The 115,343-nt window shown below is 48.2% G+C and carries 93 protein-coding genes and 1 pseudogene (1 of these 94 running past the window's edge); 18 read left to right on the top strand and 76 right to left on the bottom strand.

Translation table 11 applies throughout. The features are described 5' to 3' along the window. Both fba and thrC read right to left on the bottom strand, forming a co-directional pair. Positions 1-580 carry the 5' portion of a class II fructose-1,6-bisphosphate aldolase gene (gene fba, locus ACR0QT_RS05550; protein ID WP_177978085.1) on the bottom strand. The gene continues 284 nt to the left of window position 1, outside the view, so 580 of the gene's 864 nt are visible here — the first part of the coding sequence; it begins with the start codon at positions 578-580; its stop codon lies off the left edge, out of view. 312 nt (positions 581-892) lie between these two features. Then, positions 893-2,380 (bottom strand): threonine synthase, encoded by a 1,488-nt coding sequence (gene thrC / locus ACR0QT_RS05545; protein WP_432629858.1) that lies wholly within the window; start codon positions 2,378-2,380, stop codon positions 893-895. Positions 2,381-2,948: 568 nt separating this feature from the next. Between thrC and ACR0QT_RS05540 the strand changes: the two genes are divergently transcribed. The 5 genes from ACR0QT_RS05540 (at position 2,949) to ACR0QT_RS05520 (ending at position 7,682) form a co-directional block, all read left to right on the top strand. Further along, on the top strand, positions 2,949-3,671 hold the full coding sequence (locus tag ACR0QT_RS05540; RefSeq protein ID WP_177978087.1) for an ATP-binding cassette domain-containing protein: 723 nt from the start codon (positions 2,949-2,951) through the stop codon (positions 3,669-3,671). A 177-nt stretch (positions 3,672-3,848) separates the two neighbouring features. Next, positions 3,849-4,763, top strand: coding sequence for a transporter substrate-binding domain-containing protein (locus ACR0QT_RS05535; RefSeq protein ID WP_432629857.1), 915 nt, complete (start codon positions 3,849-3,851; stop codon positions 4,761-4,763). A 3-nt stretch (positions 4,764-4,766) separates the two neighbouring features. Beyond that, complete coding sequence (locus ACR0QT_RS05530) at positions 4,767-5,474, top strand: amino acid ABC transporter permease (RefSeq protein ID WP_432629856.1); 708 nt, start codon at positions 4,767-4,769, stop codon at positions 5,472-5,474. A gap of 1 nt (position 5,475) precedes the next feature. Further along, on the top strand, positions 5,476-6,141 hold the full coding sequence (locus ACR0QT_RS05525; protein ID WP_432629855.1) for an amino acid ABC transporter permease: 666 nt from the start codon (positions 5,476-5,478) through the stop codon (positions 6,139-6,141). Positions 6,142-6,818: 677 nt separating this feature from the next. Then, a complete protein-coding gene (locus ACR0QT_RS05520; protein ID WP_432629854.1) occupies positions 6,819-7,682 on the top strand; it encodes a putative ABC transporter permease in 864 nt (287 codons plus the stop codon). Between the two features lie 412 nt (positions 7,683-8,094). On the opposite strand, the gene ACR0QT_RS05515 is transcribed toward ACR0QT_RS05520, so the two are convergent. The 14 genes from ACR0QT_RS05515 to ACR0QT_RS05450 all read right to left on the bottom strand — a co-directional run bounded on the left by ACR0QT_RS05515 (position 8,095) and on the right by ACR0QT_RS05450 (position 26,564). Continuing rightward, positions 8,095-10,236 carry a hypothetical protein gene (locus tag ACR0QT_RS05515; protein ID WP_432629853.1) on the bottom strand — a complete coding sequence of 714 codons (2,142 nt, stop codon included), beginning with the start codon at positions 10,234-10,236 and terminating at the stop codon, positions 8,095-8,097. Between the two features lie 450 nt (positions 10,237-10,686). Next, positions 10,687-12,423: a phospho-sugar mutase gene (locus ACR0QT_RS05510; protein WP_432629852.1), complete on the bottom strand. Its 1,737-nt coding sequence runs from the start codon at positions 12,421-12,423 to the stop codon at positions 10,687-10,689. 181 nt (positions 12,424-12,604) lie between these two features. Beyond that, positions 12,605-13,582, bottom strand: a complete 978-nt coding sequence (locus tag ACR0QT_RS05505; protein ID WP_432629851.1) for a phosphotransferase — start codon at positions 13,580-13,582, stop codon at positions 12,605-12,607. Positions 13,583-13,759: 177 nt separating this feature from the next. Then, complete coding sequence (gene phoU / locus ACR0QT_RS05500; RefSeq protein ID WP_432629889.1) at positions 13,760-14,479, bottom strand: phosphate signaling complex protein PhoU; 720 nt, start codon at positions 14,477-14,479, stop codon at positions 13,760-13,762. 65 nt (positions 14,480-14,544) lie between these two features. Next, positions 14,545-15,327 (bottom strand): phosphate ABC transporter ATP-binding protein PstB, encoded by a 783-nt coding sequence (gene pstB / locus ACR0QT_RS05495; protein ID WP_432629850.1) that lies wholly within the window; start codon positions 15,325-15,327, stop codon positions 14,545-14,547. A gap of 191 nt (positions 15,328-15,518) precedes the next feature. Next, positions 15,519-16,403, bottom strand: coding sequence for a phosphate ABC transporter permease PstA (pstA, locus tag ACR0QT_RS05490; protein WP_432629849.1), 885 nt, complete (start codon positions 16,401-16,403; stop codon positions 15,519-15,521). Further along, positions 16,400-17,395 (bottom strand): phosphate ABC transporter permease subunit PstC, encoded by a 996-nt coding sequence (gene pstC, locus ACR0QT_RS05485; protein WP_432629848.1) that lies wholly within the window; start codon positions 17,393-17,395, stop codon positions 16,400-16,402. Before pstC ends, pstA begins: the two co-directional genes overlap by 4 nt. Before the next feature lie 248 nt (positions 17,396-17,643). Continuing rightward, positions 17,644-18,597 (bottom strand): phosphate ABC transporter substrate-binding protein, encoded by a 954-nt coding sequence (locus tag ACR0QT_RS05480; protein WP_432629847.1) that lies wholly within the window; start codon positions 18,595-18,597, stop codon positions 17,644-17,646. A 529-nt stretch (positions 18,598-19,126) separates the two neighbouring features. Continuing rightward, entirely contained in the window at positions 19,127-20,371 is a 1,245-nt protein-coding gene (locus ACR0QT_RS05475; RefSeq protein ID WP_432629846.1) for a CCA tRNA nucleotidyltransferase, read from the bottom strand. Beyond that, positions 20,371-21,804: a proline--tRNA ligase gene (gene proS / locus ACR0QT_RS05470; protein WP_177978097.1), complete on the bottom strand. Its 1,434-nt coding sequence runs from the start codon at positions 21,802-21,804 to the stop codon at positions 20,371-20,373. The genes ACR0QT_RS05475 and proS overlap by 1 nt, the downstream gene beginning before the upstream one ends. Before the next feature lie 403 nt (positions 21,805-22,207). Continuing rightward, positions 22,208-23,458 (bottom strand): CapA family protein, encoded by a 1,251-nt coding sequence (locus ACR0QT_RS05465; protein WP_432629845.1) that lies wholly within the window; start codon positions 23,456-23,458, stop codon positions 22,208-22,210. Between the two features lie 626 nt (positions 23,459-24,084). After that, positions 24,085-25,443, bottom strand: coding sequence for a CitMHS family transporter (locus ACR0QT_RS05460; RefSeq protein ID WP_432629844.1), 1,359 nt, complete (start codon positions 25,441-25,443; stop codon positions 24,085-24,087). Positions 25,444-25,825: 382 nt separating this feature from the next. Continuing rightward, positions 25,826-26,194: a RidA family protein gene (locus tag ACR0QT_RS05455; RefSeq protein ID WP_177978100.1), complete on the bottom strand. Its 369-nt coding sequence runs from the start codon at positions 26,192-26,194 to the stop codon at positions 25,826-25,828. A gap of 94 nt (positions 26,195-26,288) precedes the next feature. Beyond that, positions 26,289-26,564 (bottom strand): type II toxin-antitoxin system HicB family antitoxin, encoded by a 276-nt coding sequence (locus tag ACR0QT_RS05450; RefSeq protein WP_432629843.1) that lies wholly within the window; start codon positions 26,562-26,564, stop codon positions 26,289-26,291. Positions 26,565-26,981: 417 nt separating this feature from the next. Here ACR0QT_RS05450 and nudC point away from each other — a divergent pair, with 417 nt between their 5' ends. After that, a complete protein-coding gene (gene nudC, locus ACR0QT_RS05445; protein WP_432629842.1) occupies positions 26,982-27,842 on the top strand; it encodes an NAD(+) diphosphatase in 861 nt (286 codons plus the stop codon). Between the two features lie 85 nt (positions 27,843-27,927). Here nudC and ACR0QT_RS05440 read toward each other — a convergent pair whose 3' ends face one another. Together ACR0QT_RS05440 and ACR0QT_RS05435 are read right to left on the bottom strand one after the other, a co-directional pair. Beyond that, positions 27,928-29,022, bottom strand: coding sequence for an AI-2E family transporter (locus ACR0QT_RS05440; RefSeq protein WP_432629841.1), 1,095 nt, complete (start codon positions 29,020-29,022; stop codon positions 27,928-27,930). Between the two features lie 75 nt (positions 29,023-29,097). Next, the gene (locus ACR0QT_RS05435) at positions 29,098-29,907 is read right to left on the bottom strand and encodes an RluA family pseudouridine synthase (RefSeq protein ID WP_432629840.1); all 810 of its coding nucleotides are present in this window, start codon (positions 29,905-29,907) and stop codon (positions 29,098-29,100) included. A gap of 336 nt (positions 29,908-30,243) precedes the next feature. Between ACR0QT_RS05435 and trhA the strand changes: the two genes are divergently transcribed. After that, positions 30,244-30,894: a PAQR family membrane homeostasis protein TrhA gene (gene trhA, locus ACR0QT_RS05430; protein ID WP_432629839.1), complete on the top strand. Its 651-nt coding sequence runs from the start codon at positions 30,244-30,246 to the stop codon at positions 30,892-30,894. A gap of 131 nt (positions 30,895-31,025) precedes the next feature. Here the strand turns inward: trhA and ACR0QT_RS05425 are convergent, their stop codons facing one another. From ACR0QT_RS05425 to ACR0QT_RS05405, 5 genes are all read right to left on the bottom strand, one after another. Further along, positions 31,026-31,319 (bottom strand): GIY-YIG nuclease family protein, encoded by a 294-nt coding sequence (locus ACR0QT_RS05425; protein ID WP_432629838.1) that lies wholly within the window; start codon positions 31,317-31,319, stop codon positions 31,026-31,028. Between the two features lie 163 nt (positions 31,320-31,482). After that, positions 31,483-32,907: an MBOAT family O-acyltransferase gene (locus ACR0QT_RS05420; protein ID WP_432629837.1), complete on the bottom strand. Its 1,425-nt coding sequence runs from the start codon at positions 32,905-32,907 to the stop codon at positions 31,483-31,485. Next, entirely contained in the window at positions 32,908-34,077 is a 1,170-nt protein-coding gene (locus ACR0QT_RS05415) for an alginate O-acetyltransferase AlgX-related protein (protein WP_432629836.1), read from the bottom strand. It abuts the gene before it with no gap. 613 nt (positions 34,078-34,690) lie between these two features. After that, a complete protein-coding gene (locus ACR0QT_RS05410; RefSeq protein WP_432629835.1) occupies positions 34,691-36,040 on the bottom strand; it encodes an alanine/glycine:cation symporter family protein in 1,350 nt (449 codons plus the stop codon). After that, positions 36,024-36,242: a hypothetical protein gene (locus tag ACR0QT_RS05405; RefSeq protein WP_432629834.1), complete on the bottom strand. Its 219-nt coding sequence runs from the start codon at positions 36,240-36,242 to the stop codon at positions 36,024-36,026. Before ACR0QT_RS05405 ends, ACR0QT_RS05410 begins: the two co-directional genes overlap by 17 nt. 271 nt (positions 36,243-36,513) lie before the next feature. On the opposite strand from ACR0QT_RS05405, the gene ACR0QT_RS05400 reads away from it, so the two are divergent. Continuing rightward, the gene (locus ACR0QT_RS05400) at positions 36,514-37,494 is read left to right on the top strand and encodes a zinc dependent phospholipase C family protein (protein WP_432629833.1); all 981 of its coding nucleotides are present in this window, start codon (positions 36,514-36,516) and stop codon (positions 37,492-37,494) included. Positions 37,495-37,629: 135 nt separating this feature from the next. On the opposite strand, the gene ACR0QT_RS05395 is transcribed toward ACR0QT_RS05400, so the two are convergent. Further along, entirely contained in the window at positions 37,630-38,889 is a 1,260-nt protein-coding gene (locus ACR0QT_RS05395; protein WP_432629832.1) for a ComEC/Rec2 family competence protein, read from the bottom strand. 357 nt (positions 38,890-39,246) lie between these two features. Here ACR0QT_RS05395 and ACR0QT_RS05390 point away from each other — a divergent pair, with 357 nt between their 5' ends. After that, the gene (locus ACR0QT_RS05390; protein ID WP_432629831.1) at positions 39,247-40,827 is read left to right on the top strand and encodes a BCCT family transporter; all 1,581 of its coding nucleotides are present in this window, start codon (positions 39,247-39,249) and stop codon (positions 40,825-40,827) included. A gap of 241 nt (positions 40,828-41,068) precedes the next feature. Here the strand turns inward: ACR0QT_RS05390 and ACR0QT_RS05385 are convergent, their stop codons facing one another. The 17 genes and pseudogenes from ACR0QT_RS05385 to tnpA form a co-directional block, all read right to left on the bottom strand. Next, positions 41,069-42,016: a glycosyltransferase family 2 protein gene (locus tag ACR0QT_RS05385; protein ID WP_432629830.1), complete on the bottom strand. Its 948-nt coding sequence runs from the start codon at positions 42,014-42,016 to the stop codon at positions 41,069-41,071. 163 nt (positions 42,017-42,179) lie between these two features. Further along, positions 42,180-43,025, bottom strand: coding sequence for a LicD family protein (locus ACR0QT_RS05380; protein ID WP_432629829.1), 846 nt, complete (start codon positions 43,023-43,025; stop codon positions 42,180-42,182). A 23-nt stretch (positions 43,026-43,048) separates the two neighbouring features. Beyond that, a complete protein-coding gene (gene rfbH / locus ACR0QT_RS05375) occupies positions 43,049-44,392 on the bottom strand; it encodes a lipopolysaccharide biosynthesis protein RfbH (RefSeq protein ID WP_432629828.1) in 1,344 nt (447 codons plus the stop codon). A 106-nt stretch (positions 44,393-44,498) separates the two neighbouring features. Further along, positions 44,499-45,566 (bottom strand): CDP-glucose 4,6-dehydratase, encoded by a 1,068-nt coding sequence (gene rfbG / locus ACR0QT_RS05370; protein ID WP_432629827.1) that lies wholly within the window; start codon positions 45,564-45,566, stop codon positions 44,499-44,501. Between the two features lie 38 nt (positions 45,567-45,604). Further along, positions 45,605-46,381 (bottom strand): glucose-1-phosphate cytidylyltransferase, encoded by a 777-nt coding sequence (gene rfbF / locus ACR0QT_RS05365; protein ID WP_308450944.1) that lies wholly within the window; start codon positions 46,379-46,381, stop codon positions 45,605-45,607. A 117-nt stretch (positions 46,382-46,498) separates the two neighbouring features. Continuing rightward, the gene (locus ACR0QT_RS05360) at positions 46,499-48,376 is read right to left on the bottom strand and encodes a hypothetical protein (protein WP_432629826.1); all 1,878 of its coding nucleotides are present in this window, start codon (positions 48,374-48,376) and stop codon (positions 46,499-46,501) included. Positions 48,377-48,425: 49 nt separating this feature from the next. Beyond that, positions 48,426-49,220: a glycosyltransferase family A protein gene (locus ACR0QT_RS05355; protein WP_432629825.1), complete on the bottom strand. Its 795-nt coding sequence runs from the start codon at positions 49,218-49,220 to the stop codon at positions 48,426-48,428. A gap of 5 nt (positions 49,221-49,225) precedes the next feature. Beyond that, a complete protein-coding gene (locus ACR0QT_RS05350) occupies positions 49,226-49,885 on the bottom strand; it encodes a D-sedoheptulose-7-phosphate isomerase (protein WP_432629824.1) in 660 nt (219 codons plus the stop codon). A gap of 127 nt (positions 49,886-50,012) precedes the next feature. Then, positions 50,013-50,594, bottom strand: a complete 582-nt coding sequence (gene gmhB / locus ACR0QT_RS05345; protein WP_432629823.1) for a D-glycero-beta-D-manno-heptose 1,7-bisphosphate 7-phosphatase — start codon at positions 50,592-50,594, stop codon at positions 50,013-50,015. A 106-nt stretch (positions 50,595-50,700) separates the two neighbouring features. Next, positions 50,701-51,771, bottom strand: coding sequence for a GHMP kinase (locus ACR0QT_RS05340; protein WP_432629822.1), 1,071 nt, complete (start codon positions 51,769-51,771; stop codon positions 50,701-50,703). Continuing rightward, a complete protein-coding gene (locus tag ACR0QT_RS05335; protein ID WP_432629821.1) occupies positions 51,765-52,490 on the bottom strand; it encodes a nucleotidyltransferase family protein in 726 nt (241 codons plus the stop codon). The genes ACR0QT_RS05340 and ACR0QT_RS05335 overlap by 7 nt, the downstream gene beginning before the upstream one ends. Before the next feature lie 701 nt (positions 52,491-53,191). Next, a complete protein-coding gene (locus tag ACR0QT_RS05330; protein ID WP_432629888.1) occupies positions 53,192-56,377 on the bottom strand; it encodes a glycosyltransferase in 3,186 nt (1,061 codons plus the stop codon). Positions 56,378-56,899: 522 nt separating this feature from the next. After that, a pseudogene (locus ACR0QT_RS05325) lies at positions 56,900-57,376 on the bottom strand (class I SAM-dependent methyltransferase); the annotation flags it as partial. Position 57,377: 1 nt separating this feature from the next. After that, positions 57,378-58,781: an ABC transporter ATP-binding protein gene (locus ACR0QT_RS05320; RefSeq protein WP_432629820.1), complete on the bottom strand. Its 1,404-nt coding sequence runs from the start codon at positions 58,779-58,781 to the stop codon at positions 57,378-57,380. A 429-nt stretch (positions 58,782-59,210) separates the two neighbouring features. Continuing rightward, on the bottom strand, positions 59,211-59,555 hold the full coding sequence (locus ACR0QT_RS05315; RefSeq protein ID WP_432629819.1) for a hypothetical protein: 345 nt from the start codon (positions 59,553-59,555) through the stop codon (positions 59,211-59,213). Beyond that, positions 59,542-60,081, bottom strand: a complete 540-nt coding sequence (locus tag ACR0QT_RS05310) for a hypothetical protein (protein ID WP_432629818.1) — start codon at positions 60,079-60,081, stop codon at positions 59,542-59,544. Before ACR0QT_RS05310 ends, ACR0QT_RS05315 begins: the two co-directional genes overlap by 14 nt. A gap of 258 nt (positions 60,082-60,339) precedes the next feature. Further along, positions 60,340-60,756 (bottom strand): IS200/IS605 family transposase, encoded by a 417-nt coding sequence (tnpA, locus tag ACR0QT_RS05305; RefSeq protein ID WP_432629817.1) that lies wholly within the window; start codon positions 60,754-60,756, stop codon positions 60,340-60,342. Between the two features lie 108 nt (positions 60,757-60,864). On the opposite strand from tnpA, the gene ACR0QT_RS05300 reads away from it, so the two are divergent. Beyond that, complete coding sequence (locus ACR0QT_RS05300; RefSeq protein ID WP_432629816.1) at positions 60,865-62,391, top strand: RNA-guided endonuclease InsQ/TnpB family protein; 1,527 nt, start codon at positions 60,865-60,867, stop codon at positions 62,389-62,391. Positions 62,392-62,600: 209 nt separating this feature from the next. Here the strand turns inward: ACR0QT_RS05300 and ACR0QT_RS05295 are convergent, their stop codons facing one another. The 6 genes from ACR0QT_RS05295 to nrdD form a co-directional block, all read right to left on the bottom strand. Further along, on the bottom strand, positions 62,601-63,740 hold the full coding sequence (locus ACR0QT_RS05295) for an amidohydrolase (protein WP_432629815.1): 1,140 nt from the start codon (positions 63,738-63,740) through the stop codon (positions 62,601-62,603). A 45-nt stretch (positions 63,741-63,785) separates the two neighbouring features. Further along, entirely contained in the window at positions 63,786-64,568 is a 783-nt protein-coding gene (locus ACR0QT_RS05290; protein ID WP_432629814.1) for a PhzF family phenazine biosynthesis protein, read from the bottom strand. Positions 64,569-64,782: 214 nt separating this feature from the next. Then, positions 64,783-65,970 (bottom strand): iron-containing alcohol dehydrogenase, encoded by a 1,188-nt coding sequence (locus ACR0QT_RS05285; protein WP_432629813.1) that lies wholly within the window; start codon positions 65,968-65,970, stop codon positions 64,783-64,785. 244 nt (positions 65,971-66,214) lie between these two features. Then, positions 66,215-66,460, bottom strand: coding sequence for a hypothetical protein (locus tag ACR0QT_RS05280; RefSeq protein ID WP_308450932.1), 246 nt, complete (start codon positions 66,458-66,460; stop codon positions 66,215-66,217). A gap of 23 nt (positions 66,461-66,483) precedes the next feature. Further along, on the bottom strand, positions 66,484-66,717 hold the full coding sequence (locus ACR0QT_RS05275) for a hypothetical protein (protein ID WP_432629812.1): 234 nt from the start codon (positions 66,715-66,717) through the stop codon (positions 66,484-66,486). A gap of 357 nt (positions 66,718-67,074) precedes the next feature. Continuing rightward, positions 67,075-69,264 carry an anaerobic ribonucleoside-triphosphate reductase gene (gene nrdD, locus ACR0QT_RS05270; RefSeq protein WP_432629811.1) on the bottom strand — a complete coding sequence of 730 codons (2,190 nt, stop codon included), beginning with the start codon at positions 69,262-69,264 and terminating at the stop codon, positions 67,075-67,077. Positions 69,265-69,483: 219 nt separating this feature from the next. Between nrdD and ACR0QT_RS05265 the strand changes: the two genes are divergently transcribed. Next, entirely contained in the window at positions 69,484-71,091 is a 1,608-nt protein-coding gene (locus ACR0QT_RS05265; RefSeq protein WP_432629810.1) for a D-alanyl-D-alanine carboxypeptidase family protein, read from the top strand. Positions 71,092-71,401: 310 nt separating this feature from the next. Here the strand turns inward: ACR0QT_RS05265 and ACR0QT_RS05260 are convergent, their stop codons facing one another. The 5 genes from ACR0QT_RS05260 to rpsL form a co-directional block, all read right to left on the bottom strand. Next, positions 71,402-72,718, bottom strand: a complete 1,317-nt coding sequence (locus ACR0QT_RS05260) for a S8 family peptidase (RefSeq protein WP_432629809.1) — start codon at positions 72,716-72,718, stop codon at positions 71,402-71,404. A gap of 365 nt (positions 72,719-73,083) precedes the next feature. Then, on the bottom strand, positions 73,084-74,277 hold the full coding sequence (gene tuf, locus ACR0QT_RS05255; protein ID WP_432626499.1) for an elongation factor Tu: 1,194 nt from the start codon (positions 74,275-74,277) through the stop codon (positions 73,084-73,086). A 154-nt stretch (positions 74,278-74,431) separates the two neighbouring features. Next, positions 74,432-76,555 carry an elongation factor G gene (fusA, locus tag ACR0QT_RS05250; RefSeq protein WP_432629808.1) on the bottom strand — a complete coding sequence of 708 codons (2,124 nt, stop codon included), beginning with the start codon at positions 76,553-76,555 and terminating at the stop codon, positions 74,432-74,434. 15 nt (positions 76,556-76,570) lie between these two features. Further along, entirely contained in the window at positions 76,571-77,041 is a 471-nt protein-coding gene (rpsG, locus tag ACR0QT_RS05245; RefSeq protein WP_308450927.1) for a 30S ribosomal protein S7, read from the bottom strand. Positions 77,042-77,288: 247 nt separating this feature from the next. Further along, a complete protein-coding gene (gene rpsL / locus ACR0QT_RS05240; RefSeq protein WP_177977076.1) occupies positions 77,289-77,711 on the bottom strand; it encodes a 30S ribosomal protein S12 in 423 nt (140 codons plus the stop codon). 250 nt (positions 77,712-77,961) lie between these two features. Between rpsL and ACR0QT_RS05235 the strand changes: the two genes are divergently transcribed. Next, positions 77,962-78,327 (top strand): TIGR04086 family membrane protein, encoded by a 366-nt coding sequence (locus tag ACR0QT_RS05235; protein WP_432629807.1) that lies wholly within the window; start codon positions 77,962-77,964, stop codon positions 78,325-78,327. A 36-nt stretch (positions 78,328-78,363) separates the two neighbouring features. Here ACR0QT_RS05235 and ACR0QT_RS05230 read toward each other — a convergent pair whose 3' ends face one another. Then, entirely contained in the window at positions 78,364-79,050 is a 687-nt protein-coding gene (locus ACR0QT_RS05230; protein WP_432629806.1) for a signal peptidase II, read from the bottom strand. A gap of 694 nt (positions 79,051-79,744) precedes the next feature. Here ACR0QT_RS05230 and ACR0QT_RS05225 point away from each other — a divergent pair. Further along, a complete protein-coding gene (locus ACR0QT_RS05225; RefSeq protein ID WP_432629805.1) occupies positions 79,745-81,484 on the top strand; it encodes a S8 family peptidase in 1,740 nt (579 codons plus the stop codon). 83 nt (positions 81,485-81,567) lie between these two features. Here the strand turns inward: ACR0QT_RS05225 and clpX are convergent, their stop codons facing one another. From clpX to ACR0QT_RS05170, 11 genes are all read right to left on the bottom strand, one after another. Then, entirely contained in the window at positions 81,568-83,013 is a 1,446-nt protein-coding gene (gene clpX, locus ACR0QT_RS05220) for an ATP-dependent Clp protease ATP-binding subunit ClpX (RefSeq protein WP_432629887.1), read from the bottom strand. A gap of 317 nt (positions 83,014-83,330) precedes the next feature. Beyond that, entirely contained in the window at positions 83,331-84,650 is a 1,320-nt protein-coding gene (locus ACR0QT_RS05215; RefSeq protein WP_432629886.1) for a S1C family serine protease, read from the bottom strand. 763 nt (positions 84,651-85,413) lie between these two features. After that, positions 85,414-87,540: an LCP family protein gene (locus ACR0QT_RS05210; protein WP_432629804.1), complete on the bottom strand. Its 2,127-nt coding sequence runs from the start codon at positions 87,538-87,540 to the stop codon at positions 85,414-85,416. Positions 87,541-87,820: 280 nt separating this feature from the next. Continuing rightward, positions 87,821-89,233, bottom strand: coding sequence for an undecaprenyl-phosphate glucose phosphotransferase (locus tag ACR0QT_RS05205; RefSeq protein ID WP_432629803.1), 1,413 nt, complete (start codon positions 89,231-89,233; stop codon positions 87,821-87,823). A 246-nt stretch (positions 89,234-89,479) separates the two neighbouring features. Next, entirely contained in the window at positions 89,480-90,511 is a 1,032-nt protein-coding gene (locus ACR0QT_RS05200; protein ID WP_432629802.1) for a glycosyltransferase family 2 protein, read from the bottom strand. A gap of 9 nt (positions 90,512-90,520) precedes the next feature. Beyond that, on the bottom strand, positions 90,521-92,713 hold the full coding sequence (locus ACR0QT_RS05195) for a glycosyltransferase family 2 protein (protein ID WP_432629801.1): 2,193 nt from the start codon (positions 92,711-92,713) through the stop codon (positions 90,521-90,523). A 98-nt stretch (positions 92,714-92,811) separates the two neighbouring features. Beyond that, a complete protein-coding gene (locus ACR0QT_RS05190; RefSeq protein ID WP_432629800.1) occupies positions 92,812-93,807 on the bottom strand; it encodes a glycosyltransferase family 2 protein in 996 nt (331 codons plus the stop codon). Further along, positions 93,807-94,712: an NAD-dependent epimerase/dehydratase family protein gene (locus ACR0QT_RS05185; protein ID WP_432629885.1), complete on the bottom strand. Its 906-nt coding sequence runs from the start codon at positions 94,710-94,712 to the stop codon at positions 93,807-93,809. Before ACR0QT_RS05185 ends, ACR0QT_RS05190 begins: the two co-directional genes overlap by 1 nt. A 341-nt stretch (positions 94,713-95,053) precedes the next feature. Then, positions 95,054-96,259, bottom strand: a complete 1,206-nt coding sequence (locus tag ACR0QT_RS05180; RefSeq protein WP_432629799.1) for a methyltransferase domain-containing protein — start codon at positions 96,257-96,259, stop codon at positions 95,054-95,056. Then, positions 96,207-97,178 (bottom strand): NAD-dependent epimerase/dehydratase family protein, encoded by a 972-nt coding sequence (locus ACR0QT_RS05175; protein ID WP_432629798.1) that lies wholly within the window; start codon positions 97,176-97,178, stop codon positions 96,207-96,209. Before ACR0QT_RS05175 ends, ACR0QT_RS05180 begins: the two co-directional genes overlap by 53 nt. 65 nt (positions 97,179-97,243) lie before the next feature. After that, positions 97,244-99,217, bottom strand: a complete 1,974-nt coding sequence (locus ACR0QT_RS05170; RefSeq protein WP_432629797.1) for a thiamine pyrophosphate-binding protein — start codon at positions 99,215-99,217, stop codon at positions 97,244-97,246. 240 nt (positions 99,218-99,457) lie between these two features. Here ACR0QT_RS05170 and ACR0QT_RS05165 point away from each other — a divergent pair, with 240 nt between their 5' ends. Beyond that, positions 99,458-100,867 carry an N-acetylmuramoyl-L-alanine amidase family protein gene (locus tag ACR0QT_RS05165; RefSeq protein WP_432629796.1) on the top strand — a complete coding sequence of 470 codons (1,410 nt, stop codon included), beginning with the start codon at positions 99,458-99,460 and terminating at the stop codon, positions 100,865-100,867. A gap of 347 nt (positions 100,868-101,214) precedes the next feature. Further along, complete coding sequence (locus tag ACR0QT_RS05160; RefSeq protein ID WP_432629795.1) at positions 101,215-101,640, top strand: hypothetical protein; 426 nt, start codon at positions 101,215-101,217, stop codon at positions 101,638-101,640. On the opposite strand, the gene ACR0QT_RS05155 is transcribed toward ACR0QT_RS05160, so the two are convergent. Further along, positions 101,641-101,826 carry a hypothetical protein gene (locus ACR0QT_RS05155; protein WP_432629794.1) on the bottom strand — a complete coding sequence of 62 codons (186 nt, stop codon included), beginning with the start codon at positions 101,824-101,826 and terminating at the stop codon, positions 101,641-101,643. A 402-nt stretch (positions 101,827-102,228) separates the two neighbouring features. Between ACR0QT_RS05155 and ACR0QT_RS05150 the strand changes: the two genes are divergently transcribed. Both ACR0QT_RS05150 and ACR0QT_RS05145 read left to right on the top strand, forming a co-directional pair. Next, complete coding sequence (locus tag ACR0QT_RS05150) at positions 102,229-102,522, top strand: hypothetical protein (protein WP_308450916.1); 294 nt, start codon at positions 102,229-102,231, stop codon at positions 102,520-102,522. Positions 102,523-102,693: 171 nt separating this feature from the next. After that, positions 102,694-103,677, top strand: coding sequence for a hypothetical protein (locus ACR0QT_RS05145; RefSeq protein WP_432629793.1), 984 nt, complete (start codon positions 102,694-102,696; stop codon positions 103,675-103,677). A gap of 229 nt (positions 103,678-103,906) precedes the next feature. Here ACR0QT_RS05145 and ACR0QT_RS05140 read toward each other — a convergent pair whose 3' ends face one another. Continuing rightward, positions 103,907-105,004 (bottom strand): DUF3810 domain-containing protein, encoded by a 1,098-nt coding sequence (locus ACR0QT_RS05140; RefSeq protein WP_432629792.1) that lies wholly within the window; start codon positions 105,002-105,004, stop codon positions 103,907-103,909. A 369-nt stretch (positions 105,005-105,373) separates the two neighbouring features. Here ACR0QT_RS05140 and ACR0QT_RS05135 point away from each other — a divergent pair, with 369 nt between their 5' ends. Continuing rightward, the gene (locus ACR0QT_RS05135; protein ID WP_432629791.1) at positions 105,374-106,606 is read left to right on the top strand and encodes an MFS transporter; all 1,233 of its coding nucleotides are present in this window, start codon (positions 105,374-105,376) and stop codon (positions 106,604-106,606) included. Positions 106,607-107,057: 451 nt separating this feature from the next. Here the strand turns inward: ACR0QT_RS05135 and atpC are convergent, their stop codons facing one another. From atpC to ACR0QT_RS05085, 10 genes are all read right to left on the bottom strand, one after another. Continuing rightward, positions 107,058-107,477, bottom strand: a complete 420-nt coding sequence (gene atpC / locus ACR0QT_RS05130; RefSeq protein WP_432629790.1) for an ATP synthase F1 subunit epsilon — start codon at positions 107,475-107,477, stop codon at positions 107,058-107,060. Between the two features lie 15 nt (positions 107,478-107,492). Further along, entirely contained in the window at positions 107,493-108,893 is a 1,401-nt protein-coding gene (gene atpD / locus ACR0QT_RS05125; protein ID WP_177977093.1) for a F0F1 ATP synthase subunit beta, read from the bottom strand. 21 nt (positions 108,894-108,914) lie between these two features. Then, complete coding sequence (gene atpG / locus ACR0QT_RS05120; RefSeq protein WP_432629789.1) at positions 108,915-109,772, bottom strand: ATP synthase F1 subunit gamma; 858 nt, start codon at positions 109,770-109,772, stop codon at positions 108,915-108,917. 42 nt (positions 109,773-109,814) lie between these two features. After that, positions 109,815-111,335, bottom strand: coding sequence for a F0F1 ATP synthase subunit alpha (gene atpA / locus ACR0QT_RS05115; protein WP_177977095.1), 1,521 nt, complete (start codon positions 111,333-111,335; stop codon positions 109,815-109,817). Between the two features lie 23 nt (positions 111,336-111,358). Next, positions 111,359-111,892 carry an ATP synthase F1 subunit delta gene (gene atpH, locus ACR0QT_RS05110; protein WP_432629788.1) on the bottom strand — a complete coding sequence of 178 codons (534 nt, stop codon included), beginning with the start codon at positions 111,890-111,892 and terminating at the stop codon, positions 111,359-111,361. Beyond that, entirely contained in the window at positions 111,889-112,395 is a 507-nt protein-coding gene (gene atpF, locus ACR0QT_RS05105) for a F0F1 ATP synthase subunit B (protein ID WP_432626472.1), read from the bottom strand. The genes atpH and atpF overlap by 4 nt, the downstream gene beginning before the upstream one ends. A 68-nt stretch (positions 112,396-112,463) precedes the next feature. Next, positions 112,464-112,745, bottom strand: a complete 282-nt coding sequence (gene atpE, locus ACR0QT_RS05100; protein WP_432629787.1) for an ATP synthase F0 subunit C — start codon at positions 112,743-112,745, stop codon at positions 112,464-112,466. 34 nt (positions 112,746-112,779) lie between these two features. After that, the gene (locus tag ACR0QT_RS05095) at positions 112,780-113,541 is read right to left on the bottom strand and encodes a F0F1 ATP synthase subunit A (protein ID WP_432629786.1); all 762 of its coding nucleotides are present in this window, start codon (positions 113,539-113,541) and stop codon (positions 112,780-112,782) included. 81 nt (positions 113,542-113,622) lie between these two features. Next, on the bottom strand, positions 113,623-114,039 hold the full coding sequence (locus tag ACR0QT_RS05090) for an ATP synthase subunit I (RefSeq protein ID WP_432629785.1): 417 nt from the start codon (positions 114,037-114,039) through the stop codon (positions 113,623-113,625). A gap of 248 nt (positions 114,040-114,287) precedes the next feature. Beyond that, the gene (locus ACR0QT_RS05085; RefSeq protein WP_432629784.1) at positions 114,288-114,551 is read right to left on the bottom strand and encodes an AtpZ/AtpI family protein; all 264 of its coding nucleotides are present in this window, start codon (positions 114,549-114,551) and stop codon (positions 114,288-114,290) included. Positions 114,552-115,343: the final 792 nt, after the last annotated feature.

Raw genomic sequence — 115,343 nt, 5'->3', positions numbered from 1 at the left:
CTGCCAGAGTCTCAAAGCTTAAGCCCTTCCAGTTTGCCGGATATTTTCCGTGGATGTTGCCGATACCTGCTGCCAGGAAGTCAACGCCCAGATCTGCGATTGCCTTGCACTCGTTCGGGTCTGCGCACTCGCCCATACCGATAACGCCATCTTCCTCACCGCCGATGGAACCAACCTCAGCCTCGATGGACAGTCCCATTGCATGAGCAACCTTAACCAGCTCTTTGGTCTTCTCTACGTTCTCTTCGATTGCATAGTGGGAACCGTCGAACATGATGGAGGAGAAACCAGCCTTAATGCACTTGTAGCAACCATCATAGGTACCATGATCCAGATGCAGAGCAACCGGAACGGTGATGTTCATCTCCTCGATCATTGCCTTAACCATCTGTGCTACGGTCTTAAATCCGGTCATATACTTGCCGGCACCCTCGGAAACACCCAGAATTACCGGGGAGTTCATCTCCTGAGCCGTAGCCAGGATTGCCTTTGTCCACTCCAGGTTGTTGATGTTAAACTGTCCTACTGCATAATGCCCTTCTTTTGCTTTTTTCAGCATTTCTGTTGCAGATACTAACATGATTCCATCCTCCATTCATGATATTTTGTAACTGTTCGTTACAGTTTGCATAACGCATGAACTGTAACAACTGTTTCATACCTTCTTAATGTATCCCCACAGTTACATATTTTCTTTTCAAAAACATACCCATAGTATAATACATTTTTTGTGATTTGAAAAGAGCCCTCGTTATTTTTTTGGCAATAGGATTCGCTTTTCCGAATTTTTTCAAATCGCCAAAAAGGTATTTTTTCTATGAAGTATTTTTTCTAAACTAACCGCTGATTAACCGTATTTCTTAGTATTTCTTATACGAACCAACCGTATTTCTTATAATCCGAGAATCTCTGCGACTTCCTTCTCCATATCGGTGCGGTCGCAAACTCTTGTATGACGGATCGGTGCGGTACGGATCTCCTCAACTGCCTGCGGAACCGGAACATTCGCCGTCTTGCTCAGCTCATCCACGATCGCAAACTCATCGCGGTCACCCTGCTCGCCTGCAATCGCCTCCATAACGCTGTGTGCGAACTTGTACGGGCTTGCAGTCGAAGCGATCACGGTCGGAGTATTGTCCTTCGTCTCCTCGCGGTACTTTCTGCAAACTGCACTTGCGACAGCGGTGTGCGTATCGATCACATAGCCGGTCTCCTCGTAGACGTGACGGATCTCGTCTGCATCTTCCTTCTCGGTCGCATATCCACCGCAGAAATCCTTCATGAAGTCTCTCTGTGCGTCAGTTACCGTGTAGGCACCCTTCTCGCTCAGCTCCTTCATCAGAGTTCCCGTTGCAGTTGCATCGCATCCGGTGCTCAGATAGATCAGACGCTCCAAGTTGCTCGAAATCAGAATATCCATAGACGGGGAAGTCGTCAGAATGAACTCTCTCTTTCTGTCATACGTTCCAGTCTGGAAGAAATCGTAGAGTACTTTGTTATCGTTGGAAGCGCAGATCAGCTTCTTGATCGGCACGCCGAGCTGTTTTGCAAAGTAGGCAGCCAGAATATTTCCAAAGTTTCCGGTCGGAACCGTCACATTGATCGGATCGCCGTCTGCGATCTCCTCATTGCTCACGAGTTTCGCATATGCATAGACATAGTACACGATCTGCGGAACGAGACGACCGATGTTGATCGAGTTTGCGGAGGAGAGCTGGAAGCCCTTGCCTGCAAGACGCTCTGCAAAATCCTTGTCTCCGAAAATATTCTTCACTCCGGTCTGAGCATCGTCAAAGTTGCCGTGGATTGCGACAACTGCGGTGTTGTCTCCCTTCTGGGTCACCATCTGAAGCTCCTGAATCCGGCTGACACCGCCCTGCGGGTAGAATACGATGATTCTCGTTCCCGGAACGTCCGCAAAACCTGCGAGTGCTGCCTTTCCGGTATCACCGGAGGTTGCCGTCAAGATCACGATGTCGTTCTTTACCTGATTCTTCTTTGCGGATGTCGTCATCAGATACGGAAGAATCGAGAGTGCCATATCCTTAAATGCAATCGTCTTTCCGTGGAAAAGCTCCAGATAATAAGCACCATCTGCCTTTACAAGCGGTGCGATCTCCTCGGTATCAAACTTCTCATCGTAAGCGTGATTGATGCAGTAGCGAAGCTCCTCCTCCGTGAAGTCGGTGAAGAACAGCTTCATTACCTGATAAGCTGTCTCCTGATAGGTTGCCCCGTAGAGTTCTTTCAGCGGAATATCCAGTTTCGGGATTTCCACCGGCATAAACAGACCGCCGTCATCTGCAAGACCTTTCAAAATCGCCTGAGAAGCAGTCAGACCGCTCTCTCCGCCCCGTGTGCTCTGATAAGATAAATTCATGGGTATCTTCCTTTCTCTCTTCTCTGAATGTCTCTGAATGGTTACTGCTCCCAGCAACGAGCAAAATCTGATCTGTTCCCTGCATGCACAGCAACAAAATCTGGGTCTTTATATGCTGACCTTTGCGAAGAGTGTAACATATTTATGGAAATGGTGCAAGACTTCAAGTACGTCGTTTTTTTGTCATAAAATCAGGCTCGAGCCTTCTCTCAACAGAACCCTTTTTTCCTATTTCTTTTCTGCCGTCGTTCTCCTTCGCATTTTCGCACTCTACACCTTCACAAATTTAATTTAATAAAGTATCACAATCGAAAACCTGTGGCAAAAACAAGCTAAAAATTGTATTTTTTCAAAAAACCTATTGACTTTTCGATTTTTGGCGCATATAATGCAAAAAAAGCAATTCAAACAGAAATGCAACATAGATCAGAGGAGCAAAGGCGCTCGGCATCCCCCGCAACTGGGGGCATGTTCGAGTGCCTTTTTCTTATTCTCTCTTCTCTAAATTCTATCGCGAAAGCGCAAATGGAACTTTTGATGATTATCTCATAGAAAGGTGGCAGAGATTATGATAAAAGTTGAGAACCTGAAAAAGAACTACGGAAGCCTGGAGGTTTTAAAGAATATCAATCTGACTGTTGAGGAGGGCGAGAAGCTCGTTATCATCGGACCGTCCGGAAGCGGTAAGAGCACTCTGATTCGTTGCATGAACTACTTAGAGGAGCCGACCGCCGGTGAGGTTTACATCAACGATCAGCTAATGACAAAGAAAAACCGCGGTGAGATGGCAAGAAAGTATTCCTCGATGGTGTTCCAGCAGTTTAATCTGTATCCGCATATGACAGTTCTTCAGAACCTGACTCTGGCACCGATCAAGTTGCAGAAAGTTCCGAAAAAAGAAGCCGAAGAGACGGCTATGAAATATCTTGAGCGCGTTGGTCTTGCCGACAAGGCCGGCGCCTATCCTCAGAACCTTTCCGGTGGTCAGCAGCAGCGTGTGGCGATTGCCCGGGCGCTCTGCACGAAGCAGAAACTGATCCTCTTCGATGAGCCGACTTCCGCTCTCGACCCGGAGATGGTTCAGGAAGTTCTCGACGTTATGGTCGGACTCTCCAAAGAAAATATCACAATGGTTTGTGTCACCCACGAGATGGGATTTGCAAGACAGGTTGCTGACCGCGTCATTTTCATGGACGGCGGATATATTGTAGAAGAAGGAACTCCGGAGCATTTCTTCACGAATCCGGAGAACGAGCGCACCAAGGCGTTCTTAAGCAAGATTCTTCATTAAACAATAACAAGAAACGATGGCGCCGATTTTGCTTTCTTAATATTACTGCTAACACAAAGGCTCCTTCGACGATTTTCCAAAATATACCACATACATAGATATGCAGGAATAATCAGGTCAGGGAGTCTTTTTGTATAGAAATGAGTCACAGAAACTTTTTTTGAGGAGGAAACAATTATGAAAAAGAACATGTTCAAGACAGGTACCGCTCTCTTTGCTACTGCTATGATGATGGCAACTGTACTGACCGGATGCTCCGGTTCCGATTCCAGTGCTTCCACAACCGCTCCCGCTGATACCACGGCAACTGCTACCGAGGGAAGCTCTGCTGACAACTCCTCCGCATCTGGAGACACCACCGCTGATGTTCAGAAGATCATCGATGCCGGCAAACTGAAAGTCGGAACGAAAGTCGATGTTCCGAAGTTCGGTTACCAGAATCCGGAAACCGGAAAGATGGAAGGTGTGGAAGTTGATCTGGCTTACGAGATCGCAGGAGAGATCTTTGGATGCACCGCTGACGAGGCAAAGGACAAGGATCTCGTCGCTTTCCAGGGTGTAACCGCAAAGACAAGAGGACCGCTTCTCGACAACGGTGAGGTTGATCTGGTCATCGCAACCTACACAATCACTCCGGAGCGCAAAGAAAAATGGAATTTCTCTGACCCATACTATACAGACGCAGTTGGTCTCCTCGTTCTGAAGGATTCCGGCATTGAGTCAATCAACGACCTTGACGGCAAGATCATCGGTGTTTCTCAGGGTTCCACGACTGCAAAGGCATTCGGTGAGTACACCAAGGAAAACAACATCGATGTAAAGCCGGAATTTGAGGAGTTTGACGGTTATCCGTCTCTGGCAGCTGCCCTTGCCGCTAAGAACATCGATGTCTTCTCTGTTGACCGCGCAATCCTTGCAGGATACAACGATGACTCCACAACCCTTCTTCCGGATCGTTTCGCAGAGCAGGAGTACGGCGTTGCTTCCAAGCTCGACAACAAGGGACTTGCAGAGCTGGTAAACGGCGTTGTCGATGATCTCAAGAGCAGTGGCAAGATGGATGAAATGATGAAAGGTTGGGGAATCGAATAACTCATGATAAAAGAACTGTTTAACGTAAAAGGCTGGGAGGCATTCATGGAAGTCCTCCCGGAGGAATACATACCCGGTTTTATCATGACACTGAAAGTAGCGCTGGCAGGTCTCCTGCTGGCGCTTGCCTTAGGTGTCATTTTCGGAATGTGTTCCACCGTGAAAGTAAAAGTCTTAAATATCATCGCGAGAATCTATGTGGAATTTTTCCAGAACACCCCTCTCGTCGTGCAGGTCTTCTTCTATTATAACTGCCTGCCGTTCGTGATCGGCGGAAGAGTTCCGAAATTCATCATCGGTGTCATCGGCGTCGGCATCTACCACGGTGCCTACATCTCCGAAGTCATCCGAACCGGTATCGAGGCTGTGCCGAGAGGACAGTTTGATGCCGCATATTCTCAGGGTTTCACCTACATTCAGACGATGCGCTACATCATTCTTCCGCAGACGCTCAAAATGATCATGCCACCGCTTGCAAACCAGGCACTCAACCTTGTGAAGAATACTTCCGTCCTTGCAATGATCGCAGGAATGGATCTGATGTACCATGCGGATTCCTGGGGCAGTGATCTCGGATACTTCGTACAGGCATATCTGCCGTGTGCTCTCCTGTACTTTGTCATCTGCTTTCCGATCGCTAAGCTCTCCCGCTACTTGGAGATCCGCGCTAAGCGCACTCCGGTTCCGAAAAAAATGAAGGGGGTGGCATAAAATGGCTGAGGTATTTGCATCCATCTTTACGAAATCCAATCTTCTCTTTATGATGCAGGGACTTCTGACGACGATCCTGATTTCCGCATGCACGATTGTTCTGAGTCTGTTCTTCGGCACACTCGTCGCAATGGTTCGCCACTTCTGTACCGGAAAGCTGACGATCCTCTCCCGCCTCGTCGGAGCCTACATCGAGTTTTTCCGCTGTACCCCGAACATCCTGTGGATTCTCTGGATTCGATTCACGATGCAGGGTGATCCGACCGTCAAGGCAATCTTCGCCTGCACGCTGTTCACAACTGCTGTGATTGCAGAGATCGTCCGCGGAGGCTTAAACAACGTTCCGAAGGGACAGTTTGAGGGAGCTGCCTCCCAGGGCTTCACGTTCTGGCAGACGATGGTCTACATCGTTCTCCCGCAGACATTCAAGAGCATCATCCCGGCACTGCTCTCTCAGGTCATCACAATCATCAAGGATACTTCCTTCCTGAAAGCAGTCGACATTGCCGAGTTTATGCGAAACAGCAGTATTGTCATGGGTTCCCTGCGCAGTCCTGCACAGATCACAACCCTGTATGCGTTCATCGCACTCTGCTATTTTGCAATCTGTTTCTCCTTATCCTGCGCCGTGCGGTTTTACCAGAAGCGGATTCAGGCGACTGCGTAGAGTGGATGCCAGACTGCATAATCAAACCAAATAAACAACTACATAAATGTATAAACCATTATGAATGTGTAAATCATTGATGCTTCTGTTTATAAAAAATGCAGAATTTTGTTCGAGACAGATGCTAGAGCATGTTTGAAATATGAATTTTCAGGCACGCTCTAACATCTGTCTTTTTGATTGCCTGCTTTTATGGTATAATGTGCGAAAAAGAAAAATTAAGAAGTATGACTCTGTGGTATAGGTATAAGCATGGTTACTGTTATGATTGCGATTAGAGTCACTGTTATGGTTGGTTGCTGTTACGGCTCCTCCAGCGGGTAAAAGTCCTGAGAAAATCAACCCCAGGAGTGCATCGGTCTGGAAGTTACGGCTCCTCCAGCGGGTAAAGTCCTGCAAACTCGCTTGCGCTCCGACTTCCAACGCAACGGTGCATAAGGTCGCAAAATACGCGACCTAAACACCGGCGTTTCCAACGGGTTTGCAGGAACTTTCCCGCCTTCCGTCGCCTATCTACAACCAGAATCCATATGACGCCGAGCGGATGCACAGTGATTTTGATGGGAAGATATCAGCAAAGCTGACCAAAATCACGCATCAAGTCTCTACAAACGTCGACTTAAATTCAAGGACTCAATACCGGCTTCTTATCTTACATTTAGAAAGGACTCACTGTCATGTATACTTACGCTTGGTACCACTGGCTGACGTTCTTTTACGTCTATTGCTTTTTCGGATGGATTTTTGAATCCACCTACGTTTCTCTAAAACAGAGGCATTTTGTCAACCGTGGCTTTCTCCGTCTCCCGATGCTCCCTCTCTATGGAACCGGAGCCGTGATGATGCTGTGGGTCTCCCTGCCGGTAAGAAACAGCCTGATCGCCGTCTATTTTTCAGGCGTAATCGGAGCCACCGTTCTTGAATACATCACCGGATGGGCGATGGAACGTTTATTTAAAGTACGTTACTGGGATTACAGCAATCAGAAGTTTAATCTGCACGGATACATCTGCCTGACCTCCTCGATTGCATGGGGATTTTTGACCATTTTTATGACAGAAGTGATTCATCCACCGATCGCAAAAGCTGTTCTTGAGATCAAACCTCACACAGAATGGGGATTCCTGATTACAACAACGATTCTCTTCGGATACGATACATTCCAGTCCACGAAAGAGGCTCTCGATCTTGCCCGTGCCCTCGAATCGATCACCAAACTGCGTGCCGAGCTTGAAGATATGCAGGTTCAGATCGCTCTTCTGCGTGCTGAGACAGTTCAGGAAATTCATCGCATCAAAGAGAATGTTCGCGATTCCGTCGTCGAGTCTGCCGAACTTCACTATGAGAATATAAATCTCAAGAAAGAAGAGTTCGAGGCAAGAATTCAGGAACTGTCCAAACAGCTGAACGAAAAGCGCGATATTCTCAAAACACGCATTGGCAAACGCACTCCTGCAATCCTTCGTCGAAACCCGGGTGCCATCTCCCGTCGTTTTGCTTCCGCACTGAAGGAATTGCGTAGTACATTAGAAAATTTATAAAACTCGTGTACCATCATAGAAAAACGGCATGGTCTGATTGGAAATTTATAATCAATCCTATCAATTCCGTGTTTTTCCAAATAGGGGTGAAATCTCTCTTTGATAACACAAATATATTACCAAAGATTCCTATGCTTTTCTAAATTACGACATCCATTTTCTTCGCTTGGCGGAGCGCGAGAAAATCTAAGCAAACCCGTGTGAGACGTCGGTGCTTAGGTCGCGTACTTTGCGACCTTATGCACCGCTACGTCGAACCCGGAGTGAGAACGAGTTTGCGTGATTTATCTCGCAAGCGGAGCCACCGCCCGAAAACAAAAACGCCCCATCATCCCACTATCTCAACATCTCGATCTTCCATCCCAATTCTCCATTCCCAACTCAACGATCAATTTCCACCCCAATATTCCCCTCAAACGCACTTCAACTGTTCAATCAACTCCTGCATACACCTCTCGGGATTGCTTCCATTCACATAGAGCAGAATCTGGTTCTCTCCTCGCTCCGCAAGCACCCGATAATAACAACTATGCTTAAGCACCGCCGTATTCACAATAATAACTTCCTTGCTTCGGATGCTCTCTCCATCGTAGTTGTTCTTGTCCGCCGACACAAACTGCCACTGCGGGAACTGCTCTCGAAACCGCTTCTGCCAGTTCACATGCCCTCCGAACACAATCACCCTGCGTCCTTTCAGGATTGTCCGAAGATTTTCTGCGCATCTGCTCGTATTAGAAGTATTAGAAGCACTAGAATTAGAAATAGAAGTCACCTCGTTGCTCCCAGAAGCTAATTTTCCTCCACAGTTTCCTCCCATTTCTTCTATTTTTTCTGTTTCTTTTGTATCTTCCGTATCTTCTGTATCCTTATCGTTCACCCGTTTATCTATCTTCTGTCCCGAATACAGACCCTGCGAATTCTCAGCTCCCCCGCGAAAACTCCCCGTCATCTGCCAAATATACTCGCGAAGCTGGTTTAACTCCTGCCCCCGTCTCTCCTGCTCCCGCTTTAACTCTTCAATCTGATCCTTTCTCTGCTCGAGACATTGATTTGCCTGACAGAGACTCTGATCAAGATTCTTGCGATCTGTCTTCATCCGCTCCAATCGCTCTCGCAAATCCAGATTCTCTCTCTGAAGTTCCTGAAGACGTCTCAACAGTCGCTCGCACTCTTCCACATCAATCTGCTTTTCTCCCTCCCCGAAAAGCTTCTTTCGTTTCTTTTGTTCTTCCCGCTCCTCACGATTCCGCTCACAGTATTCCGTCAACTTTCCGATATACTTGCACAGGGTGGATGCCAACAGCCACGGCATATACTCCTCCCAATCCATATCGACATTCAGAGAAAAAATCTTCTGAATCTCCTGATCGGTCAGCTGGATTCCCTGCAACATCCTTGGATTCATATGAAAGATCGAAAAAATTTCCCGATAGTCACACCCAACTTCCGCGCCATCGCCATTTCCATCCTCATTTTTTGCATGTTCCGCTTCCGCGCCATCCATGCCTTCTGCTTCCGCCATCATTTTCCGAAGCGTCTCATCGCTCACATCCCGAAGCGGGTGTTCGAGACAGCTCTTGACGTAATCCTCACAGCGATAAGTCTCCTTCATCTCCCTGAATTTTTTGCGTCCCTCCGCACTGATTGCAACCTCCTCTTCCTGCTCTGTCATCTGCAACTCGTAATCCTGAAGGACCGGAAGAAAGGTATAAAACAGAAAATCCTCCTCTCGCGGAATCCCGAGTTTCTCTGCCATCGCAATTCCAAGAACCGATGCCGAGATTCTAAGTGCCATGTCAGACTCTGTGGAAAGTTGTGCAAAAACGGTTCCATTCATCCGCTCACACCCGCGGAGAAATTTCTGCATTTTTCGGTACCCACTCTGCGTAATCTCCCAGAACATCTGGTAGGCATCGCCCTTTTGAGGTGCATCCTGACGAATCCGTTCAAGAAGCTCCATACACCATCTCGCATCCTCCCTCTGCCACTGCGGAAACCAAGCGAGGAAATTTTGATCTTGAAATCTATTTTGAGGAAAATCAGCGTCTGACCCCGAAGCCCTGGAAATTTTCTCACGAACCGCACGAATTTCTTTCAGACATCTCTCATTTTTGACGAGTGCATAAACCAGATATTTTTGTATGGAAATCGTGACGGTCTTCTGATCAAGCTCCAGCGCCTTTCGGCTGTGATAAGCGATCGCCAACGTCTGATGCTCCAACCATGCCTCCAAGACAGCTCCGCTCACAACCTGCTCATACGCAAGTTCGAGTGACTCCTCATCGAGAACTGCCATATTTTCAACCGCCATTCCAATTTCACCCGGAAAACGGCACCGAATTTTCTCTGAGATTTGCTTTCTCCCAATCCCAAGATCTCCGATGCGCTCCATCAGCGCCATCCGATACTCCGGCACGCTCAAGAAATACTGCATCAGCTTCGCCTTTGCGCGCACCTTGCACTGGAGTTTCCCACTCATCACCATTTCCATACTCATCTGTCCTCTCCGAATGCATCCGACCTCCGCTTCCGGAACATTCTCGAGAACAATCATTCTTAAGGACAATCTCCGGGCAAACATCTGCATTCTGCTCTTTTTCGTTTATTCTGTTGATTTTCTCTCTTCTGATCTGTCCGCGAAATCTGCGCATGAACATCTCGATATCTTTAGAACCCAACCGGAAAGAAATCCGGTGAAGATAAATTCAGTATAGACGTAGCTCTGATCCCTGTCAACTGTTTTTTCGTACCAGTTCACTCTATCAGTTTCCATTCGGCTACTATTCACAGGCAGGCACTTTAGGAACCGAAAGTACCGTAAAATAACGTCGTAGCAACGGGAATTTGCCGTGATACAAACAATAACCGCCATCTCCATCACTCTCACAAAAAAGGAAAAAGGAGCCAGACTGCCACAAAGCAGTCTGACTCCCCGTAAACTCAGAATTTTAAGTTTCCCTCAAAATTCCACTCAAAGTTTTCCTCCGAGTTTTATTTACATTACTTACATCAGCTTGTCCACCATCTCGGCAACTGCCTTTCCGAGTGCCTCAGACTTCTCGTCTGCGTCAGCTAAGGAAGTGCCCTTTACGCCATAGTAGAACTTGATCTTCGGCTCAGTACCGGACGGACGAACGCACAGCCATGCATTATCGTTCATGTCATAGTACAGAACGTTGGATGCCGGAAGACCGGTCGGAACAACCTCTCCGGTTGCCATATCCTTAATCGTATCCTTCTGGTAGTCACGAGCAGACAGAACCTTGTACTCGCCAACCTCTGCCGGAGTGTTATTTCTCAGAGTCTCCATGATCGACTGGATCTTTGCCAGACCCTCGATACCGGACAGACCGATGGACTTTACAGAATCCTTGTAGTAGCCGTACTTGTCGTACATAGCAACCATTGCATCCCACAGAGTCATGTTCTTGGTCTTGTAGTATGCGGCAGCCTCACACAGAGCAACCGTAGCAGAAACTGCATCCTTATCACGCGCATAGGTACCGATCAGACAGCCGTAGCTCTCCTCCATACCGAACATATAGTGACCTACACCAGTCTTCTCCTCCTTGAGGATCTGCTGGCCGATCCACTTGAATCCGGTCAGGCACTCTACGAGCTTACAGTTGTAAGCACCTGCAACCGCATCGATGAGGTTCGTGCTCACGATGGACTTAACAACCTCAGCGTCTGCCGGGATCTTGTTCTGAACAGCCTTCTGGCTCAGAACGTACTCGCACAGCAGGGAACCGGACATATTTCCGGTCAGGGAAATGTACTCGCCGGACTTGGTATCCTTCACATACACACCGAGACGGTCTGCATCCGGATCAGTTGCGAGAACAAGGTCTGCATCGATCTCCTTTGCGAGCTTCAGACCCAGAGCAAATGCCTCTGCTGCCTCCGGGTTCGGATAGCTTACAGTCGGGAACTCACCGTCCGGAAGCTCCTGCTCACGAACTACATAGACATTCTCAAAGCCGATGTCATGCAGAGCACGGCGAACCAGAACGTTTCCGGTTCCATGCAGAGGAGTGTACACGATCTTGATGTCCTTCTGCATCTTGTTAATCGCATCCTGGTTGACAACCTGTGCCTCAACATGAGCCAGATATTTGTCATCGATCTCTGCGCCGATTACCTTGTAAAGTCCAAGAGACTTTGCATCGGAAGCAGTCATCGTCTTAACGGTAGACAGATCCTCGATTGCCAGAACTTCCTCGGTAACACCCTTGTCATGAGGCGGAGTAAACTGTGCGCCATCCTCCCAGTATACCTTGTATCCATTGTACTCAGGCGGGTTGTGGCTTGCAGTTACGTTGATTCCTGCGATACATCCAAGCTCTCTGACTGCGAAGGACAGCTCCGGAGTCGGACGCAGGGACTCGAACTTGTAAGCACGGATTCCGTTTGCTGCCAGAGTGCGTGCTGCCTCATCTGCGAACTCAGGAGACATACGGCGGGAGTCATAAGCGATTGCTACGCCTCTGTCTGCTCCTCCCTGCTTGATGATGTAGTTTGCAAGTCCCTGGGTTGCACGGCGTACCACATAGATATTCATGCGGTTGATACCTGCGCCGATGATACCACGCAGACCTGCGGTACCGAATTCCAGATCCTTATAGAAACGCTCTTTGATCTCATTCTCATCTCCGGCAATTCCGCGCAGTTCCTCTTTTGTAGCCTCGTCGAAGTACGGATTATCAAGCCATTCCTGATAAATCTTCATGTAATCCTTCATAACTAATACTCCCTCCTGTTTTTCCCCATTCTCATCGGTTTCCCGATGGCAGATTGATGATATATTTTTCTATCCTATCCATCGGTTTTTCGACGTTTCTGTCAGGTCACGGGTACGACCTGCGATGCTTTTATTATATAACAATGCACCAGAAAAAGGAAGAACAACCCGGGAATTTCTCTTACTTTATTTTTTCGAGAAAGTGCATTCTTTTCTCTTGTTGGGATACCAGCATGTGAAGTTTCTCCACATTTTTCTCCGGAATCCACGCCTTATTGCTGTTGTTGTAATAATTGAGCTGTTTCTGGTATTTTTCCGGATAGAGAAGCAGGTAATACAGCCGATTTCGCTCCATCTCATCAAGCGGATTTTCCCTCTCATATCGCTCAAGCAAAGATAACCCAAGCATCTCATTCCAGCCATGTTTTTCCATGACTTTCCTCATGAAACGGCTCAAATCACTCATCTGGCTTCCCCGATGCATCTGATGAAATTCCACAAAAATTGCCTCATCCCTGCGAAGAAGCAAATGGTGGTGGTCGAGATCCCCATGACACAAAAAAAGCCGGTCCTCCTCATTTTTTTTCTCGAGTCGTTCCAGCCCCTTCTGTGCCTCAATCGCCTGCTCATAAAATCGATCAAAGTCAGTCTCAACACAGCGTTCAAATTCACTTTTCTTTCGTTTTCCGCGGATGAAAGCCCGAACCCGCTTCATTTCCCGGTTATGCCGTTCCATCTCACAGCTTAAACCGGGCGGAATTGTGGAACCCATACTCCACGCATCCTGCCAGGAAATTCCCTGGAATGCTCGGTGAAGCCTTCCGATCCATTCTACGGCGACAAAGATCTCTCTTGTATCGCGCAGACTACATTCCCGCTCAGAAAACCATTCTTTCAGCACATACCGGGTGCCATCCGGTCCTACCGTGACAAGCTCGCCTTCCTTATTGCGGATATACTGGTCCACATAAGAAATCCCCCGCTCTCTCAAAGCATGAAGAACCGCCTCCTCAAACTCAAGTCGTTTTACGGTCCCGCGATACTCTTTGAGCAAAAAAATCCGATCTTTCTGCTCCCAGATCCATGCTCCGCGCCCCCGGCGGACTCCATCTGGCTCCCCCTCGTAATGCTGTAAAACATCCAGATAACTGTCGTTCACACCCACCCCTCCACTCTCTGATTGTTTCTGTTCCCTTCGTTTTCATTTCCAGAAACATCTCTCCATTCCCGGCTACTTCCAAAGTATGAACAATAGAGGGGAGATTATTCGTAACAGTTCCGAACAAAAATCCGGATTTTACTGGATTTCACTTACTAAATTTAAAATTTACTAGATTTAATCCGTATTCAGGTTCTGATATTTCGTCTTTGCCTGATGCTCTCCGGTGATCGAGAATTCCACCCACTCTGCGACATTCGTTGCGTGATCCCCGATGCGCTCAAAATACTTGGCAATCATCAGGAAATCGAGAAGTGCCTCGCCTTTTTCCGGGTATTTTGCGATCAGATCAACAATCTCGCGTTTTACCTTATCAAACAGGTCATCTACCTCATCATCCGACTGAATTACAATCCGCGCTGATGCGAGATTTCGTGCCACATAGGAGTCCACGGATGCAGTTACCATCTTCATCGTCGCAGATGCCATATCCTGAATGTGGACATGGGACTCCAAGTCAAATGCATTCTTGTCATCGAGAACACGGACAATATCCGCAATGTCTGCGCACTGGTCTCCGATACGCTCCATATCGGAAATCATCTTGAGTGCGGCAGAAATCAACCGCAGATCCCCGGCAACCGGCTGTTGCTGAAGAAGAAGTTTCAAACAAAGCGTCTCAATGTCTCTCTCCATCTGATCAATCGAAGCATCGGTGTTGTAAACCTTATTTAAAAGACCTGTCTGAGCCTGCTCCTTCGTCTTGGAATCTTCCGTTTTGCTTTTCTTTTTATTCAGTGCCGTTGCCACCTCACTGATGCAGTCCTCACAGTAAGCGCCCATCTCAATAAGCTTTTTGTTGAGTTCCTCCAACTGCTGACCATAATGAACTCTCAGCATTCTTTTCTCCTCCTCTCTCGTTGCTGTTAAAAACAGTAACTCTCTCTTCTCTCCTCTTTGCATCAACCAAAACGTCCGCTGATATAATCTTCGGTTCTCTTGTCCTTCGGCATAGAAAAGACTTTCTCGGTCTCATTGAATTCAACCATCTCACCGAGCAGGAAGAATGCTGTTCTGTCCGAAATACGGGCTGCCTGTTGCATGTTGTGTGTGACAATCACAATCGTATATTTTTCCTTGAGTTCCATTGCCAGATCCTCGATCTTTGAGGTGGAGATCGGATCGAGTGCCGAGGTCGGCTCATCCATCAGAATGACTTCCGGCTCCACTGCCAGTGTGCGCGCCATGCAGAGTCTCTGCTGCTGACCGCCTGAAAGACCGAGCGCCGACTTATTCAGACGATCCTTGAGTTCATCCCAGATCGCTGCCTGACGCAGACTGCGCTCCACAATCTCGTCAAGATCCGCCTTGCGATGAATGCCAAAGATTCGCGGTCCATAAGCGACATTGTCGTACACGCTCTTCGGAAATGGATTCGGTTGCTGGAAAACCATTCCGACACGGTGACGCAGGGTGATCGCATCCATCTCCTTAAAAATATCTTTTCCGTCGAGCTTGACTCCACCTTCAATTTTCACATTGTCCACGAGATCATTCATTCGGTTCAATGTCTTCAAAAATGTGGATTTTCCGCATCCGGACGGTCCGATAAAAGCAGTAATCTCATTCTTTCGGATCTTCATGTTGATTCCTTTTAATGCATGAAATGCTCCATAATGCAGATTCAGATCCGTGATATCAAATTTCGGCACTCCGCCGTTTTCTATCAGTTTTCCCTCTTCCATGATTTCTCTCCGATTCTTCTCCTGATTCCAGGTTTCTTTCTCTATTCTCTACGATTTCTATGTTCTCTATCGTTTTCTGCGTTCTCTATGTTTTCTGCAAATTCTGCGTTTTCTGTGAATTCTACACTTTCCTTAAATTAATTCTACACTTTCTTTGAATTAGAATTCTGTGCTTTCTTTTAATTCTACGATTACGCTTCCTCGCCAGCACTCTTTTTCTTGATGTGATGGCTCCAGAGATTTGCACCAATACTGAATGCCAGCACCAGAAGCATCAGGATTGCAGATGAGGCATTTGCCAGTGCGCGATCCTGTCCATTGACCTGTAAGTTCCAGATCTGAATCGACAGAGTCTCTGCCGGACGGAATACATTGAGCGGGCAGGTCGGAGCTGAGAGATTCCAGTTGCCCCAACGCAGGTCCGTTCCAGATCCGGTTGTGTACAGAAGTGCTGCCGCCTCACCGAAACCACGACCAGCTGCAAGAATCACACCAGTCATAATTCGCGGAACACAGGCCGGAAGCAGAACATGGAAAATTGACTGCCATTTGGTTGCTCCGAGTCCAAGGCTCGCCTGAAAATATCCTTTTGGAAGACCTTTGAGCGCATCCTCCGTCGTTGTCGTGATCAGAGGAAGCGTCAGGATTGATACGGAAAGAGCACCTGCGAGAAGGCTTTTTCCCATTCCCATAAATACAAGGAAGACCAGATATCCGAACAGACCGACTACGATCGACGGCAGAGAGGAAAGTGTCTCGATACACATTCTGAGAAAATGTGCTCCCTTGCCCTGTTTTGCATACATTCCCAGATAGATTCCTCCGCCCACGCCGAGGGGAACGGAGACAAGAAGGGATAAAACCACAAGATAGATTGTATTGAAGAGCTGATTTCCAAGACTTCCCTTTCTCGCAAACCGGAACATCTCCGGCTTTGCTCCAAGAAGTCCTCCGATAATAACCTTACATGCAAATCCAAGAAGCAGGGTAAAGAAAAACACAGCGATGACATAAAATACAGCTGTCATTACACTGTCTACCATGCGCGAACGCTGAATTTTTGCGTCAACCATCATGCTTTTCCTCCCATCGCATCGATTTTTTCTTCGTTTATTCTCTCACTGTTCGCACTCTTAGCAACCGCTTTCTTTTCACTTCTGACACTGCATTCCGGCTGTTTTGCGGAAACCATATGAATCAGGAAAATAAATAAGAGTGAAATCAGGAACAGCAAAAGTGCCATTGTCCAGAGTGCTGACTTGAGTTCTCCGCCTTCCATCGCATTTCCCATCTGAGCGGCAACCTCAGTTGTCAGCGTCTTTGTCGTTGAAAAAATACTCGTCGGGAGTGCGGTTGTCTGTCCGATTACCATTGCAACTGCAAGCGCTTCACCGAAAGCTCTCGCAAGTCCCATGATGATTCCTGTGATTACGCCAGGACCTGCTGCCGGAATTACAATGCGGTAAATTGTCTGCCATCTCGTCGATCCCAGTCCGTATGCTGCCATTCTCGTCTCTTTTCCGACAGAGCGAAGCGCATCTGCCGACACACTCGTGATCGTCGGGAAAATCATCACGGCAAGAACAAGTCCTGCTGCCAGAACGGAGTGACCGACCTGACGGTGAAACACATTTTTGATCGCCGGAACGAGAACTGTAAGTCCAACCCAGCCGTATACCACCGACGGGATTCCTGCAAAAATCTCCACAACCGGGCGATAAAACTTTTCTCCGAACTTCGGGGAAATCTCCGTGATGAAGATCGCAGATCCAAGTGAAAACGGAGTCGAGATCAAGAGCGCAAGTCCGCAAGTGCAGAGCGAACCCACAATAAAGATCAGAGCACCGATAGTTCCACCGCCAGATGCATCATCCTGGGGTGCCCAGTCTCCCGATCCCAGAAACTCTAGGAGCGAGTGACCAAAGGTAGTAAACGTCGCAGATCCCTTGTAGACGAGAAAGGCTCCGATTACAATCGTCAACACGATTACAAAGAGTCCGCACAGGGTCATCAGACCCTGCCAGAAATACTCTCTCGCAAACATACTTTTTTCTTTTCCTGTATCCATAATTCCTCCGGTTCGCCTTCTCTCTTCTTCTCTTTGGCGAACCCTTTTCTTGCATTTCTACTTTCGCTCTAATTCAAATCGACACTCTCGGGAACACAGCCCACCTCTTCGATGAGCTGTTATTCCCGTATTTTGAAAATCTGAGAATCCGTCACATCCGTGATTCTGGATTCTCAGATTCAGCATTCTTGTGATTTGCTATTTCTATCACTCTGAACATGTATCCCTCGATGTTCAACCTCAGGTACTTAGTGCTCGGTCTTCGTCATCTTGGAAGATACGCCGTAGCCCATGCTCTCCATATGAGTTCCAAACTCGTCAGACATGATGTACTCAAGGAAAGCACCGCTCACCTCATCCGGCTCGCCCTTTGTATACATATGCTCAAAAGTCCATACCGGATAATCTCCGCTGTAAGTATTCTCCAGAGTCGGCTCTACGCCGTCAATTGCAACGGTCTCCACACCTGGATCATCTACAAGATAGGAAAGAGCTACATAACCGATTGCACCCTTTGTATCCTTTACATTCTGAAGCAGAACTCCGGAATCATCGGTTTCCATAGATGCATTGGATGCCTCCTCTTTTCCGTCAAGTGCGTACTTCTGGAAGGTTGCTCTCGTTCCGGAAGATGTCGGGCGGGTTACCAGAACAATGTTCTCATCCGGTCCACCAACCTCATTCCAGTTTGTCGTCTCTCCGGTAAAGATTGCAATCAGCTGATCCTTTGTCAGGGTCGTCACACCTGCCTCTTTTACATCCGGGTTTACGATCGGTGCCATCGTTACAACACAAACCTGATGATCGACAAGCTCTTTTGCCTTGTCTGCATCCAGCTTATCCTCTGCCGGAACATCGGAGTTACCGATATTTACCGTGCCCTCAGCGACCTGCTTGAGTCCCTCACCGGAACCACCTGCATCAATCGTCAGAGAAACATCCGGATATTTCTCACTGAAAAGATCAGCGGCCTCATCGACAAGCGGTTTCAGAGCGGAAGAACCAGCTGCGGTTACAGAACCGGTCAGATCCTTGTCTGCCTTGCTGTCTGCGGTGGTATCAGCACTTGCGCTGTTTGCCTCTGCCGTTGTTTCTGCCTTGGTCTCTGCGGAAGTTGTCGTATCTGCAGAGTTGGAAGAGCATCCACTCATTGCTCCCATTGCCATTACGGTCGCGAACATCACTGCGATTGTCTTTCTCATAATTATTTCCTCCTCAAATTTCCTTGAAAATCTGTTGAATTCTTTTTTTCTCATTTACAGTGCTTATTCTAATTTGGATGTGTAAAATTTTTTAAGGAGGTTCTGTAAGATGTGTGTAAAATTTTTTGAGAGATTGATAAAGAAATGTAAAATAGAAAAATATAAAATAGAAGATCATTTGAATTGAAATAAAGAAGTGCGTATAAAAACATTAAGAATAAAAGAAACGCCCCGCTAAGAACCAAGGCTCTGCTCAGACTCGCTTCCGCTCGGATCGGCGCGTAACGGTACATAAGCCTGCAAAATACGCAGGCTAAGTACCGACGGGCCTATACGGTCTTCGCCAGAGCACTTGTTCTCGCGGGGCTGGTAATTTCCATAAAAGAGAAGAAGCTCTGAGATCTTTCATCCTCATCCCACTGTGATCGATGCATAACAAGTGCCACTGGCATTTTGCAACCCACAGAACGTTCTCCTTGTGGGATTATCGTTCATGTCGGTTTCTCTCACCTGGAGTGATTGTCACACGTTATTTAACAAAGTGTGATAAGAGATATTCTTTTTCATTGTGCTCCGGATGAGAAAGGACATCATCGAGCATTTGATTTAAGGTCGCACCGAGTGCTTTTCCCGGCTGAACTCCGGCTTTGATCAGATCCTGTCCCTTGACTGCCAGATGTTTGAGATCCAGACAATCTCCTGCCGTGCGGATCTCCTCGGTTAATGCATGAATCTTCTCGCTGTATCCGTTGAGCTCCATCAGCACATCCCAGACTTCCGCCTCCATCCGGCTCATCGCCCGGCGAACCGCCTCCGGAGTCTCTGGAAGTTCTACTCCAGACCATGACACGAGAGTCTTCACGCGTCCGATCGTATCATTGTCCAGTTTCAGATCTCTGAGAATCTTTACCGCACGACGTGCTGACTCCGGAACTTCTGTGAGAGACGGAATCGGCTGAGGCATGAGTGTGCCATCGGCATCATACGCATTTGCACAGCGCAGAAATCCTGCCCATCTCACATATTTTTCTGAAGGGAGAGTGATCGGAATCTCTGCCATTTTCCAGTTCAGGGAATCAAAATTCTCTGAAATATAAGGGCTGATCCCCGTCTCGTAGACCTCCCGAATCTTTTCCGGATGATCGGACAAAAGAAGTTTCGTCAACTCAACCTGAATTCTCTCCTTGCTGACCTTCGCGATATTCGGCGCAATCACGCGGATCGCATTCCACGTCTGTTCCTCAATTGAGAAATCGAGCTGAGCGGAAAAACGGATTGCGCGAAGAATTCGCAGGGCATCCTCGGTGAATCGCTCCATCGGATCGCCGACACAGCGAATCGTCTTCGCCTTGAGATCCTCAACTCCGCCAAACTCGTCCACAATTCCGGTTTCATGGCTGTACGCCATCGCATTGATTGTAAAATCACGGCGTTTCAGATCTTCGATCAGACTTGAGGTGAATTCCACCTGCTTCGGATGGCGTCCATCCTCATACTCCCCGTCAATTCGGTAAGTGGTAACCTCATAACCAGTCCGGTCCATCATCACCGTCACGGTTCCATGCTGGATTCCTGTATCAATCGTGCGGTGAAACAGCTCCTTGACTTCCTGCGGTCGCGCGGAGGTCGTGATATCCCAGTCCCCCGGCTTCCGGTCAAGAAGCGTATCGCGGACACAGCCGCCTACTGCGTAGGCTTCGTATCCGTGATCGTTCAGTGTGCGGATGATCCGCTCAACATTGCCAGGAATCTTCATGGCTGTCTTTGTCACCATTAATATGCGCGACCCCAGTAAACCATCTTGGTTGCCGGCTTGCCACAGCATACGCACTTGTCAGAAAGCTGTTCCTGCTTAAACGGAATGCAACGGGAGGTTGCACCGGTAACTTCCTTGATCTTGTCCTCGCACTCCTGGCATCCGCACCACATTGCCTTTACGAAGCCCGGCTTCTCATTGATCGTCTTGACAAAGCTGTCAAAATCAGTTGCCTCATAGGTGTGAGCATCTCTGTGTGCTCTTGCCTTCTCGAGCATATCGTGCTGGATCGTATCAAGCAGTTTTTCTACCTCTGCCTCGATGTTGTCGATCGATACGGTGAGCTTCTCATGGGTGTCACGACGAACCAGAACAGCCTGATTGTTCTCGATGTCTCTCGGTCCAATCTCAACACGAACCGGGATTCCACGCATCTCGGACTCAGAGAACTTCCAACCCGGGCTCTTGTCAGAATCATCCACTTTCACGCGGAAATTAGACAGAACATCTTTAATCTCAAATGCCTTGTCGAGAACGCCTTCCTTCTTCTGCTGGATCGGAACGATCACAACCTGAGTCGGAGCGATACGCGGAGGCAGAACCAGACCATTGTCATCTCCGTGTACCATGATGATTGCACCGATCATACGGGTCGTCATACCCCAGGAAGTCTGGAATACATACTTCAAGGAGTTATCCTTTGCCGCATACTGGATGCCGTAAGCCTTTGCAAATCCATCGCCGAAGTTATGGCTTGTACCAGACTGAAGTGCCTTACCATCATGCATCAGGGACTCGATTGTGTAGGTTGCCTCTGCACCTGCAAATTTCTCCTTGTCGGTCTTGCGTCCGCGAACAACCGGGATTGCAAGAACTTCCTCGCAGAAGTCTGCATACACGTTCAGCATCTGAATCGTGCGTGCCTCTGCCTCCTCAGCAGTTGCATGAGCGGTATGACCCTCCTGCCACAAGAACTCTCTCGAACGCAGAAACGGACGGGTCGTCTTCTCCCAACGAACAACGGAACACCACTGGTTGTATACTCTCGGCAGGTCGCGGTAAGAGTGAATATCTCTGGAATAGAAATCGCAGAACAGAGTCTCGGAAGTCGGACGAACGCACAGACGCTCCTGAAGCTGTTCATTTCCACCTACGGTTACCCATGCTGCCTCCGGAGCGAATCCCTCAACGTGATCCTTCTCCTTATCAAGCAGGCTCTCCGGAATAAACAGAGGCATGTATACGTTCTGTACTCCGGTCTCCTTGAATCTGCGATCCAGCTCATGCTGAATGTTCTCCCAAATTGCATATCCAGCCGGCTTGATTACCATACATCCCTTTACGCTTGCGTAGTCACAAAGCTCTGCCTTCTTTACCACATCGGTATACCACTGGGCAAAATCCACATCCATCGATGTGATCGCTTCTACTAATTTCTTGTCGTTTGCCATCATCAATCTCCTTATCATTTATAGTCATTTTACATAAAGAAACGGTCATCCGGTCCCCGCCGTACAGTCTGCACAGCAAGGGACCGAATGACCGGATTATTCGGCGGTACCACCCTCAGTTAGCAACAAATCTTTCATCATTGCTCTCTCTTCTTCCGTGTAACGTCGGAACACACGCCACAGTTCACTGTGGAACTCCAAGGCCGGTTCAGCATTCAGGGACACGGAAATCTCGCACCAAATGATTTCCTCTCTGCCTGTGTTTGTCCGCTTACTAATCCTCTTCACAGTCGTTCGCACGCTTGATTTTACGCTGTTTTTCGGGCTTTGTCAAGTCCAAACCATCCCATCATCATCCGTCCCATCGATTACGATCTACTCAATTTATAAGATTCTGATTAGCCTATTCTTCCTGTGAGATTCTTCCATCCTGTCCGATCACTGCTCCATAAGAAATTCCCTGCATGTAAGAAACGAACTCCTGAATAGAAGTTTCCCCTGTAAACATCTGTGTAAATCCAGACTTTGAAGTTCCAGAAATCAGACGAAGCCCCAGATTTCCATCTTCCTTCCCTCCCGGAAGACTGACTTCCAAAAGCGCTGTCCGCGGAATCGAACTTCCAAAGATAAAATTTCCAAGACTATATACAATCGCTTTTCCTTTATAGTACTCGACTCCCTGGAGCACATGGGGATGACTTCCAATCACAAGATCCGCACCCGCATCGATATACTGCTTTCCAAGCGTTCTCTGGTACTCCTGCGGGCGCTCATCGCGCTCAATCCCCCAGTGCACCATGACAAACACATAGTCATTCTCCTGTTTCTGTTTTCGGATTTCCTCAAGAAGAACCGTCGGATCGTAAGTTGCAAGCATTCCCGGATGAGAAACTCCCGCTGACCAGTCCGCCTGCGGAATCACACGCGTCGCACCGATCACTGCAATCCTTTTTCCTCCTACCTCAATCTGAACCGGCTTTCTCGCTTCCTCAAGATTCTTTCCCGCTCCGGTGTGCGCAATCTCTGCCTGATCAAGCACCTCACACGAGTCGAGAAGAGCATCTGTCCCATAGTCAAGCGCATGATTATTTGCGAGCGTCACCGCATCAATGCCAAGTTCCTGAAACATCGAAACTTTTTCCGGTGCAAGCCGAAATGTATACTGCTTATCCTGCGCCTTCGTCCCGCGATTGCTAAACGGAAACTCCTCATTGACCATAAAATAATCTGCATTTGTGATCAAATCACGATACCCCTGATCAAGGACACCACTGATTCCTCCCGCTCTCTGATAGGCATTCAAAACATGGTCCGATAAGAGCACATCGCCAGAAAATAACAGATGAAACTCCTGTTCCGCCTCTGTTTCATCCGTTCCTCCACTCTCTATTTGATTCTCACCGCTCTCTTCCTCTGATGAAATTCCCCCTGAAATCTCATCATTTCCTCGATTAAACTCATCGGTTTGACTCTGATCTTGATTTTCAGGAAGCTCAATGACAATCCCTGAGTGATCCCCCTCACTCTGGCTCTCCTCAACGGTTGTCTCTGCATTTATTCTTCTCAAATCAATCTGCTCGCTCTGATGACCCCCGCACCCTGCAAGCAAAAAAGTAACCAAAACTGCTGTTAAAATTTGGGCTCTTTTCCCCATATACCCCTCCTAATAGTAATGTTCTTTTCTATGCCAAACATTTTTTATTAACTTCTTTATAATTTCCTGTACTGTTTTCGCCGTATAACTCAGGAAAGGAGACTATTCCCTTCTGAGTTATACGCTCCGCAAGGAATTCGCAACGTTTCCGGCGACGTGGCGAGAAAGTGCAGACAAACCCGTGTGAGACGTCGGTGTTTAGGTCGCGTCCTTTGCGACCTTACGCACCGTTACGTCGAACCCGGAGCGAGAGCGCGTTTGTCTGACTTTACTCGCCATCGGCGCCCTACTCTCATTTACCAGCATTTACTCGCCATCGGCGCCCCGCTCTCATTTACCAGCATTTACTCATCATCGGCGTTTAATCCTATAAACTTAGTTAGCATACTCCCCCTCATTATATCGACCGCAAAGAAAAAAGGCAACGCCACTCCGAAGAGTCACATTGCCTTTTCCTTACTATTCTTAATCTTAACTATTCTTATTTCTTAATCGTATGATTCAAGATCCCATAACTTTTCAGCTACCGTTTCCATATTCCAACGAATCCGATTCTGACACAAAACCTCAATCATTCAATCATGCTCTGTTTTCTTTTTATACAACCTGTGCGATCTGCGATCAGATTATAATGGCATGATGCCAAGTACAATCGCAATCAGCATACAAATAATACTGAATCCCCATACCCACAGGAAGCTGTTCTTGATGTGATCTTTGATGTCCACATCTGCAAGACCAACACCCAGCAGAGTAGCCGGTACCATCGGGCTGATGAAGGTTGCACAGTTACGGCAAACAACCATTGCTACTGCGATCGGCATAGCGGAAACGCCAAAGCCCTCGCCGATTCCGATCATAACCGGAAGCATTCCGTAGAAGTAGCTGTCCGTATCGAATGCCAGTGCCAGCGGTACACTCAGGATACCGATTACTAACGGCAGATGCTGACCAAGTGCGGACGGAAGGATGCTACTGATCAGGTTGGACATGCAGGTGATAACACTGGTCACACCCTCGATATCCTTAACCAGAATACCCATCAGAACTGCTGCGCCCATAAGAGTGGAGCACATCATCAGAGCCGGACCAGAATGCATGTTGATGATCTTCTTCTGCATCTTTGCGCCCGGATAGTTTACCAGGATTGCTACTGCAACACCGATCATGAACGGTACATAGCTCGGGAAGATATCCTTAATCAGCAGAGCGATAACTGCGATTGTCAGGATGATGTTGAAGATGAACAGTTTCGGACGAGCCAGATCCTTGTTCTCCTCAGAAGCAGCTGCCTCTTCCTCTGCGCTGTGAGCGCCAGCCTCTTTTGCAAGTCTACCATTTAAACCTGCACCACGCTTCTGCTCGATGATACCGTTTAAAACAGCAACAACCAATGCCAGAACGATACCACATGCCTGAATCGGCAGAAGGGTCTGCCACAGGGAAGATGCCTCAATACCAAGAACCGTAGCTGCACGCATGGTCGGACCAGCCCACGGCATCAGGTTTAAAACACCCATGGAAATAACTGCGATACGAAGCAGGGTAGACGGACGCATATGCATCTTCTTGTAAACCGGAAGCATTGCCGGAACTACAATACAGAAGGTGGAAGCGCCACCGCCATCCAGATGTCCGATCAGGGCAATGATAGCGGTCATTACACAAACGCCGATAACGTTGTCCTTTACCAGAAGCATCAGCTTACCGATAATAACATCGAACATTCCGGCATCTGTCATGATACCGAAGTAAAGAACGCTGAATACGAACAGTGCCGCAGTCGGACCTGTGCTGGAAAATCCGCTTTTAATCAGCTTTCCAATATTTTCCCAGGAATAGTAACCACCCAGGACAAGAATCAGTGCCAGTATCATCGGGAAAACAATAAACGCGATACTCGGCAGAGTTTTGCTCTTAAACAGGGTTACCACGATGGCAACGATGCAGGCAAAACCAAGAAGACCTACAACAACCTCTGACATACTTTCTTTCTCCTTTGCACTTTTTTGATCTGTTTTGTGCCAGATTAAGTATAGTTTTTATGCAATAACTATAACACTTGTATTTTTTTTAGTCCAATATGTATTTTTTTATATTGCATATAAGTCAACACTTATAAACTTTTTGTAAATTTTTTCCATAAACTTTATAAACAAAAATTCTCAAATCCACGCTCACACCAGCATGTTGCAATTCAAATATTATTCGCAGCAGTATCCTCGGATTTCACAAAAAATGACGCAAAAAAAGACGCAAAAAAGACAGATGAGTCTCATTTTCTACGCACTCATCTGCCCTTCTCGTCTATTCCGCCTTCCGGCACGTTCTGATCTTTTTATCAATTTTCCTCAGATCGTTCGTCCTTTATTTCTCAGCGATTGCCTCAACCTCACACAGAACGCCCTTCGGAAGATCCTTCACTGCAACACAGCTTCTTGCCGGTTTTGATACAAAGTACTTTGCATACACTTCATTGAATGCTGCAAAATCTGCAATATCTGCAAGGAAACAGGTTGTCTTGACAACCTTCTCATAGCCACTTCCACCAGCCTTCAGGATCTCGCCCACGTTCTTGCAACTCTGCTCTGCCTGTGCGGTGATTCCCTCCGGAATGCTTCCGTCTGCCGGATTTACCGGAATCTGACCGGATGCAAATACAAGTCCACAGCTCTCATATCCCTGAGAATACGGTCCAATTGCGCCTGGTGCCTTCTCTGTTGCGATTACCTTCATCTTTTGTTTCCTCCTGTACCGTTTTTTGTTTTCTTTTTTAATCTTTCTCTTTTTCATCTTTCAAGGGTTTTCGCCCTCTCCGATTAATTCTCACTCAGTCACTGTCAGGAAGCAGTTTAATTCGTACCATAATATTGCGCACAAATCCACCTTCCGGCACTTTGATGTCCTCCGGATGGGATGTCTCCGGAAAATGTCCGCCTTCCTCTAATTCCAGAAACAGCCAGTCATACGCTGCCTCTCTCGCTGCATCGAGCGTATCTTCCAGATCTCCGCCATCTGCATAGCAACATTCCAGATCCGGAAATTCTGCATGAAATCCATTGTCATCCTTGTGCGGAACAATCACCGCTGGATAAGTAAAAGTCATTTTGCAATCTCCTCTCCGCACGCCATTGGCATTCCGTCTTACAGCGGACCCTCCTGTGTGCAATTTGTTTCAAGTCGACGCTCGCGGAAACTTGGCGCGTGATTCTGGTCAACTTTGCTGACATCTTCTAATCAGAATCTCTGCGCTTCTCCGTTCCACTGCGGTCAGTGCAGAACAAGCACCACTGGCGCTTTGCACCCACTTTGAGTTATTATACGTCAATCCCGCCAATCTGTAAACGGGTGAACGCTTGCACCTGCAAAAAACTCCTGCTATAATTAATCGCAAACTTGTACCTACCTTCCATGCCTCCATGCCCGCAAACTTTTTGCCAACACCAAAAGCTCGAAAAAAGCGTGGAAGATACAGAAAAAAACAGAAAAACCGAATAGAGAATAGAAAGGAAGAGAAACCACCATGATTCAGGATATCGCCCCACATCACTATGACAATGCCTACCGACCGGATGCAAAACCGTCACCTGACAGCTACGCGCTGTACTTTGAACCACACAAAGCCCTTGTTCATTTGAAAAACACCTCTGATTCCCGCGAATTCGATTTTCCCCGTTTTCGGGATCTTGAAAAGGAAAACGATGACATTTACGAGCACTGTACCTACCTTTTTGCGATAGACGGTCAGGACTTCTATCTGCTTGAGCACCTCACGATCCCGGCTCCGTCCCGCTTTTCTATGGAAAGCACGCAGATTTTCCGCAATTTTTCCCCACGCTATCTCTCCTTCGCCGGGATCACCGGATATCAGCTCTCCAACTGGTACCAGAGCCGACGCTACTGCGGACGCTGTGGTGCACCGCTTCGCAAGCATGAGAAGGAGCGCATGATGTACTGCGACCGCTGTCACCAGATGGAGTACCCAAAGATCAGCCCTGCCGTCATCATCGCTGTCACGGACGGAAATCGTCTCCTCCTCTCAAAATATAACGGTCGCACCTACAAGAAATACGCGCTTCTCGCTGGATTCACCGAGATCGGTGAGACGCTTGAGCAGACAGTCTCCCGCGAGGTAATGGAGGAAGTCGGTCTGAAAGTCACAAATATCCGTTACTACAAGAGTCAGCCGTGGTCATTCTCCGATACCCTGCTTGCCGGTTTTTTCTGTGATCTCGCAGAGCGCGATTCGATTCACCTCGATCAGGAAGAATTGTCCCTCGCAGAGTGGTTTGAGCGTGAGGATATCCCGCTCGAGGACGAAGATCACGCAAGCCTGACCCACGAGATGATCCGTTTCTTCAAGGAACATCCTGAGAAATTCTGATTTTCTGTCACTGTTCACGCCTTACCCAAACAGTAACGATTTTCTTGCTCCGATCTTCCTCTCACGCGCAATCTTCAATCAGTAATCAGCAATCATCGGGAGTCTCGGGGGCCTCGTGCCCCCAGACCTGATTCAAATCGCGGATCAGCAAAAAGCCCGCCGGTCCAAGCAAAAATCCAAAAATTCCAAACAGTTGCACGCCCACATACATCGACAAGAGCGTCTCAAACGGAGTCATTCCAACTTTCTGGCTCATCAGCTTCGCCTCCAAAATCTCCCGAAGGAAATAGCAGATCACATAGATGACAAAGAGCCAGATCGCTCTCTCCCATTTTCCCAGAACCAACATCAGAATCGCCCACGGAATCAAAACTGTTCCGACACCAAACACCGGAAGTGCATCGAGAAGCCCCACTGCAATTCCAACAAGCAGATAGTAGGGATTTCCCATCAGCCAAAATCCAACAACGCAGATCAGCGTCGTAATCACAAGAAGGATTCCCTGAGCGCGAAGATAGGCCGTTCCAGCACTTGTAAGACGCTTGCAGACCTGACTCCACTCCTCACGAAACTCAGACTGGCGAAAACGTTTTTTCCAGAAATCCATCTCCTGCACGAGAAGCCCCGTCGCAATCAGAACGATCGCCCCGAAAACTCCCGCGTAGACGAAAAAGCGCAGGCAGGAGGCAGAATGATTCACAAACAACGTCATCGCCCTCTGTCTCAGGCTGAAAATTCCTTCCTTGAGCATCGCCCTCACCGCAAGAACCGCCATATCTGTTTTGAGACAAAAGGTTTTCTCCGTCAGACGACAGAGTTTTGTCAACCCGCGATCCATCTCCTGAACCCAAATCGGGAGGCGTTCCGACAGACGAACCATCTCCTGAAAAAGTTTTCTTCCCCCAAGACCGGCAATTCCCATTAAAATCGCAAAGAGGAGCAACAACTCGAACACTGCAACTGCGCCCTCCGGAACAATCAGCTCCCCCTTGATCCCGGGAACTTTCCACCTCAAATGTCGGGAAATCTTTTGTGCAAACGGACAAAGCCACACCGCAAACATCACGGCAAACAGAAAGGGAACCACAAGGGGCAGCAGAAAGCGGAATACTCCGTATACTGCACCCGTGATTCCCAGAATGCGTAATATCTTCTTCAGTTTCTTTTCTGGTTTACCCATGGACTCACCTGCTTCTGATTTGTACTTCCTTTGTACATTCCTAGTGTGTCCACAGCAAACCAAAATATGCATGACTCAGCTTTCCGGTTTTTCAAAATTTCGGAAAATTTCGGCAGATGGCAGACGCTCAAAAGAAACTCTGCGCCCAAGTGCCGGATGAATAAAGCTCAGTGAAAATGAGGAGAGTGCAATCTGAGGCTGTGCACCTCTCTTCCTATTTATTTTCTCGTTCTTTATTTCCTCGTTCTTCCCATTCTGTGCCAGGGCACAGGCACTTCCCTGCATACTTTCCTGCGTACTTCCCTGCATCTGCATCGCAGAGCCTCCAAACATCGGATTGTACTTTCCATCGCCCCAGAGTGGAAGTCCACGCCCCGCCATCTGAACGCGAATCTGGTGGTGGCGTCCGGTCTTGAGTTCAATCTCCGCAAGCGTCAGTTCCCCCCACTGCGGATCGGTCCGAAATCCGACAACACGACAAATCAGCTCCGCGCGCTTTGCTCCCTCCGTCCCTTTCTCCACGATTCCGGAAACATTTCCTGCCTCATCCTTCTTCAGATAATCCACAAACATCTCCTCAATGGATTCCGGTCTTCCGCAGAGAACTGCCAGATACTTCTTCTGCATTTTTCTCTCCGTGACTTGAAGACTCAGTGCACCTGCCGTCTTTTTGTCTTTCGCATAGACCATCACTCCGCTGACCGGTTTGTCCAGCCGATGAATCACGCCCACATACGGCTCGCCCTGTTTCTTCGATGTTTTAAAAATATGCTTGCGCACCTCACTCACCATATCTGCACCAAACCCGCGACTCGACTGAGACTCGATCCCGACAGGCTTCCAGACAACAAGAAGATGTTCATCCTCAAAAATCACCTGTAACATGTACTCGTTCCTCCAAATTCTCTTTTATTTTTCTTTTGCCATCACAGTTTCTACGTTTTTTGATCCTGTACATGGGTAGAAATTTCCACCCACATGAATCTCCCTCTTGTATTTTTTTCGCTCAAGTGGTATAGTATAGAAAACATTTGCATATAGTTTTTAATACTACATCATAAAGTTTTTGAAGTTGTATCATTTTATTTATTACTTATTACTGCTTTTTTCAATATGTTTTACCGCTTTGTTTCACTGCGCTTCACTATGTTTTAGTTTTAATTTTTGTTTTATTTGGTACCCTTTCTTTTTGGAGTACCGCATCAGACTGGAGGGATTTTTATGTTACAGAAAATCAAAGACCCGGGCAGTGCCCTGACTCATTTCATCGCGATGATCCTTGCACTTTTTGCATCCATACCGCTCATCATCAAAGCTGCTCATACTCCGGGCCACATCCATGTGCTCGCGCTGACCATTTTCATCACAAGTATGATTCTGCTGTATGCGGCAAGCACCATCTATCACACACTTGACATTTCTCCGAAAGTCAACCAGATGCTTCGCAAAGTTGACCATATGATGATCTTCATCCTGATTGCCGGCACTTACACCCCGGTCTGCCTCCTTGTTCTCGGAGATCACACCGGCTGGACACTGCTCGGTGCTGTCTGGACAATCGCGATTGTCGGAATTGTGATCAATGCACTCTGGATCACCTGCCCGAAATGGTTCTCCTCGATCATCTACATTGCGATGGGCTGGGTCTGCATCTTTGCTTTCGGCAAGATTGTCTCTGCCCTCCCGGCAGAAGCCTTTGGCTGGTTGCTCGCAGGCGGAATCATTTACACAGTTGGCGGTGTAATCTATGCACTGAAACTTCCGCTCTTCAACTCCCGCCACAAGAACTTCGGTTCCCACGAGATCTTTCATCTCTTTGTGATGGGTGGAAGTCTCTGTCATTATATCATGATGTATGCATTTGTTGCATGACCTGAGTTGAATGCCGTTCATGCACTCAAGTCGACGTTCGCGGAAACTTGGCGCGTGATTTTCGTCAGCTCTGATGACATTTTCCCATCAAAATCACAGATACTGCTCAGCCCTCACCGATCCTGATGAATTCAAGTCGACGCTTGTTCAGACGAATCGACCAGTGGCTGAGCATATTTTTTATTTTCATTAATCAAGTCCAGTTTTTCTGCCCTGCTGAGTTGCTTGATCTCCCACTCCCGTCTCATCGCCTCCTGCTTCGTCGCAAACGTCTCATAATAGACAAGATTCACCGGTCTCCGACTTCTCGTGTACTTCGCACCATGTCCCGCATTGTGCGCTTTCACTCGTTTCTCCAAATCATTCGTCCAGCCACAGTACAGACTCCCGTCTGCACACTGAACAAGATAAGTAACGTTTTCCATACCAATCTCTATCCCTTTTCTTCCCCACTATGTAAAACAAGTGATTTCCCGCAATCTTTCCACACAAAATCTCTTCCTGCAACAATACTAAAAAGAATAAAATTTATTATAAACACTAAAATTCATTTAAACCAAGAAGAATAAAATTTATTTATCAAAATTATCAGAAGCGGAAATAGATGAACGGATTATACCCACTCGCCATCATCTCACAGACTGAAAGGAAGAACACCACGACGATCCCAAGATCTGCAACCATTCCGAGATGGTGACGCTCCAGCCATGAGCGCAGACCTGAGAAAAACGGCGTACAGCAAAGAATCGAGATCACAAACAGCAGGATAAATTTCGGACCTGCCATCAGCTCTGCCAGTTCGCGGTCGAGACTTCCCATCCATTTCATCGAACACATCTCTCTCAGAAATCCGATTGCCTGAGAACACGTCTCCGCGCGGAAAAACACCCAACCGACTCCGACAACGATCAGCGTATAGAGACGGCGCAAAATTCCGGGCAGTCGCTCAAGAATTTTGCGAAATCCAAGACGTTCCACAATCAGAAAGCAGGCAAAATAAAGCCCCCAGAACAGAAAATTCCAGCTTGCCCCGTGCCAGATTCCGGTCAGCGCAAACACAATCAGATAGTTGCGACAGTTTTTCGCCGTACTGCACCGACTTCCCCCGAGCGGAATGTATACATAATCCCGAAACCAGCTCGAGAGTGAGATGTGCCATCTTCTCCAGAACTCGGCAACGCTCTTTGAGAGATACGGATGATTGAAATTTTCCGGAAAATGAAATCCAAAGATTCGTCCAAGTCCGATCGCCATATCGGAATACGCCCAGAAATCGAGATAGATCTGGAGGCTGTAACAGAGAATCCCGGTCCACGCATAGATCATTCCCATTCCCGGTCTCTGACCAAAGGCGAGATCTGCTCCCTTTCCCATCGCATTTGCAAGCAAAATCTTTTTCGCAAATCCGCACATAAAACGGAAAACACCCTCATAGACATCGTCAAGATGGCTCTCCCGCTCCCCGATCTCCGTCTCCACATCGATGTAGCGAACAATCGGTCCCGCAATCAGCTGAGGAAACAGCATGATATAGAGCGCCAGTCGCGAGAGACTCTTCTGGCAGGGGACACGGTTCCAGTACACATCAATCAGATAGGACATGATCTGAAACGTGAAAAACGAGATTCCGATCGGCAGAACAATCTGGGGAATCGGGCTTTCGATCTCTTTTCTCAACAGAAAGCCTCCGAGAGAAGCAAACGTCTCCCCGAGAAGATTCAGATATTTAAAAACGATCAGGATTCCGAGATTCCAGGCGATTCCCGCCCAGAATACCACGCGACGTTTTCCGGCTTCGCTCTCACTCAAAATCAATCCGATTTTCCAGTTCACAAAAATCGAGACGAAAAACAGCCCGAGATACCCAAATCCGCCGTAGCCATAAAAGACAATCGAAGCAACTAACAAAACTGCATTTTTCAGGCGAACATCGCGCCGAAGCGACGCAAGCGCATAGCAAAGAAGCGTCATCGGCAGAAACAAAAATAAAAATACCGGTGATGAAAATACCATTTACTCGCCAGCCTCCTCACTCTCAAGAATCTCCGGGTGTTCCAATACATAGTCAATAAAGCCAAAACTCATATCGGACACTGCCGTCTCGTTCACCTCAAGAACAACAAGATCAATGTCCCTGAGATACTCTCTCATATCCACAGCCTCATAATCCGTGAACGGAACGACGTTCTCAAATTCATCCGTGAAGATCTGCCGATTTTCCATCGAGACATTTTTCCCAAAGTAGTGATTGCGGATCAAGACCGACAAGCTCTGTCCCATAAAACTTCCGCCCCGACAGAGAAAGCCAGGCGCAGATGTCGTCGAATCACTCATCTCGATTACCGGCTCGTAGTAGGAATCATACGGTTTCTCGAGTGTGTTAAACACCTCAAACGAGTCCGCATCCGGATAAACCGGTTCCTCACACGGCTGTGCCGACACCATCATTTTCGGAAGCTGATACCCACTCTCCGCCTCCAAATACTCACCAAACGCATTTCCAACGACATTTCCGATGTAGACCGACCAGTGAAGACCCGTCCGGTAGAACAGTGGAACTCTGCTGTCAAATTCCTGTCTGTGTTCATTGATATAGGCGATGCTGTCAAACCATTTCAAATGACTCCTCGCAAGTCCCGCAGTCAACTTCTCGTAGTTTCCTGCTTCCTGCTCCTTGGGTGCCATCGCCGTGTCCACCCACGGAAGCTCGTCCGCCATATAGCGCACCTTGTTCGGCGTGATAAAAATATACATCTGCTTTCCATGCGCCTCAAACAATTCCTCAAGACGCTCGAGTTTCCCGATCAGTTCCTGCATTCCATCCTCACTGATCGGTGCAAAATACTGAAGATAATAGCTCACATTCTCCCAGCTGAACAGATTTCGATCCCTGTTCATGCTGTAATTGATGTTCGACACCGTGTGAAGCGCGGAAAATGTAATCTCATTGCGCAGTCTGACCATGAATGGCTTTCCCGGAAGATGCTGTTGCACATAAGTCTCAAATTCCGACTGGGCGCTTCCATCCACCAGTTTTTCGGCAGAGAGCTTCGGAAACTGAGCCGTATTCTCCACCCCATCAAGCGCAAATTTCTCATCACTCTTTTTGAGCAGAAGCGGAGATGCCAGCACAAGCACCGCCATCGCAATCGTCATCATCTGTCTTGCCTGCCTCAAATGCATAGTTCCCTCCTGTTTCTCTTTTTTCTATCGCTTTTTATTTTCTCTTATCTTTCTTATTTCTCTTATCTTTCTCTTATCACCCTTGGATTCGGTCAAGTTCTCACTCATTTTTTTAATTTAAAAATCGTATAAACCAAGCCTGTCCCTCATCCTATCACATTTTCTGTGAAAAGTATATCTTATCCCACAACTTTCCGATTCGTGTAACACATATTCATTACTGTTCACGCGTTGCGCAACCGGCAACGGATTTTGCTCTGTTGTTCATATTTCATTCATAAATCATTCAAAAACCTTTTACATAATCAACACGATTTCTTCACGATTTCCCCATATACTATAACCATAAACAACAAAACAAGTTGTTTATGAAGTGCCAAAAAGATTTTTTTCATAATACTTTTGAGCTGATACGAACGTGAATAATCAGCTCTCCTCCCTTTTTACCTCTTCAAAACATACGTGGAAAGGATCTCTCAGCTGCGGAGAGATCCTTTCTCGTTGTTTATTCTATTTTATCCTTTTATACTACTTTTTCTTATTTTTAGTTTACTATTTCCGTTTTTCCTGTACCTTTCCTTTTTAGGTTTTCTCGATTCATCGTTTCATCCATTTATCTTATTTTAGTTTCATTTTTTTTCGGAAAAACAACATTTCCCGAGAGCATCCACAACGACAAAAGATTCGGATACGCCATCAGAGCATTACAAAGATCCGCCAGTGCCCAGATTAAGTCGAGTCGACACAGTGCTCCCGCGCACACACTCCCCAGATAGAGAATCCGATACAGATTTCCATCTGCTTTTTCTCGATTCTCCCGTTTTCCGTTTTGTGTTGTTCTCTCCCTGTTTTTTGATCCACCTTCCATCATCCCACCCAAACGCATCCGCAAATACTGCACATTTTGCTCTCCCATGTAATACCACGCAATAATTGTCGCAAATGCAAACACAATCATCGCGACTGCCATCATCCACTCGCCAGCCATTCCGAGTTTCTGTCCAAAACACCACGACGCAAGCACCGCTCCATCCCCGACTCCGACTGCACTTTCCCCCGCCTGCCTCTGCACGCAGAGAATCACAACGCCGGTCAATGTACAGACAATCACCGTGTCAAAAAACACCTCAAACATCGCCCACATACCCTGCTCCTCCGGTGTCGTCCTCTCCGTTGCCCCGTGAAGCACTGCCAGACTTCCAAGCCCGGCTTCATTGGAAAACACGCCCCGCGCCATCCCGTAGCGCACACTCTTGGAAAACAAGATTCCGGTAATTCCGCCACCGACTGACCGAAAAGAAAAGGCATCGCAAAAAATCTCTCCAATCACTCCCGGAAGAACCGGCAAACACTGCACAATCACAAGGATCGAACACAACAGATAGATTCCTGCCATTGTTGGCATCAACCGCTCAGAAACCTTTGCGATCCGCTTTGCTCCCCCGAAAATCACAAGCCCACAGCAGACAGAAATCACCCCTGCGCCCAAAATCGGCGGAACTCCAAATCCATATTCTAAAGTCTCCTGAATCGAGTTTGCCTGCACCATGCTCCCCATTCCAAGGGATGCCAGACACGCAGAACCCGCATAAAAAATTCCCAAAAGAGGAGCTCCAAGCCCCCTCTCCATATAGATCATCGGACCACAGATCCAAGTCCCATCCTCCCTGCGAAAGCGAAACTTCTGTCCCAGACTTGTCTCTGCATACGCAGTTGCCATCCCAAGCAACGCACAGACCCACATCCAGAACAGTGCTCCGGCTCCGCCTGCCGTCAGCGCAGTCGCAACACCGACGATATTTCCCGTGCCGATCGTCGCCGCAAGCGCTGTACATGCCGACTGAAACACCGTAATGTGCTCCTCCTCCCTGTTTTCCCCGCTTTCCTCTCTCTTTCCCTCGTCTCCTTTCCTCGTTTCCCCTTCTCTCCTCGCATTCCCGCTTTTCTCATTTTCCCTTGTCATTCTCAACATACTTCCTATCGTACAGTCCCACCAATACCCAAACCGAACAATCGGAAAGCCCCCGGAACGGATAAAAAACCAGATTCCGGTGCTCAAAAACAAGACCAGTGTCCACGGTCCCCACAAAATCAAATGCAACTCCTGTATCACCCGCATAGTTCTCGTCCCCGCCCACCTCAGATTTTATTTGTTCCTGTATCATACGGATTTTTCCGTTCAGAAAATTTCCACCCATGTACAGTAACTTTTTTTCTCTGTTTTTCTTCTACATTCCTATGCGATTTATATGCGAAATTCAACCTGCTATATACAGGAATTTACCAGAATACGGTAATGGATTCCTCTCGTATTTCCCCCTGAAATATGCTATGATAAAGACAGATCAAACACGTTTTCACAGCGTCACTGACATGTTTTTACAGATAAATTTTTACAGCGTTTTATCAGACTTTTTGAGAGAAAGAAGGATTTTCATGCCTGGATTTACTACTCACTATATTTTGGGAATGAAGGCGTACAACGACCTCCCCAACAACCAGTTGAAATACATCATTGCGAAATACCGCTGGCTCTACCAGCTCGGTCTTCAGGGACCGGATATCTTCTTCTACAACATTCCGATTCTGCGTCACCGCGACTATCGAAATGTCGGTTCCTACATGCACGAACATCACATTCAGGATTTCTTTTCCTGTTATTTAAAGCACCTCGCAAAGATTTCTTCCCGTCAGCAACGCGAGGAGGGACTGGCATATTTCTGCGGATACCTCTGCCATTACATCGGAGACTCCATCTGCCATCCCTATGTCTATGGAAGAATCGGTTACGATGCCAAGCATCCGAGCAGTCACACGCACGGTCTTCATGCAGCTCTTGAGAATGACATTGACGCGCTTCTGCTCATGAAATACAAAAAGAAAAAGCCGTCCCAGTTTAACCAGGCAGCTTCGATCTGCTTAAATGGAATGGAGATGCAGTTTATCTCCCGTTTCCTGTCCGAATGTATCAATGAGGCATACTATCCAATCACTTACAGCAACAACTTTCAGGTGACCCCTGCGATGGTCTACCGCTCGATCCTTGCGATTCGTTTTGGATGCCGAACACTCGCAGATCCCAACAGCTCCAAGCGAAACAAAATCGCTTTTATTGAACGCCTGCTTCGCCGGAGTCCGATCGCCTCACAGAAACTCGTCACCGACGAAGTCAAAAATCCGCGCAAGTGTCTGAACCTTGACCATGAGATCTGGTGCAACCCATGGGATCGTCGTCTCGCATCCCGAGCATCCTTCCCGGATCTGTTCCGTCAGTCACTCGCCAAGTGTAGCTCCGTGTTTGCGATCATCAATTCTGCTGTTGTCGGAAATGAGGAGATTTCCAAACAGGAACTCTCCCGTCTGCTTGACGAGCTTGGAAGCTACTCCTATCACAGCGGTCTCCACGTCGAAGACTGAGTAAGAGAAAAACCCAACTTAAAATAGGACTTAAAAATTTGGCTAAAAAACATCCGGCAAACCATCTCACTCCTCGTTTCCTTCGAGAGATCATGCTTTGCCGGATCTAAATATTTCAGTTTTTCTTATTTCAAATCATCGAATCACCTGATCCCCATCTTTTGTGCAGTAATTCCTACTCACATTCAACTTCTTGACCCACGCTTTTGTCTCGGGTGTCGTATAGCTTCCGCCCTCATTGTCCCAGAGCCATTGAGGAGTTGGCCACAGACAGATCGAAGGCTGAATCGCCTCATAGACATTTTCTTCCACACCATTCTGACCATGATGTGCCATCTGAACCATATCGGATTTCAGACCACCGCCGGCCTGTTCAAGCAGATGCGCTCCGCCTTTCTTCTGGAGATCTCCGAGGAAGAGGATCGATTTTCCATTTACCACCATCCGATACGCGACCGAAGCATCGTTTCCGTCTCTCTCCCCGACTTCCTCCGGCTCATAGCGATCATTCATCACCTGAATCATCACATCATCGACCTCAATCTCATCTCCGCGCTTCACGGTCTGACAAACTCCCGCCGGAAGTGCAGACAACTGCTGAAGAATACTCATTGCCGTTCCGAGATCCCCGAGCTCATGCTTTTGATACCACTCCACGCTCGCAAAATTATAGTAAATGTGATCGATCGTGATTCCGGTATCTTCCCCATCTGCCTCATTTGTCAGAAGTTTGAGCAATGCTCCCACATGATCCGTGTGGGCATGCGTCAGAAACCACGCACTCACATGACCACCCTCTTTCCGAATCTGCTCCATTAGGTAGTCTCCGTCATCCCATCTTCCGCCATCCACAACAATCAGCTTTCCCGACTTTGTTTTCAACAGAAACGACATCATCTGTCCCTTTGTCTGGGACTGCAACATCCGAAGCTCCGCTCCACCGAGAAGCGGTGTCGTATCCCGCTCCGACTCAGGCTTTTCTCCCTCTGTGATCAGCTCTGCCTGATCATTTGACACACTCTGAGTGTCCTGAGTGCTCGCATCACTCACATTCAGATTTTCTGTCACATCAGAATTTCCGTTCTTCGTTCCTGTTCCTGACCCTGTCTCTGTTCCAAAATTTCCCGCGATTTCCCCATTGGTTCCATTTACTTCGTCTGCTCCATTTGCTTCATTCTGTCCGTTCTCCTGTCCCTGAACCTGTCCGGACTGCCTCGATGCCTCCATCCCTTCACTGACCAGGTGATGACCCGCGATTCCAATCACTCCCACTGCAAGCAGAGCGACAAGAAACGGAATTGGATTTCTCCCATTTTTTCTTTTTCTCTTTCTGCTCTTTCCCCGCTGACTCATTCTCGTTCTTCTCATTTCCCTATCACGCACTCCCTGTTCCATCTTCGACTCTCTCCTGAACTCCACAGAATTTTTTAACCCACTTAATTTGTGAACCTACTTTTACTTTTTTGTCTCAAATAAATTTGCAATCTGTTTCTTTTATCCTTTATATCTCTATATAATCATATAACTCCTCTATTATATTTTATCAGAGTTCGCACCTTCCTAAAACCCTGTCCACCGAATCTTCATAAAATTGAATAAATCTTTAGAATTCCGAAAGAATTTTTCTGCTTGCATTTTGATGCTCCCGGTGGTAAGATGTTCAATAAGATTTTTATTTTGTAATTTTTGAACATGTTACCCAGAACTTTTTCAAAAGCTCATAGAATCATCCCAAAGGAGGATCATTTTATCATGGATCAAAAACATTCTAGGAAACCTCTGTTTGCACAGCTTGATCTCTTTGATACCGTGTTCGCATTTTTGTGTATCACCGCTCTGTGCATCTGGTTCGTCGTCAGTCCGGAGCGTTCCTCGCAGGTTCTCTCCTCGATCCGCAGTTTTCTCGGCGATGAGATGGGAAGTTATTACCTGCTGATCGGTCTCGGCGTCTTCCTGTGCTCCCTGTATCTGGCATTTTCCCGTTTTGGACAGATCCGACTCGGAAACCTCGAAAAACCGCAGTACTCTGGCTTTCAATGGGGCGCGATGATGTTCACGGCCGGACTCGCTGCCGACATTCTGTTCTACTCCTGCTGTGAATGGATGCTCTACGCCTCTGATCCGCATATCGCAGAGATGGGGGCGATTCAGGACTGGGCTTCCACCTATCCGCTGTTTCACTGGGGTCCGATCCCATGGGGATTCTATGTGGTTCTCTCCGTCGCTTTCGGATTCATGCTCCATGTCCGCAACCGGGAAAAGCAGAAATATTCGGAATCCTGTCGACCGCTCCTCGGGGACCGCGTGGATGGCTGGGCTGGTCGCCTCATCGATCTCGTCGCTGTCTTCGCGCTTCTCGCCGGAACGGCAACGACGTTCTCTCTTGCGACCCCTCTGCTCTCCCTTGCAATCAGCCGCGTGACCGGAATCCCGCAGACCACAGGTCTGACAATCCTGATCCTGATTGTTGTCTGCGCGATCTACACCTTTGCAGTCTTCTTTGGCATGAAGGGCGTACAACTCTCCGCTTCCTGCTGTACCTACCTGTTTTTCGGACTTCTCGCCTACGTCTTCTTTTTTGGCGGTGAGACCCGTTTCATCGTGGAGGCAGGGATCACAGCCCTCGGCAACCTCGCACAGAACTTTATCGGACTTGCAACGTGGACGGATTCGATGAGAACCTCCTCATTCCCGCAGACCTGGACGATCTTCTACTGGGCTTACTGGATGGTGTGGTGTGTCGCCGTACCGTTTTTCATCGGCACAATCAGCAAGGGAAGAACAATCCGCCAGACAATTCTCGGCGGTTACCTCTATGGACTTTCCGGCACTTTTACCTCCTTCATTATTCTTGGAAACTACGGACTCGGACTCCAGATGCACGGAAAAATCGATGTGCTGACCACCTATGCCACCGATGGCAACCTCTACCAGGCGATTGTCTCCCTGCTCGGTCAGCTTCCCGCATCAAAATTTGTCCTGATTCTGCTCGTCCTCTGCATGGTGACGTTTTACTCGACCACCTTTGACTCAATCACGATGGTTGCTTCGTCCTACACCTACAAAAAACTCGACCACGATCAGGAACCTGACCGCCGTGTCCGCCTGTTCTGGGCGATTTTCCTGATTCTGCTTCCGGTTGCCCTGCTCTTCTCCGAGAACTCGATGGCAAATCTTCAGACAGTCTCAATCATTGCAGCGTTTCCGGTCGGCATCATCATCCTGATGATTCTCGCGAGCTTTTTCAAGGATGCAAATGACTACCTGAAAGAGAGCGAAGCCGAACAGTCCAAGGATAACAAAAATCCAAAACATAGAACGCAGAAAAACTAGGCACGAATCGCCCACAATCATCCATGCAAAAGAACGCAATTTCTTATCATACCTCATACAAAAAAAGACTGGTTCTTGCCATCTGTCACGATTTGCAAGAACCAGTCCCAACTTCTTCTAATTCCAATTTTCAGGTTTCATCCGGATTGTTTACTCAAATTACTTTCCAAAATCTAAATCTTTTTAATCCAGATTTCATGATCTCATGCATCCATATTTCACAATTTCACGTATCCACCTCTTATAAATCCATCTCTCCCGGATTCTTCAGATTATCCGTCTTCTCCACAATATAGATCGGTCTGTCCTTGAGTTCACTGAACAGAATCGCCATGTACTCCCCGATGATCCCGACAATCACAAAGAGGACTGCAAACATAAAGCAGTTTAAAATCACAATCGTCGCATATCCGCTCGGTGCTCCCTGCCTTGTGCACAGCGTATAGATCATCACCGCAAGTCCGAAGCACACTGCTCCGACACCCGCATACATGCCAAGCTTCAAGGGCAGATTGGAAAAGCACATGATCGTGTTCATCGAAAATGCAAACAGTTTTCTGAGACTGTATTTGCTGTGACCCGCCACGCGGTCCTGCGCCTCGTACTCGATGATTCCCTGCTTAAATCCGATGCTCTGCACATATCCGCGCAGGAAACGCACCCTCTCGCGGTAATTTTTCCGAAGCACATCCCCCGCCTGTCTTGAGACGGCAAAAAAGTCGGAGGCATTCGGCTCGAATTTCACATCGGAAAGCGCATTGATCAGCGCATAGAAGCCTGCGGAGGTAATATTTTTAATCAGTCCCGCCGAGCGGTTTTTCGTCCTGACCATGCTGATGACCCCACAGCCCTCCTCCAGCTTTTCAATGATTGCCGGAAGACACTGGGGCGGATGCTGAAGATCCGCGTCCATGCACACAATCGCATCGCCGGACGCATAATCGATCCCCGCAATCATCGCAGACTCATGCCCAAAGTTTCTGGAAAAATAAATCACCTTTACCTTTTGATTTTTCTGTGCGAGATCCCGCAAAATCTCTGCACTTCGATCTTTACTTCCGTCATTGACAAACACAAGCTCGTAATCCCAGTCAAGACTCTCCAAAATCGGCTTTGTTGTCTCGTAGAACATCGGAAGTGCCTGCTCCTCATTGTATACAGACACCACGACGGACAATACTTTCTTCATGTCATTTCCCTCGTCTCAGAGTTTCCTGTCTAAGTTTCCTGTCCAAGTTTTTTGTCTGAGTTTTCCATCTAACTCTTCTGTCTGACTTTTCCGTCTGATTTTTTGTTCGACTTTCCCGTCAAAATCCGTATCAAACTTCCTGTTATCGATCTGACTTTTTCAATCAAACTTCCTCATCAAACACCTGAATCTCAATCGTGGAATGGCTTGGAACCCGCTTGTCCTCCGGCGGAAGTTTCATGTAATCCCCATAAATCCACGTCAGCACCTCATCCCAGTGGGAGGATGCCATCAGCTTCGTGTCGCAGAATTCCAGGTCCACGATGTCCTCACACCATTCCTTCTGAAGTGTCACATAGAGGTAATCCGGCTGATAATTGCTGTAATAAAGTTTTGGACTCTTCTTTTTGTGATCCCGGAGTGCCACCATTCTCTGCAAACGGAAGAGCACAGAGAGCGGAACGAACTTGCCGACTGTCGACATTCCTCCGACTGCGAGCTTGTGGAACAGGCTGTACTTGCTGAAATCAAGGTGATAGCGATGACCCATCGCCATTCCGTAAATGATCTTGTGCATCAGAAGCGTCGCCGTCGCATCCAGCTTGTTTGCCGGGAGCGTGTCGATCGTGAACAGATCCACCCAGAGATGGTTGAGCTTTCCGCCATAGAACGCCATCTCCTCGGACTCCTCATGGGTACGGCTGTTCTTGTAGATAATTCGCGCCGTGAAATCATAAAATGCCTTTCCGTCCCGGTAGCTCCACGGCATCACCAGCTCCATCGTGTCGGGAAGTTCCCGGCGAACTACTTTCATGAATGCCTCATAGTTGTTTCTCGTAAATGCCACATCGGCATCGTCATCCCACGGGATAAATCCCTTGTGGCGAACGGCTCCGAGAAGCGTGCCCGCATCCAGCATGTATCGAATCTTATATTTTCGGCAAATCCGGTCGATCTCCTTGAGAATTTTCAGATTTGTCTCATGCACTCTGGTCAGATCATATTCCATATCGTATCCCTCCGCTCCCTTCTCTACTTCTGTGCGTCCAGTGCCTCCTTGATCGTCTCTGCCATGTAGTCGATCATCTCATCCGTCATTCCCGGATAAACGCCAATCCAGAACGTGTCTCTCATGATTCGGTCAGTCACAGCCAGATCTCCGACAACACGATATCCGGTTCCACTCTCGCGCATCTGGTCAAAGCACGGATGCTTGATTAAGTTTCCTGCAAACAGCATACGGGTCTGAACACCCTTCTTCTCCACATACTGAACAAGCGCATTTCGATCAACGCCTTCCTTGCAGGTGATCAGGAAACCAAACCAGCTCGGGCGTGATCCCGGACATGCTTCCGGCAGAATCAGTCTGTCCTCGGTTCCGGCAAGTGCCGTCTTCAAACGGTCGAAATTGTGTCTACGGCGCTCCACAAATCCCGGGAACTTGTCGAGCTGTGCACAGCCGATCGATGCCTGAAGATCTGTTGCCTTTAAATTATATCCAAAATGGGAGTACACATATTTGTGATCATAGCCGAGCGGAAGCTCTCCGTACTGACGGTCGAAACGGTGACCGCAAAGATTGTCGCGTCCGGACGGGCAGACACAGTCACGACCCCAGTCGCGGAACGAGCGGATGATCTTGTTTAACAGCGGATTGTCCGTGTAGACAGCGCCACCTTCTCCCATCGTCATGTGGTGAGGCGGATAGAAGCTCGAAGTTCCGATGTCTCCGATCGTTCCGGTGAAACGCTCCTCTCCATCAATCTCATACCGGCTTCCGAGTGCATCACAGTTGTCCTCGATCAGCCACAGGTTATGGCGATCACAGAAGGCTTTTACTGCACCGAGATCGAACGGATTGCCGAGCGTGTGCGCAATCATCACTGCCTTCGTCTTCTCCGAGTAAGCAGACTCAAGCTGAGTCACATCGATGTTGTACTGCGGAATCGTCACGTCGACAAAGACCGGAACAGCGCCGTACTGAATCATCGGTGTCACCGTCGTCGGGAAACCTGCTGCAACCGTGATGATCTCATCCCCGCGTTTTACCTGACGATCTCCGAGAAGCGGAGAGGTCAGCGCCATAAATGCATTCAGGTTCGCAGAAGAACCGGAATTGACAAGCGAGCAGTATCTGACTCCGAGATACTTTGCCAGCTTTGCCTCGAACTCATCAGTGTATCGTCCTGACGTCAGCCAGAATTCCAGCGCACTGTCCACAAGGTTGACCATCTCATTTGCATCATAGACTCTCGATGCATACGGAATTCGATCTCCCGGCTCAAACTCTTTTTTATTTTTGATGTGGTAATTCTCACAGTAGTCTGCCACCAGATCCAGAATCTGCTGACGTGCCTCTTCCTGTTTCTTATCCATCTCGCAATCCATCCTTTCTCTCACCGCTTCATTTTTTCACGTTTTCTCAAACTTTTACCGTTTATTCATGCTTCGCACAAACTTTTCATTTTCTCAAACAACGACCCTAGAACTCCCGAATCTGGCGATCGGTAACCTCGAGCATATCCTCCCCATCAAGGTAGGCTTTCGACCACTCCACCGTCTTCTCAAGCGCCTCCGCGATGTGCCATCTCGGTTGCCATCCAAAGACATGCTTGATGTGAGAACAGTCGAGCTTCAGGAAGTTCGCCTCGTGAGGGCCTCCGTCATGCTGGTTTTCCCAGTCCGCCTGCTCGCCCCAGGCATCGCAGAACAGCGTCACAAGCTCTCCTGTCGTCACGCAGTCGCACTCATCCGGTCCAACGTTGTAATATCCCGCATACGTTCCGTCCTCATACTGTCTCTCAAGGATCTCAAGATAGGCAAACAACGGTTCCAACACATGCTGATACGGGCGCGTGGAATAAGGATTTCTCACGCCGATCGTCTTGCCGACTGCCATTGCGCGCACGCAGTCCGGAATGATTCGATCGTTCGCAAAATCTCCGCCACCGATCACATTTCCGGCGCGAGCCGTCGAGATCGCGCACCGTCCATCCTGAAAGAACGATTTCTGGTAGCTGTGTGTCACCAGCTCCGAGCAGGACTTGCTGTTTGAGTACGGATCGTAGCCGTCGAGCGGATCGCACTCACGGTAGCCATATTCCCACTCGCGATTTTCATACACCTTATCGGTCGTCACATTTAAAAGGGACTTCACCGACGGAGTCTGGCGCGCACACTCAAGCAGATGAACGGTTCCCATCACATTCGTCTCGTAGGTGTAAACCGGATCTCGATAGGAATCTCTCACGATCGGCTGAGCAGCCAGATGAATCACAAGCTCCGGCTGTACACGATCAAACACCTTCTTCATGGCGCTGAAATCGCGGATATCTCCGATCACCGAGTCCATCGTGTCTTCAAGCCCGAGAATCTGAAACATCGAAGGCTCTGTCGGTGGCTGAAGAGAAAATCCGGTCACCTCTGCCCCTGCCAGTGTCAGAATCCGGCAAAGCCACGAACCCTTAAATCCGGTATGACCGGTCACAAGAATCCGTCTTCCTCTATAAAATTTTTCACATGCTTCCAGATTGTATCTGCTTATCTTCAACCACCTCTCCACCTTTCTTATCTAATATCCAATCTTAACTAATCTTTCCAGATTTTCCACGGAGCCTGCTTCGACTGCCACAGCTCCTCCAACTTTTTCATCTCTCTCTGTGTATCCATGCACTGCCAGAATCCATCATGATAGAACGACATCAGCTCCCCCTCACTTGCGAGTCTCTGCATCGGCTCCTGCTCAAATACCGTCTGGTCATCCTTCAGGTAATCAAATACCTGCGGATTCATCACCATAAATCCACCGTTGATGACTGCTCCGTCTGAATCCGATTTCTCGCGGAATGAACGGATCACGTTGTCCGGTCCGATGTCGAGAACGCCCTTCTGCTGACCGATGTTTACCGTCGTGATCGTCGCAATGCGTCCGTGACTCTTGTGAAACTTCACAAGTGCCTCAAGATCAACGTTGCAGACTCCATCGCCGTAGGTCAGCATGAACGGCTCATCGCCGATGTACGGCTGAATCCGTTTGACACGACCACCTGTCATCGTGTGAAGACCCGTGTCCACGAGCGTCACCTTCCACGGCTCTGCATAGTTGTTGTGTACCTCCATCTTGTTGTTTGCAAGATCAAAGGTCACATCTGAGGTGTGAAGGAAGTAATCCGCAAAGAACTCCTTCACCACATACTGCTTATATCCCAGACAGATCACGAAATCATGGAAGCCAAATTCCGAGTAATATTTCATGATATGCCAGAGAATCGGTCTGCCCCCGATCTCAATCATCGGCTTCGGCTTCAGATGGCTCTCTTCACTGATTCTTGTTCCAAGACCTCCTGCAAGAATTACCACTTTCATAAATGTATTTCCTTTCTCTTCTCTGTACTTCTCTTTCTGCACAGCAACCTCTATCCTGTTCTGCACTCTTCTGTGGTTCTGCACTCTTCTGTGGTTTTGTACTCCACACTCTCCACTCTACTCTGCCGTCATTTTCAAAAGCAGGGCGAGCTTTGTCGTTCCTCTCTGCTCCATCGCATTCGGAACAAAGAAATTCGTCTCAAACCGAAGCGTCACAACATCATACGGCTCTGCCTCGATCTCCGTCTCCACCGAAGTCTCCGTAAAGTGCAGGTAATCGACCGGCTCGTCATTGACATAGACAGTCAGCCACTGGTCATCCGTCAGATCGCGCGGATAGGTGAAACTCAGATGAATCTTTCCCGTCTTTCCCGCCATGACCTGAACCTTCGACTTCTCATCAATCCAGCCATCATCATAAAATCCATAGATCGGACGACATTTGAACGTCTTGACCACATGCGTCACATCCTGAAAACGATTGTGCTCCGGATCTTCCTGAATCACGAGCATGTTGTCATCGACAAGACCAAACTGGCGCACATCACTCACATGAACGACGCGCGTGCTATCCTCTCTCTTGAGCGGATCGAAGACGCGGAAGAAATTCTCTGCCGTGAAGTCTTCCATCTCAAAATTTTTGCCGACCACAAAGATATTTTTTCCAAAGATTCCGACTCCATAGTTGCCGTAAGTCTCCTCTGCAAGAGAGTTGTATCTCTCCTGATCCGCCCAGTAATACAAATTCGGGTACAGACCGCGGTAATAATTCTCAACCGGAAGCATCAGCACCACATAGACCGTCAGCACAGACAGATACGGAAACGCCTGAAGCCAGATGCCTTTCTCCGCCATTCCCTCTGTCAGCACGCCGTAAATCCACGCCATAAACAGAAGCGCCGTCGCATAGGAGACATAGACCCATCTCATCTCCACGCGGATCGTCACACTCGAGCAGGCAATGCACGCGCCGATGAACATCACAAACAGCACAACCGTCTGGATTCTCTCCACGCGCTTCGCCTTTTTCTGAATCAGGCGTATAAACAGCGCAACAACCATCACAATCAGCATCAGATCTGCGATTGCAATCATCATCATGACCCAGAGCGGAGCTTCGCGGAAATTCTGACCGTTCAAATGCTCTGGTCCCGCATTGATTCCGAACAGGTAGGCAATCTGACTCAGCGCAAACTTGATCACAGAGCTGACCGACATTGTATCTGCGACATCCGTTCCACCCGTTCCCGCAGGAGCAACCGTGCCGATCACAAAGAAACGGATCAGCTGAACCACTGCAAATGAGACTGCCGGTGCAATCCACTGGCGCACATCCTTCTCCTTGCGAAACAACAGAACGAGGAAAAACAGCGGAAGAAGCACCATATATCTCTCATGGACAAAGCAGACTGCAAAGTAGAGTCCGCTCGCGAGAAACATCCGGCGGTCTCCCTTTCCGTCATGCTCATGAAGAACCTGATACAGAAGATAAAGAATCGCAATCGCCAGCCACAGTGCCATCGTCTCCATCAGTCCAAGTGCCTGTCCAATCTGGTAGTAGGACATGCGGGACATCAAAAAGATCAGCGCAAACAGAATTCCTAAATATCTGCTCCGGCTGAAACTGCGCGCCATCCGGTAAAGCGTGTATGCAAGACCGGTGTTCAGCAGGATATTAAACGGGACGTACCAGCCCACATGCGGTCCAAAGATCGCCATCTCGACCCATGCCACCAAATTGTAGAGAAACCGGCATCTGCTTCCGCCGAACGTGAAGATCGCCTGAAGAAAGGACTCTGAATTGTAACTGTACCACTGATACAGATCATCCATATAAAGTCCCTCGATCTCCATATGCCGATTGACAAAGAAGGCAAATGCCCCAAGCAGGCACACAATCAGAAGCTCTGACCGCCACTCAATCTGACGCTTGACAAAATTGTGCTTGAGTCCTTCCCCCTCCCTGTCTTTTCTCTGTACATGTTTTCTTTCCATGATAACTCTCCTAAATGATAACTCTCCTAAATATATTTTCTATTCTCGCCTACTTCTCATAGGCAGAATACGCCCCGCGGTAGAAAAACATCAGCACACGGACAATCCAGTCGGGCCAGATCTTTCGGTACATCTCTGTCTCCTCCTTTGAGCGCCGGTTGTTCTCGATGCACGCCTTCGTCGTCGCCCCATCGTGAATCCGGTATCCGATCAGCGGGCGTTCCACACAGACAAACCGCCCCTTCTGTCCCGCAAACTTCCACATCATATCCCAGTCCAGCGCAAACTTGTACGGGGAATCAAAGAGCGGTCTTGTAAGCAACTCCAGATTATAAGTGCAGGACGGACAGATGATCGGATTTCCAAACATCAGTGCCATCCGTTTGACTCCGGTTCTATCTGCAAGCGGGCGCAGGCGCAGAGGCAGGCGCAGAAGTTTCTTTACAAAGTGAATCAGCCCAGGCCGTTCGGTCTTTCCATTTCGCAGAATCACACAGTCCGTCGTGAACACCGAAGCATCCGGATAACGCTCCCAGCAATCTTTCACCGCCTTCGCATAATCCCGGTGGTAGACGTCATCCTGATGTGCGATCGTCACAAGGCGCGTCTTCGCATTTGCACACGCAAAGTTCCAGTCCTCCTGAATGTCGCTCTGTCCCTCGCGCACAAACAGCGGAAGGTCGTACTTCTTTGCGATCTCCTCGATAAACGCACTCGGCGTCGAGGTGCACAGGATGATCTCGGACGGTTCCGACTGGCGTTTCAGCGAGCGGATGCACTCCTCCAAATACAGGGAATCTTTGTATGCACAGACTGCAAATGTATGATCGATGTGATGATCCATTCTCATTACTCCTTAAAAAAGTGCTCCTCAAGCATCAGACAGAGCGCGTGGTAAACCGGAAGATGAAGTTCCTGAATCTTAAATGTCTCAGACTCCGGCACAATGATTGCGACATCCGCACGTTTTCCGAGAATTCCGCCATTCTTTCCGGTCAGTCCGATCACGGAAATCCCCTTTGCCTTCGCCATCGTCACCGCATAGTCGATATTTTTGGAATTTCCGGACGTGGAAATTGCCAAAAAGACATCCCCAGCTCTGCCATACCCGCAGACCTGCTGGGCAAACGTCATATCTCCGTTGACATCATTCGCAAATGCGGTCGAGAGTCCTGCATGTCCGGTCAGCGCAATCGCCATGAGACCGCCCTGAAGCGAGCGCGCAAGGTCCTCTCCGTGTTCCAGACTTTCCTGACAGATCTTCTGCTGAAGCTCTTCCGGCAGAGGTCTGCGCTTTACAAATCCCTTCATCAGCTCCCCGACAATGTGCTCGGAGTCCGCACAGCTCCCGCCATTTCCCGCAATCAGCAGTTTGCCGTCGTGCTCATAGCAGTCTCTGAGCCGTTCATAAGCATTTAAAATCTCCGTCTTCACAGCTTCCAGCTTCGGATAGCGCTCTGTCAGCTCATCAAGAATCTTCGCTTCCTTCTCTGATAATCCCTGTGTCATGTTTCCTGTTTTGTTCCTTTCTCAAAATCATTGCTGTTCAAAAAAGTTCTTATTTTTTCTATTTATGCCTAACAATTTATACTTAGCAATTTATGCCTGTTCATTTATACCTATTAATTATACACCATCAATGCTTGTTCAAGATTTCCTCTACTGCCTCAAGAAGCGTGTCGGCATAGAAATCCCACGGAAGGCTCTCTCCCTCGTGCAGATTTTCTTCTGCCTTCGCTCTCTCTTCAACACCGTAACCGGTTCCGACCAGAATCGTGTGCACGCCGTAATTGCGTCCGGCCTCCACATCGATCTTCTTATCCCCGATCATCCAGGAATGTTCCTTGTCAATCTCGTAGTACTGTTCTGCCATCTCAAACATCCCTGTCTCCGGCTTCCGGCAGTGACAGGTCTTCTTGTAAACACCGATTCCATGTTCCGGGTGGTGCGGGCAATAAAAGAAATGGTCAATCTGCGCGCCCTGTGGTGCAAGAAGTTCGTTCATGTAGGCGTGCAGGCTGACTACCTCATCCTCTCCGTAGTATCCCCGCGCGACACCAGCCTGATTCGTCACCACGACAAGGCGGTATCCTGCCCGCTTGAGCGCGCCAAGTGCCTGTGCGACTCCGGGCAGAAGCACGAGATCCTCTTTTCTGTGCAGGTAGTTGACTTCCTCATTCAGCGTGCCATCTCGGTCAAGAAAAATCACTCTCTCCATCGTCTCCTGGCTGTCCTCCCATGTTCATTAGACCTGTTACGATTTTCTTGTTTTTCTTAGTATGTTCCTTTTTTCTGGTGCTCTCATTCTTTTATTTCTCGAGTACTTACACCTCAAACTTGTAGTCCCCGTTTGGCAGATGAACCTTCACCTCATTGTAATCCCAGCGATCCTCATCTGCAATCCATGACTGGGCACCGCGAAGCTCAAAGTTCCAGTCTGCGAGCTGACCGCCGACCTGCTCCATGCGCTCTGCGACCTTGTGCTTGACGTTGTACGGGCAGTACATCAGAAGATAACCGCCTCCGCCTGCTCCGAGGAGCTTTCCGCCAAGCGCGCCCGCCTTCTTTGCCTCCTCATAGAGCACATCGATCTGCGGGTTCGTGATCTTACTGCTCATGCGCTTCTTGCTCTCCCAACCATAGTCGAGAAGTTTTCCGAAACTGTGCAGATTTCCTTTTAAAAGCTCATCCTTCATCGCATAAGCGAGTGCCTTGACTTCGCACATCGCGTCAAACGCATCCTTTTTCTCGTAGTTCTTGACCTGATCCTGAATGATGTTTGCGGAAACGTGGATATTTCCGGTGTAGCACAGAAGCAGGTTGTACTGCAACTCATGGATGATGTCCTTCTTGATTCTGAGCGGATTTACGACCACGTTGTTCCGTCCGTGGAACTCAATGAAGTTAAATCCGCCAAACACCGCTGCATACTGGTCCTGGTATCCTCCGGCAATCTTCAAATCCTCACGCTCCACCTGATAGGCAAGGTCAGCAAGACGATATCCATCCATCTCGATTCCCTTCCAGCGCGCCATTGCAACGAGAAGTGCCACCATCACCGTCGAGGATGTTCCAAGTCCCGATCCCGGCGGTGCATCACACTGAAGATAAACTTCACAGCCCTGCTTGATCTCCATCGCCTTGAGTGCCGCGGTGACGAGATCGAGTCTGCCGTCATACACATAGTTTTCTTTCGTATTGTATTTGACCGTCATATCAAAATCAAGCGAATGCACGATAATCTGATCATCTGTTCTCGGCACGATCGAACAGTACGCATACTTATTGATCGTACTTCCAATGATGGCTCCACCCTGCTCCACACAGAATGGTGCTACATCCGTACCGCCTCCGCCAAAGCTCACGCGCAGAGGCGCTCTTCCTCGAATTACCATCGGATTACCCCTTTCTTCACATCGTCCATAAACTGATAGTATGCCTCCGGAATTCCGATATCGATAAAATAGCCATCATGCACGAATCCGCCAAGTCTCCGCTTCTCGCCAAGCCACTTCGGAATCATCTCATTTTCAAGGGAAACTTTTCCCTCCGGAATCTCGTCGAGAAGCTCTCTCTTCATATAATAAATTCCGCCGTTGATCGTTCCCGGGCGCGCCTCACTCGTCTTCTCATTGAATCCCGTGAGCATACCCTGATCGAGAGTCGCCTCGCCGTAGCGGGAAATGTCCGGAACTTCCCGGAGCACAAGAGCCAGATCCAGATCCTTCTGCGCCTGCATCTGTGCAAGTCTGCTGTAATCAATCTGATAGAAGGTATCCGCATTCAGCACATAGAAGGCATCTTCCGTCACGAGCTTTCCCGCATTCTTGATCGCACCGGCTGTTCCGAGAAGTTCCTTCTCATAAGCATACTGAATCTTAATCGGGGTCTGATCCGGAGCGGTGAAACGGCTTCCGTCCCCGAAATACTCCTCCACCATCGAGCCCTTGTAACCCACTGCAAAGATGATGTCCGTGATTCCATGCTTTGCAAGTTCATGAACCACATATTCCATAAATGGTTTATCCTGTATCAGTGCCATCGGCTTGGGTCTGTCGCTCACCACACTGCGCAGACGCGTTCCAAGACCACCGGCGAGTAAAATTGCCTGCATTTTTCATTCTCCCATATTGCTAAAATATTGTTCTCTTGGTTTTTTCTTTTGGTCATCCAACCACACATCTGGTTATCCAACCGTACACGTTTCCATTTACTACCCGAACAGTATATCATTTTCTTGTCAAAGATTCCACCCACTTCATAAATCTGTAATAAGAGATTTTTTTAGAAACGAAGAACCCACCAGGAATTCATATCCCTTCCTGGCAGGTTCTCTCTAATCCTTTTCATCCCGTATACATATAACTCAGAGTGGATGTCCCCCTCCTCTATAGGTGGGGGTATCACAAACTTTCTCAGGAGGGGAGACAATCCCCTTCTGAGTTATACGCTCCGCGAGGATGCGCAGTGATTTTGATAAGAAAATGTCAGCAGAGCTGACCAAAATCACGCGCCAAGTCTCTGCGAGCGTCGACTTGAATTCTGCATACTCAAATAATCACTACATCCTTATCACAAATCACAATCAGGCTATCGAAAAGCTCCGATGGCGGGAAAGTACAGGCAAACCCGTGTGAAATGTCGGTGTTTAGATCGCGTATTTTGCGATCTTATGCACCGCTACATTGAACTCGGAGCGAGAGCGCGTTTGCATGACTTTTCCCGCCTGAGGAGCTCCCTGCATCATACCTCTTGCTTCTTACTCCTTGCTTCTTGCCCTTTGCTTCTTGCTCCTTACATTTTCACGCTTAGATTTTATCTCTTAAAATCATCCTCAATCCGCTTCCACGCAGCATCCATGCTGAAATGCTGGCGGATATAGGTCTGCGTCTTTTCACAGAGCGCACGGCATTCATCCGGATTCTGATAGAGACGAACCGTCATCTCTGCGAACTGCTCCGGATCATCCTCGACGAGAAGTACATCCTCGACATTCGGGATGCCCTCCGCTCCGACAGACGTCGTGACGATCGGCGCTCCGTTGTAGATTGCCTCGACAACCTTACCCTTTACGCCTGCGCCGTACCGCAGAGGAACCACAACGATTCTGCTCGTCGCATAAAGCTCACTCAGCTCTTCCTCTGAGACGAATCCCTTGATGACCACTCCATTTCCCGGCTCTGCAAGCGCCTTGATCTCATCGGTCACCTTCGATCCAACCACATAGAAGTCCGGCGGGGTCTGGCCCTGAGCCTGCATCTTCTCGCGAATCCGCGGATAGATCTCTTTCACGAACCACAGAACCGCATCAGCGTTCGGCGGATGTGCGAAACCTCCGACAAACAGCAGTCCTTCCCTCTTCGCAAAGTCTTCCTGAATATCACTCTTGAACTCATCAAAGACATAGGCCGTGATGTCCTTGACATTGATCGTCGGATCGATCTCATGGATCGCATCGCGCTCGACATAGGACGGGTAGTAGGAAACCGCAGCCTTGCTCATCAGAGTCAGCTCCACCGATTTCCAGTACTCGGCATTCTCGCGAATCTTCGGATCTCCGGTGATCTGGTACTCTCTGCTCTCTCTGAGGAAATGCAGATCATGACCATAGTAGATCACCTTGATGTCGGTGTTGTCGAGAATGTAATCGACATACTTCGATGCGATGTGCGGGCGGTTCAGGTAAGCAACCGCAATGTCATCGCCGTGATCTCTGAGCCAATCCCAGATTTTCACCTGATACTCCGGTCCGTAGAGCACCTCAATTCCCATCTGCTCAAGCGTCGTCGTGTACGGCTCCTCATTCATGAAATTGTCACCGAGGAATTTTACGACAAATCCCTTCTTGATGAACATCTTCAAGTACTCAAATGTCGTCTTGGAACCGGCATCCTTGTCGTAGGTCGGCACATAGTGGTCGACAACGAGGATGATCGGCTTGCCCTTACTGCGCTCTCTTGCGCGGAACGGGTCCGGATTTCCGTCGTTCTCACACTGCTTCTTGAACTCCTCCGCCCACTTTTCCTTGAGCTTCTTGGAGTTTGCAACCTGATAACGCTTGAGTCCGGTTCCCTGCACATCGGTTCCGTTGGAAACGCCCTCGAAGTGGATAACTTTTGAGAGTGGCTGGTAAACCACGCGGTATCCGGCTTTTCTGACCTCAAAAGCGAGATCGGAATCCTCACAGTATGCCGGTGCAAATCGGGTATCGAATCCTCCGATCTGCTTCCACAGATCAACGGACAGAAGAATCGCTGCTCCGGAAATGTAGTCGACATCCTTGACGTAGTTGTATTCCGGCTTATCCGGATTGTCGAGACGACCGTAGTTCCAGCCCGATCCATCGCTCCAGATGATTCCGCCGGCCTCCTGAAGTCGTCCATCTGGGTATACGAGCTTTGATCCGACCATTCCGATCGTCGAGTCGGACTCGATCAGCTGAACAAGAGAGGATAACCAGCCCTCGGTCACCTGCGTATCGTTGTTGAGGAACATCACATACTTACCACGGGCATGGCGCGCCGCATTGTTGCAGTTTCTGAGGAAGCCCTGGTTCGTACTGTTTCGGCAGATCACAAGCCCCTCCGCAAACTCTCCGAGGCGAGAGGTCGCATCGGTCGACACATCGTCTGCAATGATGACCTCATATGTCACATCCTTCGTGTGCTCAAGAATCGAGAGCAGGCACGCATAGGTGTAGTGAATCTGATTGTAAACCGGAATCACGATCGATACCTGCGGGTTCTCGACCTTCTCAAAGTGAAGTTTTCCGTGCTGACGGTAGATCTCTCCGATGTTGAAATCTCCATCGCGCAGGTTGCGTCCCTCCGGAGTCGAGTACAACTTCATCGAGCGAACCGGATGCAACAGGTATTCCTTCTTATAAGAAAGGCGTTTGCGCTCCACCGATCCTCTCGGATATTTCTGGTTGAACTTGTCGCCAAGTTTCCGGCGGATCTTGAACAGAATCGCCTCATGCTTGTTGAGGTAGTTGAGCGTCTTTCCGAGTTCTCCGTTCTCATGGCGCAGAGCTGCGATGATTGCCTCAAGGTTTGTCACATGGTTGTTCGTCAAACGCTGTACCTCTGTGATCTTGCGGATCTCCACATCCTTCTCTCGGCTGTGAATCTTCATCTGCTCAATGCGCTCTCTCGCACGCGCAAGATCGCTCTCGGTCTGGCGGATCTCGCGGATTCCGCGGGAGTAAACCATGTAGTTGCCAAGGTAGAGTTGCTGATTCTCCCCGTGCACATAGTTCTGGAAGTTCTCCTCCATCTTGCGGTAGATCTCCGCCATCTCCGGTGTGATCTCAAACAGCGCAAGCACGCTGTCGAGATCGAGCTGACCGAGGACGCTGTGATACTGCTCATAGAAATAGTACAAAATTCGATATTTCACAAAATGCTCTGGAATCGGGAAGAGGAAGACCCACTCGTAGTCCAGACAGAAAATTCCGTTCTTTGTGAGAAGCATATTTTCAAACAGCGCATCGATGTTGGAAACCTTGCAGGCGGTGTCGCTTGCAAGAACAGATTTCTCCTCGTCAGTGAGTCCCGCTCCAAATACCTCGTCAAACTCCTCTGTCTCAGAAAATGCGCTTCTGTACTCCGGAGCAATGTCGTAAATCTGCTCCATCGCCTCCTTGAGTGCTGTCGCCGGAACCTGTCCATTCTGGATCTGCTCTCCGAGCTTCTCCGCCCAGGTCTGTCCCTTTAAATACGGGAAATATGCGGAATTTCCATTTTCCTCACAGAATGCCTTTGCGACTTTGAGCGTGCGGTGCTGTTTCGTCAGTGCCTGATACTTCTTCTCAAATGACCAGATGTGCTCTGCTCCATCAAGGCTCAGAGCGGACTTCTCGACATAGCGCTTCCAGACTTTATTTGAGTGACCCGGATTTCCTGCATTCTGAACCGATGCCGAATTTACGCTTGCCGACTGCTCGTTCTCTGCGCCCTCTGTATCTGCGCTCTCTGTACCTGCACCAACAGAATTCTGCACTTCCTGCATTTCCTGTGCTTTTTGCATTTTCTGCATATCCTGCATTTCCTGCAAATTCTCATACGGTGCCGGTGCACTCTGCTCAGTCAGTCGCTCACAGATACAGGTCTTGATCTGGAACTGCTCTCTGCGCGTCTTATTGTACTTGATATAAATCCGGCGGTCGCTTGCCTGCATGCTTGCGTTCGCCTGCCAGAATACAAGATAGGAGTTTGCATACAAGTCAAAGACACCTGCCTCGCAGACCTCATCAAACTTCTCTCCCATATCCATCATGTGATACGGCGGATAATCATACGCCGGTGTCACACGCGTCAGATCTCCCTTTTTCGGAAGATACTGATCGGAATAAATGCTGACCGGTGTGCGGTAATCCGGCATCGGATAGTAAAATTCTGCCCGACCGGACATCCTCATGGTCGTTTCTGTTCCATAGAGAAGCTCGAGAATCCGCTTCTTGGAAAGCGCATTCTCCTCTTCCCTGCTTCCCGCAAAATACTTCATGCCGAGCGTATTTGCGACTGCGATAATCAGAACGCCGTCCGGCGCAAGCAGAGACTTCGCCGTCTGAATCTGCTCCTCATACGGTGCTTCAAGCGTTCCCGCAAACACAATGTAATCGTATTTCTGTTCTGATTTCCGGGCATCCTCCGCCTCTTTTTTATGCTTCTGCGCATAATCAGAGAGCGTGCCCTCCTCATAACGAATGTTCGGCGCGCCCGGATACCGCATTTGCACGGTCTCAAGCGCTTTCTTGCTCTCATCAAGAACCGTCACCCGGCTCACACTTCTGCGGAACAGTCCGGTCATCGCACCGTAGTCTGCACCGACCTGCAACAGAGAGGCATCTGACCGAAAATCATACCACTCGAGCAGAAGCTCTCTCTGGCTGGAAAGTGCATACAGATAGTCAAGGCGACTGTTCTGCTCAAGAATCTCCCGAACATTTCCCTTATGCTCTTTTAAGAGTGCCTGTATTTCCTCATCAATCTTTTTCATTCTACTGGTTTCCTTTTTCTTCCTGCGTGCCCGACGGCTTTAAAACTGCCTCGACCTCAGATTCCATATCGTAAACGCCCACGGTGTTCTTGTTGGAGATGACCGTGATATTTGCAATGTCGTACAGACGGTGGTAGACCGTGTGCTCGCCCTGCTCAAATCCGGTACAGCTCATCGAGAGCAGATACTCTCCACCCTGAAGCGTCATCTTCTGGCGGAAGCAGACCTCGTACTCATCGCCGTCCTTGACCGGACGGATATCCGCTCCCTCAAACATTGTGTTCGTTCCCGTCAGATCCGCACCCTTCTTATCCTTAATTGTATAGGTAAAGATCGGTGCCTGAATCGTGTCATAGAAATGAATACGCTCGCGAATCTCAAAATACTCTCCCTTGAGGAGCAGATTCGTGAGGTTTCCTCTCTCATCAAACAGACCAAAGTCATAGAGTTCTGCTTTGCCATTTCCATACTCGGTCTTGCTCGGGTTGATCGTCAGCTTGTCGCGCATCAAGCCCTGATGCACTGCTTTCTGGTGACCACCCGCATGCTTTCCGGTCTGAGAATCCGAAGTTCCTGATCCTGACTTTGCAGAATTCTCCTCATCCCCGATTCCACCGGAAAAATCATTCATCTCGGCAAGCTCTTCCTCAAGCGCGCCCATCTGGTTTGCGAGAATTTTCTTGTAGAGATCGACCATCTTGCCCGGCGCTCCCTCTGCGACGTAATGACCCTTATTTAAAAGGACAACCCTGTCACAGTACTTGATGACACTTCCCATATCGTGCGTTACCATCAGGATCGTCGTTCCGTTCTTACGGATCTCCTCCATTCTGCGGTAACACTTTGACTGGAAGAAGACATCTCCTACCGAGAGTGCCTCATCGACAATCAGAATCTCCGGCTCGACATTGATCGCGAGCGCAAATGCGAGGCGGACAAACATACCACTCGAGTAGGTCTTCACCGGCTGGTAGACGAAGTCCCCGATATCCGCGAACTCCAAAATATCCGGCAATTTCTCCTCCATCTGCTTTCTCGTAAATCCCATCATCGTTCCGTTCATGAACACGTTCTCGATTCCGGTGTAATCCATGTTGAATCCGGCTCCGAGCTCGAGGAGCGCCGAGATCACTCCGCTGACGCGCACATTTCCGGAAGTCGGAGTCAGAACGCCGGTGATGATCTTTAAGATCGTGGACTTTCCCGATCCGTTCGTTCCGATGATGCCAACGGTCTCGCCCTTCTTGACATTGAAGGAAATGTCACTCAGCGCAAAAAAGTCCCTGTGATAATTCTTGTGGGTGACGCTTAAGGATTCCTTCAACCGGTCAATCGGCTTCTCATATAGTTTATAAATCTTGCTTACATTTTGTACCTGAATTGCATATTCGTTGTCTGAAGACATGAAATTTCCTTTCGTTCCTCTCGAGCATGCCAGCAAATGCAGATCTTGCATGTAAATCTCAAATACAGATCTTACATATCGATCCCAAATGCGGATCTTAAATACAGATCTTAAATGCAGATCTCAAATATGCATTCCAAATGCAAATCCCGGCATACGCTTCCTACTTCGAGGAGCATTATACCATTTATTCCACGCAGGTGCAAGGAATCCCTTATTCACATTTTCCATTACCGTTTCTGCATTGCACAAAATCCGCTCACATCAATCCTGCACGCTCCGATTCCCCTGTTATCTTTTCTTTTATCTTTTCTTCTATTTGTTCCACCTTCTAATCGTATTCTGATAGAGAATCATTCCCACGCTTCCGACAAGCACCTCCGAGATCGGAAATGCCCGCTTTCCGATCTCGATCACCTCACTGCTGTTTTAGAAGATTTTAAGAAGTTGCGTTAGGAAAAACACGAAACATCCCACTCCGAGCAACATAAATACACAGGAAAACAGATAGCTGTCTTTCATCGTCTCCCGACATCTCAGATAACTCTTTGTCGCATAGTTAAAACTCAAGACCGGAACGATGCAGGTTTGCAGACCCATAGCGGTCAATGCGGTTTCTGAATACTGCCCCACAAAAAAGCTGTCCACAATGTTGTACATAGCTTGAATCAGCTGTGCAAGCATGACCGGAGGAGCGATTTTCAATAAAATCCTGGGGATTTTTTCTGTCCGGAAAAGTTCTGTCTTTGCTCCTGCTCTATCATCCTTTTTCATGATCCATTTCCTCCAAAGTCAGATCTAAAACTTCATCCGAAGTCTTTTCCGAGGTTTTTTCCGAAACCTTTTCCAACGTCTTTCCCGAAGTTTCCGCCAACGTCTCTTCCAAAATCCGATCATACTCCATAAAAAGTTCTGTCATCTCCCGGATTCGCTCCTCTCCAATGCGCTTCGCCGTCCGCTCCTCCATAAGGCTTAAGGAATACAGAAGTTTTTCCGAGTATGCTTCCCCGGTTTTTGTCAGCACAAGTGCCTTCTCTTTTCCGAAGGATTTTTCTTTATTGATCTCAAGAATCCCCTCTTTTCTCATCTCTGTGATCACATGGTTCACCGTCTGACGCGGAAGCAGATAAGAATCACAGACCTGTTTCTGCGTGCAAAATCCATATTCCCGAATCGTATAAAGCACCAGCATCCGATTATAGCTGACCTGATTTTCCTTCGCCCACATCGAGTAAACCCTTCGGCACCGAATAATCGCCTGGTTGACCTGATCGTGCAGTTTTTGTATATTTCGATCCATGTTCTCCCTCTTCTTTTAATCCCATTTGGGATTAAAAGAAGTATACGCCTGTGGTTATCTGATGTCAATCCCAGCTTCTTTAAACTTTGTTTTCGCTCAAAATCTATCTTATAATACAGAAAGTCCCGTGACAGCACTCTCTTTTCGAGTCTGCCACGGGACTTTCTTCTATAATCTTCTATCAAAATCGCAGAGTACCACGCCTGACCAACTGGATCAGACGTGGGTGAATGCGTAATGATTTTTAAATATTTTAGATCATTCATTCTTTTGATTCTTAATATATTCTTTTACCGCAGTACTTGTTCGGTCACTGACCGTTCCAATAAAATAGCTCAAACTCCAAAAATAGGGTTTCCAGTAATAAGGTTTCAGTTCCTCTGAAAATTGTTTCCTAATGTTTCGAGAAGATGCAGATTTAAATGCATTTACAAATTCCGCAAGATTTAAATTTGGTTTTGCATCAAACAAAATATGAATGTGATCTGGCATGCATTCAAATGCCTGAATGGTAAGATCACGATCCTTAAAATAGGCTTCCGTGTAATTTCTAAGGACAGTTTCCAATTGTCCACAAATCACGGGATACCGATATTTTGTGACTAAAACTAAATGGTACTGTAATAAAAAGCAACTGTGTCTGTTCACATAATAGCCATCCTGTTTTGAAAACATATGTTCTCCTTTCTCGTTGCAACTGATCATATAATATGATATAATTATATCATGTAAGATTAAGTAATTACAATGTATTTTTATTCAAAAAGAAAGGAGGCAACTGATATGGTATACATGAGAACGGTAACTGTTTGTATCACTCAAAATCATCCTTTATTTGATTATGCAGAAACGGTAACACGTCTTGCAAATCATTTAAGCAATGCGATTCGTTTTCGTCAACGTCAGGTATTAGCGGCGGTTTCCAAACCTGCTACAAATTGGTCAGCCAACGAACAGGAAGTCATGAAAGAAATTCTTGATACCATCTCACAAATGAAACGTCCTGTTCCTGCTCCGACACAGGAAAATCATTTTCTTGGCTATTCCTTTTTGGATTCTGTCATGAAATATACAAAAAATCCAGATTATTATGCAAAAGGACTTCCGCGTCAGACTGCACAATATGTTTTAAAACAGGCAGTTCGAGATATGAAGGCTTTTTATGCCTCCTGTCGTGCCTACGCAAAAGATCCCTCTGCCTTTACCGGAAAGCCAAAACTTCCTGGTTATAAGAGAAAAGGTGGACATACCACAGCAACTGTTTCCAATCAAGACTGTGTCATTCAATTACGAAACGGTAAATGGTATGCAGAATTCCCATTCATAAAAAAGAATCCCGTATGCATCGGATTTCCAATTCCAGATGCAAGACTCAAGCAGGCATGTATCATACCGGAAAATGGTCGTTATCGTTTGACGTTTCAATTTGAAGTTGCAAGAGATCTTCCTGAACCTTCAGAAGAATCTCATCGAATTTGTGCAATTGACTTTGGTGTCGATAATCTCATGGCAGTTACGAATAACTGTGGCATAACATCTCTTTTATATAAAGGTGGACCAGCTAAAGCATCGAATCAATGGTATAATAAAACTATTGCGAAACTTGTAAGTGAACAGACCCTTCAAACAGGAAAAAAATTTGTACCAAACGAAACCTATTACGCAATTACAAACCGACGAAATGATCAGGTCTCTGATTATCTGCATAAATGTGCAAAACACTTTATGACATGGTGCGTAGAAAACCGTATCGACACCGTTGTCATGGGTGTAAATAAATACTGGAAGCAGAATTCTGGGATCGGTCATCAAAATAATCAGGAGTTTGTACAGTTACCCATCACAAAACTTCGCGAAATCATTCACTATCTTTGCGAATGGAACGGAATTCGTTGCATCGAACAGGAAGAAAGCTATACTTCAAAAGCAAGTTTTCCTGATCACGATCCGATCCCGGTATATCGAAAAGGAGATTTCACGAAATACACGTTTTCTGGTAAGCGCAAACCGACTCACTATGCCGGAATGTATAAAAAAGAGGGATTTCGTGGTCTTTATCAAACAAAAAATGGTACCATCATCAACTCCGATTTAAATGGATCTGCGAATATCTTAAGAAAAGCATATCCACAAGCCTTTGACGGGGAAAGTCTGCCTTGCTTTGAAAATGTTTTTATCATTTTTCATCCTGATTATGAGGATCAGAAAAGAAATCGTCAAAAACAATTACAAGCAAAAAATTCGTCCAGTAAATCAAAAGAAAAGAGAGCGCGACGAAAAGAACGCGCTTTTCGTCAAACTGTCGCTTAAAAGTAATCCCATTGGGATAGGGCTTTGTGAATAGCCATAAGCCACTTATCGTAGTCTTTCGGAAACCACGCCTGATGGCGTAGGAAACGGAGACTTCAGACGTGGTAATTCATTATTTTTTATCCATTCTCTATCTAATATTATTTATTTTATTGTATTACATTTATATTAGGGAATTGCCTTATATCGTTTTGCCCTACATCTAAGTATTAACGTGCAACCTGCTTTTCCAAAAGCTCCGCTAAAAATTCCACAGTTTGATCCAAAGCAGACACATCAACCTTAAACCTGTCGCTGTGCAGATTTTCACTCGGACCTGTTCCGACTTTGATATAAAGACCTTTTATATCGCTTCCCTCCGGGACGAATTTGCTGAAGTCGTCGCCGGTCATTGCCGGATCCAGAATCACATTTTGCAAACCACACTTTTGCGCCAGATCTTTTGCTGACTCACACAATTCTTCATCATTGATGACGGCTGGCGGGCCTTCCTGCCAGCTCACTTTCGTCTGTACACGCCCTCCTTGGTTCATGCCTTCTGCGATCCGATAGATCTCCTCTTTGATCCGGCTTCGATCCTTCCCGTCCATCGTCCGCACGGTTCCCTCTAAAAACGCAGTTTCCGGAATCACATTCCAGGTTGCTCCGCCCTCAAGATGTGTCACACTGACAACACCCGCATGGAGCGGACTCAAACATTCTGGAACAATGCGCCCAAGTTTCTCCACCACCGAAACGGCTGTCGTGATCGGATTGACTCCCAACTGTGGAGTCGCCCCGTGAGTCCCCTTTCCGCGGATGTCAATCCGAAATCCATCCACCGCTGCCATCACACTGCCAGGCTGGATCGATACCTGCCCCGGTCGAAGGGTTGGCTCCACATGAAAGCCGAAAACCTCCGAATATTCGGGCAGATTTCCATTTTTTCGCACATATTCTGCGCCACTGGCAACTTCCTCGGCGGGCTGAAAAACAAAATAAATTTTCCCTGTCAAATTTTCTTTTCTTTGATTTAGAAGAGAGGCTACTTTCAGAGCTACCGTCGTATGAAAATCATGACCGCAGGCATGCATGAATCCCGGATGTTCTGACACATAGGGAAGCACTGTCTTTTCCTCGATCGGAAGCGCATCGATGTCCGCGCGAAAGCAGATTGTTTTCCCATTTGTCTTTCCGGACTTTTTTCCTTCCACCACCGCGATGACACCAGTCTCTAGCTCAGCCGGATGCAGAGTAAGCCCCTCTTCCTTTAAAATCTCACGGATTTTTGCAGTCGTCTCATGCTCCTGAAAACCGGTTTCCGGATGTCGGTGAAACCAGCAGAACAATTCTTTCCAGTCTCTCTCCATGTTTCTTTTCGCCCCACTTACCCAAACCTAAATATGTAACGCAACTTACAGCGGTGCTACGATCTCTGAGATCGCAACGAGAGTCGCCTCTCCGCTGATGGTAATCCGATTTTCTTTTTGGAGGGTGCAGTGCAAATATCCCCCACGCTTTGATGCCTGATAGGCGAAAATCTCTTTTTTCTTTAATTGATCTGCCCAATAGACAGCGATTTGGCAGTGTGCAGAACCGCAGACCGGATCTTCCGCAATGCTCAATTTCGGGCAGAAACTGCGTGATACACAGTCCACATCCGTTCCAAGCGCCGTCGCATTCTGAATTCTTCCCTCGATTCCAAGCAGAAGCTCCTGATTGGGCTTCATCGTCCTCACAACATCCTCCGACTCAAACACACACACCAGATCCAGTCCCAGCACCGCTTTTACCGGGCGCACGCCAAATGCGTTTTCCATCGCATCGGTAACCGGAATCTCCCGCAACTCATAGGTTGGAAAGTCCATTTCATATAAATCTCCATTTCGATGAACCGTCAGCGCCCCGCTGAGTGTATGGAAGGTTACCTCCCTGCTGTCGTTCTCATAATAATTCAAAATCACATATGAGGATGCCAGGGTGGCATGACCACACAATTCCACCTCCGTTCCGGGTGTAAACCAGCGGAGATGATACCCCTCTGTCTCCTTCACGATAAATGCTGTCTCGGAAAGATTATTTTCCATTGCCAGCTTCATCATGGATTCTTCCGATGGCCAGTGATCCATCACACAGACCGCAGCCGGATTTCCCGAAAATGGCTGATTCGTAAATGCATCTACAAGATATTGTTTCATTTCTGTTTTCCTCTTTTCCGCTTTTGCCCTTGTTCCGCTCTGATAATTTCCGAGAGCTTGACCTTGCGTTCCCCATTCTCTATCTGATTTTTTCTTTTCTCTGGCAATTTTTCAAATAGACCAAATAGAGCACCAGCAATCTCACCGATCTACCCAATTTGAATCAATCAGAAGGCAATCAGGAAGATTTCTTGCTCACGGCGTGTTAAATCCGTTATGCCTGATTTGCCATACGATAAATCGCAATCATATCTTCTAAATAGAGAACCTTCGCTGAGCCTTTATGACCGCCCGTTGCTCTCACACAGGACTCCGCCATCTCCCTGATCTGCTCATCCGTCGGCGCGATCCCAAGCTCCTTAAAGTTGACCGGCATTCCTATCTCGCGGTAGAAATCTTCCATCGCCTCAATTCCCTTGAGCGCAGTTTTTTCATCGGTATCTTCCGGGGTGACTCCCATCACCCGAGTTGCATAGCGCACAAATCTCGGCAGGCAATTTTTATACACATATCTTGCCCAGCTCGGCCAGATTGCGGAAAGACCGGCGCCGTGTGTTACATCAAACATTCCGCCCATCTCGTGTTCCAGCATATGGGACGCAAAATCACCGCCATCGTTTCCGCAACCTGTGAGTCCATTGTGGGACAGGCTTCCCGCCCACATCACCTCTGCTCTCGCCTCATAGTTTGCCGGATCATGATGAAGAATTTTTGCACATTTTATCACTGTGCGGAGAAGTCCCTCTGCAATCTCATCGGTGAGTTCCATATTTCCGCCCTGCGTAAAATATCTCTCCATCGTGTGCATCATAATGTCCGCACACCCTGATTCCGTCTGATAATCTGGCAGACTCATCGTCAGCTCCGGGTTCATGATCGCAAATTTCGGGCGGGCAATATCGTCGTTGTAGGATCGCTTTTCTCCGGTCTCTTCATTGGTAATCACACAGCTGTTGCTCGTCTCACTGCCCGCTGCCGAGATCGTCAGAATGGACGCAATCGGCAGGAAGTTCTCCGCCTTGCGCTTCTTTTCAAAAAGCTCCCAGACATCCTTTTGTGGCTCTGCCAATCCATAGGAAATCGCCTTTGCAGAGTCAATCACAGAGCCACCACCAACTGCAAGAATAAAATCAACATCCTCTCTCTTTCCAAGCTCAATTCCCTCTCTCACCTTCGACAAGCGCGGGTTCGGCACAACTCCGCCCAGCTCCGTATAAGCGACTCCAGATGCTTTTAAAGATGTCTTTACCCGGTCAATCAGACCTGATTTTACAGCACTCTTCCCACCATAATGGATCAACACCTTCTTCGCACCATACGTCTTAATCAGTTCCCCTACCTGATTTTCTGTACCCTTTCCAAAGATTACTTTTGTCGGGGAATAATACCCAAATCCAAACATGATCCTTCTCCTCCGTACCGTTTCGTATCGTTGTTGTTTATTTTAGTGACTATTTTACTTTTTTCCTGTAATTGTAACACTTTATAATACGAATATATCAGAAATCACACCGATTCTCAAGATAATTGGAAGATGAGATGAAGATCTCAGCAGAGCTGACCAAAAGTTACTGTATGTGGAATCGGAATTTTCTGAACTGAAAATTCTGTATGATGCCGCGGTGGATAACTAAATCACTTGTATATTAGCCTTGTAATAAAAAATAGAAATTCATAATAATCATAATACTTGCAATTCCCATAAATATAAAATAGATAACCTTACTCCCTTTTGACTCCACTTGCTTTACACAAAATGAGAGATACACAATCCATGCAAAATAGGCAATAAATATCAACCCGCTTCTATAAAAAATAGCAGAAAGAAAAAATAACGTATTAACAATTTTCATCCCATTTTCAGAAAAGAGTATTTCTTTGATTCTACGCATATCCCACCTCCACAACGTTCTGCTCATTTATTTGATATTCGATTAATTTCCTCTTTCAATGCCTTAATCTCTTCTAGAATAATCACCGTACATCCAACTATAAGTCCCGCCAAAAGAATAATCCCTCCATAAATAGGATATAAAAAGGATTCTGCGACACCACCACCAAGCACATTGGACAATAAGGACCAAATCCCTGCTCCCGGAAAAACTATCAATGCAAACATAGCAATCATCGCAATCAAAATTTTACTCATTATGCTCTACCTCCATTCAAACCACTACATTTTTGTGCGCTTCTTTTTGTTTCATAATCTCATCTTTCTTCCAAGTTGCCAACAAGATTTCCATCCGTTATATCTGTTATTATTATAATATATCGCATTAATATCTGACAATAAACAGCAACTTACCGTTTTCTTACGTATTTCTTTGTAAAATATTTTTCACCCTCATCTTTTAACAAACCGTGTAATAAAAAAACGGAGCCTGACTTTCGCCAAGCTCCATTTTCGCCATCACTGGTCATCACTCATATTTTTTTCAAATATATCAACTGTATGATTGTTCTGTCAGCTGAATCCATGTACATTTACGCATCAAAAAAACACGTTTTACAGGTGAAGGACACGGTCACGGATTTCCTGAGTTCTTCCCTGGTTCCAGAACTGGGTTCCGATGTATCCGCAGGTACGGCGAGCAACGGACATCTTGTCCTGATTGCGGTTTCCGCAGTTCGGGCACTCCCAGATCAGCTTGCCGGTCTCGTCCTCGACAATCTTGATCTCTCCGTCGTAGCCACAGCACTCGCAGTAATCGCTCTTCGTGTTCAGCTCTGCATACATGATGTTGTCATAGATGAACTTCATCACAGAGAGAACTGCCGGGATGTTGTTCTGCATGTTCGGAACCTCAACGTAGCTGATTGCGCCACCCGGGGACAGCTTCTGGAACTCGGACTCAAATTTCAGCTTGCTGAATGCATCGATCTCCTCAGTTACATGAACGTGGTAGCTGTTCGTGATGTAGTTCTTGTCGGTGACTCCCTTGATGATGCCAAAACGCTTTTGTAAGCACTTTGCAAACTTGTAGGTCGTGGACTCCATCGGTGTGCCGTATACGGAGTAGCTGATGTTCTCTGCCTTCTTCCACTCGGCGCACTTGTCATTGAGGCGCTGCATGACTTTGAGTGCAAACTCCTTGCCCTCCGGGGAGGTGTGGGACTTGCCCATCATGCGGACGCACATCTCATGGAGACCTGCATAGCCGAGGGAAATCGTGGAGTAACCATCAAACAGCAATTTGTCGATCGTCTCGCCCTTCTTCAAGCGAGCGAGTGCTCCGTTCTGCCACAGAATCGGGGCAACGTCGGAAATCGTTCCGAGAAGACGCTCATGACGGCAACGCAGGGCGCGATGACAGAGCTCCAGACGCTCCTCGAGAATCTGCCAGAATTTCTCCATATCTCCGTCGGAAGAACATGCCACATCGACCAGATTGATCGTCACAACGCCCTGGTTAAAACGACCGTAGAACTTGTGGCTTCCGTCTGCATTGCGCTGAGAATCCTCGACAGTCAGGAACGAACGGCATCCCATGCACGGGTAAACATTTCCGTTCTTCATCTGCTTCATGATCTTTGCGGAAATGTAGTCCGGAACCATGCGCTTTGCGGTACACTTTGCGGCAAGCTCGGTCAGATGCCAGTACTTGGAATCCTCGGTGATATTATCCTCGTCAAGCACATAGATCAGCTTCGGGAATGCCGGGGTGATCCACACGCCCTTCTCGTTCTTAACTCCCTGCATACGCTGAATCATCACTTCCTCGATGATCAGGGCAAGGTCGTCTCTCGTCTGTCCCTCCGGAACCTCGTCGAGGTACATGAAGACCGTCACAAACGGAGCCTGACCATTACAGGTCATCAGTGTGATCAGCTGATACTGGATTGTCTGGATTCCGCTCTTAACCTCCTCGCGCAGACGTCTCTCGACAACCTTGTCGATGATTGCCTCGTCGAGGGACTCTCCGCACTCCTTGCGCTCCTCAATCACGTTCTTGCGCAGTTTCTTACGGCTGATGTCCACGAACGGCGCAAGGTGAGCCAGAGTGAACGACTGACCGCCGTACTGGTTGCTCGCCACCTGCGCGACGATCTGCGTCGTCACGTTGCAGGCTGTGAAAAAGCTGTGCGGTTTCTCGATCATCGTCTCGCTGATCACGGTTCCGTTCTGAAGCATATCTTCAAGGTTGATCAGATCGCAGTTATGCTCTTTTTGGGCATAGTAATCCGTATCATGGAAGTGAATGATTCCCTCCTCATGAGCGTGCACGATCTCCTCCGGGAGCAGAACGCGACGGCTCAAATCCTTGCTGACCTCTCCTGCCATATAATCTCTCTGTGTGGAGTTGATGACCGGATTCTTGTTGGAGTTCTCCTGCTTGACCTCCTCGTTGATGTGCTCGATCAGAGAGAGAATGCCATTGTCCGTCGTGTTCGACTTTCTCGTCAGCTCTCTCTTGTAGCGGTAGCGCACATACTTCTGTGCCACCTCATAACCACGCATCTCCATAATGCCGGTCTCGACCATGTCCTGAATGTCTTCCACATTGATCGCATGGGTCGCTTTGTCAACCGTTGAGGCAATCGTGTCGGCAACCGCCTTGATCTGATAATCGTTCATCTGGTGAAGTTTGTCCACACTCTGATTAGCCTTCCGAATTGCGTTGACAATCTTGGCTTCGTCGAAGATAACCTCCTTGCCATTTCGCTTAATTACGTTGTTTTTCACGTCTGTGCTCATCTTCCCCGCTCCTACCTACTATATCTTGTTAAATATTTGTTTTCGTCCAACTATATATGGTGCGAGTAATATCATACTACAAAAGTACTCTTCTGAAAAGGGGGAATTTTGCAATATTTGTTGAATATTTTATTCCCATGAGTTATGATAAAATAGCATGTAAAATGCGGGTATTTTACGCAAATTTTTTCTAAAACAAGACATTACAGGAGGATTCCATTGAAACAACAAATAAGAAAAATCTTGTGTTTTCTGCTGGCCTTCCAGATCTTTTCGATCACTGCATTCGCCAAACCTGACTGGCCGGCTGACACCGGAATTCAGGCAGAGGCAGGCATCGTGATGGACATGGATTCCGGAGCGATTCTCTTCGGACAGAACATTCACGTTCCCTATGCACCGGCAAGTATCACGAAACTTCTGACTGCCCTCGTCGTGCTCGAAAACTGTGATCTCGATGAGACTGTCGACTTCACAACCGAGGCTGTCAACAGCGTTGACCCGGACAGCGGAAATAAGCTCAGCATCGTTGCAGGAGACCAGCTCTCCGTTGAGGACTGTCTCTACTCCCTACTTCTCGTCTCCGCAAACCAGTCCGCAAACGCCCTTGCGATCCACACTGCCGGAAGTCTCTCCGGATTCGTGGATATGATGAATGAGAAGATCAAGGAGCTCGGCTGTACGGAGAGCCATTTTGCCAATCCGTCCGGTTTGAGCAACAGCGACCAGTATGTGACCGCCTACGACATGGCTCTGATCGGTGAGGCTGCCTACAACAACGAGGAGCTCTTAAAAATCAGCTCCACGACGAGTTACAAGACTGCACCGACGACGAACAATCCGAACGGAAAGACTCTCCAGCAGGAGCACCGTCTCGTGATCGCGGAGGATGCCTCAAGTGAGTTCTACACGCCGTCCGCAGTTGCCGGAAAGACCGGTTACACCCAGGCTGCCGGAAACACGCTTGTGACCTACGCAGAGCAGGATGGACGCCGTCTGATCTCCGTTATCCTGAAAGGTCAGCCACGCCAGTACTTCCTCGACACCCAGGCACTCCTTGACTTTGGCTTCCGCAACTTCAAAAATGTGGTAATCGCGGACGCGGAGGAGCGCTATGTAACCAGAAATGACACGATCGATCTCAACACCGGTTCTTTCAAGGCATCGGATTTAAAGATCGAACCTGACAAGGTCATCACCCTGCCAAATGACGCCTCGTTTGACGACGCAGAAGTCTCTCTCGACTACCTGCCGGACGAGTTCCCATCAAATGCAACGGCAGTTCTGAAATACACCTACAACGACCGCGCAATCGGAAAAGCCTTCCTTCTTGCAAAAGACGGAGTCAAGGTCAATAACGGCGCAGAGCCGGAGACGAGCGAGCCGGAAGTTGAGAGTACCACGGCGGTCACAGAGCTGGAGACCACAGCCCCTGCTGAGACAAAGGCCGATAACCAGAAGACTGGTCTTGGGCAATCTCTGAATCTCTCTTCCACACAGACGATTCTTCTGATTGTTGCCGGTGTCATTGGTCTTCTCGTGATCGCACTGATTCTTCTGATTCTGTATCGCCGTCATGAAGAAAAAGTCGCCATGGCAAAGCGCAGAGAGCGCCGTCGCCAGCGCCTTCAGGAAGCCGGTGAGACAGATGCCTTTGAGAAGTTGATGGCAGAGCGCAGAGAGCGCGATTCCCGCCTCAGAGAGCAACAGAGAAATGCCGTTCATGAGACTTCGGAGCACACCGAGGATGAGGAAAATCTGGACTCCGATGAGGATGAGGTAACGACCACAGATCCCGCAGAAAATGATTCTGACGATGATTTCTAAATCCATATATCTCAGAGTGGATGTCCCCCCTCCTCTATAGGTGGAGGTATCACAAACTTTCTCAGGAGGGGAGACAATCCCCTTCTGAGTTATACGCTCCGTGAGCGTCGACTTGAAAATAACACAACACAGAGCGAAATAAAAAGAAACAAAAAAAGATAAGATAAAAAGAGACAAACAGAAACAAAAATAAACAAAAAATGCCTGATCAGCACTCACAGACATAACCGTGAATGCCGATCGGGCGTTTTTTCTCTTTCCAGGCATTTTTCTCTTCCCAAATTTCTCCCAGATTCTTCCCGGATATTTTTTATTTTCCGTAAGTGATTGCCGAGTAAGCGTCGAGCATCCCTCCACACGCAACCTTGTCGGTCAATGTGTCGAGTTTTCGCGCTGAGTTGAGAATTACATTTCTCACATCTTTGAGTTCAAGATCGGTGCGGTAAGAGTACAGAAATGCCGCCACTCCGGTCACCATCGGCGCTGCCATCGAAGTTCCCGACATGAAGCCATATCCATCGGTGACGGTGCTGACGATGTAGGTTCCCGGAGCTGCAATATCCACGTTCTTGACGCCATAATTTGAGCTCGCCTCAAGGTTTCCATCAAAGATCAGATTTGCGACGGAGATGATATTGTCACAGTCAAAACCTGACGGATAATCCGGAGTCTCATCGATGTTGATGCCCTTTCCCGCCGAATCGCCGTTTCCGGCAGATACGACAAAGAGCATCTTGGAATCCCTCATCACCTGCTCAAGGTGCGGGTAATACGTCGTCGTTCCAAAGCTCAGGTTGCAGATTGAAGCGCCGTTTGCCTCAGCATACTGAATCGCCTGAATCACCGCTTCTTCCTCACCGAGACCGTAATCCGTTCCGAGCACCTTGACCGGCATGATTTTTACATACTTATTGTCCGCAATTCCCGCAATTCCATCTTTTCCACGGCTTCCCGCGATCGTTCCCGCACCGTGAGTTCCGTGGTCATCCTCTTTTCCCACATAGATCTGGTTCGTGTTGTTGAAAAAGTTCCAGCCGTGCACATCGTCCACATAGCCGTTTCCATCGTTGTCGATTCCGTCTCCCGGGATCTCCCCCTCGTTCGTCCAGATCGAATCCTTCAAATCCGGATGATTGATGTTGATTCCCGTGTCAATCACGGCGACTGTAACATTTCTTCGCTCCGAAGTCGTGTCCTGATCATACAGCTCCCACGCCGGAAGGATGTTGATGTCAATTCCCTTCACTGAGGTGATCGTCGCCTGATAGTAGGCATCCGGACCGGAGACCGGAGCCGGAATTCCAAGATAATTGGCGAGATCAATCCGCTTTGCAAGCTCTGGGTTGCTGTTCTCAAACTTATTCTGGATTTCTACATACTGAAGCTCCCCATCGTTCTTGAGCCCCCACTGATAGCGGGCATAGGGATCAGATGCAGACAGATTCTCCTCTCCCGGACCGTAGACCCGGGCGGAAAATGGCATCTCCGTTGTTGCTTTCTGCCCTGCATTTTCCATTTCCGTGTTTCCCATTTCCGTCTGCTCCGCATAGACGGCAAGCGGAAGATTTCCTGCCAGAAACACCGCCATAAGCGGTGCAATCACTCTCTTATAATTCTTTCTTGTCATATCTGAAGCTCTCCTTTTCGCGCCCTGCATGGGAGGTATCCCCGATTTCAAACAGAAACATACTCAGTATAGCACAAATCCGCGAATGCGTCACGGTCTCATTCATCCGCGATATATAACTCAGAGTGGATGCGCAGTGATTCTGATGGGAAGATGTCAGCAGAGCTGACCGGAATCACGCGCCAAGTCTCCGCGAGCGTTGACTTGAACTGCGATATACAATTACTGTATACCGTTATCATATACAGTTATAATGTGCCGTTGCAATCTACAACGCAAAAGAAGCGCCAAACAACAAGAAATCTTGTCATTTGACGCTTCTCCTATTTATCGCGCTCTAAACAGTGGATAATTAGAAATTCTAATTACTCAATGATAGAAACAACACGGCCTGAACCTACGGTTCTACCACCCTCACGGATAGCGAAACGAAGACCCTGCTCCATTGCTACCGGATGGATCAGCTCTACGGTCATCTCTACGTTATCGCCCGGCATGCACATCTCGGTGCCCTCCGGCAGCTCGCAAACGCCGGTAACGTCGGTTGTTCTGAAGTAGAACTGCGGACGGTAGTTGTTGAAGAACGGAGTATGACGACCACCCTCGTCCTTGGTCAGAACGTAAACCTGAGCGGTGAACTTGTGATGGCAGGTAACGCTGCCCGGCTTAGCCAGAACCTGGCCACGCTCGATATCAGTTCTCTGGATACCACGAAGCAGAGCACCGATGTTATCACCAGCCTGAGCCTCATCCAGAAGCTTACGGAACATCTCGATACCGGTTACAACGGTCTTCTTAACGTCATCCTTAATACCAAGGATCTCAACCTCATCGTTCAGATGAAGAACACCACGCTCTACACGACCGGTAGCTACGGTACCACGACCGGTAATGGTGAATACATCCTCAACCGGCATCAGGAACGGCTTATCAGTCTCACGCTGCGGATCCGGAATCCAGCTATCAACAGCATCCATCAGCTCAAGGATCTTGTCGCCCCACTCGCTCTGCGGATCCTCAAGAGCCTTCAGTGCGGAACCCTGAATGATCGGGGTGTCATCGCCCGGGAACTCGTACTCGTTCAGCAGCTCACGGATCTCCATGTCTACCAGCTCAAGCAGCTCCGGATCGTCAACCATATCGCACTTGTTCATGAATACAACGATGTACGGCACGCCTACCTGACGGGACAGCAGGATGTGCTCACGGGTCTGAGCCATAACACCATCGGTTGCTGCTACTACCAGGATAGCACCATCCATCTGTGCAGCACCAGTGATCATGTTCTTAACGTAGTCAGCATGTCCTGGGCAGTCAACGTGTGCATAGTGTCTCTTCGGAGTCTCATACTCAACGTGTGCGGTAGAGATGGTGATTCCACGCTCTCTCTCCTCCGGAGCCTTATCGATATTCTCGAATGCAACAGCCTCACCAGTGCCATATCTCTCGTGCAGGGTCTTGGTAATTGCTGCAGTCAGAGTGGTTTTACCATGGTCAACGTGGCCAATGGTACCAATGTTACAATGCGGTTTGGTTCTTTCAAACTTTGCTTTTGCCATTTTATAGCGTCCTCCTTAATTGGGCCCATTTGGGCTTGTTGATTTATAATTAGGCTGTTTACAATTATATGCTATTTGCGCAATATTTTCAAGCCTATTTTCCAGCCCCCGGACAGTTCAAAAAACTGTCTGGAGGCTAAGGATTGCATTAGTATTAGTTGCCCTTATGCTCGTTAATGATCTTATCCTGTACGGACTTCGGAACCTGCTCGTACTTTTCGAAGAACATAGAGTAGTTACCACGACCCTGAGTCTTAGAACGCAGGTCGGTGGAGTAACCGAACATCTCAGACAGCGGAACGTAAGCCTTTACGATCTTACCACCGCCGACGTCATCCATACCCTCGATACGGCCACGACGGGAGTTGATATCACCGATAACATCACCCATGTACTCCTCCGGCATGGTAACCTCAACCTTCATGATCGGCTCAAGAAGAACAGCACCAGCCTTCTGCATAGCATCCTTGAATGCCATGGAACCAGCGATCTTGAACGCCATCTCAGAAGAATCGACCTCATGGTAAGAACCATCGTATACGTTAGCATGAACACCCAGTACCGGGAATCCAGCCAGGATACCAGTCTTGGAAGCCTCTTCGATACCCTCTCCAACAGCCGGGATGTACTCCTTCGGAATAGCACCACCAACTACGGAAGACTCGAACTTGAAGGTCTCCTCGCCGTTCGGATCCATCGGCTCGAAGTGTACTTTACAGTGACCGTACTGACCACGACCACCAGACTGCTTAGCGTACTTGCTATCTACATCAACAGCCTTAGTAAAGGTCTCCTTGTAAGCAACCTGCGGAGCACCAACGTTTGCTTCAACGTTGAACTCTCTCAGCAGACGGTCTACGATGATCTCCAGATGAAGCTCACCCATACCAGAGATGATGGTCTGACCAGTCTCGGTATTGGTAGAAGCACGGAAGGTCGGATCCTCCTCTGCCAGCTTTGCAAGAGCTTCGCTCATCTTGCCCTGACCAGCCTTGGTCTTCGGCTCGATTGCGATATCGATAACCGGCTCCGGGAACTCCATGGACTCCAGGATTACCGGATGCTGCTCATCACAGATAGTATCACCAGTAGTAGTATTCTTGAATCCTACTGCTGCTGCGATATCACCAGAGTAAACCTTGTCGAGCTCCTGACGCTTGTTAGCATGCATCTGAAGGATACGTCCTACACGCTCCTTCTTATCCTTCGTTGCATTCAGTACATAAGAACCGGAGTTCAGAGTACCGGAGTACACACGGAAGAATGCCAGCTTACCAACGAACGGGTCAGTCATGATCTTGAATGCCAGTGCAGCGAACGGCTCGTCATCAGAAGAATGACGCTCGATCTCGTTGCCCTCCATATCAACACCCTTGATAGCCGGGATGTCGGTCGGAGCCGGCATGAACTCGATGATTGCGTTCAGAAGTCTCTGAACACCCTTGTTTCTATATGCACTACCACAGCATACCGGAACAGCGGTACACTCGCAGGTAGCCTTTCTCAGAACCTTCTTCAGTTCCTCAACGGACGGCTCTTCACCCTCAAGGTATGCCATCATCAGATCATCATCCAGCTCGCAGATCTTCTCTACCAGCTCGGTGTGATACAGCTCAGCATCATCCTTCATATCATCCGGGATCTCGCAAACGGTAACGTCGTCACCCTTATCATCGTTGTAGATGTAAGCCTGCATCTCGAACAGGTCAACGATTCCCTTGAACTCGTCTTCCTTACCGATCGGGAGCTGTAAGCAGATAGCGTTCTTACCAAGTCTGGTACGAATCTGCTCTACTGCGCCGTAGAAGTTTGCACCCAGGATATCCATCTTGTTGATGAATGCCATACGCGGTACGTTGTAGGTATCAGCCTGACGCCATACATTCTCAGACTGCGGCTCTACACCACCCTTTGCACAGAACACGCCTACTGCGCCGTCCAGTACACGGAGGGAACGCTCAACCTCAACAGTGAAGTCTACGTGTCCAGGGGTATCGATGATGTTGATACGATACTCCGGCTGTCCCTTGATCGGACGGTTGTCCTGACCATGAATGGTCCAGTGACAGGTAGTAGCTGCAGAAGTAATGGTAATACCTCTCTCCTGCTCCTGCTCCATCCAGTCCATGGTTGCAGTACCTTCATGAGTATCACCGATCTTGTAGTTTACACCAGTGTAATACAGGATACGCTCAGTCAAAGTGGTCTTACCAGCATCGATATGAGCCATGATACCAATATTTCTGGTTCTCTCCAACGGATATTCTCTTCCAGCCAAAGCTTTATCCTCCTATTAGAATCTGAAATGGGAGAAGGCCTTGTTAGCCTCTGCCATCTTGTGCATGTCTTCTTTACGCTTTACAGATGCGCCAGTGTTGTTTGCTGCATCCATAATCTCGTTTGCCAGTCTCTCTTCCTGGGTCTTCTCGCCTCTCTTACGGGAGAACATGGTGATCCAGCGAAGTGCCAGGGTCTGACGTCTCTCCGGCTTAACCTCGATCGGCACCTGATAGGTAGCACCACCGATACGTTTTGCCTTTACTTCCAGAACAGGCATGATGTTGTTCATAGCCTCTTCAAAGACCTCTACTGCCGGCTTACCGGTCTTCTCTTCTACACGGCCAAATGCACCGTATACGATCTTCTGAGCAACACCCTTCTTACCATCCAGCATGATGTTGTTGATCAGCTTGGTTACAACCTTGTTGTTGTATAAAGGATCTGCTAATACGTCTCTTTTCTGAATATGTCCTTTACGTGGCACGTTACTTCCCTCCTTAATCATAAATTGCATTAATTCATCGGTACTCACATGTTTCCATAAAATGTGTTCGCGCGGGTAAATATCTATTTCCTGCAACCTACAGGTCAATATCAACTTCCGGCGCAACTGCATATGCAGTCACTTTTTACTTACGTTAGTGGTACATTGGAGTCGGGATTCCGCTTCTGCGGGAATCTGCTCCATCTGTTACACTGCCAGGGGCAGTCTGACTGTTATGCAGTCAATCTTACTTCTTGGTAGCTTTCGGTCTCTTAGCGCCGTACTTAGAACGAGCCTGCTTTCTGTTGGCTACGCCTGCGGTATCCAGAGTACCTCTGATGATGTGATATCTGGTACCCGGAAGGTCCTTTACTCTTCCTCCACGGATCAGAACAACGCTGTGCTCCTGAAGGTTGTGTCCCTCACCCGGGATATAGCTTGTAACTTCGATGCCGTTGGAAAGACGTACTCTGGCGATTTTACGAAGTGCAGAGTTCGGCTTCTTCGGGGTAGCAGTCTTAACTGCGGTGCAAACGCCTCTCTTCTGCGGAGAAGAAGTATCGATTGCGCGCTTCTGTAAAGAGTTGTATCCCTTCTGCAGAGCCGGAGCAGTAGACTTCTTAACTGCGGTCTGTCTTCCCTTTCTCACTAACTGGTTGAATGTTGGCATTCTTTTCACCTCCTGTGATATTGTCTGTTGGTTGCTGTACATTCAAGCTTTTGCTTTTTGCACACAAAAACATTGCGTGAAATTTGCACGCCATATCATTATATCTACATTCTTCGCCACTGTCAAGATATTTTTCATATTTTACAAGGATTTTCTGTATGATGGTAGTGGATTCTGTTTCCCTGTATATGGGTAGGAATTTTCTGAACCGGAAACCTTCAAAAATAAACTAAGAAAGGATCAAATCATCATGTCCTCTTCCCGTTTTCAACCCAAAGCTCTTCTCACTTCTCTTTTGATTTCCTATCTGATCTCCGGAATTCTTTTGCTTTTTCTCTCCTTCGCAGTGTGGAAAATGCAGATTTCCGAGCAAATGACCGGCACACTGATCCTCGGTGTCTACGCGCTCTCCTGCCTTGTCGGTGGATTCGCAAGCGCACGCCTGATCCGCTCGCGCCGTTTTTTCTGGGGACTTTTGACCGGTCTTCTCTATGTGCTCGTTCTCGTCGCCGTCTCCTGGCTTTTCGGACAGGAGGAGAGCCGTTACTCGAGCAGACTCATTCCCATCGTGATCTGCTGTGCGGTCTCCGGGATGATCGGAGGGATTGCAGGGTAAATGTTGTGATTGATGGTCTGAGGGGCGGGGTGCCTATTACTTTGCCTGGCGTTTTCGTTCTTTTCCAACTGCACGGGAGACTACACGGGAAGTTCGTCCCGATGTATAGTGTGCGTGAGGATGTTCCATTTTATTCCATGCAGTTGACACGGCCGACATCGTTTTTCCTGAAATGCCTGCATGTCCTGCCATCGCACCGAGTTCTTCCGATTTTTCTGCCTGCGCCTGCATCATCTCGGCATGCTTTGCAAGAGTCTGTCTCGCGTCCTGAACCATCCCGAACATTGCGAGGATTCCACTTCCCAAGAAGACCGCAAAATCTCCAAGGTTGAAAACAACTTTCTTGAGTGCGCCGATTCGAATGCTGAAATAATCTACGACGTAATGGCGCACCATCCGGTCGTAGAGGTTGCTGAGCGCACCTCCGAGAAGGATCGAGAGACCGAGCTTCTGCACATGCGCCTGTGCTCCCTTTTTCGGAAGCAGGTAGAGAAATACGCCAAACAGACCGGAAATGATCGAAAGTGGGATCAATCGCACAATCTGCTGATACTTTTCGAGAAATCCAAATGGAAATCCTGCGTTGTGGTTGCGGTAAAGCCAGATTTTTCCGTGGCTTCCCTTGAGTTCCCGCGGGAAATCTTCTGGGTTCTGCTTCTCCACCCACCATTTAAGTGCGAGATCCCCGCCGGCGATCCCCGCAATTAAGAATAAATAAATCATATCTTCTCCTCTCCGCTCCGGCAATTCAAGGCAATGCTTGCAGAGGCTTCTGCGGATTTGAGTGCCGGAAGTCTTTCTTTCATATCTAATCGAAATCTGAATTACAATTGATCCGATCACATATTATCATAAATACAAAAATACAATTGCCTCTTACGGCTCCGACTATGAAATAAGAGCTTTATTATATCTGTGTCTTACAGCTCCAACCATGAAATAAAAGCCTTGTGTCCTTGTTTCTCTTGCTTTTCTTGATTTCGGCTCCGACCGCGGAATAAGGTCATGCAAACGCGCTCTCGCTCCGGGTTCGACGTAGTGGTGCATAAGTTCGCAAAATACGCGAACTAAGCACCAACGTCTCACACGGGTTTGCATTGACTTTTCCGCGTCTGAGCCTGATATACAAATCCTATTCAAGTTTTTTACTATTCAAGGCATCGCAAACAGCGTATAATCCTAGTACACTCAGCAAACACCCACACTGAGCATATCTCACCCTTTATTTTTCTGTCTTTTTGCACACTAAACTGCATCTGGATAAGCTCTTACATCCATTTTACTATTTGCTCAATTTCCCGTCAAATTAAATTCATTATATTCATTTTTCTTTTCTGGAATTAAATTTGATCTGTCATTCTCATTCTGTTTCCATAAAATATAAGAGAATAAAAGCGAATTACCGGAGTTTTCTATTATGATCCCCTGTTCCTTTGATCCGGCATCGGAGGATTATGCCGACTTTATTCTTCGTTATTCTTCACGCGCAAGCGATGAAGTATTCAAATTCACAAGCAGTACCTGCATCAATTTCATCAGCCGAGAATTTGCCATCGTGCACACACCACTCGAGAGTGTTCTCCCTCTGAGCATCAGTCGCTATACTTACACCGCAATCCCAAAACTTTACAGTCTTTTAGATACCACTGCACTTGAGAGCAGTGGCGTTCTCGATGCGATTCGCCAGCCCGCAATCCGTGCATCGGGGCGAGGCGTCATGATCGGAATCATTGATACTGGAATCGATTATACAAGTCCTCTTTTTCGCCGTTCCGACGGTTCTACACGCATTGTCGGAATCTGGGATCAGACAATTCCTTCTGATACCGAACCACAGGCGGTTTCTGGTTTTCAGCCTTTTTACGGAACTGTATACACACAGGATGACATTAACAATGCTCTGCGTCTTAGAAATCCTTATGAACTTGTCCCGACCCGGGATACAGATGGTCACGGTACCTTTCTCGCGGGAGTTGCCGGTGGAAGCCGGATTCAGACTCCGACTGCCTTTTCCGGCTCTGCACCGGAGGCAGAGCTTGCCGTCGTCAAACTCAAGCCGGCAAAACAGTATCTGCGCGATTTCTTTTTAATCGCCCCAAATGTTCCCGCCTATCAGGAAAATGATATTATGAGTGCGGTGAGCTTTCTCCTCGGGTTAGCTGGTGATCGCCGGATGCCCCTCGTCCTTCTCTTTGGGCTCGGCACGTCGCAGGGAAGTCACGATGGAACTTCCCCGCTCTGCCTTCAACTTCAGGCGCTCACAAGCTCGATGGGACTTGTCGCTGTCGCAGGAGCCGGAAATGAGACCGGATATCATCATCATTATCTGGGAAATCTTTCAGAACAGGAAGAATGGGAAGATGTGGAACTTCGCGTCGCGGAGGGTGAAAATGGATTTTGCATGGAACTTTGGGCAAATGAGCCCGATCTCTACACAATTGGTTTTGTGTCGCCGTCCGGAGAGCAGATCGAGCGCGTCCCCCTTGTTCTCGGAAAAGAAACGGAGATCACCTTTGCTCTCGACGCGACAAAGATCGCGCTTACCTATCAGACTTATGAGAGTTCTTCGGGAAGCCAGCTGATCTTTCTGCGCCTTGAGACCCCGTCTCCGGGGATATGGCATATCCGTGTCTATCCGGTGCTCTATCTCAGCGGACAGTTCCATATCTGGCTCCCACAAAATCCATTTATCGCTCCTCGCACCATCTTTCTCCGATCTGATCCGGATACGACGATCACCGATCCCGGAAACGGACAGATGCCTGTAACTGTGGGGGCTTACAACCATCTCACGGACAGCATTTACATCCACAGCAGTCGTGGATACACCCGTTCCAGTGCGATCAAACCGGATCTGTGTGCTCCGGGTGTCGATGTGCAGGGAGCTTCCTCCTCGGACGATCCCAATGTCGATCCAAAAAATCTCCTCACCCGCAAAACCGGAACCTCCGTCTCCGCCGGACTCACCGCGGGCGCCTGCGCCGATATTCTCTCATGGGCATTCGTCGACGGCAATGCGCCCTACCTCACAAGCACCTCCGTCAAGGCAATGCTGATCGGAGGTGCCGGAAGAAATCCTGCCTTCCGCTACCCGAACAGACAATGGGGATATGGAACGCTGAATTTATATCAGTCATTTTTAAATTTACGTCAATAAATAAGTCCGCAAAAATACTCATCCACGAACAAGACAATGTGATTAAAAAATCCGTATCCGTCTACATTTAAGACGGATAACGCCTATCCACGCATCTGAATCAATGGACCACCTTTTTTCTCAAGGTACGAGCGAGTCACAACAACCGTGCCGATCCCCGGATCTTTCGGAATCTCATACATGATATCGAGCATGAACTCTTCAAGAATTGCTCGCAGAGCACGCGCTCCGGTGTCTCTCCGGAGTGCTTCCTCCGCAATCCATCTGAGCGCATCCTCCTCAAACTCGAGCTTGACCTCATCCATCGAGAGAAGTTTCTCATACTGACGGAGAATCGCATTCTTCGGCTCTCTGAGAATTCTCATCAGCAGATCTTCACTCAATTTCTCAAGCGTGACCGTAACCGGCAGTCTTCCAAGAAACTCCGGAATCATGCCGAACTTTCTGAGATCCTCTGTCGTCACCTTTGAGAGAATCTGTCTCTCCTGCTCTGCCTGATCCTTGAGAACTGCTCCGAATCCCATTGAGGACTTCTTCTGCAAACGCTCACGGATGATCGTCTCAAGATCCGGGAAAGCGCCCCCGCAGATGAACAGAATATTTTCTGTATTTACGGTTGTCGTCGGCGTAAGTGCGTTTTTCTGACCCGCTCCGACCGGAACCTCCACCGTACTTCCCTCAAGGAGCTTTAAAAGTTCCTGCTGAACGGACTCTCCGCTCACATCTCTGGTATTCGTCTCCTTCTTGCGCGCAATTTTATCAATCTCATCGATAAAGATGATTCCATGTTCCGCCTTCTCGACATCATTTCCGGAAGCCGTTAAAAGTTTAGAGACTACGCTTTCAATGTCATCTCCAATATAACCTGCCTCTGTCAGCGAAGTCGCATCGGCAATTGCGAGCGGAACATTCAACAGATTTGCAAGCGTCTTTACAAGATACGTCTTTCCGCTTCCAGTCGGTCCGATCATCAGGATATTGGACTTTTCAATGTGCACATCATCTGCCTGCTCCTCTCCTTTTTTCGCAAGCACAGCACGCTGTTCCTCATCAAAAATTCTCTTATAATGATTATAAACGGCAACTGCCATCACCTTTTTCGCCTTGTCCTGACCAATCACATACTCATCGAGCTTTGCCTTCAAAATATGAGGTGCCGGGATATCCTTCAACTGAAAATCCGGTCCGTTTTTCTCCTTGCGCTTCTTCACTTTCTGCTTGTTTGAGATCATCGCATTCCCGAATCCCTCCATATCTGTCGGATTCGTAAAGTTCATATTCATATATGGCATTCCCGGAATCTGGGAGAGATCCATCTTCGACCAGTCAATTTTTGACATATCCATGCCATTTCCCATAATTGAATCAAAGGCTTTCTGCATGCAATCATGGCAAAGGCAAATATTTCCCGGCATCATGATCATGCTTCCCGCCTTGCTCTCCGGTCTCCGGCAAATATAGCAGACTTTCTCATACTCCTGTGTATCCGAAGAGTTTTCCTTCTTCTCTGTGGTCTTATCTATCTCCATATTTTCTGTCTTTTCTCCTGTTATCTCTTTCACATCATCTTTTTTCTGTTCATCCTGTACTTCTCTGAAGTCTTCCATCCTTGTTCTCCTTCTCCTACCCTGATCCAATCAATCATTTTCTCTCTCATGTATACTTTATACGCATCTTCTTCACAGGTCAATGGAGAAAATCTGCCAAGCAGAAAAAGAGAGCCCGTTCAAAAAATTCCTACCCATTTGCTGTAACACAAAAGGTACTGTGACAAAAGAATTTTCCCTTTCACCACAGTACCCCATTTTTATCTAAACTCTTTGTATCCTAAATTTATCTCTGTTCGTTACTGTTTGCTGTCCGCCGGTCTAGTTCCAAGCGTGATTGAAACAGTACGCTCCTGATACTCTCCGTTCTCAAGCGACTGAACGGTCAAGTCAACCGTCTCACCGGATCGATAATATTTCAACAGATCTTTCAAATCTGCCATTGTGCGAACACTCTGTCCGTCAAACTTTGTGATAATATCCTTTTCTTTCAACTCTGATTTCGATGCTGCTCCGTTCTCCACAATCTTGTAGACATAGATTCCCTTTGGCATTCCATACATCGACGCTGCATTGTCATCGATGTTCTGTCCCTGAATTCCAAGGTAACCCTGCTGTGCCTGTGCAACCTCTGTGCGGACTTTGCGGTTCATCAGCTGATTAATAATATCCTTTACCTGAGACACCGGAATCGCATATCCCATTCCCTCAACCTCGGTCGAAGAATATTTTGCGGAGTTGATTCCGATTACCTCGCCTCTCATATTCAAAAGTGCGCCACCACTGTTACCCGGGTTGATCGCTGCATCCGTCTGGAGAAGTTTCTTTACATCCGTCTCATCCGTCTTCACTTCTCGGTCAAGCGCACTGATGTATCCAACCGTCACCGACTGTCCATATCCAAGTGCATTTCCGATTGCGACAACACCCTGACCGACCTTGAGCGCATCAGAATCTCCGAGCGTCGCAATCTTAATCTGGCTCATCGCCTCCGCCGGAATATCTTTCAGAGAAACTGCAATAACTGCAAGATCCTGTTCGGCATCCGTTCCCTTGATCGTCGCATTGACCTGACTGTTATCAATAAACGTCACGGTCAGCTGATTGGAATCCTCGACAACGTGATTATTCGTCACAATCAAAAGCTCACTGTCATTCTGACCTACAATGATTCCAGAACCACTGCTCGGAACTTCCACAGTTCTTCCCGGTCCGAACCAGGTCTGCTGTTGCATCAGCATCGTATTGTTAATCGCCACAACGGACGGCATTGCATTAGAAGCAATCTCCGACACATCCATTCCAGTCTGAACCGAAGATTCAGTGTCTCCACTCTGATTTTCTGTCGGCGCCTGAGCAATCGTCAGCTGAGTCTCACTCTTCGGAAAATACTGATCTCTCAGATAATTTCCCGCCTGATTCACACCAAACATTGTTCCGCCTGCAATCACACCAAACAAAACGGCTGAGACCGCAACTCCGGCAATCTTTTTGACAACCGGTGGCATTCCCTTTGAACCAGGAACCGGCTCATCCGGAATCTGAGCATTCGGATGATTCTCCACCCATCCGCTCTGAGGATCTTCCTTCACAAACTCCTGTCCGTCATCCTCCCACATTTCCTGCGATGTTCTCTGTTCGTCATCACTGCTCTCATTCATTCTGTCATATGCATCATCACGATAATCGTTCTCTCTATTATTTTCATGGAACTCTCTATCCTCATCCTCAAACATGTCTCCAGTCCCCTTTCCTCTATCACCTCATGATATTCGCAATCATACTCTCACTGTCTCAGGAAACCATTTTCTATTGCAAATATCTTTTATATTCTCGTTGCTGTTCACACACCCTGCAAACAGCAACGGATTTTGCCGATGCTTTGCATTCCAAATCGGCAAAATCTGCTACCACCACTGTATCATACGGCATTTTCCGTTCAAAAAATGCCTACCCGTTACAGTAATGTTCTCTCTTTACTATCAAGACTATAACAATTAATTGTGTCGGAAATGTGATGGAAACGTATCTAAGGTGTGAAACATACACATAAGAAAAATACAATCAGATTTGTTCACAACCAAAACCGCAAATAAAATAGTTTCCCTCAACCCAAATGCACATAGAAATAATGGTTTGGAAAAACGTGTATGCAGAAAAGGCTCCGTCAGCGGGAAAGTACATGCAAACCCGTGTGAGACGTCGGTGCTTAGGTTGCGTAGTTTGCAACCTTATGCACCGCTACGTCGAACCCGGAGCGAGAGCGCGTTTGCATGACTTTACCCGTGAACGGAGCCATGAGCCATCTTATGATCTCTTATTTTTTTATTACCTGTCGAAAATGTTTAAAATCTTCATCGTGCTAGCTAACACCAGCCCACTTTACTGCCCTGGTCTCGAAACCGGACCGGATCCAGCCGTAGTCGGCGTTGTACTTGTTCCTCCCGGTCCCACATGTGCCGTGGTCTCCTTGGACGCTGACGTCGTAGATGAAGCCGGTCCCTCTCCGCGTACAGTCGATGCCGTCGGGAGCTCAGAAGTTCCACCGGAAGTAGAATGAGACGCTGTTGTCTCTCGAGAAGCGGAAGTTGTCGACGTTCCCGCATGGTTCGCACTCGTGCTCTCCTTCGGCGCAATCGTCTCCTTAATTTCTGTCGTTCCCTTCTCTTCTTTTGTCTCCTTCGTCATCTCTTTTGCGTCCTTCGTTTCCTTTGAATCCTTTGCAGATGTCGTTTCATGAGCATTCGATTCCTTAGAGTCCTTGGAATTTTTCTCATCCGCCTTCGCACTCTCAGAAATCTTTCCGGTAGATGAATCACCCGGCTCCACGGTCACCTTTACATCCTTCTTGTCATCCGTGTCAGACTCATCCTTAGAATTCTTTGAAGACCCAGTTGTCGCAGAAGCCGTTGTCTTCTGTGGCTGAACAACGCCACTGTCTGTTCCCACTTTTTTGACAACCTGACCCTCTTTATAGATGCCGGTATCCGCAGAGATCTTCTCACCGATCTTCTTTACAGTCTCAGACGGCTCATAATCGGTCTCATCATAGAGGAACTCATGAAGCAGTTTGACATTGCTCTCAAGCGTTGCCGGAACAACAACCGCACCCTTCTTGCCCATATTCGCCTCACCGCGCGCCTGCGGGAATCCAGTCGTATCTACAAGATGGAACTTCGAGATGTTCTTCGCATTGTTTACAAGATCATCCACCCAGAGGCTCGTGTAAGTATTCGGGAACACGGTTCCGATCAGACGATAAAGCGTCTGGAAATCTGCCTTCTGCGCTTTCTCAAACGCAAGGCTAATAATCTTTCTCTGGCGCTCGGTACGCGCATAGTCCGTATCCATCAGACGAAGACGACCATATGCAACTGCCTGAACACCATCAAGATGATTCATTCCTGCATGAGTCAGCTGGGTCGAACCGATTCCGGTTGCCTTTACGGTCTCTGTGATGAAAGAGTTAATATAGTAGAACTCCGCCTTGCTCAGCTCCACATCGACACCGCCAAGAATATCAATTCCCTGTGCAACTGCCTTCCAGTTAAAGGTGATATAGTCCGTAATATTCAGATCGAGGTTGCGGTTTAACGCTGTCATCGCCTGAGCCGGTCCTCCAAGGAAATATGCCTGATTAATCTTATTGTAGCTTCCCTTCTCCTGACTGATGTTCAGATAGGAATCACGGTAAACGGAAACGAGCTTAATCTCTCCATTTTCCAGATTGATGCTACAAATGATGTTGACATCCGCATTCGTATCCTTCTTGATTGCATTGTCACGGGCATCCACACCGAAGACTGCGATTGTCCAGTAACCCTTCATATTCTGGGTTGCAACCTCCGGAAGATCCTGATTGACCGTAACTTCCTTCATCTCTTCCTCGCTCGGTCGCTGAATCTTTGCCGCCGTGCGCGCGAAAAATCCATATCCGAAAATAAAGAACAGCGCAAAGCACTCCGCAATCACTGTCGTGATGATTCTGCGGATCGTTCTTCTCTTCTTGGCGCGCTCCATCTCTTTTCTCGGATTCGGCAGGTTGTTATTTCCATTATTATTGCCATTATAACCATTATTGTTGCCACCATTGCCACCGTTGCGACCACCACCATTTCCATGACCGCCATTGTTATAATTGCCACTGCCTCCGCTTGAAGCTGTGCTCTTGGAAATATTTTTGCTTGGCGAAACATTTCTCTGTGCACTCTGGCGTCTCCCCGCACCGGACTCCGGTGAAGAGGCTGCTGTGCGCCACCGCTTTGCTTCCTTGCTTCCGGAATTTCCGGAACTTACAGAACTTCCAGAATTTACAGAAGTCTGCACACTGCGAACCCTGCGCACAGATCGCGCCGAACGTGCAGAATGCATCGAATGTCCGGAACGACTCACTGTCACCGAACCGCCCTCCATGATAACCGGTCCTTCCATCTCTCTCTGACGCTCTGAAGTCCGGCGACGGCTTCGCTCGTCTCCCTGTCTTCTGTCTTCCTCGTACTCACGACTCATATATCTACCTCATTTTATTTATTGCCCGGAAAGAAGCCAATCATCCTGATCCTCTCAGATCATCACTTTCTACTTTCTTCCCGTATCCTCAGGTGTCCGTTGTCCACTGTCTGTCAGCGCACCACTCATTTGTCTATTATCCACGCTTATCCACTCACAGCAATTTGTTGTCCATTGATCCCTCTATCTGCTTCCATAAATCCCTGAAGTTTAAAAACAGCTTTTTCTTTCATGTTTCATCTTTCATGTCTCATGTCTCATTTAATTAATCTAATAAAATTTAATAAGCATTCTTATTGATAAAGCCCTTAAAAAACGTCAGAAACAGGATCTTAAAGTCAAATCCAAGTGTCCAGTTCTCGATATAATACAAATCATGCTCGATTCGCTTCGTGATCGAGGTGTCTCCGCGCAGACCATTGACCTGCGCCCATCCGGTCATTCCCGGTCGAACCTGATGCTTGATCATATATCGTGGAATCTCTTCCTTGAATTTTTCTACAAAGAATGGTCGCTCCGGTCTCGGACCAACCAGACTCATATCGCCAAACAGCACGTTGAAAAGCTGTGGCATCTCGTCGATACTTGTTTTTCTGATGAATCTTCCGATCGGCGTCACGCGCGGATCATGAGGACTCGTCCACTGATTTTTCTCCTTCTTCGGGTCCTGCACTTCCATCGACCGGAATTTGTACATCTTAAACGGTCGATTGTGAAGTCCAACTCGCTCCTGGCAATAGATCAGAGGACCGGGAGCTGTCAGCTTAATCAAAATCGCTGTGACGATCATGATCGGTGAAAACAAAATCAACGCTACCAGCGCTCCAAAAATATCGACAGCACGTTTCATCATCGCATTCAGCGGATCGCTGAGCGGAACGCGGCGGATATTGATAACCGGAAGTCCCTGAAGATCTTCCGTGTAAGGTCTTGTCGGAATAATGTTGTTGTAATCCGGAATAAACTTTGTGTGTACGCCGGATTTCTCGCATTCCGCCACCAGATCCTCGAGAATCCCATATTCCCGAATACAGAGCGTGATCGCAATCTCATCCATGAAATTCAGATTCAGAATGTTTCTCAGATTGCTGATCGGTCCGATGACCTTGATGCCCCGGTACTCGCTCCCCCTCGCCTTGTGATCGTCGAGAATGCCGTGAATCTGATACCCCCACTCCGGATTTGCCAGCACGCGGTCAATATAATTTTCCGCTGCCCGGCTGTATCCGATCAGAAGAATATGCTTCTGATTGTATCCCTTCGCCCGCATAGAGCGCAGGAAAATTCGGATCAAATTCCTCTCAATCGTCTCTGCCGTCACATTGACCGCACAGAAGACAATGACGAGTTTTCGAGAGAACTCTCTCAGATATGGATTTTTACCTGTCAGATAGAGGAGCAGACCGCTGATCAGAAATCCGATCAGGTTCGCCTTGCAGATATTGGCAAATTCCTGCCTGCGCCCCTGCACCCGTTTCGGGGTGAAAAGCTGAAAAATTGTATACAGTAGCAGGTACAACGGCACAAGCACCAGCAGTGCTCCCATATAAAACCAGTCGGGAAGCACGCCTCCCGTGTCAAACCAGCCACTCTTTATTGTCACAAACCAGCTCAGGATGTACGCCCCTGCAATCACCAGTGCATCCAGCACCACATGCATGCGGTTCAGCCTCTTTTGGTTACTCTTTATCATTTATTTTTGCCTCCGTACAGGGAAAACTCCTCCCTATTTAAGCGCATAGCAACTCAATGATAACGATTATACACGAATTCTTTTCTTTGCACTATTAAATTTCTCTTAAATTTCGTAATGTTATATTCACAACCTGTAACATTATTTTTGAAGTTTCGTAACTGTTCAGTAGGTCTGCGCATTCACTGCGCTGACCGTACAAAAACATGGACTTACAGGCAAAAATCCCATTGCCGAAGGCAATTTTCAATGGATTTTTGCTCGTAACTGTGAAGGTACTGAACAGTTACGAAGCTTCTTTTTGATCTGCCGTCTTCCAAACTCATAGATATAGAGGATTGCGCCGTAGATCAGCTCCCACTCGATCGCGAGATAATTCTGAAAATCCTCTGGTCGATAAACGACTTTCTTTGTCTTCTTCACCGTGCGGATTCCCTCGAGAACTCCACCGACATACTCCTTCTCAAATCCTTTTTTCTTGAAGAAGAAATATTTTCCGAGAATTCCAAGACCGATCGGAACGCTGTTTAAGAGCAACTGCCATCCCGGCATGTTCTTATAATTTAAGTAAACGTTGTTGCGCGCCGCGAGACGAACTTTGAATTCATTGTACTTCGATCCGCTCGTTCCGCTCCCGACATGATAGATCTCGGCAGACGGGCAGTAACGGTTATAGTATCCCGCAATCTTTGCGCGGTATCCTACGTCGATATCCTCGAGATATGCAAAATGCATCTCGTCAAAATATCCGATCTCCTCAAAGATCTCCCTGCGATAAATCGCTGCACCGGCACACGCTGAGAACACGTTGCACGCACGGTTGTATCGCTCAATCTCCTGACCGACTCCGCGCTGATACGCCCAACCCATGATGCTATACATATCTCCGCCATCATCCATCAGCTCCTTGTGGTAGAGCTGAATCATCTTCGGGCTGACCGAGAAAATCTTCGGCGAGCGCTCAATCTCACGGATCAGCGCCTCGACATATCCCTCTTTCGCCTCGGTATCATTGTTTAACAGAATCACAAATGGAGTTTTTGACGCCTTGATTCCCACATTGACCGCGCCGGAAAATCCCGTGTTCTCCGGAAGAAAAATCGAGGGAATCTCATGTTCTTTCAGCCACTCAACACTCCCATCCGTCGATCCATTGTCGACAACGAGAATCTCAAAATCCTTGCAGGTCTGCTTCTCAAGTGCGCTCATGCACATTTCCATGAATTTCAGACCATTGTAATTTGGAATGATAATCGTCGCTTTTTTCATCTCACTCATCTTGCTATTTTACACCTCCAGCTTGTACGGCTCCCCGATCTTCTCCTTCTGGAGATCTCTCAGAGCAAAGTTGGATTTTCTCAGCGTCAGGTTTGGATTGTAGTACGGATCTCCGTTTTTCAAAATATCCGGCCAACGGCGGGCAAAGATCGCGATCTCACGGTTGAAGCGTGCGACTTTCTCCGGTGTATCCTCAAGTCCTCTCGACTTCGACTCATAATGGTACATCACCGAGTACGGATTGTATACAACGAGTTTTCCGGCATTTCTGACTTTCATGCAGTAATCGATGTCGTTGAATGCGACCGCAAGCTCCTCGGTGAAACCACCGACCTCGCGGAACAGAGACGCTCTCGTCATCATGCACGCCGCCGTCACTGCACTGTAATCCTGAGCGCACATTGCGCGGTGGAAGTAACTGCTCTCCGCCTCGTGCAGACCGATGAACGTGTGACCCGCGATTCCGCCGAATCCGATGACAACGCCCGCATGCTGGATCGTGTTGTCCTGATAAAGCAGACGAACACCGACGATTCCGACCTCCGGTCTCTGCGCATAGCCGAGCATTTCCTCAAACAGATCTTTCGAGATAATCTCCGTATCGTTGTTCAGGAAAAGGAAATACTCACCCTTTGCAAACTGGGCGCCAAAGTTGTTGATCGCGGAGTAGTTGAACTCGCGCTCCCATTTCACGACATGAACCTGCGGAAATTCTTTCTGAATCTTCTCGTAGTACGCAAACGTCTCTTTCTCCGTGCTGTTGTTCTCAATGACAATAAACTCAAGATTCTTGTACGTTGCGCGCTCCAGGATTGAGCGGATACAGAGATCCAGATCTGCACTGTGGTCCTTGTTCGGAATAATCACAGAGACGAGCGGATTGTTCTGCACCTTGAAGATCGTGTGGTAAATGCCGTAGTCGACACCCTTCACGACCTTTTCAGCCGGAATCCCGCATCTCTCATAGTGCGCCATGATCGCTCTCGCGCCCGCCTCAAACGCATACATCTTGCTCTCCGGATTGCTCGCCGTCGAGTTCTGGTGACAGCGCCAGTGGTAGAGCACCTTCGGGATATGCACGATCTGGTTTGCCTTCTCCGTACAGCGGAAGATGAAATCATAGTCCTGAGCGCCGTCAAACTCCTGACGGAATCCGCCAACCTGACTCAAAAGCTCCCGCTTCACGACAAAGAGGTGACAGATGTAGTTGACACTTGTCAGCAAATCCTGATTGAAATCCGGCTTGAAATGCGGATCAAACAGGGCGCCTCCGTCCATATCGAGCTTATCCTCATCAGAGTAAATCACATCGCAGTCCGGATTCTTGTTGATCGCGGAAGCTACCTCATAGAGCGCATGCTCCGGAAGCGTGTCATCATGGTCAGCGAGCACAATGAAATCACCCTTTGCCATCTCAAGTGCGGAGTTCGTGTTTCCGGAAATTCCGCGGTTCTCACCCAGATCAACAAATCGGAAACGCGGATCTTCCTTTGCATACTGCGCAAGCACACGGTTGACGATCTTTCCCTCCCCGGCAGGACTTCCGTTTGCCACGCAGACCTCCCAGTTCGAGTACGTCTGTGCCTTGATCGAGTCGAGCATCTCCCTGAGATACTTCTCCGGTGTCTTATATGCCGGAATCACAATCGACAGCAAAGGCTCTGATGCCAGCTTTTCTTTTCTCTGTCGCTCCAGTTCTTCCTCAGTCGGCTTCGTCAGCTTATACCACTCGCCATAATCATAGTCGTTATCAAGTCCCTGAATCTTGTGCTTCGACTTTAAGATCAGTGCCTTGAGTCCATTCTTCTTCCAGAATTCGAGGGCGACATGAACCGTCTCCATATTCATCAGATCACGGATCTTCTCAATTCGCTTATGCAGGACACTCGCACGCTTCTCGACAAGCTGTTCATTGTACTTGATCTTGACCGTGCGTCCGTCACAGCGGATTAAAAGCCAGTAATCCTTTCCGCGCTCATACGGGAACTGAATATCAAATCCGAAATCCCGATCGTACACTTTCTTATAATAAATCTGGCTCACATCGTCGCGTCTCGTCGCCACATACCGGGCTTTGACCGGCTTCTTATTTCCATCCAGAACCTTAAACTGCGCCTTTGACTCCGGTGTCTTTCCGACTACCCAGCCGTTGAGCTGAATCGAGTTTTCCCGGATTCTTACCACATCTACCTTATATTTCATAAATCTTTTTCCTTAATCCTATCTTTTTCCCTCTAGCTATGCTATCTCCGTTATCTCTGTTCTGTTCTCTTCAGTTCTCTTCTCTCCTGCGCTGTCTCTCATTCTGTCTTTGCTCTGCCACTCTCTTCGCTCTCTCGTTTTTCTTCCACTTTTTTATCCTCTGTGAAATTCAAACGCTCCTCTTCGACAACAAGCGGGCGATGCATCACTCTCTGGTTGATTGAGAGCACATACTCTCCGACCATGCCGATGAAGAAGATCTGTACCGATCCCAAAAACAGCATTCCAATCAGCATCGGTGCCATCCCAGCCGGAAAACGATCCCACCAGATCAGTTTCATCACCAGATAGGCGATTGCGACCGCAAGGCTCACGAGACAGCTGAACGCGCCGAGAAACGTCGCAAGTCTCAGTCCCGCCTTCGTGTATGAGGTCACACTCAGCATTGCCGCATCATAGAGGCGGTAGAAGTTGTTGTGTGTCTTTCCCGCACGCCGTTTCGGCTGTTCATACGGGATTTCCTTTCGCTTGTATCCGAGTTCTGCGACAATTCCGCGAAGAAACGGGGTTGGGTCATCGAGTTTTCTTAAAACCTCAATGAAATCGCGGTCATAAAGACCCGATCCCGTGAAATGTTCGATCTGCTCGACATCGGAGAGTTTCTTGATCGTCTTGTAATAAAAACTGCGAAGCGCATACATCAGACGGTTTTCCTTACTGCTCGTCTTGATACCGATGACGATCTTATATCCCTCTTCCCACGCTCTGACGTACTTCGGGATCATCTCAACCGGATCCTGAAAATCTGCGACCATTTCAATCACGCAGTCTCCGGTGACCTGAAGCATGCCGTAGTACGGCGAATTAAACTGACCGAAATTTCTTGCATTGAAAATTGCCTTGATCTTTGGATTTCCTGCACACATACGGCGAAGAATCGACCGCGTCTGGTCCGTGGAATCATTATCGATAAAGACCAGCTCATAATCGTATTCCGGCAGATCCCGATTCAGCGTCTCCAGGACAGCCTGACTGATCGGCTCTACATTCTCCTCCTCATTGTAGCAAGGAATCAGTACACTAATTTTTTTCATCATTCCTCCATCATGCGCCGGATGCCATCCCGAAACGCGATTTCTTCCTTCCATGTCCCTGCGGTCAGCTCTGAGAGAACCTCCGTCCGCGGGCAGATCGAGAGTGCTCCCTCTTTTGCCTGCACAAAGGTGCCATACTCGAGCGCTCCTCTTCCTCCCGCAATCTCATGGATCTCCTCGACAAAGTCTTTAAGGACTCTCGTGTCCTTGCTTGCGACATTGACGATCCGGCTCTCCCCCTCATGCTCATCACTGAACCGATAGAGTTCGAGCACTGCCCTCGACGCATCCTGAATATCCATAAAGTTCCATCTGTGACGGCAGGCACTTAAGGAAACCGTCTCACCCAGTGGCAGATCGCGCACAAGCGTCGAGATGATCGACCACGGATGATCGCCTCGCCCGTAAACGCTGAAAAAGCGCAGGTGATAGTAGGTCATTCCATACTCCCTGCACAACGGCACTGCCCGCTGATAAAATTCCAGCTTCGCCTTGCCGTAGGCGTTGACCGGATGACACTCCATCGACTCCTCCATTGTTCCGTCCTCGGTAATCCCGTACTCCACGCGGGAACCCGCATCGAGGAAAAACGTACAGCCGAGCGCATGCGAGGCGCGCACACACGCGAGAGAGTCCTCCACATTTTTCTGCTGAACAACCGGAGAATCGATCTCTGCCCGATTCACTCCGCCCCATGCAAAGTGAAAGAATGCATCGGCATGTCCGATCGTCTTGACCGCGTTCTCGACCTGATCAAGCGCCCCTTCGACCACAGTCAACTTCTCATGTTCCGGAAGCAGTCCGCGATTTGGCGAGCCGGGACGCACAAGGCAAACGACCTCCGCTCCACTCTCAAGCAGAGCCTTCGCGGTATTCCTCCCGATAAATCCGGTCGCACCTGTCATCACGACTCTCTTTCCTCTCAGTTCCACCACATTTCCTCCATTTATCTATCCTGTATTTTCGAAGTTTCTCTTACACCTACCTTTGCAACTGAAAGAAACACTAAAAATACATTATACCTTGTTAAAAATTCAAGTACAATCCATGTATATAGGCTCCTACCGCGAAATAAGTCATGCAAACACGCTCTCGCTCCGGATTCCGACGTAGCGGTGCATAAGGTCGCAAAATACGCGACCTAAACACCGACGTCTCACACGGGTTTGCATTGTCCTTTTTCGCGTCCGTCGCCCTTCACATACATTCAAGTTCCAGTTTTTAGACACTCCTGTGCACTTTAACTTTATGCTTTCTCAATCCGATCCGTCTTCAGCGTCAGCGCCTCTACCTGTGCGCCAAATCGCTCCCGAATAATTCCGGCGATCTCATCGGAGTAACCCGGTGCGACAATCAAAATCACATCGACCGGCTCTTCATGAAAATGATCCGGCGCGACAATCGGAATGTGGGAGGACGGCGCAAACCGCCCCTGCTTAAACGGTGCAGAGTCAATGATATAGGATGTATATTCTTCCATATGAAGCGTCGACAGCAAAGTGAATCCCTGATGGCTCGCTCCCCAGACCGCAAAGCGCTTCTTCTCCGCTTTCAGGCGTCCCTTAAGTGCACACAGATCCCCGCTGACCTGCCGATATCCATCGAGCAGAGGTTGAATCGAAACTGCCGTAATTGCTTTTTTGTTCTCTCCCCCTCGCTCCTGCGACCGAATTTTCTCCCATCTCTCATCCGACATCTTCTTCACAACCATCGAGAGCGTATCCCGGTTGATCATTTCCTCCTCAAGCACCTCAAATCCATTGTGCTCGAGAAGTGCACGAAGCGTTCCAAACGAGTAGTAGGCGATGTGATCGCGGATCAGCTCATAGTAACTGCCCTTCTCCAGAATATACTCCAGACTCGGAACCGTCACAAGACCCATTCCATCCTCGGCAAGATTGTGCCGAATCGCCTGAAGCATCACATCCGGGCGTGGCTGGTGCTCCAAAAAATTGAACGAGAGGAAGACATCATACGGCGCATCCTCATATCCCGCAAACACCTGATCCTTCGTCTCCGGAAATTCCTGCCAGACAGAAAGTCCATCCTGTTTTGCAATCTCCACAAGATCCGCCTTGTGCTCCATTCCGTATGCCTTCACCGGAAATTCGGTCAGCACTTTGAGAAACTCTCCTCTTCCACAACCAACCTCGAGGAAACGCTTTCCCTCAAGATGATAGGTCTCAATCAGATGACGATACTGGTTTCGGCGCAGACCGGTCATCGTCGTCGAAAATCCTCCTGCGCGGATCACATCCCGATAGTACGAAACCGGCTCACAGTCAAACTGCACAAGTCCACATGCCGGACACTGGTACAGATCAAGATCAATTCCGCGATCCGATTTCACTTCTTCCTCATCCGGAATATCCTGAGCAGATGCCGGTGCATGATTCAGTTTAAATAATTCTCTCTCCGGCAGATGATGTCCGCAGGCGATGCAATGTCTCATAAATTCCCTCCGCAAATAATGTCTTCGGTCTCCAGCTTGTCTCGCGACAGATTTTTTGAATATCCGGCATCAGATCCGCCGGTCCCTCGGCATTCTGAGGACGTTCCCCATACAGGAAACTTCCCTGACTGCCACAGATCTCATACATCTCCTCGACATAGGAGCGAAGAGGTCTCGTATCCATGCTGGCGATGTTGTAAGTTCCCTCACTTCCCTCACTCAGAAGGTGGGACAGAGCCTCCACCATATCTTCTATATAAAGGAAGTTCCAATTCTGGGTACACGGTCCGAGTTTCATCGTCTCCGCCCGTGTCCAGGTGTCCAGACAAGAATTCACCAACGACCACGGATGATCCCCAGGCCCGTACACGCTGAAGATTCTCGTATGAATATACTCCATTTTCAGGATTTTGCAAAGACTTTTTGCTTGATTGTAAAAATCCACCTTCGCTTTTCCGTACTCTGACACCGGATGACACGGCGTCTCCTCGTCGATCGTCTGGTGCCAGACTCCATACTCCGCCTGTGATCCGCTAAACAAAAAACGACCACAGCCAATCGAGACTGCGGCGCGGACGGATGCTAAAGACAGCACGACATTATTCTGCTGGACATCGCGTCTCGTGCGGTTCTCACTCCCCGCTCCATCCCAGCCAAGATGCACCCACACATCTGCATGCGGAACACGTTCCGAAATCTTCTCGATCCGGCTCAAATCACACTCCACAATCTGAAGTCTGCCCGGAACGACATCGGTTTTACTCATCCGCTCCGAAACTTCCCTCTCCACCTGCAAGAGAGCCGGAAGATTTTTTGATCCCGGACGAATAACTGCAAAAACGTCCTGTCCGTCAAGAAGGAACCGCCGTACACTGGCGGTTCCAATAAAGCTAGTTGCTCCTGTCACTACAATTTTCATTCTACTCTCTCTGTTCTACTTTTCTCTGCCCTACTTTTTTATCTTACTCCAAATGAATCAAATCCTCACTCACGAATTCTCGGAATAATCATCATCTCGTCCATCTCCTCCTCCGGAAGGAACGGGGAGAGATCCTCAAGTGGCGGGGAGACGAGTGTTCCGTCCGGAAGACGTTTGGCGGAAGACTTCGGCTCAAAATTCTGATCGGTTGAGACGAAGACCTCACAGATCGCCGGTCCGTCGATTGCGAGCGTCTTCTCGACTGCTTCTGCAAGCTCACTGTTGTGATGAGCTGAGACATACGGATATCCGTAGGCATACGCAAGTTTCTCCATATCCGGGAAACTTAAGTCATGGCTGTCTGTTCCGACTCCGACAAGCGGTTCGCCAAAGAAATTCTTCTGCGTCTGACGGATCGAGTGGTAACCGTTGTTGTTAATCAGGAAGATCTTGATCGGCATCTGATGTGAGACGATCGTCTGAAGCTCCTGAAGATTCATCTGAATACTTCCATCTCCAGTCAGCACAATGATATCGTGGGACGACATTCCATCGCCCTCAAACTCCGGATCATGAACTGCCATGCAGGCTCCGATTCCTGCCGGAAGATCGTATCCCATCGATGCGATCGCCGAGTTCGAGATGAAACGCTGACCCTTCTTAATGATGTAGGCATGACCACCTGCGACACAGGCGGAACCATTTCCGACAACCGTCACCTGATCCTCACTGAGTCTACTGCTGAGTGCCTCGACAAGCGCATAAACATTCGCCGGTTTTGTATCTGGCTGATCGAGATGCTTGCTCTGAATCACCGGATAACGTTTTCTCCACATCTGACAGGTCTCCACCCAGTTCAGATCCTTGAGACCTTTTCCTCCGTCGAAGACCGGATGATCCTTGTCTGCGCCCTGCTTCTTGAGTACCTGATTCATCACGCTCAAGAGATCTTTTGCATCTGCATGAACCGGAAGATCAACGTGAACGCTCGGCTTTTTGAGTTCCTCCGCATCGACATCGCAGACAATCACATAGGCCTCGCGCGCCCAGGTCTTATAATTATATCCGACCTGACGGATGCTCAGACGGCTTCCGACTGAAAAGACGAGATCACTGTTCTGAACCGCAAGATTTCCCGGGCGATCTCCCATTCCGCCGGGACGTCCCGCATAAAGCGGATGCTGATCCCAGACACAGTCCTGGTTGTTCCATCCGGTCACAAGCGGAATTCCAAGACGCTCTGCGGTCTCAAGAAACTCCTCGTAAGCACCTGCAATCCGAATTCCGTTTCCAGTATAGAAAACCGGGCGTTTCGCCTGCTTGATCTTCTCAATGATCGTCTCTGCAAGCTCCTCAGTCACCTTCGGAAGCTCCGGCTCTCTCTGCTCGCCGTTTCCGGCAAAATCCTCCGCAATCGCATGAGGCGGATCGCTCTCATAGACACCAGCCCAGCCCGTGCCTCCTGCCTCATAATCCTCCGGATCAAAACCGACGAGATCCTCGGTCTCAACATAAGCACCCTGAACATTTAACGGAATGTCAAGCCAGGTCGGACCCGGACGCTTCGTCTGCGCCAGATACAGTGCCTTCTCGAGACAGAAACGGATTCTCAGCGGATCAATCACCATTTCAGAGTACTTTGTCATGCACGCGATCGACTTTGTGATGTCGAATTCCTGATCCCCCATCGCACGGATTCCGACTCCCGCCCAGCGCGCCGTCGTGTCATAGCGCACCTGACCGGACAGAATCAGCATCGGAATCGAGTCGAGCCATCCGCCGACAACTCCGGTGATGGCATTCGTTCCTCCAGGTCCCGTCGTCACGCAGAGCAGACCGATCTTATTGTGGATTCTCGCATAAGATTCCGCTGCCATCGCACACGCCTGCTCGTGATGCTGATAAAGACAGGAGAGTCCCTTCTGATGTCCGAGCGCATCGTTTAAATGCATCGCACCCCCGCCCGTCACAGTGAATACCTGATTGATTCCAGCATCGACAATTCTCTGTGCGATATAGTTTGATACTTTCATTTTCATAGTAAAAACCCCTCGCTTATCTCTTAAAGTTTCTAAGTCTTACCCCCAGCCCTCTGGGGTCCGTACAGTATGAGGAGAGTATAACACACTTTCCCATGCCTTTCCACCGTTTCCATCAACCCTCACTTTAAATCAAAAATCAAATCCGCTATAATCGCAGAGTAATGCAGAGACGGATTTTCGGCCACCGAGATTCTGCACCGCGCAGAATCCGAGATTTATTTAAAGGAGATTATTTTCATGAAAAACAGAAAATTTACCACACTGGCTGTATTATCCACAACGGCGGTTCTCACCACAGTCCTTCCTTCGATCCCGGCATGGATTCCGGGCACGGTACAGACTGCATTCGGCGCATCTGCCGGATGGGTGGAGGAAGACGGAGAGCTCCGCTACCGCGACAGCGACGGCTACTATCTCACCGACACCTGGAAAAAGAAGGACGGCGAGTGGTATTATCTTGGGGAAGATGGTCGTCTGACGCGCTCCTCAATGGTTGACGAGTACTACGTTGACGCAGACGGAAAGCGCGTTGTGAATCGCTGGATCGGAGAAGAGGGAGAGGAGTGGGACGATGAGGCCCCGGACACTTCCTGGTACTACTTCGGAAAAGACGGAAAAGCAGTCACCTCCCGTTGGCAGGTGATTGACGGAAAATACTATTACTTTAATGAAGAGAGCCATATGCAGACCGGAAAGATCGAGCTGGACGGCTTTACTTACTACTTAGGAGAAGAAAATGACGGTGTCATGAAGACGGGCTGGATTCAGCTTGAAAATGAGAGCGACGATCCGGACAGCGATCTCGTCTGGCACTATTTTGATGGAAACGGTCGCATGGTAATGAACCAGATCGACCGCAAGATCGAAAATCATTACTATACATTTGAAAATGGCATTTTGCAGACCGGCTGGTATCAGCTTCCGGCTTCTGATTCCGCAAATGCAACCGAAACTGAGGGCGAGAACAACCTTGCCTCCGCATCCAATGCCACAGATGCATCCACGACTTCTACAACCTCTTCTGCACCGCTGATTTCTTCCTATCAGTACTATGAGGAGGACGGAAAGCGTGCAAACGGCTGGTACACGATCGAGGGCGCCCCGGAGATCAGCGAGGAGGGCGAACTCTTCAAGTTTTACTTCAAGAATGGCGCACCTTACCACGCACAGACCGGAGTTCAGACGTTCAGCGTCGAGTCCCGCCGTTACGGCTTCAACACTCGCGGGGAGATGCAGACCGGTCTTCAGGAGGTAACTCTCGAGGACGGAATTACCGCAAACTTCTATTTTGGAGAGGACGGCGTGATGAAGACCGGCAGACAGTCGATCTACGACGAGGATCTCGATGAGACTCAGTCCTGGTTCTTCTATACTGATGGTGGAAACAAGGGACAGGGTGTTCATGGAGTCCGCGATAACAGCGTTTATCGCCGTGGACTGCGCCTCGATGCAGACCGCGACTTACGCTACGCACCTGCCGACCTTGACGGAACGCTTTACCTTGTAAATACCTCCGGAGCAATCCAGAAGGCTTCTGCTTCTACAAAGTCTGCGTCCAGACCGGAGCTTGGAAACGGATTTAAGGATTTCAAGGATTCCAACGATAAGATCTGGGTGGTTGACCGAAACGGCATCATCCAGCAGTAAATTACGGTTCACGCACTGCGCGAACAGCAAAACATAAGAGAACAAAAAACAATTAAACATTATGGGCACAAAATCAAGTCTTTTCATCCGTTCAGCAGTACCAATATAAGAAATGATTTTGTTGCCCATATTTGAGTTTTATTCGTAATCTGTATTTGAATTTTATAAGACCAGATAAATAAAAATTTTAAATTTTTTGTTATATTTTTTCAGAACCGCCGTAACCATTATTGTGGTTGTTTAAGTGATACGAGATGGGGAAGTATCCCCATTTATCTATCAACCTTGAAAATCAAAGGCTTTATTGTTATTTATTGTGTCATTTATTATTGGGAGGAAGTAAAATCATGCGGGAACTGGCTGTCTATTATTGTCCAAAATGTGGATACTACGGATATTTTCATCTTGAACAGAATGCAATCTGTCCGAATTGTCTCAAGAAATTGGACTGTCTCGACCTGCCATACCCGGATTTCGTCAATCTCAGCCTTGAGGCGAGAGATGCCCTTCTGATTCAGAAAATCCTCTCCCACGATCCGTCCGTCTCAAACCGGATTCTGACCGCGGACCGTGCACACAGCTATCGAAAGACGATTGCCACTCTTCACTCTCAGGTCTATGATCTGAAATTGGAAAACAAGCAACTGCTTGAGACTCTCAACTGGATGCACGAGACGATCTGGGAACTTCTCAGCAAAAAGGCGCGACCGGATGATCCCTCTTCCCAGAATAATCCCGATTCACCGGATGAGAAATCCAAGCCTGCGGATTGATTAATCGAACTTTCGCAAGCCTTTCTTCTCCCCATTTTCCACACAATCTGTACCAGTAATATACCGAACAATCAGGCGATCCTGCGTTTTCTGCATCTGACGGATCGTCTTCAAAAGTATCTCATTTTCTTTTTTCAGGCTCTCGTTTTCCTGTTTCAGCCGTTTCCAATCTTCCAACATTCCCATCTCATGTGCCTCCTTTTTAACTCCCTGCACCAAACGAATTTCCTTTATCGTTTCGCAGACTCCGGAGATTTTCTCTCGATTCTTTTCGGCTGATTTTTTGTCAGAAAACCTCTGAGCCTGTCTTCTGTTCATTTTCTTTTCTATAATATAATCAATATAATTCTTTTTTGTTTCTTTGAAAAGCGAATTTAATCGCAAAGTTCGACACCTGTTACTGTTCAGAAATTTTCTCCCTCCAAATTTTTGTCAATCATGACGTTCATAACGATTTTCTTACGATTCCCCCGATTTCCTTACAATCCTTTTCGAGCTATTGTCATCAAATTCTCATGCTGTTATAATAAGGTCAGCAAGAAAAAGAGGTGATTGACTATGCGAAAAAAGATAGGAATACTCTTTGCTATGATTACCTTCTGTCTTCTTCTGAATGTCATCCCTGCAATGGCAGGCGAATGGCGCAAAACCGGAGAAGATCAGTGGCAATACATGAAAGATGATGGCTCCAAGGCAACCGGGTGGCTTGAAATCGACGGAAACCGCTATTATTTCGATGAAAACGGCAACCGCAAATCCGATTATTGGCTCAAGGATGACGGTTCCTGGTACTATCTCGATGAAGATGGTGTAATGGCAAGGAATACTTGGGTTGACAACTACCACGTTGACAACTCCGGAAGATTTGAAAAGAAACGCTAAATTTTCATTCCATGTATATATAACTCAGAGTGGATGTCCCCCTCTAAGTTATACGCTCCGCGAGCGTCGACTTGAATTTGGATATAATTTCATTTTTCACTCATCCAACAACCTATACATGAATGACTATATTTAAAACATTGATTCTACGAATATGGAGGGATTTTTAACATGAAGAAACGTTTTCTCAGCATGGCAGCAGTTGCAGTTGCACTCTCTATTTCCACCGGAATGACTGCATTTGCAGGTTCCTGGAAATCCGATGAGAATGGTAAATATTACGAGAACGATGACGGTTCCCGCCCGGTATATGCTGGCTGGTTCACCGATCCGGCTGATGGCGTGATGTACTACATGGATCCGGATGGTTACGCAATGACCAATACCAAGGTTGAGGGATATCGCCTTGATGACGATGGTCACCGTATCGAGAAGACCGAGGAGGATCTCCAGCGTGAGGCTGCCCGCAAGGCAGAGCTTGCTTCCCGTCCGAGCCCGGCAAGAAAGGCTGCTGCCGCTGAGGTTGCCGCTGATGCAGCTAAGACTGCTACCACTGCTACCACGACAGGACGCACTTCCTATCAGTCCGAAATGAAGGTATTTATGGACAAATACTTCATCGAGGCAGGCAAGGCTTGCACGAATGATGATATCGCTGGCACAACCGATGAGGACAACACCGAGATCACCTATGCATTCAAGACCAGTGATGGTTATCACTTCTTAGAGGCAACTGAGTGGCTGTCTGTTAAGGAGTCTTCTACCAACTACAAACCGCAGGCATTTGACCTGTTCTACAACTTCAACGCTATGGGCGGTGAGGAAGCTACGATCTTCGGCAATGCCTTCAATCAGATGGTAATCGCTGCTGTCGGTGAGACCGAGGGACAGGCAGTCATTGACGCGATCAACGAGGCTCGCAATGCTGGCACAACTTCCTTCAATCGCAGTGGAAACACCGATCCGGGCAACACCTACACCCTGACTTACAGCAACGGAAGCGCAACCCTCTCCGTAACCTGCAGTGAGCAGGATTCGATCGCAGCTGAGGCTGAGCAGGCAAAGGAGGAGGCTGAGGCAAACGCTGAGGCTGAGCAGACTGCAACCTCTACCGTACTCGTAGCTGGTCAGAGCGCAACTTCCACGGAGGAATAAGATTCGTGAAAGTATCACCGATGCTTTTGCGGTATACAGAATAATCCTATAAGAAGTTCGTATGCAATCCTTTTATACAAATACAAGAGAGTTCGCAGAGGATGAAAATCTCATCTTCTGTGAACTCTCTTTTTTATTTTGACCATATTTCTTTATTCTAAGATTTTAAGTCGGCAAAATCAAAATCTGCTACCTTCCCTGCTTCCCTGTACGGACGACCGACAGATAATTACTCTCCACTCTTCTCCAACTTTCGGTAAGCGAGCATCAGATCCACCACTCTTCCATAACTTTTCACACCGTCTTCCTGAAGATTTGCCTTCAAATAGGTATCGTTGATCTGGTTTGCAACCTTGGCAGTCTTTGTGTCATAGCGATCCCAAAACTGATTGTTCTCAGCAAGATCCCTCTTTACCTCCGTCCCCAGCTTTGAGACGCACTTCTGATATGCATCTCGATCAACATCGACAAGCGCATTTGTCGCATGAATCCATCCAAGCAGATATCCACTGTACCGAAATGCCCGCTCCTCTGAAAAACTGCAAGCAAGACAGGCAATAAAATTTGCCTCATCCTCCCTCATAAATCCTTTCAGATGGGAGAGTTCATGGCAGATCGTATGCGGAATGTTGTAATCCGTCATCGCCTTATTATAATTTGCCTCAACCGTAAACGGCGAGTAGATCCCACTCAACTGCTGAACCGACAAAATCTCCGACACAGTAACCTGTTTTGCCCTCGGATAAAATCCCGCAAGCTCCGGATAGCGTTCCCCAACCGCTTGCATCGCACGGATTCCCTCCTTCTGCCACGCGCGCTCCCTGTATACAAAGTTTTCTTCCCGATCCGCCTCAGAGACAGGGGCATTCTCATTGACTTTTTCTGTCAGAAACTCACACAGATCTGCGAGCTCCTCGGTCGTATACCGACCCGTCTCAATCCCCGCATACTCAGAAAACGCTCTCGCATGATAATTGATTCCACAATTCATTGTATACAGAAAAAACAGCATCGCTACGATCAACCACACGCGTCGCAAAAAACGCATCCACCACGGTTTCCCCGCGCGAATCTGTCCGATCAGCCATCCCGCTCCGACAACCACAATCACATAGATTCCAAACTCAGAGACGGAAAATGGAACCCACCCAAACACTCGCCCCACACTCCCGACAATCAGTGGATAGATGTGATGCGCATACCAGTCCGCAAATCCCGGCACCCTTCTTGCAATCACCTGAAACAACAGCGCCAGAATCAGACAAATCCACGCAACCACGGTATAACGCTTTTCTCTTTTCTCTCTCTTTTTCGCATCTCTTATCACGTTTTCTCTCTCTTTTCTTCTGAAATCTTGCCCCAACTATAATCCCTCTTTACACTCCACTCCCCTATCTTAACACAACTTCACACAAACGAAAATCTGTCTTCCTGTGGAACCGCAAGTGCCTTCCTGTAAAACCAAAAACGCCGTAAGACAACATGGTAACCATGGAAATTTACCGTACTTAAATGCGAAGCCACGGCAAATTCCGTTACTGGACACATGCACATGAAACGTAACGATTTGCACTCCACCAGCTTGTCCGAAAACAGTTGCCACTATCCACAGAAAGACCTATAATGAAAGTTACACATAACGGTTCTGTGTCCTCATTCTCACAGTTACCATACTACACTTCAAAGGAGCAAACTTATGAATTCCTCAGTTTCTAAAACCAAGCTGGCACTCTCCGTCTTCCGGCGCTGTTGCTACGGATACTTTGTCAGTGGAATGGTCATCCTGTCCTTCGGCGCAATCATGCCTTCCCTGATCTCAGAATCCGGCATGAACTTTGCAACGGCAGGAGGTCTCCTGTCCTTCATGGCAATCGGCAACTTCCTCGCCAGCTTCGTTTTTCCGGCAATGACAGCCCGCTTTGGACTGCGTGTTTCCATCTCATTTTGGTCGTTCACGATTCCGATCACCCTCTTCCTGTTTTCTCTCCTTCCCCCGCTCCCAGCCATGTATGCTCTGATCTTCTGCATCGGTCTGGCGCGTGGTTCCGTCACCATCATCAACAACCTGGCGGTCAATCAGGTCATGGAAGAGCCGGCACGCTACCTGAATCTTCTTCATTGCAGTTTTGCAATCGGCGCCTTTGCATCCCCATTCCTGACCGCCTGCCTGCTCGGGCTCGGATTTGGTTGGAGAACCATTCTCTACCTGTTGATTCTCCTCTCTGCAAGCGCCGGAATCTGCTATTTCAGCATGGATTACTCGCTCATTTCTGCCGAGAAGAAATCAAACACGAATCAACCGTCCAAGGTAGCTTCCTCAAAGACTGCTTCTGCCACCAGCTCAACCTCAAAGAACTCCGGCAATCTGGATTTCCTGAAAAATTCCGATTTCCTGTGCATCGCCTTTGTTCTCTTCTTCTATCTCGGAATTGAGAACTCAATCAACGGCTGGTTTGTTACCTACCTTCAGAACACCGGCATCATGAGCGCCACATTCGCGACAAACATGGTATCCGTCACCTGGCTGATGATCATGGCAGGACGACTCGTGACCGCAAAGATCTCTGCCACACTCGGAAGAAGCCGAATGATCGTGATCCAGACCATCGGAAGCACGGTATTCTTCTTCCTTCTTACTCACGCAACGACCCTTCCAATCGTCACAATCGCCCTCGTCGGACTCGGATTCTTTCTCGCCGGTATCTATCCGACCTGCATCGCTGAAGGTGGGCAATACATCGTCGGATCGACACTCGGCATGTCTGTCCTGACCGCAGTCTCCGCTCTCGGTGGAATCCTCACCCCGGCTCTGATCGGATGGATCGCCGACCGCTCCGGAATGACCGGCGCCATCGGCACACTCAGCGTCAACGTCTTTTTGATGATTTTACTCGGACTGCGAAATTATTTTCGTTCCCATCGCAAATAAGGTGAATCACACATCAAATCTCTGCTCGCTTAGACTTGAACTCAGAGTGAATTACAGGCTCCGGTATGGGAAAGTTCTCGCAAACCCGTGTGAATCGCCGGTGTTTAGGTCGCGTCTTTTGCGACCTTACGCACCGTTGCGATGAACCCGGAGCGAGAGCGAGTTTGAGAGACTTTTCCCATGATCGGAGCCGTTTCTTTTGATCACATCTTATCACATTCCATGCTCAAAGCCGTTTCCTTTGATTTTTTCGTTTTACCCCCTCAAAACCTGAAAACACAGAACCAGAACCAAAACAAAAAAGCAGGCATTTCCCAATAATATGCTCCCTCCTAAGCGACAAGTTTTTATTCTTTCACCTGTCTACCTAGAAGGAGAGCACATCAGAGAAATCCCTGCTTTTCGATTATTCCATATTTATTCCATATTTATATATCGATACATCCAAAAATTAATTCTGGCGATCCCGTCTCGCTGTTCCAATACGCACAAGCGCACGGTGCAGTTTCGACTCCGCCATCTTATAATCCTGCTCAGACAGACCGGTCTGCGCCATCTTCTCCTCCGCGCGTCTCTTAGAAGCCTCCGCACGAGTCACATCAATGTCCTCGCTCCACTCCCAGGTCGTCGCCATCAGACGGCACTCGCCATTCATCACAGTCAGCATTCCACCGATGCAGGCAGCCTCCCGCTTTGTTCCATCCTCGAGCACCACAACTGCCTTACCCATACCGATTGCGGTACAGTAATTCATGTGGTGAGCCAGAATTGCAAGATCTCCATGGATCGTGCGACAGGATACACTCTGCACCTGTCCGTCATACATCAGACCGTCAAGAGAGGCAATCTGCAAATGAAAGGTTGATCCCATACGGCTTCCTCCTTCCTACTGCTGTAACTTCTTTGCCTTCTCATAGACATCGTCGATGGTTCCGGCAAACAGGAAACAGCTCTCCGGAATGTCATCGCACTCGCCGTCAAGAATCTTCTTAAATCCTCTCAGGGTCTCCTTAAGCGGAACGTACTGTCCTGCCATACCGGTAAACTGCTCTGCAACCGAGAAACTCTGGGACAGGAAACGCTGTACCTTACGAGCTCTCGATACGGTCAGCTTATCCTCCTCAGACAGCTCATCCATACCCATGATCGCGATGATATCCTGAAGTTCCTTGTAACGCTGAAGCACTCTCTGTACCGCACGAGCGATGTCGTAATGCTCCTGTCCAACGGTCTCCGGGGACAGAATACGGCTCGTAGAATCCAGCGGATCTACTGCCGGGTAAATACCCTGGCTGGCGATCTCACGGGAAAGTACCGTGGTTGCATCCAGATGTGTGAACGTTGTTGCCGGAGCCGGGTCAGTCAGGTCATCTGCCGGCACATAAACTGCCTGAACAGAAGTAATAGAACCCTTCTTCGTGGAAGTGATACGCTCCTGAAGAGCACCCATCTCCGTTGCCAGAGTCGGCTGGTAACCTACTGCGGACGGCATACGTCCAAGCAGAGCGGATACCTCAGAACCTGCCTGGGTGAAACGGAAAATGTTATCGATGAACAGAAGCACATCCTGGTTCTTGACATCACGGAAGTACTCCGCCATTGTCAGGCCGGACAGTGCCACACGCATACGAGCTCCCGGTGGCTCATTCATCTGACCATATACCAGAGCGGTCTTATCGATAACTCCGCTCTCCTTCATCTCTCCGTAAAGGTCATTACCCTCACGGGTACGCTCTCCTACGCCGGTGAATACAGACAGACCACCATGAGCCGTTGCAACATTGTGAATCAGCTCCATGATCAGAACCGTCTTACCTACACCTGCACCTCCGAACAGACCGATCTTACCGCCCTTTGCGTAAGGACAGATCAGGTCTACGACCTTGATACCGGTCTCGAGGATCTCCGTTGCCGGAGTCTGCTCCTCGTAAGAAGGTGCCTGACGATGAATCGCCCAACGCTCCTTTGCCTCCGGAGCCGGCATATCATCTACCGGATCACCCAGAAGGTTAAATACTCTTCCCAGACACTCCTCGCCGACCGGAACCGTGATCGGATTTCCCGTATCCACTGCATCCGTTCCGCGAACCAGACCGTCGGTAGAGTTCATAGCGATGCAACGCACCACATCGTCACCGATCTGCTGGGCTACTTCGGCCACAACGCGGTGACCGTTCACCTCAATCTCAATCGCGTTCAGCAGTGCCGGCAGTTCGCCCTCTGCAAACCGGATATCCAGTACCGGGCCGGTTACCTGCACTACCTTGCCAATATGTTTCTCACTCATATAAGAATCTCCTTGTTATCCTCACGATTCCTCCGCGCCCGCAACAATCTCCGTAATCTCCTGCGTGATGCTGGCCTGACGCGCCCGGTTGTAATAAAGGTTCAGCTGTTCGATCATCTCTCCCGCATTCTTCGTCGCTGCATCCATTGCCGTTCGACGAGCCGCAAGCTCACTGGCTACCGACTCGCACATTGCACCATAAATCAGCGCCGCAAGGTACTCCGGAACGATCGCGTCAAAGACGGTCTCACTGTCCGGCTCATAGAGAATCAGAGAGCGAACGTTCTTCGGGTCCGCTTCCTTCTCACAGAAGTCCTTCAACGGCAGAAGTGCCGTCGTCTGCGGTTTCTGGGAAAGCATCGACACGAAGCTCGTATAGCACAGAGCCACATGTCCATACTCTCCGGCGCGGTATCCCTCACAGATCCGCTTTGCCATCTCAAAACAGTCTCCAATCGAAATATCTGCGGCCTCGGCAAATTCCTCTGTCATCAGACCTACATTGCGACGGCGGAAGTACTCCACCGTCTTCTTTCCGATCGGCATCACCTCATACTCTTTTCCGGCTACCTGCTCTTCCACGAGCTTGAACAGATTGGAGTTGTAGCCTCCTGCGAGACCGCGGTCACCCGCGATCACGACATAACACCATTTCTCGCTTTTGCTCTCTCTGGTGTAAGGAGACATGAAATCTGTATTTCCAGATGCAATCTGTCCAAGGGTATCCCGAAGCATCTCAAAACAGGGCTTGCTGACCTGGGCACGTTCCTTTGCTTTGCGCAGTTTGGAGGATGCCACCAGTTCCATCGCTTTGGTAATCTGCATGGTGCTTTGTATGCTCTTCATACGCAGCTTTACCGCTTTCATATTTGCAGCCATGAGTTTCCTCCTTTATTCAGCTTCATTCAGCTTCATTTCACCCTATTTTGCTTTTAAAAACTTCTCCGTGTAATCCTTCAGTGCCGTCTTGAGCTTCTCCTCAGTCTCTGCATCGAGAGTACCCTTTGCACGGATGTTATCCATTGCAGTTGCACCGTTTGCATCACTGTCGAGGAAGTCATACAGACCCATCTCGTACTCATGAACGTCCTCTACCGCAACCGCAGAGAGCACACCATTTACAACGGCATACAGAATTGCAACCTGCTTCTCAACCGGAACCGGCATGCTACGGCCCTGTTTGAGCACTTCCACAATTCTCTCACCCTGTGCCAGACGAGCCTTCGTATCCGCATCCAGGTCGGAACCGAACTGTGCGAAGCTCTGAAGCTCACGGTACTGGGAGTAAACCAGTTTCAGAGTACCGGCAACCTTCTTCATTGCCTTGATCTGAGCATTACCACCTACTCGGGAAACGGAAATACCCGGGTTTACTGCCGGCATGATACCGGAGTGGAACAGCTCGGTCTCAAGGAAGATCTGACCGTCGGTAATGGAAATTACGTTTGTCGGAATGTATGCAGATACATCACCTGCCTGGGTCTCAATGATCGGCAGAGCCGTCATCGAACCGCCACCCTTTTCTGCGGACAGCTTTGCTGCACGCTCAAGCAGACGGGAGTGCAGATAGAAAACGTCTCCCGGATATGCCTCACGGCCCGGCGGACGACGAATCAGCAGAGAAAGTGCACGGTAAGCAACCGCGTGCTTGCTCAGATCATCGTAAACGATCAGCACATGTTTTCCCTTATTCATAAAATACTCACCCATCGCACATCCGGAATACGGTGCGATGTACTGAAGCGGGCTGGACTCAGAAGCGGTCGCTGCGACAACAATCGTGTAGTCCATTGCCCCGCTCTCCTGAAGCTGGGATACCAGACCTGCTACGGTCGAACGTTTCTGTCCGATTGCGACATAGATACAGATAACGTCCTTGCCCTTCTGGTTGATGATCGTATCCACTGCGATCGTCGTCTTACCAGTCTGACGGTCGCCGATGATCAGCTCTCGCTGTCCACGACCGATCGGAATCATCGAGTCGATTGCCTTGATTCCAGTCTGTAACGGCTCCTTAACCGGCTGTCTGTCACAGATTCCCGGTGCCGGAGATTCTACCGCACGGTACTCCGATGTCTCAATAGGGCCAGCTCCGTCGATCGGCTGTCCGATTGCATTTACGACACGTCCGATCATTGCCTCTCCGACCGGAACAGAAACCACCTTGCCAGTACGTTTTACCGTCTGACCCTCGCTGATTCCCTGATCCGAACCGAAAAGTACAACGGAAACACTTGTCTCCTCCAGGTTCTGCGCCATTCCAAATGTGCCGTCCTCAAACTCCAGAAGCTCACCGGACATACAGCCTGCCAGTCCGCTGACTCTGGAGATTCCATCTCCGACAGTCAGTACGGTACCGGTCTCACTCTGCTCGATCGCGTTCTGATAATGTTTGATCTGGCTACGGATGACCCTGGAAATTTCTTCCGGTTTTAATTGCATGTTTACACCCGTCCTTTATACGTTTAGTTTTCGGTAATTTGCTTTCGCAGGTTGTCCAGACGATTCTCAAGCGTTCCGTCCAGAGCAATTCCCTCGAGCTCCACGCGGATACCGCCCAGAACCTGAGGCTCCTGCTTTTCTTTCATGATGACCGTCTTGCCACTGATTTTCTCAAGGCGTGCTTTGAGTGCTTCTCTCTGCTCCTCTTTCAGCGCAACCGCCGTGACAACAAGTGCCTCGGCAATGTTGTGGTCCTCATTATAACGGCGTCTGAATTCCCGGCTACATCCGGAAAAACTGCGGACAATGCCCTCACTGCACAGAATCTTGAAAAAATTCAGCAGATAAGGATGCACCTGCTCGCCAAACGCCTCATCAATCAGAGAAAGTCGCTCTGCCTTTGCGACCGACGGCTCAGAAAGCAGGGTCAGATACTCCGGATTCTCCTTGAGAACCTCTGCGACCATCTCCACCTGTTCCATCAAAGTCTCTGTCAGCTTTTCTTCGGCAGCCAGATCGTACAGGCTGTCTCCATAAAGCCTGCCTGTATCCATCATGACGCTTCTCCTACATTCTTAATAAACTCGTTAATCAGTTTCTCGTGGTCATCTTCGCTGACCTCGCGCTCAATTACCTTTCCTGCAATATCCATGGCAATGGAGCCAATCTCATTCTTCAGATCTCCAACTGCCTTCTTGCGCTCCTGAGCAATGTCTGCCTCAGCCTTCGCCTTGATGCCGGCTGCCTGAGCCTGTGCATCCTGAAGGATTGCGTCTGCCTTCGTCTGAGCAGATTTCTGAGCGTCCTTGAGGATCTCGCTTGCTTCCGCCTTCGCCTGAGCCATATTCTGCTCATACTCGGCTTTCATCGCTTCCGCTTCTTCCTTGGACTTTCTCGCATCCGTCAGCTGAGCATCCGCCATCTCTTTTCTCTTCTCGAGCATGGCATTGATCGGCTTAAACAGAAAACGCTTGATCAGGTACATCTGAATAAAGAGGTTGCAGATCTGTGCAATAAAGGTCCATGGTGCAATTCCCACCAAATCCTGTACTTCGCGCATGTTCTCCCTCCTATTTTGTTACTGCCTGCGCCCTGCGCAAACAGTCACGGATTTCACCAAGGTTCGTATTAACCCAGATAGTTCATGAACATACCCGGAGCTACGAAGATCAGAAGCAGACCGGTAACGAAACCGTAAATACCGGTGGTCTCTGCGATTGCACAACCAAGAAGCATCGTGCTGGTTACATCACCCTTGCACTCCGGCTGACGGCCAATAGCCTCCAGAGCCTTAGAAACTGCATTACCTTCACCAATACCAGGTCCGATACCTGCAATCAGAGAACATCCAGCGCCGATTGCACAACCTGCCAGTGCGATACCACGTGCGAGTAACTGAAAATCTGTCATAGTAATTTCCTCCTGAAAATAAAATTTATCTGCCTCATCCCTCCGCCGCATTGGCGATGTACATGATCGTCAGCATACTGAAAATGAATGCCTGCATGGCTCCGGAGAACCAGTCAAAGTATACAGACAAAATAGCGGGAATACCGACATCGAGAATCGGAATGCTTCCCAGAATCTGTCCAAGCGCACCCGGAAGCCATCCGAGAAGTGCGGTGGACGCAATTGCCAGAGACGCATAGATCAGGCCGTTGATTACCACACCCGACAAGATATTGCCGAAATGACGGCATGCCATGCTGACTGGCGTTGCCAGCTCTGAAAGAATATTGAACGGAGTCATAACCGCAATCGGGGTCGTGAATCCCTTCAGATATCCCAAAAGTCCGCCAGCTTTGATCTTCGTAGACGTAATCATAATGAATACGACAATCGCCCACGCTGCCTCTGTGGACAGATCTGCTGTCGGGCTTCTCAGTCCCGTCAAACTGATCAGGTTCGATACCACACTCGTTGTAAAGAGCGCAGCGACAAACGGAATCAGCTTGTCGAACTTCCTGCTTCCGGTATTGTTGCGGACAAAGTTATTTGCCTGCTCAACCAGAAACTCTGCGAGTGCCTGACGCTTGGAGATGTTCTCCACCTTCAGGTCACGGGTCAGCCAGATACACAGTCCCGTGATCAGCGCCATCACGATCCAGCTGACTACAAGAGTCTCTGAAATCTGGATGTCACCAAGGATCGGAATCCCCGTAGGAATTGTGAAATAGACGGCTGCACCTGTCACATCAAAATTCATCCTTGTTTCCTCCTTTCTTTTTCATGTATGCCCTCCAGCTCCGCTCCCCCTGATTGAAAACGAAGTTCTTGAACGTACATCTTATTTATTGTTTTTTACAGTTGCCAAAATTCCGCGGGCCTTGATAACTGCACCCGGGACAAAGAGCGGAAAGATTCCCGCTACTCCGTTGATGAAAGGTATCGTCATCGCAAGAATAACCCAGATGAGCTGAATCATCATGCGGTAATGATAGCTGGTCTTCATCCGGCGATAAGCCAGATCATGATCCTCCGTATCTGCAATCTTCTGCACGGTAAGTCCCATGAGGAAGAAATTTCCCACAGCCACCACGCTTCCGAGCACAGCGCCCACAATCACCTTGTAGTCAAACGGAACCGAATCCGGAATCACCAGATGTAAGCCAAAAAATACGAAAATCATCACGACAGAAGCCACTGCCGTTCCCGTCCCAATCCGGGCGGTTTCCTTTTTCACTGCATCCTGAACCTGAACCACCAGAGTCCTCCTTCTACTGACATTTTGTGTCTGATTTCTGTCCTACAAATTTCCTATCTCATCTCTTTTGTTCTATTCTATGATTCTTTGCTGTTTCTTATCTTCTCACAACTTCCTCAAGTCCATGCAGATAACTTTGCCTTACTGTTCACGCGCCCTGCAAACAGCAACAAATTTTGCCGATGCTCATCGCTTTCCATACTTGTCTCTGCCATTTCCTTGATTATGCCGTTTTCTCTGTATGCTTGTCAATGATGCCTGTTATAAGATGGACATCTTTTTTCTTTTTTTCGATCTGTTTCCTTCATAATGGACTGATAGATCTTGTATGCCGTCGCAAAAGAACCACCGAGACCAAAGAAAAATCCGAGCAGGTAAATCCAGCCCCCGACATGAAATCTCGTATTCAGCCAATAACTTCCCAAAAGGCACAGGAGAAGTGGCATCATCAGGGAGAGTCCCATCTGACTCAGCATGGATAATTGCCGGAAAACAGAATTCCAGTGTTTCATTGTTCTCTTCCTCCTCGAACTGCAAAGACCTCATTCCTCGATTTCACTATTTTCATTATCCTCTTAGCTTCACATTTTCTATGCAAACCGCCCCAAATCCCCATTTTATCGTTAAATATTAGTCAAAAAATGATTCCCGATTGTTCTGCAAAGAAAACGTTAAAAAAGATACATTTTTCCTGTTTTTGTCACTTTTTTATATTGTTTTCCTAAAAAGTGTCATATTTTCCTGTCATTATTACACAACATAAATTTTATTATAACCGATCTCAGCGGTTTTGACAACATATTAACGCAAGTTTAATATTGTTCATAAAAGGTTAATTTTTATCAATTTACAGGGTTTTGTAAGCGTTTACATCTGTTTGTTGAGAGAATTTTGTGGAATCTGTCTGAAAACCAATTTTTTACATCTGATTTATCACTTTAAAGTGCCGTATTTTATTTGTAATCTGTCCTGTTATTTTCTATTTTGCCCTGATTCTCATTCTACCCAAAACGCAAAGGAATATCTGCTATATGCACTTTGTATACAAGATCCATCTCTTTACTTCATCCATTTTTTATTTTTATATGTTCTCATTTTCTTGGTCATTTCCTATCCCTGCTTCCTGCTTTTGCCATCCTATTCTCCACTCTCACACTTCCCAATAATTTACCTTATCAGAAGTATAATCACTTCGTGATGCGATTTTAATAGGAATTTTAAGAGCATTTCAGAAAGAAAAAGGAGAGTGCATTCATTATGAAGAAGCAGACTAAGATCGTTGCAGTTGCATCTGCAGCAGCAAT

It is taken from the genome of Brotaphodocola sp. (assembly GCF_050873365.1).
GTDB lineage: Bacteria > Bacillota > Clostridia > Lachnospirales > Lachnospiraceae > Brotaphodocola.
The sequence above is the reverse complement of the archived record's forward strand: the minus strand, read 5'-3'. Positions and strand labels throughout refer to the sequence as shown.

What these genes read in the sequence shown, in the direction of transcription:
- thrC (WP_432629858.1), bottom strand. Translation starts at nt 2,380, where the DNA reads ATGAATTTATCTTATCAGAGCACACGGGGCGGAGAGAGCGGTCTGACT.
- ACR0QT_RS05540 (WP_177978087.1), top strand. Translation starts at nt 2,949, where the DNA reads ATGATAAAAGTTGAGAACCTGAAAAAGAACTACGGAAGCCTGGAGGTT.
- ACR0QT_RS05535 (WP_432629857.1), top strand. Translation starts at nt 3,849, where the DNA reads ATGAAAAAGAACATGTTCAAGACAGGTACCGCTCTCTTTGCTACTGCT.
- ACR0QT_RS05530 (WP_432629856.1), top strand. Translation starts at nt 4,767, where the DNA reads ATGATAAAAGAACTGTTTAACGTAAAAGGCTGGGAGGCATTCATGGAA.
- ACR0QT_RS05525 (WP_432629855.1), top strand. Translation starts at nt 5,476, where the DNA reads ATGGCTGAGGTATTTGCATCCATCTTTACGAAATCCAATCTTCTCTTT.
- ACR0QT_RS05520 (WP_432629854.1), top strand. Translation starts at nt 6,819, where the DNA reads ATGTATACTTACGCTTGGTACCACTGGCTGACGTTCTTTTACGTCTAT.
- ACR0QT_RS05515 (WP_432629853.1), bottom strand. Translation starts at nt 10,236, where the DNA reads ATGATTGTTCTCGAGAATGTTCCGGAAGCGGAGGTCGGATGCATTCGG.
- ACR0QT_RS05510 (WP_432629852.1), bottom strand. Translation starts at nt 12,423, where the DNA reads ATGAAGGATTACATGAAGATTTATCAGGAATGGCTTGATAATCCGTAC.
- pstB (WP_432629850.1), bottom strand. Translation starts at nt 15,327, where the DNA reads ATGGAAGAGGGAAAACTGATAGAAAACGGCGGAGTGCCGAAATTTGAT.
- pstA (WP_432629849.1), bottom strand. Translation starts at nt 16,403, where the DNA reads ATGATGGTTGACGCAAAAATTCAGCGTTCGCGCATGGTAGACAGTGTA.
- pstC (WP_432629848.1), bottom strand. Translation starts at nt 17,395, where the DNA reads ATGGATACAGGAAAAGAAAAAAGTATGTTTGCGAGAGAGTATTTCTGG.
- ACR0QT_RS05480 (WP_432629847.1), bottom strand. Translation starts at nt 18,597, where the DNA reads ATGAGAAAGACAATCGCAGTGATGTTCGCGACCGTAATGGCAATGGGA.
- ACR0QT_RS05475 (WP_432629846.1), bottom strand. Translation starts at nt 20,371, where the DNA reads ATGGTGACAAAGACAGCCATGAAGATTCCTGGCAATGTTGAGCGGATC.
- proS (WP_177978097.1), bottom strand. Translation starts at nt 21,804, where the DNA reads ATGGCAAACGACAAGAAATTAGTAGAAGCGATCACATCGATGGATGTG.
- ACR0QT_RS05465 (WP_432629845.1), bottom strand. Translation starts at nt 23,458, where the DNA reads ATGGGGAAAAGAGCCCAAATTTTAACAGCAGTTTTGGTTACTTTTTTG.
- ACR0QT_RS05460 (WP_432629844.1), bottom strand. Translation starts at nt 25,443, where the DNA reads ATGTCAGAGGTTGTTGTAGGTCTTCTTGGTTTTGCCTGCATCGTTGCC.
- ACR0QT_RS05455 (WP_177978100.1), bottom strand. Translation starts at nt 26,194, where the DNA reads ATGAAGGTAATCGCAACAGAGAAGGCACCAGGCGCAATTGGACCGTAT.
- ACR0QT_RS05450 (WP_432629843.1), bottom strand. Translation starts at nt 26,564, where the DNA reads ATGACTTTTACTTATCCAGCGGTGATTGTTCCGCACAAGGATGACAAT.
- nudC (WP_432629842.1), top strand. Translation starts at nt 26,982, where the DNA reads ATGATTCAGGATATCGCCCCACATCACTATGACAATGCCTACCGACCG.
- ACR0QT_RS05440 (WP_432629841.1), bottom strand. Translation starts at nt 29,022, where the DNA reads ATGGGTAAACCAGAAAAGAAACTGAAGAAGATATTACGCATTCTGGGA.
- ACR0QT_RS05435 (WP_432629840.1), bottom strand. Translation starts at nt 29,907, where the DNA reads ATGTTACAGGTGATTTTTGAGGATGAACATCTTCTTGTTGTCTGGAAG.
- trhA (WP_432629839.1), top strand. Translation starts at nt 30,244, where the DNA reads ATGTTACAGAAAATCAAAGACCCGGGCAGTGCCCTGACTCATTTCATC.
- ACR0QT_RS05425 (WP_432629838.1), bottom strand. Translation starts at nt 31,319, where the DNA reads ATGGAAAACGTTACTTATCTTGTTCAGTGTGCAGACGGGAGTCTGTAC.
- ACR0QT_RS05420 (WP_432629837.1), bottom strand. Translation starts at nt 32,907, where the DNA reads ATGGTATTTTCATCACCGGTATTTTTATTTTTGTTTCTGCCGATGACG.
- ACR0QT_RS05415 (WP_432629836.1), bottom strand. Translation starts at nt 34,077, where the DNA reads ATGCATTTGAGGCAGGCAAGACAGATGATGACGATTGCGATGGCGGTG.
- ACR0QT_RS05410 (WP_432629835.1), bottom strand. Translation starts at nt 36,040, where the DNA reads ATGACAAGGGAAAATGAGAAAAGCGGGAATGCGAGGAGAGAAGGGGAA.
- ACR0QT_RS05405 (WP_432629834.1), bottom strand. Translation starts at nt 36,242, where the DNA reads ATGATACAGGAACAAATAAAATCTGAGGTGGGCGGGGACGAGAACTAT.
- ACR0QT_RS05400 (WP_432629833.1), top strand. Translation starts at nt 36,514, where the DNA reads ATGCCTGGATTTACTACTCACTATATTTTGGGAATGAAGGCGTACAAC.
- ACR0QT_RS05395 (WP_432629832.1), bottom strand. Translation starts at nt 38,889, where the DNA reads ATGGAACAGGGAGTGCGTGATAGGGAAATGAGAAGAACGAGAATGAGT.
- ACR0QT_RS05390 (WP_432629831.1), top strand. Translation starts at nt 39,247, where the DNA reads ATGGATCAAAAACATTCTAGGAAACCTCTGTTTGCACAGCTTGATCTC.
- ACR0QT_RS05385 (WP_432629830.1), bottom strand. Translation starts at nt 42,016, where the DNA reads ATGAAGAAAGTATTGTCCGTCGTGGTGTCTGTATACAATGAGGAGCAG.
- ACR0QT_RS05380 (WP_432629829.1), bottom strand. Translation starts at nt 43,025, where the DNA reads ATGGAATATGATCTGACCAGAGTGCATGAGACAAATCTGAAAATTCTC.
- rfbH (WP_432629828.1), bottom strand. Translation starts at nt 44,392, where the DNA reads ATGGATAAGAAACAGGAAGAGGCACGTCAGCAGATTCTGGATCTGGTG.
- rfbF (WP_308450944.1), bottom strand. Translation starts at nt 46,381, where the DNA reads ATGAAAGTGGTAATTCTTGCAGGAGGTCTTGGAACAAGAATCAGTGAA.
- ACR0QT_RS05360 (WP_432629826.1), bottom strand. Translation starts at nt 48,376, where the DNA reads ATGGAAAGAAAACATGTACAGAGAAAAGACAGGGAGGGGGAAGGACTC.
- ACR0QT_RS05355 (WP_432629825.1), bottom strand. Translation starts at nt 49,220, where the DNA reads ATGGATCATCACATCGATCATACATTTGCAGTCTGTGCATACAAAGAT.
- ACR0QT_RS05350 (WP_432629824.1), bottom strand. Translation starts at nt 49,885, where the DNA reads ATGACACAGGGATTATCAGAGAAGGAAGCGAAGATTCTTGATGAGCTG.
- gmhB (WP_432629823.1), bottom strand. Translation starts at nt 50,594, where the DNA reads ATGGAGAGAGTGATTTTTCTTGACCGAGATGGCACGCTGAATGAGGAA.
- ACR0QT_RS05340 (WP_432629822.1), bottom strand. Translation starts at nt 51,771, where the DNA reads ATGGTAATTCGAGGAAGAGCGCCTCTGCGCGTGAGCTTTGGCGGAGGC.
- ACR0QT_RS05335 (WP_432629821.1), bottom strand. Translation starts at nt 52,490, where the DNA reads ATGCAGGCAATTTTACTCGCCGGTGGTCTTGGAACGCGTCTGCGCAGT.
- ACR0QT_RS05320 (WP_432629820.1), bottom strand. Translation starts at nt 58,781, where the DNA reads ATGTCTTCAGACAACGAATATGCAATTCAGGTACAAAATGTAAGCAAG.
- ACR0QT_RS05315 (WP_432629819.1), bottom strand. Translation starts at nt 59,555, where the DNA reads ATGAAAAAGGATGATAGAGCAGGAGCAAAGACAGAACTTTTCCGGACA.
- ACR0QT_RS05310 (WP_432629818.1), bottom strand. Translation starts at nt 60,081, where the DNA reads ATGGATCGAAATATACAAAAACTGCACGATCAGGTCAACCAGGCGATT.
- tnpA (WP_432629817.1), bottom strand. Translation starts at nt 60,756, where the DNA reads ATGTTTTCAAAACAGGATGGCTATTATGTGAACAGACACAGTTGCTTT.
- ACR0QT_RS05300 (WP_432629816.1), top strand. Translation starts at nt 60,865, where the DNA reads ATGGTATACATGAGAACGGTAACTGTTTGTATCACTCAAAATCATCCT.
- ACR0QT_RS05295 (WP_432629815.1), bottom strand. Translation starts at nt 63,740, where the DNA reads ATGGAGAGAGACTGGAAAGAATTGTTCTGCTGGTTTCACCGACATCCG.
- ACR0QT_RS05290 (WP_432629814.1), bottom strand. Translation starts at nt 64,568, where the DNA reads ATGAAACAATATCTTGTAGATGCATTTACGAATCAGCCATTTTCGGGA.
- ACR0QT_RS05285 (WP_432629813.1), bottom strand. Translation starts at nt 65,970, where the DNA reads ATGTTTGGATTTGGGTATTATTCCCCGACAAAAGTAATCTTTGGAAAG.
- ACR0QT_RS05280 (WP_308450932.1), bottom strand. Translation starts at nt 66,460, where the DNA reads ATGCGTAGAATCAAAGAAATACTCTTTTCTGAAAATGGGATGAAAATT.
- ACR0QT_RS05275 (WP_432629812.1), bottom strand. Translation starts at nt 66,717, where the DNA reads ATGAGTAAAATTTTGATTGCGATGATTGCTATGTTTGCATTGATAGTT.
- nrdD (WP_432629811.1), bottom strand. Translation starts at nt 69,264, where the DNA reads ATGAGCACAGACGTGAAAAACAACGTAATTAAGCGAAATGGCAAGGAG.
- ACR0QT_RS05260 (WP_432629809.1), bottom strand. Translation starts at nt 72,718, where the DNA reads ATGACAAGAAAGAATTATAAGAGAGTGATTGCACCGCTTATGGCGGTG.
- tuf (WP_432626499.1), bottom strand. Translation starts at nt 74,277, where the DNA reads ATGGCAAAAGCAAAGTTTGAAAGAACCAAACCGCATTGTAACATTGGT.
- rpsL (WP_177977076.1), bottom strand. Translation starts at nt 77,711, where the DNA reads ATGCCAACATTCAACCAGTTAGTGAGAAAGGGAAGACAGACCGCAGTT.
- ACR0QT_RS05235 (WP_432629807.1), top strand. Translation starts at nt 77,962, where the DNA reads ATGTCCTCTTCCCGTTTTCAACCCAAAGCTCTTCTCACTTCTCTTTTG.
- ACR0QT_RS05230 (WP_432629806.1), bottom strand. Translation starts at nt 79,050, where the DNA reads ATGATTTATTTATTCTTAATTGCGGGGATCGCCGGCGGGGATCTCGCA.
- ACR0QT_RS05225 (WP_432629805.1), top strand. Translation starts at nt 79,745, where the DNA reads ATGATCCCCTGTTCCTTTGATCCGGCATCGGAGGATTATGCCGACTTT.
- clpX (WP_432629887.1), bottom strand. Translation starts at nt 83,013, where the DNA reads ATGGAGATAGATAAGACCACAGAGAAGAAGGAAAACTCTTCGGATACA.
- ACR0QT_RS05215 (WP_432629886.1), bottom strand. Translation starts at nt 84,650, where the DNA reads ATGTGGGAGGATGACGGACAGGAGTTTGTGAAGGAAGATCCTCAGAGC.
- ACR0QT_RS05210 (WP_432629804.1), bottom strand. Translation starts at nt 87,540, where the DNA reads ATGAGTCGTGAGTACGAGGAAGACAGAAGACAGGGAGACGAGCGAAGC.
- ACR0QT_RS05205 (WP_432629803.1), bottom strand. Translation starts at nt 89,233, where the DNA reads ATGATAAAGAGTAACCAAAAGAGGCTGAACCGCATGCATGTGGTGCTG.
- ACR0QT_RS05200 (WP_432629802.1), bottom strand. Translation starts at nt 90,511, where the DNA reads ATGAGTGAGATGAAAAAAGCGACGATTATCATTCCAAATTACAATGGT.
- ACR0QT_RS05195 (WP_432629801.1), bottom strand. Translation starts at nt 92,713, where the DNA reads ATGAAATATAAGGTAGATGTGGTAAGAATCCGGGAAAACTCGATTCAG.
- ACR0QT_RS05190 (WP_432629800.1), bottom strand. Translation starts at nt 93,807, where the DNA reads ATGAAAAAAATTAGTGTACTGATTCCTTGCTACAATGAGGAGGAGAAT.
- ACR0QT_RS05185 (WP_432629885.1), bottom strand. Translation starts at nt 94,712, where the DNA reads ATGACAGGTGCGACCGGATTTATCGGGAGGAATACCGCGAAGGCTCTG.
- ACR0QT_RS05180 (WP_432629799.1), bottom strand. Translation starts at nt 96,259, where the DNA reads ATGAGACATTGCATCGCCTGCGGACATCATCTGCCGGAGAGAGAATTA.
- ACR0QT_RS05175 (WP_432629798.1), bottom strand. Translation starts at nt 97,178, where the DNA reads ATGAAAATTGTAGTGACAGGAGCAACTAGCTTTATTGGAACCGCCAGT.
- ACR0QT_RS05170 (WP_432629797.1), bottom strand. Translation starts at nt 99,217, where the DNA reads ATGAAAATGAAAGTATCAAACTATATCGCACAGAGAATTGTCGATGCT.
- ACR0QT_RS05165 (WP_432629796.1), top strand. Translation starts at nt 99,458, where the DNA reads ATGAAAAACAGAAAATTTACCACACTGGCTGTATTATCCACAACGGCG.
- ACR0QT_RS05160 (WP_432629795.1), top strand. Translation starts at nt 101,215, where the DNA reads ATGCGGGAACTGGCTGTCTATTATTGTCCAAAATGTGGATACTACGGA.
- ACR0QT_RS05155 (WP_432629794.1), bottom strand. Translation starts at nt 101,826, where the DNA reads ATGGGAATGTTGGAAGATTGGAAACGGCTGAAACAGGAAAACGAGAGC.
- ACR0QT_RS05150 (WP_308450916.1), top strand. Translation starts at nt 102,229, where the DNA reads ATGATTACCTTCTGTCTTCTTCTGAATGTCATCCCTGCAATGGCAGGC.
- ACR0QT_RS05145 (WP_432629793.1), top strand. Translation starts at nt 102,694, where the DNA reads ATGAAGAAACGTTTTCTCAGCATGGCAGCAGTTGCAGTTGCACTCTCT.
- ACR0QT_RS05135 (WP_432629791.1), top strand. Translation starts at nt 105,374, where the DNA reads ATGAATTCCTCAGTTTCTAAAACCAAGCTGGCACTCTCCGTCTTCCGG.
- atpC (WP_432629790.1), bottom strand. Translation starts at nt 107,477, where the DNA reads ATGGGATCAACCTTTCATTTGCAGATTGCCTCTCTTGACGGTCTGATG.
- atpD (WP_177977093.1), bottom strand. Translation starts at nt 108,893, where the DNA reads ATGAGTGAGAAACATATTGGCAAGGTAGTGCAGGTAACCGGCCCGGTA.
- atpG (WP_432629789.1), bottom strand. Translation starts at nt 109,772, where the DNA reads ATGGCTGCAAATATGAAAGCGGTAAAGCTGCGTATGAAGAGCATACAA.
- atpA (WP_177977095.1), bottom strand. Translation starts at nt 111,335, where the DNA reads ATGCAATTAAAACCGGAAGAAATTTCCAGGGTCATCCGTAGCCAGATC.
- atpH (WP_432629788.1), bottom strand. Translation starts at nt 111,892, where the DNA reads ATGATGGATACAGGCAGGCTTTATGGAGACAGCCTGTACGATCTGGCT.
- atpF (WP_432626472.1), bottom strand. Translation starts at nt 112,395, where the DNA reads ATGCGCGAAGTACAGGATTTGGTGGGAATTGCACCATGGACCTTTATT.
- atpE (WP_432629787.1), bottom strand. Translation starts at nt 112,745, where the DNA reads ATGACAGATTTTCAGTTACTCGCACGTGGTATCGCACTGGCAGGTTGT.
- ACR0QT_RS05095 (WP_432629786.1), bottom strand. Translation starts at nt 113,541, where the DNA reads ATGAATTTTGATGTGACAGGTGCAGCCGTCTATTTCACAATTCCTACG.
- ACR0QT_RS05085 (WP_432629784.1), bottom strand. Translation starts at nt 114,551, where the DNA reads ATGAAACACTGGAATTCTGTTTTCCGGCAATTATCCATGCTGAGTCAG.